Annotated in this window: 107 protein-coding genes and 4 tRNA genes (2 of these 111 only partly in view); 82 read left to right on the top strand and 29 right to left on the bottom strand. The window is 49.7% G+C overall.

Annotation, left to right across the window (positions count from 1 at the left end):
* The 11 genes from J2T14_RS07750 to J2T14_RS07800 form a co-directional block, all read left to right on the top strand.
* A protein-coding gene (locus J2T14_RS07750; RefSeq protein WP_307469515.1) for a dihydroorotase crosses the window boundary here: on the top strand, window positions 1-1,114 show its 3' portion. Its footprint begins 173 nt before the window's first position; 1,114 of the gene's 1,287 nt are visible here — the last part of the coding sequence; its start codon lies off the left edge, out of view; the stop codon is at window positions 1,112-1,114.
* 85 nt (window positions 1,115-1,199) lie between these two features.
* Entirely contained in the window at window positions 1,200-2,345 is a 1,146-nt protein-coding gene (gene carA, locus J2T14_RS07755) for a glutamine-hydrolyzing carbamoyl-phosphate synthase small subunit (protein WP_307469517.1), read from the top strand.
* Window positions 2,332-5,550, top strand: coding sequence for a carbamoyl-phosphate synthase large subunit (carB, locus tag J2T14_RS07760; RefSeq protein ID WP_307469519.1), 3,219 nt, complete (start codon window positions 2,332-2,334; stop codon window positions 5,548-5,550). Before carA ends, carB begins: the two co-directional genes overlap by 14 nt.
* A 171-nt stretch (window positions 5,551-5,721) precedes the next feature.
* Window positions 5,722-6,456 (top strand): orotidine-5'-phosphate decarboxylase, encoded by a 735-nt coding sequence (gene pyrF, locus J2T14_RS07765; RefSeq protein WP_307203831.1) that lies wholly within the window; start codon window positions 5,722-5,724, stop codon window positions 6,454-6,456.
* On the top strand, window positions 6,449-7,096 hold the full coding sequence (gene pyrE, locus J2T14_RS07770) for an orotate phosphoribosyltransferase (RefSeq protein ID WP_307469522.1): 648 nt from the start codon (window positions 6,449-6,451) through the stop codon (window positions 7,094-7,096). Before pyrF ends, pyrE begins: the two co-directional genes overlap by 8 nt.
* A gap of 169 nt (window positions 7,097-7,265) precedes the next feature.
* Window positions 7,266-8,990, top strand: coding sequence for a methyl-accepting chemotaxis protein (locus J2T14_RS07775; protein WP_307469524.1), 1,725 nt, complete (start codon window positions 7,266-7,268; stop codon window positions 8,988-8,990).
* A 224-nt stretch (window positions 8,991-9,214) separates the two neighbouring features.
* Window positions 9,215-9,949, top strand: coding sequence for an ABC transporter ATP-binding protein (locus tag J2T14_RS07780; RefSeq protein WP_307469527.1), 735 nt, complete (start codon window positions 9,215-9,217; stop codon window positions 9,947-9,949).
* On the top strand, window positions 9,915-10,979 hold the full coding sequence (locus J2T14_RS07785) for an efflux RND transporter periplasmic adaptor subunit (RefSeq protein WP_307203835.1): 1,065 nt from the start codon (window positions 9,915-9,917) through the stop codon (window positions 10,977-10,979). Before J2T14_RS07780 ends, J2T14_RS07785 begins: the two co-directional genes overlap by 35 nt.
* Before the next feature lie 3 nt (window positions 10,980-10,982).
* Entirely contained in the window at window positions 10,983-13,934 is a 2,952-nt protein-coding gene (locus J2T14_RS07790) for an ABC transporter permease (RefSeq protein ID WP_307469528.1), read from the top strand.
* A gap of 3 nt (window positions 13,935-13,937) precedes the next feature.
* Window positions 13,938-14,825, top strand: coding sequence for an ABC transporter ATP-binding protein (locus J2T14_RS07795; RefSeq protein WP_307203837.1), 888 nt, complete (start codon window positions 13,938-13,940; stop codon window positions 14,823-14,825).
* Between the two features lie 6 nt (window positions 14,826-14,831).
* The gene (locus J2T14_RS07800; RefSeq protein WP_307469532.1) at window positions 14,832-16,343 is read left to right on the top strand and encodes an ABC transporter substrate-binding protein; all 1,512 of its coding nucleotides are present in this window, start codon (window positions 14,832-14,834) and stop codon (window positions 16,341-16,343) included.
* Between the two features lie 66 nt (window positions 16,344-16,409).
* Here J2T14_RS07800 and J2T14_RS07805 read toward each other — a convergent pair whose 3' ends face one another.
* Complete coding sequence (locus J2T14_RS07805; RefSeq protein ID WP_307469536.1) at window positions 16,410-16,925, bottom strand: 2'-5' RNA ligase family protein; 516 nt, start codon at window positions 16,923-16,925, stop codon at window positions 16,410-16,412.
* A gap of 148 nt (window positions 16,926-17,073) precedes the next feature.
* Between J2T14_RS07805 and J2T14_RS07810 the strand changes: the two genes are divergently transcribed.
* From J2T14_RS07810 to J2T14_RS07830, 5 genes are all read left to right on the top strand, one after another.
* A complete protein-coding gene (locus J2T14_RS07810) occupies window positions 17,074-17,238 on the top strand; it encodes a hypothetical protein (protein WP_307203841.1) in 165 nt (54 codons plus the stop codon).
* Window positions 17,239-17,357: 119 nt separating this feature from the next.
* A tRNA-Met gene (locus J2T14_RS07815) sits at window positions 17,358-17,434 on the top strand.
* Between the two features lie 36 nt (window positions 17,435-17,470).
* A tRNA-Ile gene (locus J2T14_RS07820) sits at window positions 17,471-17,547 on the top strand.
* A gap of 23 nt (window positions 17,548-17,570) precedes the next feature.
* Window positions 17,571-17,656 (top strand) — tRNA-Leu (locus J2T14_RS07825).
* Between the two features lie 175 nt (window positions 17,657-17,831).
* Complete coding sequence (locus J2T14_RS07830) at window positions 17,832-18,773, top strand: site-specific integrase (protein ID WP_307469539.1); 942 nt, start codon at window positions 17,832-17,834, stop codon at window positions 18,771-18,773.
* A gap of 61 nt (window positions 18,774-18,834) precedes the next feature.
* Here J2T14_RS07830 and J2T14_RS07835 read toward each other — a convergent pair whose 3' ends face one another.
* Entirely contained in the window at window positions 18,835-18,960 is a 126-nt protein-coding gene (locus J2T14_RS07835) for a hypothetical protein (protein WP_307469541.1), read from the bottom strand.
* Window positions 18,953-19,927 carry a hypothetical protein gene (locus J2T14_RS07840; RefSeq protein WP_307469543.1) on the bottom strand — a complete coding sequence of 325 codons (975 nt, stop codon included), beginning with the start codon at window positions 19,925-19,927 and terminating at the stop codon, window positions 18,953-18,955. The genes J2T14_RS07835 and J2T14_RS07840 overlap by 8 nt, the downstream gene beginning before the upstream one ends.
* Window positions 19,928-20,083: 156 nt before the next feature.
* On the opposite strand from J2T14_RS07840, the gene J2T14_RS07845 reads away from it, so the two are divergent.
* On the top strand, window positions 20,084-20,923 hold the full coding sequence (locus J2T14_RS07845; protein ID WP_307469545.1) for a hypothetical protein: 840 nt from the start codon (window positions 20,084-20,086) through the stop codon (window positions 20,921-20,923).
* A 173-nt stretch (window positions 20,924-21,096) separates the two neighbouring features.
* Here J2T14_RS07845 and J2T14_RS07850 read toward each other — a convergent pair whose 3' ends face one another.
* Window positions 21,097-21,642, bottom strand: coding sequence for a hypothetical protein (locus J2T14_RS07850; RefSeq protein WP_307469548.1), 546 nt, complete (start codon window positions 21,640-21,642; stop codon window positions 21,097-21,099).
* A gap of 187 nt (window positions 21,643-21,829) precedes the next feature.
* Between J2T14_RS07850 and J2T14_RS07855 the strand changes: the two genes are divergently transcribed.
* Window positions 21,830-22,621, top strand: a complete 792-nt coding sequence (locus J2T14_RS07855) for a sigma-70 family RNA polymerase sigma factor (RefSeq protein ID WP_307469551.1) — start codon at window positions 21,830-21,832, stop codon at window positions 22,619-22,621.
* A gap of 850 nt (window positions 22,622-23,471) precedes the next feature.
* Here J2T14_RS07855 and J2T14_RS07860 read toward each other — a convergent pair.
* Complete coding sequence (locus tag J2T14_RS07860) at window positions 23,472-24,119, bottom strand: hypothetical protein (RefSeq protein WP_307469555.1); 648 nt, start codon at window positions 24,117-24,119, stop codon at window positions 23,472-23,474.
* Window positions 24,120-24,261: 142 nt separating this feature from the next.
* Between J2T14_RS07860 and J2T14_RS07865 the strand changes: the two genes are divergently transcribed.
* From J2T14_RS07865 to J2T14_RS07880, 4 genes are all read left to right on the top strand, one after another.
* On the top strand, window positions 24,262-24,849 hold the full coding sequence (locus tag J2T14_RS07865) for a hypothetical protein (RefSeq protein WP_307469557.1): 588 nt from the start codon (window positions 24,262-24,264) through the stop codon (window positions 24,847-24,849).
* 137 nt (window positions 24,850-24,986) lie between these two features.
* Complete coding sequence (locus J2T14_RS07870) at window positions 24,987-25,415, top strand: hypothetical protein (RefSeq protein ID WP_307469559.1); 429 nt, start codon at window positions 24,987-24,989, stop codon at window positions 25,413-25,415.
* 80 nt (window positions 25,416-25,495) lie between these two features.
* Complete coding sequence (locus J2T14_RS07875) at window positions 25,496-26,590, top strand: PD-(D/E)XK nuclease family protein (RefSeq protein WP_307469562.1); 1,095 nt, start codon at window positions 25,496-25,498, stop codon at window positions 26,588-26,590.
* The gene (locus tag J2T14_RS07880; RefSeq protein ID WP_307469564.1) at window positions 26,587-27,507 is read left to right on the top strand and encodes a DUF4268 domain-containing protein; all 921 of its coding nucleotides are present in this window, start codon (window positions 26,587-26,589) and stop codon (window positions 27,505-27,507) included. Before J2T14_RS07875 ends, J2T14_RS07880 begins: the two co-directional genes overlap by 4 nt.
* Window positions 27,508-27,597: 90 nt before the next feature.
* On the opposite strand, the gene J2T14_RS07885 is transcribed toward J2T14_RS07880, so the two are convergent.
* Entirely contained in the window at window positions 27,598-28,266 is a 669-nt protein-coding gene (locus J2T14_RS07885; RefSeq protein ID WP_307469568.1) for a hypothetical protein, read from the bottom strand.
* 447 nt (window positions 28,267-28,713) lie between these two features.
* Between J2T14_RS07885 and J2T14_RS07890 the strand changes: the two genes are divergently transcribed.
* Complete coding sequence (locus tag J2T14_RS07890) at window positions 28,714-29,151, top strand: helix-turn-helix domain-containing protein (protein WP_307469571.1); 438 nt, start codon at window positions 28,714-28,716, stop codon at window positions 29,149-29,151.
* A gap of 417 nt (window positions 29,152-29,568) precedes the next feature.
* Here J2T14_RS07890 and J2T14_RS07895 read toward each other — a convergent pair whose 3' ends face one another.
* From J2T14_RS07895 to J2T14_RS07920, 6 genes are all read right to left on the bottom strand, one after another.
* Entirely contained in the window at window positions 29,569-29,712 is a 144-nt protein-coding gene (locus J2T14_RS07895; RefSeq protein WP_307469573.1) for a hypothetical protein, read from the bottom strand.
* Between the two features lie 145 nt (window positions 29,713-29,857).
* Window positions 29,858-30,457, bottom strand: coding sequence for a JAB domain-containing protein (locus tag J2T14_RS07900; protein ID WP_307469576.1), 600 nt, complete (start codon window positions 30,455-30,457; stop codon window positions 29,858-29,860).
* A gap of 302 nt (window positions 30,458-30,759) precedes the next feature.
* Window positions 30,760-30,978, bottom strand: coding sequence for a hypothetical protein (locus tag J2T14_RS07905; RefSeq protein WP_307469578.1), 219 nt, complete (start codon window positions 30,976-30,978; stop codon window positions 30,760-30,762).
* On the bottom strand, window positions 30,956-31,165 hold the full coding sequence (locus tag J2T14_RS07910) for a hypothetical protein (protein WP_307469580.1): 210 nt from the start codon (window positions 31,163-31,165) through the stop codon (window positions 30,956-30,958). The genes J2T14_RS07905 and J2T14_RS07910 overlap by 23 nt, the downstream gene beginning before the upstream one ends.
* Before the next feature lie 166 nt (window positions 31,166-31,331).
* Entirely contained in the window at window positions 31,332-31,490 is a 159-nt protein-coding gene (gene sda, locus J2T14_RS07915; protein ID WP_307469582.1) for a sporulation histidine kinase inhibitor Sda, read from the bottom strand.
* Between the two features lie 139 nt (window positions 31,491-31,629).
* Window positions 31,630-31,980, bottom strand: coding sequence for a helix-turn-helix domain-containing protein (locus tag J2T14_RS07920; RefSeq protein WP_307469585.1), 351 nt, complete (start codon window positions 31,978-31,980; stop codon window positions 31,630-31,632).
* Between the two features lie 273 nt (window positions 31,981-32,253).
* On the opposite strand from J2T14_RS07920, the gene J2T14_RS07925 reads away from it, so the two are divergent.
* The 11 genes from J2T14_RS07925 to J2T14_RS07975 all read left to right on the top strand — a co-directional run bounded on the left by J2T14_RS07925 (window position 32,254) and on the right by J2T14_RS07975 (window position 42,669).
* The gene (locus J2T14_RS07925) at window positions 32,254-32,637 is read left to right on the top strand and encodes a hypothetical protein (RefSeq protein ID WP_307469587.1); all 384 of its coding nucleotides are present in this window, start codon (window positions 32,254-32,256) and stop codon (window positions 32,635-32,637) included.
* Between the two features lie 11 nt (window positions 32,638-32,648).
* Window positions 32,649-34,475 carry an outer membrane protein assembly factor BamB family protein gene (locus J2T14_RS07930; protein WP_307469589.1) on the top strand — a complete coding sequence of 609 codons (1,827 nt, stop codon included), beginning with the start codon at window positions 32,649-32,651 and terminating at the stop codon, window positions 34,473-34,475.
* 79 nt (window positions 34,476-34,554) lie between these two features.
* On the top strand, window positions 34,555-34,848 hold the full coding sequence (locus J2T14_RS07935) for a hypothetical protein (RefSeq protein WP_307469592.1): 294 nt from the start codon (window positions 34,555-34,557) through the stop codon (window positions 34,846-34,848).
* A 59-nt stretch (window positions 34,849-34,907) separates the two neighbouring features.
* On the top strand, window positions 34,908-35,453 hold the full coding sequence (locus J2T14_RS07940) for a hypothetical protein (RefSeq protein WP_307469595.1): 546 nt from the start codon (window positions 34,908-34,910) through the stop codon (window positions 35,451-35,453).
* Window positions 35,454-35,750: 297 nt separating this feature from the next.
* On the top strand, window positions 35,751-36,923 hold the full coding sequence (locus J2T14_RS07945) for a DNA cytosine methyltransferase (RefSeq protein ID WP_307469598.1): 1,173 nt from the start codon (window positions 35,751-35,753) through the stop codon (window positions 36,921-36,923).
* On the top strand, window positions 36,923-37,657 hold the full coding sequence (locus tag J2T14_RS07950) for an Eco29kI family restriction endonuclease (protein WP_307469601.1): 735 nt from the start codon (window positions 36,923-36,925) through the stop codon (window positions 37,655-37,657). Before J2T14_RS07945 ends, J2T14_RS07950 begins: the two co-directional genes overlap by 1 nt.
* Window positions 37,658-37,879: 222 nt before the next feature.
* On the top strand, window positions 37,880-38,392 hold the full coding sequence (locus tag J2T14_RS07955; protein ID WP_307469604.1) for a DUF4365 domain-containing protein: 513 nt from the start codon (window positions 37,880-37,882) through the stop codon (window positions 38,390-38,392).
* Entirely contained in the window at window positions 38,389-39,513 is a 1,125-nt protein-coding gene (locus J2T14_RS07960) for a hypothetical protein (RefSeq protein ID WP_307469607.1), read from the top strand. The genes J2T14_RS07955 and J2T14_RS07960 overlap by 4 nt, the downstream gene beginning before the upstream one ends.
* 52 nt (window positions 39,514-39,565) lie before the next feature.
* Window positions 39,566-40,498, top strand: a complete 933-nt coding sequence (locus J2T14_RS07965) for a hypothetical protein (RefSeq protein WP_307469610.1) — start codon at window positions 39,566-39,568, stop codon at window positions 40,496-40,498.
* A gap of 314 nt (window positions 40,499-40,812) precedes the next feature.
* Window positions 40,813-41,829 (top strand): hypothetical protein, encoded by a 1,017-nt coding sequence (locus tag J2T14_RS07970; protein ID WP_307469613.1) that lies wholly within the window; start codon window positions 40,813-40,815, stop codon window positions 41,827-41,829.
* A 39-nt stretch (window positions 41,830-41,868) separates the two neighbouring features.
* Window positions 41,869-42,669: a hypothetical protein gene (locus J2T14_RS07975; protein WP_307469615.1), complete on the top strand. Its 801-nt coding sequence runs from the start codon at window positions 41,869-41,871 to the stop codon at window positions 42,667-42,669.
* A 483-nt stretch (window positions 42,670-43,152) separates the two neighbouring features.
* Here the strand turns inward: J2T14_RS07975 and J2T14_RS07980 are convergent, their stop codons facing one another.
* The gene (locus J2T14_RS07980; protein WP_307469617.1) at window positions 43,153-44,058 is read right to left on the bottom strand and encodes an AraC family transcriptional regulator; all 906 of its coding nucleotides are present in this window, start codon (window positions 44,056-44,058) and stop codon (window positions 43,153-43,155) included.
* A 223-nt stretch (window positions 44,059-44,281) separates the two neighbouring features.
* On the opposite strand from J2T14_RS07980, the gene J2T14_RS07985 reads away from it, so the two are divergent.
* From J2T14_RS07985 to J2T14_RS08105, 25 genes are all read left to right on the top strand, one after another.
* Window positions 44,282-45,364: a glycoside hydrolase family 172 protein gene (locus J2T14_RS07985; protein WP_307469619.1), complete on the top strand. Its 1,083-nt coding sequence runs from the start codon at window positions 44,282-44,284 to the stop codon at window positions 45,362-45,364.
* A 50-nt stretch (window positions 45,365-45,414) separates the two neighbouring features.
* Window positions 45,415-46,422, top strand: a complete 1,008-nt coding sequence (locus J2T14_RS07990; RefSeq protein WP_307469621.1) for a LacI family DNA-binding transcriptional regulator — start codon at window positions 45,415-45,417, stop codon at window positions 46,420-46,422.
* A gap of 55 nt (window positions 46,423-46,477) precedes the next feature.
* A complete protein-coding gene (locus J2T14_RS07995; RefSeq protein WP_307470399.1) occupies window positions 46,478-48,262 on the top strand; it encodes an L-fucose isomerase in 1,785 nt (594 codons plus the stop codon).
* Window positions 48,263-48,280: 18 nt separating this feature from the next.
* Entirely contained in the window at window positions 48,281-49,945 is a 1,665-nt protein-coding gene (locus J2T14_RS08000; RefSeq protein WP_307469624.1) for a ribulokinase, read from the top strand.
* Between the two features lie 74 nt (window positions 49,946-50,019).
* Window positions 50,020-51,129: a glycoside hydrolase family 172 protein gene (locus tag J2T14_RS08005; protein WP_307469627.1), complete on the top strand. Its 1,110-nt coding sequence runs from the start codon at window positions 50,020-50,022 to the stop codon at window positions 51,127-51,129.
* Between the two features lie 50 nt (window positions 51,130-51,179).
* On the top strand, window positions 51,180-52,289 hold the full coding sequence (locus J2T14_RS08010) for a DUF4185 domain-containing protein (protein ID WP_307469630.1): 1,110 nt from the start codon (window positions 51,180-51,182) through the stop codon (window positions 52,287-52,289).
* A gap of 101 nt (window positions 52,290-52,390) precedes the next feature.
* Entirely contained in the window at window positions 52,391-53,794 is a 1,404-nt protein-coding gene (locus J2T14_RS08015) for an ABC transporter substrate-binding protein (RefSeq protein WP_307469633.1), read from the top strand.
* Window positions 53,795-53,877: 83 nt separating this feature from the next.
* Window positions 53,878-54,765, top strand: coding sequence for a carbohydrate ABC transporter permease (locus J2T14_RS08020; RefSeq protein ID WP_307469639.1), 888 nt, complete (start codon window positions 53,878-53,880; stop codon window positions 54,763-54,765).
* Window positions 54,766-54,794: 29 nt separating this feature from the next.
* A complete protein-coding gene (locus J2T14_RS08025) occupies window positions 54,795-55,619 on the top strand; it encodes a carbohydrate ABC transporter permease (RefSeq protein ID WP_307469641.1) in 825 nt (274 codons plus the stop codon).
* A gap of 16 nt (window positions 55,620-55,635) precedes the next feature.
* The gene (locus tag J2T14_RS08030) at window positions 55,636-57,885 is read left to right on the top strand and encodes a DUF6259 domain-containing protein (protein ID WP_307469643.1); all 2,250 of its coding nucleotides are present in this window, start codon (window positions 55,636-55,638) and stop codon (window positions 57,883-57,885) included.
* A 72-nt stretch (window positions 57,886-57,957) separates the two neighbouring features.
* On the top strand, window positions 57,958-59,907 hold the full coding sequence (locus tag J2T14_RS08035) for a DUF4185 domain-containing protein (protein ID WP_307469645.1): 1,950 nt from the start codon (window positions 57,958-57,960) through the stop codon (window positions 59,905-59,907).
* A 24-nt stretch (window positions 59,908-59,931) separates the two neighbouring features.
* On the top strand, window positions 59,932-60,924 hold the full coding sequence (locus J2T14_RS08040; RefSeq protein ID WP_307469648.1) for a zinc-dependent alcohol dehydrogenase family protein: 993 nt from the start codon (window positions 59,932-59,934) through the stop codon (window positions 60,922-60,924).
* Between the two features lie 19 nt (window positions 60,925-60,943).
* Window positions 60,944-63,400: a GH116 family glycosyl-hydrolase gene (locus J2T14_RS08045; RefSeq protein WP_307469649.1), complete on the top strand. Its 2,457-nt coding sequence runs from the start codon at window positions 60,944-60,946 to the stop codon at window positions 63,398-63,400.
* 63 nt (window positions 63,401-63,463) lie between these two features.
* Window positions 63,464-65,623 carry a DUF4185 domain-containing protein gene (locus J2T14_RS08050; protein WP_307469652.1) on the top strand — a complete coding sequence of 720 codons (2,160 nt, stop codon included), beginning with the start codon at window positions 63,464-63,466 and terminating at the stop codon, window positions 65,621-65,623.
* Window positions 65,624-65,767: 144 nt separating this feature from the next.
* On the top strand, window positions 65,768-66,796 hold the full coding sequence (locus J2T14_RS08055) for a LacI family DNA-binding transcriptional regulator (RefSeq protein ID WP_307469655.1): 1,029 nt from the start codon (window positions 65,768-65,770) through the stop codon (window positions 66,794-66,796).
* A 22-nt stretch (window positions 66,797-66,818) separates the two neighbouring features.
* Window positions 66,819-68,618: a cache domain-containing sensor histidine kinase gene (locus J2T14_RS08060; RefSeq protein WP_307469658.1), complete on the top strand. Its 1,800-nt coding sequence runs from the start codon at window positions 66,819-66,821 to the stop codon at window positions 68,616-68,618.
* 21 nt (window positions 68,619-68,639) lie between these two features.
* Entirely contained in the window at window positions 68,640-70,211 is a 1,572-nt protein-coding gene (locus J2T14_RS08065; protein WP_307469660.1) for a response regulator, read from the top strand.
* Window positions 70,212-70,215: 4 nt separating this feature from the next.
* A complete protein-coding gene (locus tag J2T14_RS08070) occupies window positions 70,216-71,538 on the top strand; it encodes an ABC transporter substrate-binding protein (protein ID WP_307469663.1) in 1,323 nt (440 codons plus the stop codon).
* A gap of 87 nt (window positions 71,539-71,625) precedes the next feature.
* Complete coding sequence (locus tag J2T14_RS08075; RefSeq protein ID WP_307469666.1) at window positions 71,626-72,942, top strand: ABC transporter substrate-binding protein; 1,317 nt, start codon at window positions 71,626-71,628, stop codon at window positions 72,940-72,942.
* Window positions 72,943-73,035: 93 nt separating this feature from the next.
* Window positions 73,036-73,923: a carbohydrate ABC transporter permease gene (locus tag J2T14_RS08080; RefSeq protein ID WP_307469668.1), complete on the top strand. Its 888-nt coding sequence runs from the start codon at window positions 73,036-73,038 to the stop codon at window positions 73,921-73,923.
* Window positions 73,924-73,935: 12 nt separating this feature from the next.
* Complete coding sequence (locus J2T14_RS08085; RefSeq protein WP_307469670.1) at window positions 73,936-74,748, top strand: carbohydrate ABC transporter permease; 813 nt, start codon at window positions 73,936-73,938, stop codon at window positions 74,746-74,748.
* Between the two features lie 182 nt (window positions 74,749-74,930).
* Window positions 74,931-75,119 carry a hypothetical protein gene (locus J2T14_RS08090; RefSeq protein ID WP_307203842.1) on the top strand — a complete coding sequence of 63 codons (189 nt, stop codon included), beginning with the start codon at window positions 74,931-74,933 and terminating at the stop codon, window positions 75,117-75,119.
* A 16-nt stretch (window positions 75,120-75,135) separates the two neighbouring features.
* On the top strand, window positions 75,136-76,164 hold the full coding sequence (locus J2T14_RS08095) for an MBL fold metallo-hydrolase (RefSeq protein ID WP_307469673.1): 1,029 nt from the start codon (window positions 75,136-75,138) through the stop codon (window positions 76,162-76,164).
* Window positions 76,165-76,188: 24 nt separating this feature from the next.
* Entirely contained in the window at window positions 76,189-76,401 is a 213-nt protein-coding gene (locus J2T14_RS08100) for a DUF3006 domain-containing protein (protein ID WP_307203844.1), read from the top strand.
* 42 nt (window positions 76,402-76,443) lie between these two features.
* Complete coding sequence (locus tag J2T14_RS08105) at window positions 76,444-77,151, top strand: uracil-DNA glycosylase (protein WP_307203846.1); 708 nt, start codon at window positions 76,444-76,446, stop codon at window positions 77,149-77,151.
* Between the two features lie 66 nt (window positions 77,152-77,217).
* On the opposite strand, the gene J2T14_RS08110 is transcribed toward J2T14_RS08105, so the two are convergent.
* Window positions 77,218-78,195 carry an S-layer homology domain-containing protein gene (locus J2T14_RS08110; RefSeq protein WP_307469676.1) on the bottom strand — a complete coding sequence of 326 codons (978 nt, stop codon included), beginning with the start codon at window positions 78,193-78,195 and terminating at the stop codon, window positions 77,218-77,220.
* A 204-nt stretch (window positions 78,196-78,399) separates the two neighbouring features.
* Here J2T14_RS08110 and J2T14_RS08115 point away from each other — a divergent pair, with 204 nt between their 5' ends.
* Complete coding sequence (locus J2T14_RS08115; RefSeq protein WP_307469680.1) at window positions 78,400-78,615, top strand: alpha/beta-type small acid-soluble spore protein; 216 nt, start codon at window positions 78,400-78,402, stop codon at window positions 78,613-78,615.
* A 147-nt stretch (window positions 78,616-78,762) separates the two neighbouring features.
* On the opposite strand, the gene J2T14_RS08120 is transcribed toward J2T14_RS08115, so the two are convergent.
* A tRNA-Val gene (locus tag J2T14_RS08120) sits at window positions 78,763-78,838 on the bottom strand.
* 436 nt (window positions 78,839-79,274) lie between these two features.
* Between J2T14_RS08120 and J2T14_RS08125 the strand changes: the two genes are divergently transcribed.
* Entirely contained in the window at window positions 79,275-79,442 is a 168-nt protein-coding gene (locus tag J2T14_RS08125; RefSeq protein WP_307203849.1) for a hypothetical protein, read from the top strand.
* Window positions 79,443-79,546: 104 nt separating this feature from the next.
* Here the strand turns inward: J2T14_RS08125 and J2T14_RS08130 are convergent, their stop codons facing one another.
* Both J2T14_RS08130 and J2T14_RS08135 read right to left on the bottom strand, forming a co-directional pair.
* Complete coding sequence (locus tag J2T14_RS08130; protein WP_307203851.1) at window positions 79,547-79,786, bottom strand: DUF3892 domain-containing protein; 240 nt, start codon at window positions 79,784-79,786, stop codon at window positions 79,547-79,549.
* 76 nt (window positions 79,787-79,862) lie between these two features.
* Window positions 79,863-80,594: an MBL fold metallo-hydrolase gene (locus J2T14_RS08135; RefSeq protein ID WP_307470402.1), complete on the bottom strand. Its 732-nt coding sequence runs from the start codon at window positions 80,592-80,594 to the stop codon at window positions 79,863-79,865.
* A 127-nt stretch (window positions 80,595-80,721) separates the two neighbouring features.
* Here J2T14_RS08135 and J2T14_RS08140 point away from each other — a divergent pair, with 127 nt between their 5' ends.
* The 3 genes from J2T14_RS08140 to J2T14_RS08150 all read left to right on the top strand — a co-directional run bounded on the left by J2T14_RS08140 (window position 80,722) and on the right by J2T14_RS08150 (window position 82,091).
* Window positions 80,722-80,928 carry a hypothetical protein gene (locus J2T14_RS08140; protein WP_307203852.1) on the top strand — a complete coding sequence of 69 codons (207 nt, stop codon included), beginning with the start codon at window positions 80,722-80,724 and terminating at the stop codon, window positions 80,926-80,928.
* Between the two features lie 179 nt (window positions 80,929-81,107).
* Complete coding sequence (locus tag J2T14_RS08145) at window positions 81,108-81,677, top strand: stalk domain-containing protein (RefSeq protein WP_307203853.1); 570 nt, start codon at window positions 81,108-81,110, stop codon at window positions 81,675-81,677.
* Between the two features lie 99 nt (window positions 81,678-81,776).
* On the top strand, window positions 81,777-82,091 hold the full coding sequence (locus J2T14_RS08150; protein WP_307204137.1) for a DUF1292 domain-containing protein: 315 nt from the start codon (window positions 81,777-81,779) through the stop codon (window positions 82,089-82,091).
* Between the two features lie 91 nt (window positions 82,092-82,182).
* Here J2T14_RS08150 and J2T14_RS08155 read toward each other — a convergent pair whose 3' ends face one another.
* Both J2T14_RS08155 and J2T14_RS08160 read right to left on the bottom strand, forming a co-directional pair.
* Window positions 82,183-82,599, bottom strand: coding sequence for a DUF1885 family protein (locus tag J2T14_RS08155; RefSeq protein ID WP_307469682.1), 417 nt, complete (start codon window positions 82,597-82,599; stop codon window positions 82,183-82,185).
* A gap of 59 nt (window positions 82,600-82,658) precedes the next feature.
* Window positions 82,659-84,128: an aminotransferase class I/II-fold pyridoxal phosphate-dependent enzyme gene (locus J2T14_RS08160; protein WP_307203855.1), complete on the bottom strand. Its 1,470-nt coding sequence runs from the start codon at window positions 84,126-84,128 to the stop codon at window positions 82,659-82,661.
* Window positions 84,129-84,306: 178 nt separating this feature from the next.
* Between J2T14_RS08160 and J2T14_RS08165 the strand changes: the two genes are divergently transcribed.
* Window positions 84,307-85,485, top strand: coding sequence for an MFS transporter (locus J2T14_RS08165; protein ID WP_307469685.1), 1,179 nt, complete (start codon window positions 84,307-84,309; stop codon window positions 85,483-85,485).
* Between the two features lie 92 nt (window positions 85,486-85,577).
* Here the strand turns inward: J2T14_RS08165 and J2T14_RS08170 are convergent, their stop codons facing one another.
* The 3 genes from J2T14_RS08170 to J2T14_RS08180 all read right to left on the bottom strand — a co-directional run bounded on the left by J2T14_RS08170 (window position 85,578) and on the right by J2T14_RS08180 (window position 88,129).
* Window positions 85,578-86,258 carry a TetR/AcrR family transcriptional regulator gene (locus tag J2T14_RS08170; protein ID WP_307203858.1) on the bottom strand — a complete coding sequence of 227 codons (681 nt, stop codon included), beginning with the start codon at window positions 86,256-86,258 and terminating at the stop codon, window positions 85,578-85,580.
* 75 nt (window positions 86,259-86,333) lie between these two features.
* The gene (locus tag J2T14_RS08175; protein ID WP_307469688.1) at window positions 86,334-87,353 is read right to left on the bottom strand and encodes an ABC transporter permease; all 1,020 of its coding nucleotides are present in this window, start codon (window positions 87,351-87,353) and stop codon (window positions 86,334-86,336) included.
* Entirely contained in the window at window positions 87,350-88,129 is a 780-nt protein-coding gene (locus J2T14_RS08180) for an ABC transporter ATP-binding protein (protein WP_307469689.1), read from the bottom strand. Before J2T14_RS08180 ends, J2T14_RS08175 begins: the two co-directional genes overlap by 4 nt.
* Window positions 88,130-88,380: 251 nt before the next feature.
* On the opposite strand from J2T14_RS08180, the gene J2T14_RS08185 reads away from it, so the two are divergent.
* Window positions 88,381-91,410, top strand: coding sequence for an efflux RND transporter permease subunit (locus J2T14_RS08185; RefSeq protein ID WP_307469692.1), 3,030 nt, complete (start codon window positions 88,381-88,383; stop codon window positions 91,408-91,410).
* 219 nt (window positions 91,411-91,629) lie between these two features.
* On the opposite strand, the gene J2T14_RS08190 is transcribed toward J2T14_RS08185, so the two are convergent.
* The 3 genes from J2T14_RS08190 to J2T14_RS08200 form a co-directional block, all read right to left on the bottom strand.
* Complete coding sequence (locus J2T14_RS08190; RefSeq protein WP_307203862.1) at window positions 91,630-92,277, bottom strand: YktB family protein; 648 nt, start codon at window positions 92,275-92,277, stop codon at window positions 91,630-91,632.
* 38 nt (window positions 92,278-92,315) lie between these two features.
* The gene (locus tag J2T14_RS08195) at window positions 92,316-92,990 is read right to left on the bottom strand and encodes a response regulator transcription factor (RefSeq protein ID WP_307469695.1); all 675 of its coding nucleotides are present in this window, start codon (window positions 92,988-92,990) and stop codon (window positions 92,316-92,318) included.
* A 66-nt stretch (window positions 92,991-93,056) separates the two neighbouring features.
* Window positions 93,057-94,187 (bottom strand): sensor histidine kinase, encoded by a 1,131-nt coding sequence (locus J2T14_RS08200; protein WP_307469698.1) that lies wholly within the window; start codon window positions 94,185-94,187, stop codon window positions 93,057-93,059.
* A 283-nt stretch (window positions 94,188-94,470) separates the two neighbouring features.
* Between J2T14_RS08200 and J2T14_RS08205 the strand changes: the two genes are divergently transcribed.
* The 6 genes from J2T14_RS08205 (at window position 94,471) to gndA (ending at window position 102,351) form a co-directional block, all read left to right on the top strand.
* Window positions 94,471-95,415 (top strand): ABC transporter ATP-binding protein, encoded by a 945-nt coding sequence (locus tag J2T14_RS08205; RefSeq protein ID WP_307469701.1) that lies wholly within the window; start codon window positions 94,471-94,473, stop codon window positions 95,413-95,415.
* 46 nt (window positions 95,416-95,461) lie between these two features.
* The gene (locus J2T14_RS08210) at window positions 95,462-96,628 is read left to right on the top strand and encodes an ABC transporter permease (RefSeq protein WP_307469704.1); all 1,167 of its coding nucleotides are present in this window, start codon (window positions 95,462-95,464) and stop codon (window positions 96,626-96,628) included.
* Window positions 96,621-97,778 carry an ABC transporter permease gene (locus tag J2T14_RS08215; protein WP_307469706.1) on the top strand — a complete coding sequence of 386 codons (1,158 nt, stop codon included), beginning with the start codon at window positions 96,621-96,623 and terminating at the stop codon, window positions 97,776-97,778. The genes J2T14_RS08210 and J2T14_RS08215 overlap by 8 nt, the downstream gene beginning before the upstream one ends.
* A gap of 376 nt (window positions 97,779-98,154) precedes the next feature.
* On the top strand, window positions 98,155-99,867 hold the full coding sequence (locus tag J2T14_RS08220; protein WP_307469709.1) for a proline--tRNA ligase: 1,713 nt from the start codon (window positions 98,155-98,157) through the stop codon (window positions 99,865-99,867).
* A 188-nt stretch (window positions 99,868-100,055) separates the two neighbouring features.
* A complete protein-coding gene (locus J2T14_RS08225) occupies window positions 100,056-100,652 on the top strand; it encodes a hypothetical protein (RefSeq protein ID WP_307203870.1) in 597 nt (198 codons plus the stop codon).
* 286 nt (window positions 100,653-100,938) lie between these two features.
* On the top strand, window positions 100,939-102,351 hold the full coding sequence (gene gndA / locus J2T14_RS08230; protein ID WP_307203872.1) for an NADP-dependent phosphogluconate dehydrogenase: 1,413 nt from the start codon (window positions 100,939-100,941) through the stop codon (window positions 102,349-102,351).
* Between the two features lie 3 nt (window positions 102,352-102,354).
* On the opposite strand, the gene J2T14_RS08235 is transcribed toward gndA, so the two are convergent.
* The gene (locus J2T14_RS08235) at window positions 102,355-102,687 is read right to left on the bottom strand and encodes a hypothetical protein (RefSeq protein ID WP_307203873.1); all 333 of its coding nucleotides are present in this window, start codon (window positions 102,685-102,687) and stop codon (window positions 102,355-102,357) included.
* Window positions 102,688-102,835: 148 nt separating this feature from the next.
* Between J2T14_RS08235 and J2T14_RS08240 the strand changes: the two genes are divergently transcribed.
* The 5 genes from J2T14_RS08240 to ptsP all read left to right on the top strand — a co-directional run bounded on the left by J2T14_RS08240 (window position 102,836) and on the right by ptsP (window position 108,954).
* Window positions 102,836-103,360, top strand: a complete 525-nt coding sequence (locus J2T14_RS08240; protein WP_307203874.1) for a shikimate kinase — start codon at window positions 102,836-102,838, stop codon at window positions 103,358-103,360.
* 36 nt (window positions 103,361-103,396) lie between these two features.
* Window positions 103,397-104,692: a 3-phosphoshikimate 1-carboxyvinyltransferase gene (gene aroA, locus J2T14_RS08245; protein WP_307469712.1), complete on the top strand. Its 1,296-nt coding sequence runs from the start codon at window positions 103,397-103,399 to the stop codon at window positions 104,690-104,692.
* A 34-nt stretch (window positions 104,693-104,726) separates the two neighbouring features.
* Window positions 104,727-105,155: a CoA-binding protein gene (locus J2T14_RS08250; RefSeq protein ID WP_307469714.1), complete on the top strand. Its 429-nt coding sequence runs from the start codon at window positions 104,727-104,729 to the stop codon at window positions 105,153-105,155.
* A 173-nt stretch (window positions 105,156-105,328) separates the two neighbouring features.
* On the top strand, window positions 105,329-107,215 hold the full coding sequence (locus J2T14_RS08255; RefSeq protein ID WP_307469717.1) for a glucose PTS transporter subunit IIA: 1,887 nt from the start codon (window positions 105,329-105,331) through the stop codon (window positions 107,213-107,215).
* Window positions 107,212-108,954, top strand: a complete 1,743-nt coding sequence (gene ptsP / locus J2T14_RS08260) for a phosphoenolpyruvate--protein phosphotransferase (RefSeq protein ID WP_307469720.1) — start codon at window positions 107,212-107,214, stop codon at window positions 108,952-108,954. Before J2T14_RS08255 ends, ptsP begins: the two co-directional genes overlap by 4 nt.
* Here ptsP and J2T14_RS08265 read toward each other — a convergent pair.
* On the bottom strand, window positions 108,951-109,481 hold the full coding sequence (locus J2T14_RS08265; protein WP_307469723.1) for a type 1 glutamine amidotransferase domain-containing protein: 531 nt from the start codon (window positions 109,479-109,481) through the stop codon (window positions 108,951-108,953). The genes ptsP and J2T14_RS08265 overlap by 4 nt on opposite strands.
* A 62-nt stretch (window positions 109,482-109,543) precedes the next feature.
* On the opposite strand from J2T14_RS08265, the gene J2T14_RS08270 reads away from it, so the two are divergent.
* The 4 genes from J2T14_RS08270 (at window position 109,544) to J2T14_RS08285 (ending at window position 112,461) form a co-directional block, all read left to right on the top strand.
* A complete protein-coding gene (locus J2T14_RS08270) occupies window positions 109,544-109,993 on the top strand; it encodes a VanZ family protein (RefSeq protein WP_307469726.1) in 450 nt (149 codons plus the stop codon).
* 152 nt (window positions 109,994-110,145) lie between these two features.
* Window positions 110,146-110,559, top strand: a complete 414-nt coding sequence (locus tag J2T14_RS08275; protein WP_307203881.1) for a hypothetical protein — start codon at window positions 110,146-110,148, stop codon at window positions 110,557-110,559.
* A 193-nt stretch (window positions 110,560-110,752) separates the two neighbouring features.
* Complete coding sequence (ccpA, locus tag J2T14_RS08280) at window positions 110,753-111,757, top strand: catabolite control protein A (RefSeq protein WP_307469729.1); 1,005 nt, start codon at window positions 110,753-110,755, stop codon at window positions 111,755-111,757.
* A gap of 5 nt (window positions 111,758-111,762) precedes the next feature.
* The gene (locus J2T14_RS08285; RefSeq protein WP_307469730.1) at window positions 111,763-112,461 is read left to right on the top strand and encodes a 5'-methylthioadenosine/adenosylhomocysteine nucleosidase; all 699 of its coding nucleotides are present in this window, start codon (window positions 111,763-111,765) and stop codon (window positions 112,459-112,461) included.
* Between the two features lie 75 nt (window positions 112,462-112,536).
* On the opposite strand, the gene J2T14_RS08290 is transcribed toward J2T14_RS08285, so the two are convergent.
* Together J2T14_RS08290 and J2T14_RS08295 are read right to left on the bottom strand one after the other, a co-directional pair.
* The gene (locus tag J2T14_RS08290; protein ID WP_307469732.1) at window positions 112,537-113,718 is read right to left on the bottom strand and encodes an acetoin utilization protein AcuC; all 1,182 of its coding nucleotides are present in this window, start codon (window positions 113,716-113,718) and stop codon (window positions 112,537-112,539) included.
* A 53-nt stretch (window positions 113,719-113,771) separates the two neighbouring features.
* Window positions 113,772-114,407, bottom strand: coding sequence for a GNAT family N-acetyltransferase (locus tag J2T14_RS08295; RefSeq protein WP_307469735.1), 636 nt, complete (start codon window positions 114,405-114,407; stop codon window positions 113,772-113,774).
* A gap of 251 nt (window positions 114,408-114,658) precedes the next feature.
* On the opposite strand from J2T14_RS08295, the gene acsA reads away from it, so the two are divergent.
* Window positions 114,659-115,343 carry the start of an acetate--CoA ligase gene (acsA, locus tag J2T14_RS08300; RefSeq protein WP_307203887.1) on the top strand. It continues 1,040 nt past the right edge of the window, so only the first 685 of its 1,725 coding nucleotides appear in the window; it begins with the start codon at window positions 114,659-114,661; its stop codon lies off the right edge, out of view.

Raw genomic sequence — 115,343 nt, forward strand, 5'->3', positions numbered from 1 at the left:
CCTCATCGATATGCACGTCCATCTGCGCGATCCCGGCTTCGAATACAAAGAAGACATCGCAACGGGCACGCGGTCGGCAGCGAAAGGCGGCTTCACGACGATCGCCTGCATGCCGAACACGCGTCCGGTTACGGATACGCCGGAGACGGTTCAATACATTACGAACAAAGCGAAGCGGGAAGGCGTCGTTAACGTGCTTCCATACGCTTCGATTACGAAAAACGAGCTCGGGCGCGAACTGACGGACTTCGCGGCGCTTAAGGAAGCCGGAGCAATCGGCTTCACGGACGACGGCGTAGGCGTACAAAACGCTCAGATGATGAAGAACGCAATGGCGCTGGCGCAATCGATGAACATGCCGATCATCGCGCATTGCGAGGATGATACGCTTGTCGAAGGCGCTTGGGCGTCGGAAGGTGAGTTCTCCCGCAAGCATGGACTCAAAGGCATTCCGAACGAGTCCGAAGCGATTCATGTCGGCCGCGACGTGCTGCTGGCGGAAGCGACAGGCGTACACTATCATGTCTGCCATGTAAGCACCGAACAATCGGTTCGGCTTATCCGGCTTGCGAAGCAGATCGGCGTTCGGGTCACTGCCGAAGTTTGTCCGCATCACCTGATCCTATCCGATGAAGACATTCCTGGCGTGGACGATGCGAATTGGAAAATGAACCCGCCGCTCCGTACGCCAAGAGACGTTAAAGCGGTTATCGAAGCGCTTGAGGACGGAACGATCGACATGGTCGTAACCGACCATGCGCCGCACAGCGCCGAAGAAAAAGCCCGCCCCGTACAGCTGGCGCCATTCGGAATCGTCGGCTTCGAGACGGCTTTCCCTCTTCTGTACACGAAGTTCGTGCAGACTGGCAAGTGGACGCTCGGCTTCCTTCTGAAACGAATGACTTCAGATCCTGCCCGCGTGTTCGGTTTGGAATCTGGACGGTTAGAGCAAGGCGCTCCTGCGGATATTACCATTATCGATCTGGATAGCGAGCGTGAGGTTGATCCAAGCACCTTCGCTTCGAAGAGCAACAACACGCCATTCGGCGGCTGGAAGCTTAGCGGCTGGCCGGTGGCAACTATTGTGGGCGGCAAGGTTGCTTGGGCCGAGTAATACGCATAGCCTAATGCAATGGCATTATCGAGGAAGAACGTGCAAGAACATATAGAGCGAATCAACACCTGAGGAGTGAATACGGATGCAAGCAAGATTATTGTTGGAAGACGGAACGTTGTTTACGGGTCTCTCGTTCGGCGCGGAAGCGCAAATGATGGGCGAAGTTGTATTTAACACAGGAATTACGGGTTACCAAGAGGTATTGTCCGATCCGTCGTACTGCGGACAGATCGTTACGATGACGTATCCGCTTATCGGCAATTACGGCATTACGCGCGACGACTTCGAATCGATGCGTCCTTATATTCACGGCTTCGTAGTGCGACGCCATGAGCCGGTGCCAAGCAACTGGCGCGCCCAATATTCGCTGGGGCAGCTGCTCAAGGAATACGGCATTCCCGGCATAAGCGATATCGATACGCGGATGCTTACTCGCAAGCTGCGCCACTATGGCACAATGAAAGGCCTTATCACGACTGGCAACGAGCGTATCGAAGAGCTGGCCGATCGCCTGAACATGTCGAAGCTGATGACCGACCAAGTCGCTCGAACTTCCACGCCGCATGTATTCTCAAGCCCAGGCAACCGCGAGCGAATCGTGCTCGTTGACTTCGGCGCGAAAAGCGGCATTCTGCGCGAGCTGACGCAGCGCGGCTGCGACGTTGTCGTCGTACCGCACGACACGACGGCTGACGAGATTCGCCGCCTTGCTCCGGACGGCATTCAATTGTCGAACGGCCCTGGAGATCCGAAAGACGTGCCTTACGCGGTCAAGATGATTTCCGAGCTGCTCGGCGAATATCCGATCTTCGGTATCTGCCTCGGACATCAATTGTTCGCGCTTGCTTGCGGCGCCGACACGACGAAGCTGAAATTCGGCCATCGCGGCGGCAACCACCCGGTGAAAGAGCTTGATACGAACCGTTGCTACATCACATCGCAGAACCACGGCTACACCGTTCTTGAAGAGTCGATTCAAGGAACGCAGTTGGCTGTTACGCATATCAACAACAACGACCGGACAATCGAAGGCTTGAAACATAACACTTTCCCTGCTTTCTCGGTGCAATACCATCCGGAAGCTGCGCCAGGTCCATTCGATTCCAGCTATCTGTTCGACGAGTTCCTGGAAATGATCCGTACGCACAAAAAAACAAACCCACAAAAACGCCGTCAAGCTGTGTTATCGGAGACGTTGAAAGGAGAGCTTCAGTATGCCCAAAAATAATGAACTCAAAAAAATTCTCGTAATAGGCTCCGGCCCGATCGTTATCGGACAAGCGGCGGAATTCGATTACGCAGGTACTCAAGCCTGCCAAGCGCTTAGAGAAGAAGGCTACGAGGTTGTCCTTATTAACAGCAACCCGGCTACGATCATGACGGACACGAACATGGCCGACAAAGTATACATCGAACCGATAACGCTTGACTTTGTATCCCAAATCATTCGTCAAGAGCGTCCCGACGGCTTGCTGCCGACACTGGGCGGCCAGACCGGCCTTAACATGGCGGTTGAGCTGGCACGCGCCGGCGTTCTCGAGCGCGAGAACGTGAAGTTGCTTGGCACGCAGCTTACAGCCATTGAGAAAGCGGAAGATCGCGACTTGTTCCGCGACTTGATGCGCGAGCTGGAACAGCCTGTACCAGATAGCGACATCGTAACTACAGTAGAAGACGCGGTTGAATTTGCCAACAAAATCGGTTATCCGATCATCGTTCGTCCGGCTTATACACTTGGCGGAACGGGCGGCGGCATCTGCGCAAGCGAGGAAGAGCTTCGCGAGATCGTTGCTTCCGGCATTCGTTACAGCCCGATCAACCAATGTCTGATCGAGAAGTCGATTGCCGGCATGAAGGAAGTCGAATACGAAGTCATGCGCGACGCGAACGACAACTGTATCGTCGTATGCAACATGGAGAACTTCGACCCGGTTGGCGTACACACAGGCGACAGCATCGTCGTAGCGCCAAGCCAAACGCTGTCCGACCGCGAGTATCAAATGCTTCGTTCGGCATCGCTTAAGATCATTCGCGCTTTGAACATCGAAGGCGGCTGTAACGTACAGTTTGCGCTTGATCCGCAAAGCTACCAATACTATGTCATCGAAGTTAACCCGCGCGTAAGCCGTTCCTCGGCGCTTGCTTCCAAAGCGACAGGATACCCGATCGCCAAGATGGCAGCTAAGATCGCAGTAGGTTATACGCTTGACGAATTGGTTAACCCGGTCACAGGTCAAACTTACGCTTGCTTCGAGCCAACGCTCGACTACATCGTATCGAAAATTCCGCGTTGGCCGTTCGACAAATTCGTGAACGCGAACCGTAAGCTCGGCACGCAAATGAAAGCGACCGGCGAAGTTATGGCCATCGGCCGTACATTCGAGGAGTCGATTCACAAAGCGGTTCGTTCGCTTGAAATCGGTGCTCATCGCATACACTTGAAGGAAGCTTCGTCCCTTGAGGAATCCGTACTCCGCACGCGCCTGGCGAAGCCGGACGACGAGCGCATGTTCCTCGTAGCGGAAGCGTTCCGCCGCGGCTATGCCTTGCAAGAAATTCAAGACCTTACGAACATTGACTGGTGGTTCTTGGACAAAATCCAATCGATCGTCGCATTCGAGGATCGCATGCGCAGCGAATCGACGCTTTCTTATTCAACCTTGTATGAAGCCAAGCGCAAAGGCTTCACTGACCGTTCCATTGCGGAAATTCGTCGCGAAGGCTTCCCGAACGGCAGCCATACGACGGAAGAGGACGTTCGCGCATTCCGTTTGCAGCACAACCTTAAGCCTGTATACAAAATGGTAGATACTTGTGCGGCAGAATTCGAAGCAACAACGCCGTACTACTACTCCACATACGAAGTAGAGAACGAAGTAACGGAAACATCGAAACAGAAAGTGCTAGTACTCGGTTCCGGTCCGATCCGTATCGGCCAAGGCATTGAGTTCGACTACTCGACGGTACATGCGGTATGGGCGATTCAGAAAGCCGGCTACGAAGCGGTTATTATTAACAATAACCCGGAGACTGTATCCACAGACTTCAGTACTTCCGACCGACTATACTTCGAGCCGCTGTTCTTCGAGGACGTCATGAACGTCATTGAGCAAGAAAAGCCGATCGGCGTAATCGTTCAATTCGGCGGACAGACGGCAATCAACCTTGCGGCTCCGCTGGTTAAAGCGGGAATTCGAATTTTGGGCTCCAGCTTGGAGAGCATCGATGCTGCGGAAGACCGTAAGAAGTTCGAAGCGTTGCTTCGCAAGCTGGACATCGCCCAGCCTGAAGGCAGCACGGTAATTTCGGTAGACGAAGCTGTTGTAACTGCGCAAAAGCTCGGTTATCCGGTACTCGTTCGCCCGTCCTACGTACTTGGCGGACGCGCGATGGAGATCGTATACTCCGATGAAGAGCTTCTCAGCTACATGGAAGTAGCCGTTAAGATTAATCCGGAGCATCCAGTACTGATCGACCGTTACATGCTTGGCAAGGAAGCCGAAGTCGACGCAATCTGCGACGGCGAGACGGTTCTGATCCCAGGCATTATGGAGCATGTAGAGCGGGCAGGCGTTCACTCCGGCGACTCGATCGCGGTCTACCCGCCACAATCGTTGTCGGATGACATCAAACAGCAAATTATCGATATTACGATTAAGATTGCGAAAGAGTTTAAAGTCATTGGACTTGTCAATATCCAGTTCGTTATTCATCAAGATAAAGTGTATGTAATCGAAGTGAATCCGCGTTCGTCGCGTACGGTTCCGTTCCTAAGCAAAGTAACGAACCTGCCAATGGCTAACCTGGCTACTCAAGCAATCATGGGCACGAAGCTGGCGGATCTCGGTTACACAGACGGTTTGTGGCCAGAGGACGAATACGTATCGGTTAAAGTGCCGGTATTCTCCTTTGCGAAGCTTCGCCGCGTTGACCCGACGCTGACGCCTGAGATGAAATCGACCGGCGAGGTTATGGGCCGCGATGTTCAATACGCTAAGGCGCTCTTCAAAGGACTTATCGGCGCAGGCATGAAAATCCCTACTTCCGGCGCGATCATCGCGACCGTAGCGGACAAGGACAAAGAAGAAGCAACGGAATTGCTGCGCGGCTTCTACAATATCGGCTACAAAATTTACGCAACAGGCGGTACGGCGACGGTGCTTGAAGAAGCAGGCCTTGTCGTGACGCATGTGAATAAGCTGAGCGAAGGCTCTCCGAATATTCTCGACCTCATTCGCGAAGGTCAAGCGCACTTCGTCGTCAACACGCTCACGAAAGGCAAAACGCCTGAGCGGGATGGCTTCCGTATTCGCCGCGAAGCGGTTGAGAACGGCGTCGTCTGCATGACCTCGCTCGATACGGTTCGCGCCCTGCTTCGCATGCTTGAGACGATCAACTTCTCGTCGCATGCTATGCCGGTGCTGCAGAAGTAATCGAAGTTTAACCAATTAGCCCTTCAGCAGGGCGCATAAGCACGGCCAGCGTTAACGGACTCATGACAGGCTGGGGAGATGGGCGATTGTCCGCTTCCCTGACGTTTGTCAGACCCGTGCGTATGGCCGTTTATTATGCACTTTGATGCAAGAAAAGGAAGGATGATTACGATGAAGCTGACAAGAGAGCAGGCAGCAGGTCGCATTATGGTCGCGCTGGATTATCCCGAAGCCGCCGCAGCAGAGAAGCTTATTGCGGAGTTGCAAGGCATTCCTTGTTATATGAAAGTAGGCATGCAACTGTTTTATGCTGCTGGACCGTCTTTCGTAGAAAGCTTGAAAAAACGCGGGTATTACGTATTTCTCGATGTGAAAATGCATGATATCCCGAATACTGTCAAAGGCGGAGCGAACAGCGTAACGAAGCTTGGCGTCGATATGTTCAACGTCCATGCAGCAGGCGGCAGCGCCATGCTGGAGGCAGCGCTGGAAGGTGTCGAGAGCGCGCTCGGCACCGGCATGAAGAAGCCGGCCGTTATTGCGGTTACGCAATTAACGAGCACGAATCTAGCAATGCTTAATGAGCAGATCGGCATTCCAGGTACTGTCGAGGAGGCGGTTCTCCGCTATGCGAAGCTGACGAAGGCCGCCGGACTCGATGGAGTTGTTGCTTCTCCGTCCGAGGTTGAAGCGATTAAGTCGGCATGCGGTACATCGTTCCAGACGGTAACGCCTGGCATTCGCCCCGCAGGCGCGGACGTTAACGATCAATCGCGCATTATGACGCCAATCGAGGCACTCCGCCAAGGAACAGACTTTATGGTCATTGGACGTCCGATTACGGCAGCGCCATCGCCGCGCGCCGCGCTAGAATCCATCATTGAGGAGCTGGTAGCTTATGAGTAAAGTGACATTGACGGAATTGCCGCAAACGATTGCGAAAAGTCTGCTTGCCATCGAGGCGGTAGCGCTTCGTCCGAACGATCCATTCACCTGGACATCGGGCATCAAGTCGCCGATCTATTGCGACAATCGTTTGACAATGAGTTACCCGGAGATTCGCGATCTTATCGCCGAAGGCTTCGCGACGATTATTCGCGAGCTCTATCCGGATGCAGAAGTAATTGCAGGCACGTCAACAGCAGGCATTCCGCATGCGGCATGGGTAGCGCAGAAGCTGAACCTGCCCATGGCTTATATCCGCGACAAGGCGAAAGGCCACGGCAAGCAAAATCAAATCGAAGGACGTATCGTACCAGGACAGAAGGTTATCGTTATCGAGGACCTTATTTCCACGGGCGGCAGCTCGCTGAAAGCGGCGCTTGCCGTACGGGAAGCGGGTGCTGAAGTGCAGTCGGTGCTTGCGATCTTCACCTACCAGTTCGAATCGGCGGTACAAGCCTTCCAGGCGGAAAATGTCCCGCTTAAGACGTTGTCCAACTACAGCGCGCTTATTGAAGCCGCAGTCGAAGTCGGCAAAGTGGCGGCGGCCGATGTGGATACGCTGCAAGCATGGCGCAACGATCCGCAATCGTTCGGCAAATAAGCAAATTCGGTAAGATTGCAAAAACACGCTTCTATGGAGCGTGTTTTTTGTTGTACTTATATTTTTGAAAAAGTATAAATTTTATTGTCGAAACTCTCTCTAAACCGACTGTTTTCCCCGATAAATAATGAAGTAGGTTATTTGAAGAGTAGAAGGGGCGGGATTCAAAATGAAATTATCCATACGCGTAAGGCTTGCGTTACTCGCAGCAGTGCCTCTTGCACTTTACGTGTTCACAAGCATTTATTTGCTTGACCAGCAGAAAAACAATTTTGAAGAAATGAAACACTCGATTTATGAAACAGCCAGCAAGGCGAACACATTGGTTTTGAATGCAGACAGAGACATGTATCAATCTTATACGGCTTATTTGCGAGTGGAATCGGGCACGCTTGATGCAGCGGGCAAGAGTGCGGCCGGTGAGGAAGTTGCCTCTAACCTGAAGCAAGCAGGTGATCGGATGGCCGAGGCCATTCAGCTTCTGGAGGAGACGGGGATCGGTCATTATACATATGGCGAAAGCGGGCGTTCGGTAGATGAAATATCCAAGTCGTTCACGGAAAGCTTTGGCAGTTGGTCCAAGCTGATAACGGCAGCGAATGCGGATAACGTCAATCAATCCCACAACGATGAGGTCGATAAAGGCTTTATCGACAACCGTAACGGCATCGACGAGATCGGTCAAAATATCGATAAATATGCGGAAATCCACATGACGGAGATGGATGAGAGTTTGGATCAGAGTCTGCTGACAACCTTTATCGGTATCATCGTCGTAACGATTATAACGATCCTTATGGTTGTCATTACCGTTCGAATGATTATGAAGACCGTCTATAATGTCGTATCGAAGACGAAGAGGGTAACGGAATTCGACTTGACGGTCGAGTCTGACGCAAAGTACAGCAAAGACGAGCTGGGCCAAATCAACCAGTCTGTCGATCAAATGATCGGCATGATGCAGCGGCTTATCAAAGGCATTGTCGCCCATGCGAAGGAAGTTAGCGATTCATCGGCTCATTTAACGTCGGCTTCCAAAGAATCGGAGGAGGCCGCAAACCATGTTGCCCTCCATATACAAGAAGTGGCGACGGGCTCCGAGGTTCAGGCGCGCGGTTCGGCCGAAACATCGAAGGCGATCGAGGAAATGACGATCGGCATTCAGCGCATTGCAGAGAACACAGCTACGCTGGCGGAGCATTCAACGTCGACTTCCCACCAAGTAGACGATGGAAAAGTAGCGCTCGAACGTCTGATCGAACAGATGCAATCGATCAAATCGGCGATCGAGGATTTGTCCGGAACGATCGTATCGCTGGAAAACCGGTCCAAACAGATCGGAGCAATCGCGGAAAATATTACGACGTTCTCCAACCAAACGAATATTTTGTCGCTTAATGCATCCATAGAAGCAGCCAGAGCGGGCGAGCATGGCAAAGGCTTCGCCGTTGTCGCATCGGAGATTCGCAAGCTGGCGGCAAGCTCGCTCGAATCGGCCGACGGCATTCACCAGCTCGTATCCGTTACTCGTGCAGAGATCGACGGGGCTTCATCCTATATGGCCGAAACGAAGGAAAGCTTCGAGAAAGGCGCCGAGCGCGTATCCGATATTCGACAAAACCTGGAAGTAATCGTAGCATCCATCAGCCAAATGACGGAGCAGCTGCATGAGAATTCGGCTATTACCGAGCAAATGTCGGCGAGCTCGCAGCAGGTGAACGCTTCGATGGAGCAAGCGTCCGCTACGGCATCCATGAACATGTCGAAGACCGAGCAAGTAGCGGCGGCGACGGAGGAGCAGCTCGCATTGGTTGAGAATATCGCTTCCACGGCCGAGCAGCTGTCGGGACTAGTTGACATTTTGAATAACGGGGTAAGCAAATTTAAACTTTAATCGTTGATTTTAGAGTTGTTCTCGGCGAACAGAAATACCCGCCGGGACAGCTCTTTTTTTACAATTAAAAAGTTATAAAAACTTACCCGAAAAAAGTCGTAACTTTTTGAGCGTGTCCTACGTCTATCATGTAAGATTAGAATTATGAAAGTCTTGCCAATTGTTTTCAATGCTTTCGGGGATATGGGCTTCAGACTTACGAGGGGGAGGTATGATTAACGCAAATGGCAATTTCTAAGGAAGCAGAACAAGACGTACAGCAGCAATCCGCTTTAAGCGACGACCAACCGAGGAAACTGCTAACCGTGAACCAGGTTGAGCGTGAGTTCCAAGTTGGAGGTACGCCGCTGCGCGTGTTGAAGGGAATCAACATGGAGCTGAAAGAACGGGAGCTTGTCATGCTAAGGGGCAGATCCGGCTCCGGCAAAACCACATTATTGAACAGCCTAGGCGGTCTCGATACGCCGAGCTCTGGTGAAATATGGTTTAATGGCCTGCCCTTCCATAGTATGAGCGACGATGAACGAACACTCGTGAGACGCAAGCATATGGGCTTTATTTTCCAAGCGTTCGCACTAATGCCTCTGTTGTCGGCGTGGGAGAATGTCGAATTGTCGCTTAGAATGGCAGGCACGGGACGCTCGGAGTGGAAAGAACGGGTAACCCACTGTCTGGAACTCGTCGGACTTGAGAAGCGGATGCATCATCGGCCTTTCGAGCTATCGGGCGGAGAGCAGCAGCGTGTCGCGATTGCGAAGGCGATTGCCCATAAGCCGATGCTTCTGCTTGCCGACGAGCCGACGGCTGAGCTCGATTCCGGGATGTCCGCGCAAATTATGGCCGTCTTTCAAAACATTATCCGCACTGAACATGTCACGATATGTATGACTACACATGATCCTACGATTTTGGAGGTTGCCGACCATGTCTACGAAATGGTTGACGGTAAGTTTGTTTAAGCGGTCCGTCATTGCTTTAATGAGTGTATCTTTAGTATTTGCGAGCGGCTGTTCGCTGCTGCCGAAGGAGCCGGAAGAGGAAGTGCTGCCGGAGATCGCGCCCGCGCAGATATCCAAGAAACCGGAGTACGAGGTTACGACGGCTACGCTGGAGACGAAAGTGCAGGTTATCGGCAAGCTGATTTCTTTGAAGGAAGAGACCTTATTTTTCACATTGGATAACAAAAACCTGAAAGAACTATACATCAAGGTTGGCGATACCGTGGAGGCGGGGCAAGTCATCGGCGAGCTGGACGTCGATGAGTTGACGAAGTCGCTCCGCATGGAACGCTTAAGCTTCAAGAAAGAAGAAATCGCCATGAAGGAATTGCTGCGCGATCGCGATGAGATGGATCCGACGGATTTCGAAGAGAGACAAATCGCGTTCGAGGAGAAGAGACAGAAGCTCGTCGATATGGAAGAAGAAATCGCCAAAGCGACGCTGGTTGCCCCTTTCACGGGCACGATCGTCACCTTGAATGTTCAGAAGGGCGACCTGATCAAAGCGTATGCGCCGATCGCGATCGTAGCCGACACGGCCCAGATTACCGCTGCCGCGAAGCTGTCGAAGACCGAGCTGGAGAAGGTCGCGCCGGGTATGGAAGCGGTCGTCAATATGAACAGCATCGGTACGTTCAAAGGCAAAGTCAAGACGCTGCCGATCAAAGCCGAGGATCCGAACAATGGCGGCGGACAGCCGGGCGAACCGAAGCCCGAAAGGCCGGAAGACTTCTTGATCGTCTCGGTAACGGATATGCCCAAAGGGTTGAACAGGGGAGCTCCGATATCGATCAGCATCATTACGAGCCGAACGGAAAACGCGATCGTGATTCCTCCATCCGCGCTTCGTTCGATCGGTTCGCGCACGTATGTGCAAGTCGTTGACGCCGAAGGAAAGCGTGAAGTCGACGTTGAGGTTGGACAGCAGACGGCTACCCAGATCGAAATCCTGCAAGGTCTAACACCGGGGCAGAAAGTCGTAGGTCGATAGCCGATGGGGATTCCGTTGTTTCGTTTTTTGTTCCGCAAAATGTGGAACACGCGCTGGCTTACGTTAAGCACGCTGGCGGGGCTGACTTTGGCGGTCGCTTTCGCGACCAGTATACCGATGTATGCGGACGGCGCGCTTAAGCGAGTCGTTGCCGATTCGCTGCAGGAGAAGAGCTCAGGCCTCCCGGCCGGATCATTGCTCATGCGGTATCAATCACCCTCAGGCGGAAAAACGGATTTAGCGGCGTTATCGGAGCTGGAACGTTATATTAAAGAAGATGTGCCTAAGGACATCGGATTCCGGTTCGGTACATACGTAACCGGCTATTCCATTCGCAGCGGAGACGTCGTTCCGGAAGATCCGACCAAGGTCGATGCGGGACGCAATCGTCAGCTTACGATTATGACGATGTCCGAGCTGGAGTCGAAGGCTGAGTTGACGCAAGGGAGATGGTACACGAATAGCGCGGGCGACGGAGAGATATTGGAAGCCGTCATGCTCGAGGAAGCGATGTACCGCAATGATGTACATATCGGAGATGTATTCGAATATCCGGTATTCGGCGGTCTGGACCTGACGCTGCGGGTGAAGATCGTAGGGGCGGTTAAGCCGCTGCTCGATACGGATCCATATTGGTATCAAGGCATGGAAGGCTTACTGAATACGTTCCAAATTAGCGAGCAGGCATTTACGAAGACGCTGCTGGAGAAGCATGGCATTCCCCTTCACAACGCAAGCTGGTATTACGCCTTCGATTTGTCGGAGATTCAGACGAGTCAGCTCTCGCCGCTTGGCAGGACGCTGGACCGATTGAATATTGAGCTGTATCAGCGGTTGAAGGATACAAGGGTCGATATTTCCTTTGCCTCCACGCTGACGGAATTCAAGAAGCAGAGCTTGCAGCTTCAGACGCTGTTATTCACGCTCGCCGCGCCGATGCTTGCCATGGTCTTTTTCTTCATTGCAATGAACGCTCGCCAATCGCTGGATAAGCAGCGAAGCGACATCGCGGTTCTACGAAGCCGCGGGGCGGGAACGAAGCAGATTATATGGATCTACCTGCTCGAGGGGCTTATTCTCGGAGGGCTCTCGCTCGCAGCCGGACCGTTCATGGGCTGGTTCATGGCGAAGAGCATCGGTTCGGCGAACGGATTCCTGTCCTTCGTCAGCCGCAAGTCGATTCCGGTCGGCTTCTCTACAGAGGCGATTATCGCCGGCGCCGCCGCCGTGTTGATCGCGATATTGGCAACGGTCATACCGGCAGTCATTTATGCTCGATCCTCTATCGTTAATTACAAGCAGCAGCTTGCGCGCTCCGATCGTCAGCCTGTATGGCAGCGGTGGTTCCTTGATGTGCTGCTGCTCGGCCTGGCCGGCTACGGCTGGTATATGTTCAATGAACGCCAGATGCTGACGTTCCAGACCGGCATGACGACGGATCAGCTTAATGTACAGCCGTTCTTGTTCTTCGTGCCAGCGCTAGCCATATTCGCTCTAGGGCTATTCTGCTTGCGGCTGTTCCCTTGGCTGCTTAAGCTGTTCAATTGGCTCGGACGCAAGTTCCTGCCCGTACCGATTTATTTGACGCTGACTCAGCTGTCGCGTTCATCCAAAGGGTATTATCCGCTCATGATTTTACTCGTTCTTACGCTAGGGCTTGGCGTTTACAATGCTTCGGCAGCTAGAACGATCGATCTCAACTCCACCGAGCGCACGCTTTACAAGTACGGTTCCGATGTTATTATCCAGACCGTCTGGGAAGGAACGACCGAGGTTACGACCTCGGGCGGAAATAACGGCGGCGGCGGTAATGGCGGAGGCAATGGCGGCGGTGGCGGCAACGGAGGCGGAGGTAACGGAGGTAACGGAGGTAACGGAGGTAACGGAGGTAACGGAGGTAACGGAGGCGGCGGAGGCGGTGGAGGCGGTGGTGGCGTACAGACGACACCTACGCGAACGTTATACAGCGAGCCGCCGTTCGAGCTGTTCCGCAAGCTGGAAGGCGTAGAAGCCGCCGCGCGCGTCATGCAGACGAAAGGCAATATCGTTGTTTCCGGCAAGTCGATAGGCCAAGGTACGGTCATGGGCATCGACAATGTCGATTTCTCGAAGGTGGCTTGGTTCCGGGACGATCTGTTCCCGGTGCATCCGTACCATTACTTGAACAACTTGGGTAAATTCGAGCATGCAGCGCTTATTCCGTCAGGCGTAGCGGAGCAATATCAGCTGAAGCTGGGCGATATCGTATCCGTCGGCTTCACGGACGGCATGCTGGAATTTACTGTAGCGGGCATTATTCCGTATTGGCCTACGCAATATCCGGACAAATCGCCGTTTGTCATCGCGAATTTGGATTATATTTACGATCAATTGCCGCTCATCCCTTACGAGGTGTGGCTGAAGATGAAGCCGGATGCGAAGGTTGCACCGATCATGGCATCGCTCCAGAAGGAAGGCGTCGGGCTTGCATCCGTCAAGGACGTGCGCACGGAGCTCATTGCGCAATCGAAGCTGCCGACAAGGGGCGGCGTATTCGGGATATTGAGCTTAGGCTTCCTCGTCTCCGTTATCATTACGCTCGCTGGCTATATTCTTTATTGGTTCTTTAACCTATCGGGCCGCGTCGTACAATTCGGCGTGCTTCGCGCAATGGGGTTGTCGCGCAAGCAGTTGACGGGAATGCTTCTGCTGGAGCAAATCTTTACGGCAGGTCTAGCAATAGGTCTTGGCGTACTAATCGGCAAGTCGGTCAGCTTGCTCTTCCTGCCATTCCTGCAAACAACCGAGAACGTCGCCGAAACGGTTCCGCCGTTCCGCGTTATTTTCAACTCGGGCGATACGAACCAGCTCTATTTTGTCGTCGGATTCATGATGTTGATCGGCGCTATGCTGCTGTTCCTCCATATCCGCAGACTAAGAGTGCATCAAGCGGTGAAAATGGGAGAGGAGCGCTAAGCGATGATCGATTGCGAAGGACTGGTCAAAATTTACAAAACGGACGATCTCGAGGTCGTCGCGCTGCAAGGCTTGAACCTGAAGGTGGAAGACGGAGAGCTGATGGCGATTATCGGCAACAGCGGCAGCGGCAAATCAACGCTGCTGAACATATTGGGCGGACTTGACCGCCCCTCCGCCGGCCAGGTAAAGGTAGGGCCTTGGGATCTGCTTAAGATTACGGAAGAAGAGACGGTGCAATACAAGCGGGAGACGGTCGGCTTTATCTGGCAAAATAATGCCCGCAACTTGCTGCCCTACCTATCCGCGCTAGAGAACGTTGAGATGCCGATGATGCTCTCGGGCAAGGTTGACCGCGCCTATGCGAAGCAACTGCTTGATTGGGTAGGTCTCAAGGATCGCATGCATAACAAGCTGCATCAGCTATCCGGGGGAGAGCAGCAGAGGGTTGCGATAGCTATCTCGTTGTCCAACCGTCCGAAGCTGCTGCTGGCCGATGAGCCGACAGGCTCGGTAGACACCACAACCTCGGATATGATTATGGGGATATTCCGGCGGCTCAATCGAGAGATTGGCATTACCGTCGTGATTGTAACGCATGACTTGACGCTGGCTGGCAAGGTTGACCGTGTCGTCGCTATCCGTGATGGTCTCACAAGCACGGAATTTATTAAACGCAATCCGAATATCACTCTAGGTGGAGGTGAGGCAGAGCTTCCGGCAGCAAGCGGGCTGCAGACGGTACATGAAGCGTATGTCGTTGTAGACCGTGTCGGACGTTTGCAAGTGCCAAAAGAATATTTATCGGCCTTAAGCATTAAAGACAAAGCAACGATGGAGTTTGACGGTGAGCGGATTATTATTACTCCGCCTAAATCATTGGGGGGTTAAAATCGGATGAATAACAACTGGTTTGCAAAATTGCGTTTGCGTAAGATGGTTGGGGTAACCTTATCTCTTGTCATGCTTGTCGGCGTCCTGGCCGCTTGCAGCGGCGGTTCGGAAAAGGCAGCGGAGAAAACGGTGCTTCGTATCGGCGTTATGTACGGCGGGTCTGATAATGAGCCTTATATGCGTCAACAATACACGGATATGTTCGAGATGATGAATCCGAACGTAACGTTCGAAATCGTCGGCGCAATCAACTACGACGATCAACGCTTCGAAACGCAGGATTCTACGAAGCCGGTAACAGACCAACCGGATACGTATGAGAAAGTAAAAGAACTGTTGACCGGTCAGAATCCGGTTGACGTCATGATCTTCGACTACAATCTGCTCCGCCGTCTAACGCAGGATAATCTGCTTCAGCAGCTTGATCCGCTCATTCAACAGGACAAATTCGACCTGACGGACTACGTTTCGACTGTTATTGACGGGATCAAAGCAGCCGGCGACAACAATATTTATGCGCTGACGCCAACGTTCAGCTCTTCGGCACTCTTTTATAATAAAAAGCTGTTCACGGATGCAGGCGTAACACCGCCAACCGACAAGATGCAATGGTCCGAGATTTTGTCTCTTGCTCGCCAAGTGGCGAAAGGCGAAGGCGAAGCCCGCAATTTCGGCTTCTCGTTCAACCGTTATTCGAATGACGGATTCAGCGACACGCAAACGTACGCTCAAGCGCTTCAATTGAAAATGTGGGATGACAAAGCGGAGAAAATGCTCGTCAACAGCGATCAATGGGCAGAAGTATGGCAAACGGTTGCCGATCTGTACAATGAAAAGATCGTTCCGACGCAAGAGTTCATCCAACAAATGAACGAAAAGGTAAGCGCAGAAGGCGGCAACGATCCATTCTATGGCGATCTGTTCATCAAAGGCAGAGTAGCCATGACGATTGGCGAGTACTACTATATCAATGAATTGAAGAAAGCAGCGGACAACGCAACGAAAATCAAAGATTTCGTGCCTGTCGATTGGGATGTCGTTACCGTTCCGACGTTCCCCGGCAACCCTGAGGTCGGAGGCAACATCTACCTCAGCTCGCTAATGGGTATTAACGCGAAAGCGCAAAACCCTGATGGCGCATGGGATTTCATTAAGTTCTCCAACGGCAAGGAATGGGCTAAGCTGAAGTCGAGAAGCTTGTACGAGATGGTTGCGCGCAAAGAGTTCCTGACGCCGATTGGCGGATTGCAGTACAACATGGACGCGTTCACGACGCTTAAACCGCTTCCTCCTTTAAGCTCCGACCAGGAGAAGATTTACCGCGAGAAACCGGGCATCTGGGAAGCTCAATCCCCTGGTTATGAATTGTTCCAAAAAGTGCTTACCGGGGATATGACGGTCAAGGAAGCGCTTGCCGAGTGGGAGACGCGAGGCAACGCTACGTTAGAGAAGCTGAAGACGGATCCTACCGGCGGCATGGATGACGGCGGCGGAATTGTAAAACCGTTTGGTTAAGGAATAAAATGACAGAAAAGAAGCCTGCTCGCGACGAAATGTCGTGTGCGGGCTTCTTTATTTCGATCAAGGTTTCTTTAACTCAAACGTTCGATGCTCTTTCCATGTCCCTTTCTCCGATTGCTGGAGTAAGATAATCCGGTCTATCGTCGAGGTCAGGTTCACCTTGTTCAACCGCCAATTACTGTACAAATCATAGATCTCATCGGCCGTTAATTGCTGGGCTAGCGTGACATGAGGCGTGTAAACGTATCTCTGAGCTTCCAGTGCTAGCGGACCCGTGCATATACTCTGATGAAGCCGCACCATCGGAGAAGGGTCTTCTAACGCCATATAAAGCACATGGCTGACCGGGAAGAAGGAAGATACCCGATTGAACGTAATCGTAAAGGGTGATAAAGCGTTGGATACTGCCTCCAAATGGGTGATTGCAGCAGAGAGCTTCTCTTCTGCCCAGGGCTCTGCTTCCCTGACGGTCATATGGGCGGGAATGAGCGCATGATGGGGGTCATGCCTAATTCGAAGTCGATCAGCCGCTTCTTGTACCTTTTTATCGGGAAAAACAGCAATGCCGTATTTCATGTCCATCAGCCTCCTGAAGGTTCTTATGATTCAAGTATACCCGATTGTTCGGAAAGATAAGAATTTCCGATTTTGGGGTATTCTATGGCTACGGGCAGGTTTGCAGAAGCAGAGACTAGAGCATTTCGAACAGCAGGAGGTATTCAATATGAGATGGGTATACTGGGTGCGATTGTACGAGACGAAATTTCAAGCCGGATGCCTTGTGAGGCGCATGGAAAACGATTGGTGGGTATACGGCTATGACTGTCCGCGCGAAGTAGAGGTATTCAAATCGCGCAAGGGCCGGTACGGGGTCCGGTTCATGCCATGAAGCATAAGAACATAATCGGAAGAAAAATAGAATATTTTGCTTGACTTTAAACATGCATCTATAGTATATTAATTGATGTCGCCATTTCAAAAAAAGCTTCAAATCAAATGGAATTACGTCGCGGGGTGGAGCAGCCCGGTAGCTCGTCGGGCTCATAACCCGAAGGCCGCAGGTTCAAATCCTGCCCCCGCAACCAACCTTTCGAATGTCAACGTCAACCGGCGTTTTTCGAGGGCCCTTAGCTCAGTTGGTTAGAGCGGTCGGCTCATAACCGATTGGTCGGGGGTTCGAGTCCCTCAGGGCCCACCATTTGCAGCTTTTTTCACACACATGCCGGGGTGGCGGAACTGGCAGACGCACAGGACTTAAAATCCTGCGGTGGGTGACCACCGTACGGGTTCGATTCCCGTCCTCGGCATACCTACTTACATAAGGGTTTTCCTTTGAGGGTAGCAATCTAAAAACCAAAAAAAATGATGAATCCTGTGTACAGATTGTGGCTCTTCTAGCCGCACAGGACTCATCGCGTGAGATCCTTTTTCGCACTATCTGTATCCCAAATACAGGTGAAGGCGAAGGAGGATTTTTTAGTTATGGCGGTAAGAATGAACAAGGTAAAGAGAGCACCTGCGACTATGGAAGAGGCACTGGATCGGTTCATTACCTGGAAGAAAGCAAATGGGATTAGCGATCAGACCATTCTGGACTACATGACACATGTTAACCTGTTATTTAAGCGATACCCTGATGCAAAGCAGTCTTACGATCAACTGGAACAGGCGGTAGTTGATCATCTAGGACAAGAAGGGATCAAACCCGCGACCTACAACAATCGACTAGTGTACCTCCGTACATTCTTTAACTGGTGTGTGGAGCATGGCATGATATCTGATAACCCCTTGAATGGCTTCAAGAAGCGCAAGGATGAGGGGCGGCATGTCAGTGTTGATGAAGATACACTCGCACGTCTAATAACCCTCCCTAACCGCGAGACGTTCGCTGGCTTGAGGGACTACACATTATTCCTTTTGTTCCTCGACTGCGGAATAAGACCCAAGGAAGCATTCAGCCTGGATGAGGGTGATTTCCACCCACGAGCCAGAGAAATACGAGTCGATGCAGCTAAAGCTAAAACTCGTGTATCTCGTACTTTACCATTATCTCCAATGACAGTTGAGGCAATTCAAGAATTACTGTCTGTTCGGCCTAAAGAGTGGAGCGGGAAAGCTCCTATATTCTGTACTAATGAAGGTAAGCCGCTAAACAGGCATACTTGGGGCGACAGAGTTGAGATGTACTGTAAGAAGCTAGGGACGCACTTATGGCCTTATGCACTGCGTCATGCATTCTCCATTGTGTTTCTGCGCGGTGGCGGTAATGCATTTGGATTGCAACAGATGCTCGGTCATGTGGATATGACCATGACCAAACGATATGTGAAGCTGTCGAATACCGATGTTAAGGAGCAGCATAATACAGCCTCGCCTTTAAACAGGTTGATCCAGCAGAAAGTACGGGTAGGGAAGATTAAGTAACTCCGAATGCAAGCAGCACCTTCTCCTCTGGGGATAGGTGCTTTTGCTTAATTTGGTAGTATTAGTTCTTAGCCTTCTTAATTAGTCGGTTGATGCCGATAATTGCAAAATAGATGATTAGCAAGATAAACCAAGCTGGAGCAGAAAATGCTTTCCCGCCGCCCAGAGCGATTCCGACGTTACCCATGTAGATTCACCTCCTTTTCAGAATTAAGATTTAATGCAGGAAGTATTGCAATTAGTTGTTGCCAAGCTTCTTGCGTAGTTGGATTACTTAGAATGTCCTTTAGCTGGTGTCTGAAGCTGCTACTAATCAAGCCCAATATGTAGAATTTGTAGTTCCACGTTGGATCGGATTCATTATATTGTCCGTAATAGCTAGTGAAGATCCTTAGGGTGTCCCCTATTAGCGGGATATGGTATTCAGACTGATAGTTACTCATTAATTGAGACCAGTATTGTTTTAAGACGGCTATAAGTTCTGCGGTTTCGTCAAAGTCTTTCTCTGATGAGTTCAGAAGCCTTGCATGCCATCCAGATATGTTGATCATGGAATGAATATGAAGTGATTCATCAAACTCCCCGATAAAGTCAATCTGCATCAGTCTGATCATTTGACCTAGCAAATCATTATTAATATTGCCATGCATAAATAAGTGAGAGAGAAGCGAAAGGAGTAAGTCATAAAGTTGTGCCGTATCTTTCGACCTACGCTCTAATGTCTCCAGTGCTGACTTGGACGGTCTACCAATGGGTTTGAACTTACTAACTTCATCAGATGCAATTTCAGCGATAATATCCCCATAATAAGGAGTATTAGTTAACTCATCGATTCTCTCGAAGGTATCCACCATTTCAGCGTAAAATTCCATAATCCTTTCCTTAAGTTTGTCCCATTGGACAGGATATCCTCTCCAAAACAATATGAATATGTAGTCCTTCTGATGCTTGATCGTCTTGCTGGATTTAAGATCATTGATTAACTGTATGGCTTCCATTGTCCGCTCGTGGTACTGGGTAACAACTCCCTTGGAATACCCTTGACTGACCCTTTTGCCAACGATAAGTCCGTGCCCAACATATCGTTCAATCGCCTTATTATTCAGCTCAATACCAAGTGCATCGGCCTTATCCAGTATTTCCTTCTTCAACATTTCCCTCACCTCTTGAACAGATTGTAGCCCGTCCAATAAATGAAAACAATGTATGGCCAATGGGGAAATGAATTCTCAATCTTTCTAAGTAGTCGAGCGATGTCTTCTGCTACAATAGAGTCAACTGACAATATCTCGCTGTGAGAGGAGTCCAATATGAATATATTCCAGTATCAAGGACAGGAAGAAGACCATTACACGAACATTCTTATGAGTATTCTGTCACTTCATAATTGCGATCTCACGCGCCCGTTCCTTAATGAACTGATTCCAGGAGAGAGCCAGGCTTTTTCATTCAGGGATACAGCAGGATACCTTCGCAAGAAGCAGTGTCCAAGAGATCATAAGGAATATGAATACCTTATAGGTGTTGCCCCATATCAGAATGGGCTCAAACCAAATGAATTAGAAATCAATCTTAATTCTATACCCGATGCATGGATATGTGGTGAGAACTTCAATTTGCTGTTTGAATTCAAGATCCGTGGCACATTAGATGAGAATCAGTTACAAGCTCATAAGAAGCTCTTGGGAGCCAATGCGAAAGTCATCAGATTACAATGGGATGATGTGATTGATGCTTTAAGTAAAGTGAGTAATAGGGGGAATGAGTTATATAACTTTCTGATTGGAGATTTCATTGAAGTCTGCAAGAACTTTAAGGACAAACGTAATTCATCAGGCATGCCAAAGGAAGTTATAAGCAATGCAAAGAATGAACAAACGGATTACTTCATCATCACTGGCAGCAGAGAAGTCGGTTATTATACTGTAGATGTAGTTAGAGACGGAGATACCATAAGGCTTAATGATGAATTGAAAGGTATTATGGCAGCAAGAAGATGGATAGCTCAGTATGTGATGGATCATCACCCATCTATAGCAATATCATATAACGGCGTGGAAACAATTGTCTCAGACTATTGTGTAGTCCCAGGACGGCCAGCAAAGAATAATCAATGGAACCAATGGAGAATTGGAACAATGATGAAATAAGATGGAGCCAGTCAAGGCAGAGCTGTAGCGAGTTCATTTCAGCCTTGACGGAGGTTCAATGCCAACACTTATCCATTCCCTTCGAACATACAGGTCGAAGGGCGGCACACGCCGAGTGCGGATTGTTAAGGCAGCGCCTTAACAGCCCCTCATGGGGTAGTGGGGTGGTCTGATTACTTCTTCGTAAGCAAATCGTAGGCTTCATCCAGTTTGCGTTGTTGATCGAGACGTTTTTGAACCAAGCTCAGCTCATTCTGCAAACGGGAAAGAAGCTCTTCCGCATCCATATGACGCATCTTCAAAGATAGAGATTCATGGATGGTTTCCGCGCCTTCAGGTGTACGAAGCGAGAAGTTGATCTCGACGGTGTAATTGGCTCCCCGAATGTCAGATGTCCCTTCACCGTCTTCATACTGCTTGCCTAGGAAAAAGCGATCTGGAGCATTTGCAGTGAAAATGGAAATGGGGACTTGATAGAAATCAGCCAATCCTTGCAGCTTTTGCGGTCGCGGTCGCGAATCCTCGTTGCTTTCCATGTTATACAATCCCATATGACTGATCACTCCGCTTGTGACGGCCACCTTTTTAACCGAATAATCCCCGACATACACCTTATTAAGTTCCTCACGCACCCATTTAAGCCTTTCATGGAAAGGAAGGCTGGCGAATTCAGCTAGTTCCTGTCCTTCAATCCATCTTCCTGCATTGTCGTAAATCATGTATCGTGCCTCCTTGTTCTTCATGAATCAAGTGTAACCTGTCCAAACCCAAAAGTAAAGTTAAAATATATATTGAAAAATAGTTTACTAATGGTTATGATAATGCCATGCAGGTGAGTCATGATGGACCAAATGCAGGAAAGTGCATTTCAACATCGGACAGTCACAATATTGGAGGAAGATAAACATGGAAAAAGATGTATGGAAGTTGGAGTTTGCGCAAGTATGGGGTAGGGCTGAACGGTCTGATGATTTTGACGATCATGGTAGGGATAATCGTTACCCACAAATCAAGTATCAGATGCTCGGAACAACTGATTGGAGAGAGAAGTGCTTCACTAACCCAGAGGAGCTATATGAAGAGGGGCTTGAGCGTCTACATACAGTCTTTTCAGAGATTGGGCCGATTAACGAAACAAGGCTTAATGCAATCTATACCAACCCCTTAGTACAAGTGATAGTCAGCCGAGCGGTTGAAAAGCTCGTCGCATTGTGTTGGCACAAGAGGCCATGCAGAGATGACCTCTATCAAGAAACATATGAGATAGCCAGGAAGATAACAGAGAGCTATTATCGGAAGCATGAGCAGTCCGAAGACATCGTTAACAACTATCTCGGCTATCTGCGGAAGTACTTATACTATAAGCTTCAACGGCGCTATCTGACGGGATACCAAGGATACATGAGGAGAGGGAAAGAGTATATCTTGCCGAGTCCAGTGGTCGATCCATCAGAGATAATAGGTTATGCAGGTTTGGTAGATAGCTTCATCGATAAGGAAGATAAGCTGGACCTGCTAGAATATGTGGGGCGGAAGAAACAGCAATATATAGATATCATTAACTACAGCGTGTTCTATGACCTAACACAGCAACAAATCGCAGATATGATGCAGATGCCATTAAGCACGGTGAAGAGTCATTTCAGTCGTAGTAAGCCAGTTGTGAAACAATGGATGAATAATCGTAAAGTTGTATAATTTTTTTACGTAAGTTGCAACCTTTTTCGGACTTTGTGGGTTAATATATTGTATAAGAGCTGATTCAGCAGAGCCTGACTGTAACGTTGAATATTTAAGAAGAAGAATAAACCATCCGAAACGTTGGCTTATATCCGAACGTTACTCGGTTCGGAGGCGAGCACTGCGACGCGTGGCCGACGAATCGTATTTGAACCTTCGCTCTGTATTCGACAGTCAGGCGCGTTGCGCTCAAGCAGTTTAGCTGGTTTGAATGTGAGCGTTTCTCTACTATTAATTGGGGGAAGTCTGCCCGAGAGGGGCCGAGGCTCTCCCATTTTTATTTGTGCTAGATCAGGTACTTTGTACTGAATGAGTGGTGGTACATTACTGTCGGAGATTCACCATGATCATGAATACACTCTCTCGCTTTCGCTTCGCAGTGCTCAGCTCGCGAGTGAGGAACGCAGCGGATACAATCAACAGTACGGATGATGATTCATCTTCATTAATATAACTGTATCCCAATGTTGTGCTGAATGCCGATAAGTTACGGGTTTACGGCTAGTGCCAATCTTATGTGCTATGGATGGCGAGTACTGCACCACCAGACGGATCATATCTCTATTAAGAAACATAACTGATCTATTCATGTGCTAGATAACGATTCTATACCTCATGAATCCATGGGATATTGGGCTGCGGCGGCCATTCAAACGCTCGTGCCATGAATGCCGAGTATTGTTGCCCGCGTCGGTAATTACATATATGGACGCTGCGCTCTGCTGAATCCTTGGAATCTTGGTTGCGCGGCGGTTCTTAACTTACATATTGGAATGAGTCCCGATAACGAATAAACGCCCGTCAGCTTTTAGCTACGAGTGTATCCCCAATAATCATCCTCTTGCCGAAGCTTTTCTAATGCTTCTCTGCGGCTTGCGATGATTTCAATCTGCGTCTCGATAAGTCCTTCAAGCATCTGAATATCTTCCGATGTCAGCCTTACACGGCGAGCGTATCGACCCCTTTTATGAATCAATGGAGTGTCGGGTATGTAAGCGATCATTTCAAAATCGACTTCCAGCAAATCATCCGCTGATGGAGTATAGTTACGTAATGAATCCTCCATGCTAGCCTGTTGTTCCACCACATCCTTTAGGTACAAGGCGCGGTCTTCTGGCTTGCCAATATAGATCGGGGCGGGATCAATCCTAAATCTGCTTTTGGGGTTATCATTATTATCTTTAAGCAGCGAGTGCGGTATATTGTATATCTCTAGTAGCTTGTTCAACGTTCTCTCCCGTGGTTTCTTCTTACTCTTCTCTTCTAAGTGGTACTGTCCTTGATGAGTAAGTCCGCATTTCTTTGCGACTCGACTCCTGGAAAACTCATCGCCATACTCTTCCTCCAAAATCTCCCTTATGTATCCCAGTTTCTGACCGACCCCCAGTGTATGGAAGTGTGCCAGCTTATCTCCATAAAGTAATTGCCCTCTATAGTTAGCGCTTTTCTTTAACATAATGTTTCCTCCCATGTTCATGCATATCATCAACTGAGCTTCTATAAAGAGTATAAAGTAATATTCTTTAGTTTTGCACGAACTCCTTTAAGCTCGTGGTAGACTGTAACCGTGCCACAAACAAACATAGGAGGCGGTAACATTGAAGACTATCTATGCAATAGAAAGTGATGGACAACCTTATTACACGGAGGAGGAGCTTACCACCGTTCCGCTTGCAAGCATTACGGTGATCCCTGTTATTAATGAAGTGAAGGTTTTGGCGCTGGAAGGTCTATTCGTGGCTAGTACAGACAAATGGGTTTCCTTAAAATCATTTGATCTCCCTACGCCTATCGTGAGTGAAAACAGGAGAGTAATTGGATCGGTTGATAAAGCTACTGTAATTTCGCGTGTTCGAGATCATCTAAGTCAACAATCGGAAGAAGAAACTACGGTCACATTATCCAACACATCGACGCACTGTGAGGAAATCGGCGGGAGAATTGCTAAACAAGTAGTAAGCACGATAGAGGGGCGGAATTATTTCGACGTGCATCTGGTCGATCTTGGCTGGCAAGTCACAAAAGCTGGGAAGGATTTCATTACTCTGGAACGCAAGCCATCTGTCGAGGAAACTGCTGAAGAAGAGGTGAAGGCAGCGGTTGAACAAGCAGTAGATAATAAGGAAACAGTAGAAGAGACTGAAGAGGGAAGCAAAAGGAGTTTTCTTGAAAAGCTATTACGATAGGGGGAGGTTACCGTGACTATACGATTATTCATGCGAACGATTCCAGCTAAAGTATCGGTTTATACACAGTTTTGGTAGTACTTAATTCCGATTTAATGATAAATCTATTCAGACTAGTTATAAGAGGAGACGATCAGATGGGAACAATACAGGGGAACAACGGGTTTCAGAAAATAGCAACTGATATTTCGCAAACGAATAAGCTCACTCGAACGAATAATCTTATTAATATGCCCCTTGGCACAATAGCTTTTCAAATTGATAGGACCGAAGCAGAATCAGTATTATCTAATCACTTACGCAATAATTGGGAATTTGATGATGTTTCCGTAAATACTGCGTCGGTTGAACTCTACACAGGTAGAGAATTTTATGTTTCATTTCATGTTAATGATGAAGAAGATGATCAACGTGAGCGTGATCATACTGACGTAGGAATGATTAATGAACTGGTTAGCTGTTTGGAAGATATATACATGGTGCCTGTGATTGATTTTAGAATTGATGATGCAAAGGGCGTTTTGTATTTGTTTGTTAACCAGAGTCTGAGTAATGATTGTCAGTAAAGGATTTTTCTATATCTATGTTGAATTGATTCAGGACGAGCATATCTGCCGTCCTGTTTCTTTATTAAGGCACGATTGGAGTGACAAACCTGAGTTCATTGTTCAAGCGTCTGTACCAGCTGCTCAGCCGTTCAGATAGGAATCAGTTAGAGGATTACCTTACAGAGATTTTTGGCCAAGTGCTGTGTAAGGAAGATTTACTGCATGATTTCCTGAATACGCTGACCGATATTAAAGTGAGAACAACGAGTATCCGTGAAGTAACAACACAGAAGACATATAACAAGCAAGAGGATCATTCAACCGACAGTAGGCCAGACTTGCTTATCCGATTTTCAGATGGCGGACAACCTCATGTTTTGTGTATCGAAAACAAACTAGGTACAGGAGAAGGGGATCAGCAACTTAAGCGATATGCCGACCATCTAAGCAGTTATGAGTCTGATGGTTGCCGTACCCATCTAATCTACATAACCAAGGTTCATGATCAGAAGCATAAGAAGGACATTATCAGTAGTGGGGCGGCCACCTCATTTCACCAAGTTAGATGGTTTCAAATATACAATTGGCTAAAGCGCCATAGAAGCGAACTCATTGATTTATTACTGGAGTATATGGAGGAGATGCAGTTGAACGACAGCAGACGGTTTGTACCACAAGATATATATGCAATTCAGCACATGGAACGCTTGATTAGAATGATGGATGGCTGTCTAGAAGGTAAGGTAGAAGAGACGGTATCCAGTCTATTTAATAGATCAACTGGTTGGACTAATCGATTTGCCCAGTTAAAAGAGTATTATCGCTATATGAAACAGAATGATCAGGGTAACTATAGTGTCATAAACTTTGGATTCTACATTACGGATGACGAATATCCTTCCGTTTGCATCATGTTTGAAGTAAACCCAAAATGCCCGAAACGTGCGGATATAATAGCGGCAATGAAGGAATTTGTTGAGAACAATGAAGGTTGGTTATCTGAGGATTTGGATGATAATACAGCTTGGGCTAACATCTATTGCGAAAAGAGTCTTTTAGATTTCTTGTCAGCAGAGGATCATATTGAGGCTATTCAGGCGTACTTTATTACTCATTTGACAGAACTTTACTCATTGAAGCAGCAACATCCAGAATTCGATTGGAAATCAAAAGAGAGCAGTGTTACTGTATGAAGCTGGGACAAGTGTCGTACATAGATGATATCCGTTCTGTATGGGTGAATGAAGCTAAGGACTTTACACCTTGGCTCGCGGAAAACCTTGATACATTAGGTGCTGAGCTCGGAATGGATATTGAGTTAATAACCACTGAGCATGGGATCGGTTCTTTCTCTCTTGATATTTACGCTAGGGAAGTTAATACGGGACATTCAGTAGTTATCGAGAACCAATTGGAAGCAACGGATCATTCGCATTTGGGGCAATTAATTACTTATGCATCTGGTGCCGATGCCAAGATCATCATCTGGATATCGCGGGAAGTCAGGGAGGAACACCGTAAGGCAATTGACTGGCTTAACCAGGTATCCAATGAAGATACTCACTTCTTTGCAGTAGAGATACAAGCCATTACCATAGATGGTTCATTACCCGCGCCACTCTTTAAAGTGAAGGCTTCACCTAATGAATGGGGAAAAGCACAGAAGGCGATTGTGTCTGGTGGAAGCGGGGCAAAGACTCCGAAGCAAATGTACTATCATGAGTTCTTTACTAAGTTCCTGGCAGAACTTAAGCAGCGCAAACCTCATTTTACGAATGCCAAGTCGGTTGGTTATGATAGTTGGTTTAGCTTCAGCTCTGGCAAGACAGGATTTAGCTATACGGTCACATTCCGTAGCGGAAATCGATTCTCATGTGAGTTTTACATTGATATGAATGACAAGGAACTGAACAAGGCCAAGTTTGATGAGTTGAGCCAGTTCAATCATGAGATATCGTCTGTACTCGGTGATTTATCTTGGGAACGATTGGACGATAAGAGAGCGTGCCGTATAGCAGCCTACATGGATGCATCCAATGAAGATTCAATGATCGATTGGGGAATAAGGACTCTGATTGCTTTCAAGGATACATTTACGAAATACCTATAGAAGCGTAAAAAGACAGAGAGGGACGGTGTCATGTATAGCATATTTCCGTCCCCATGCCATAAACATCTTAATTTCCGAGCCGATTCCTCCTCAGTCTCTTAATTCATTAATATCCCCGATAATGTTCTCTAACAGCTTGATGGTCTCTTCTGATTGAGCGATGGCTTTTGTATAATGAATCTCAATTTCTTGGTCAGGGAAAACTTGCCTCATAAGGTTATAGTTTACCGTGAGTTTAATAGTGCTTTTAGCACTAGTAATTAATTTAGCAATTTTTTCCTTGATCGGGTTAGTAAATGGAGCATCTATTGTTCGTACAATGCACTTGTATGAAGCGTGAGATGCTAATACCGAATCAACGTTGTTCTTATCCGCGCTATTTTTCGCCCAAATTGCCAAGTTATCCCGAGCTATCTTCAAATGTTCTGGCCCCTTGAAGTTATTCGCTCTAAAGGATTCCTTTACATAATGCTTTGTCTTCGCTTGCGCTACCTCTATTTGCTTGGTTACTTCCTTGGCAGAAAAGAGCATACATTCTATTTGATTAGGCTCATGGCGAGCTAGATCAAAATAGCTGTCAATGCCCGTTGCGAACTGCTCAACCATAAAATCTCTCATGGTTCTAATGGTTTCTAGCTGCGTGTCATAATAACTCCTAAACTCAGGGTATTCATCCTTTTGTATACAGTAGTCAAGCTTATCAGAAATAAATTGACTCATCTTATCTAATTGATCAATAGTAACGGTAACCGTATCCAACCCAAAGCACCTCATTATTTGAATTCTGGAAAAGCTTGAATCCTTGAAGAATAAAACCATACGGGCAACCCTTAGCTCCCACAATATATTATCGGCTGAAGATTGATATTTTGCTAGACCATGATTAGACGTGATTTCTGATTATTGTGCTTAGACCCCCAGAGGGAGCATCGCATTCCACTGTTGGATAATTCGACCGAAATGCCCAAAATCCTAGTGCTGGCAAGGGTTTGTCCATGCAAAAGCACTTAGGTGGTGCGAAGGGTACAAATCGCCCAAATCACTTATTAATTCATTTAATAAATCATTTGACATCCTGCAATGAACAGCTTACGTTACTTGTATCGATACGGTTTCCCTACTGTTTCCGTATCGTAGTACTCCTTTCAATAGCCTCTCTTCACACCAGGAGGGAGGCAATAAAACACAATAAGGATTGATGTATATATGGATATGTCTGATTTAGACAAGTACGGAGAGTTCGGATTTAGAAAAGACTATAAACATGACCCAAACGACTGTACGAGCATCTACAGTGCTAGGAGAAGTGTAATTATTAACATGGATTACTTGCCGCTACATCACCAGATAAAGACCAAGAGAATACATGACGGGCTTAGCCAGGAACAACTAGGAAAGATAGTCCGATTACATCCATCTACAATAAGCTTAATTGAAACAGGGCAACTCTTGATAATGAAAAATCGCTATAAGGAATTTGAGAAATATCTATATGAGGATTGGTACTCTGATGGAAAACTAATTGATAGCTTTACCGAGGATTATCATAATAGACCAATGAAAGAAATGGATATTGAAGAACAGAGAGCTTACTGGAAGTCAATAACTGATGACGATCCCGATCTATGGGGTACGATATTGTAACTTGATTTCGACGGGAAACATACAAAAATCCGAACGGAGAGTGCATGAATGAATAACACCATTGAAATGATTGACTGCGATTACTGGCCAGAGTTCGTTTTCGGTTTTGGAACCGATGAAGATGAGGAAGGTGAAGATAATGAATAATTATGATGATTTAATAGATGCTTTGAACCGTGAGAGTGAATTGAGTACTTGTTCGGATAGTCAGAAGGCCGCTAATGCCCATATGATTAATCTGTATCAGAACCTTAAGAATAAGCGAACCAGTGGTTCACCTACCTATACGAACGAGCTTTCTATGGACCTTATGGCTAGACGGCTTGCCGATCCCGCTTATAGATTCTCAGTGAGGTCATTAAGGGATTCTTAATAAGAGAGAGACAGCCATTATTACAGCCGCCTCTCCAGTGATACTTAGTTAGCTCTATAGAATGCCTCTGTGTATTCATCAAGAACGGAACGCATAATAACCTCTAGTTCCGATAGCTCTTGTTTTGTGAACCCCATCTCTTTAGCCGCCAGTAAGGCGTAACCGATAATTGCTGCATTTGAAATCATTTGAATTACCTCCACGAGATTAGTTTGGATTAGAGTGCGTATGATGCGAATAGACAGGTAATGCGCGAAGCGCGTATCCAACAGCCGAAGGCATAGTGTTAATAAGAAGGAGCCAGTTATTTTGACAGACTCCTCTAGTTGATACTTACATCAAACCTCGCTCTTTGAGTGAGCAGTAACTATCGGTTGAAGTGATGATATGGTCAAGTAATTGAATGTTCAAGAGCTCACCTGCCTGGACAAGTCTGTTCGTAAGCTGGATATCCTCTGGAGATGGATCACAAATTCCAGAGGGATGATTGTGAAGAGCTACCCATGAGCATGCGTTTCTCTGAACCAAGAATCGATATACTTCTCGGACTCCGACTATTGCGCTGTTAATGGTTCCGATACTTACTTTTTCTTTCCATACAATGTGATTCTTTGTGTTGAGAGCCAGAATCCAGAATTCCTCTACAGAACGGTAGCCGACAGTAAATCGCATAATATCGAAAACATCTTTTGGTGAACGGATGACTGTTGGATTCTCGCGTGGCGTGTTCAAAGCTCTTGCCAACTTAAGCGTACTGACGATCTGGCGAGCTTTAGCGGGACCAACACCTTTAATGCAAGTCAGTTCTACCTCACTAGCTTCCAACAGTTCATTTGGCGTTACGAAGCGAGAAAACAACTCCTGAATCATGTTGCTATCTTCTTTCACACAAAGGGCATCAGCTAAAGCTGTTTTAATAGAGTAAATGTTCACTGTGGATTACCTCCAAGAAATAGAAATAGGGGAGCAGCCGAAGCCACTCCCCTTGAAATGGGTACAGATATTAGGTTATTATTGAATCAGAGACGATTTACTGAGGGCGCTGGCAGGCGTCCTTTTTCATGCCTTGAGCTCCTTCAATCTGCATTTCCGTACTTACGAGCATTGCCAGGCATCGGATATACCGCCTTCCCTCATGGGTTCTGAGTGATGCCTTTCCATCCAGACGCTTCCTGACACTTTGTAGAGCCTCTTTACGCTCTCGTAACTGCTTAATCATTGAGTATCACCCTTTCTTAACTGGCTCGATTTTGGCGCTTAAGATGCTGTTCCAACTGCTTTGGATAGTACCTTTTGAAATAGGCCCGCACATACCGATTAGATAATTCTTCATCGATTTTCCATACACGCTGAAAGTACACTCCCAAGACGCGAGCTGCCATAACCAACTGATTTTGCATTACCAACTGACGGAGAAGAGTGGTCATCTCGTCAGCTATTTGTTGTTTCTCCACGCTTCATCGCCCCCGTGATTGTTTCTTGCCACTCCAATAGGCCATGCACAACCTCTAACAGACACTTGTTGAATGGGTAGTCCTCTGCAAGAATGTCACTGTAGTCTGTTTCCAATCGCTCAAATTCTTTGCTTAACAGAATCAGTGCCGCCGAAGCCTCATTCAGCCTCTTTCTAAATTCCTCCATGTTAATCCCTCCTTGTGGCGTACTTCTCATTCCGCCTAGTCTTGTTCCTGTAAAACAAAAAGGACTCCCACCAATGTAAATGGCCGAAGTCCTAGTGAAGCTGTTTTTTCAATTGTCGTCTAAGCATTTGATTAGCGATCTTACCGAAGCTGTTTGTTCATTTGTATCACTCCGTTTCTGGTTTGATGTTGATGCCGCGTTGAGCCAACTCTGTTTTAAGCATTTCAATGAACCCCTGATCCAGTCCAAGCTGCAATGCTGTCCAATAAGTTTCAATCAACAGTTCTGAACTGACTTCCTGCATCGAATCTCTTTTATCATTCATGTATTTCACCTCCTCTCATTGGAGCTTGGGGTTATCTCACTGCCCCTTCTGCTTCCTGTCATGCCAATGAACGCAAAAAAAGCCCTGTTACCTATCCCTTTTGGGATAAGCAACAGAGCTCAGTTATGACGCTATACGATCAGCTGTACAACGCTTTTATTAGTTGCAATGCTTTGCGCTGCTCTTCAATGCTCCTGCCTTGCAATAGCTTCACAATCTGAATAAGCACGGTATTGTCGATCCTGTTCTTTGATTCATCAATATTATGGAATAGATCGCTGTATGAAACCTCTAATGCATTCAGAATGTTATCCAAGCTTTCAATTGTCCAATTAGACCTGCCCGATTCCAGCTTGGTTATGTATGAAGGATGGACATCAGCCTCGTGAGCAACGTCCTCTTGGGTTCTGCCTTGATGGTTCCTGAATCCTTGTAGCCGTTGACCCACGGCTATCTTAATCTTCTGAACATCTCGTGATTTCCTAGCCATGCTCTCACCTCTACCAAAAACAGTAGAGTAATAGTGAACCACCGTCGAAACATTATAATGCAACATATCGACTTAACTAACCAATATAATGCATGATATAATTGTAACGTGATTGGTAGGCATTTTGGTCTAGTAAAGGAGGACTGCATTCTGTAGAGGCCCCCTGGGCGAGTTAGGAATTTAGACAACATTCTACTATACATAACTTGTCACGGAATTTTTATCAATTTTTCATTTCTGCATAAGTAAATTATTTCACAAAGGGGAGCTTCTATGAGAAAGATAGGATTGGTCGCAGCGGTGATACTCACCCTGCTTCTACTCGCTGGATGCGGTGCAGACGCAACAGACAGCAATGAAGGTGGAGCAAAGGCTGAAGTAACTCAACTGGTTAAGGAAAGCATCGGAAATCAGCATGGCCCTGAGGTAGCAAAGACAGTAAAAGTGAACATAACCAAGTCCGAGGAAGGCGCGACAGACGGCAGAATGTTCGTTAATGGTAATCTCGAATACAAGCTCGATGGCTGGAAAGAGAACGGTGTAGATCAGATAAGATATGTGAACGCCAAATTCCATTATGAGCTACAGCACAATGGTACCGACTGGACCGTACGTAACAAGATGTTCTTCGATGAAGAGCGTAGAGAAAAGAAATAGGGGGAAGCAAGTTGATCAAAAAGAGATATGGATGGATCGCGGCTATTTCACTTGGCATAATGATCGCTGGATGCGGTAATAACGCGAGCTCAGTAGAATCATTTGTACCTGGTATCTATCAAGGCAAAGCAATTAAGGGTGTATCGGACGTTGCATGGAAGTACCAAGAATTCCAATCTCCACCGTATGAGTCTACGGTTACGGAGAAAGCTGTATACGTTGGTGATAGCAAGAACATCTACTCCATTGATACTAAGACAGGAAAGAAATTGTGGATGCATCAGATCAATGGGATGATTTCGCGCCCAGCCGTTACCAAACATATTGTAAGCTTCATTGATAACACGGGAGTTCACACCTTGAATGCTGATTCAGGAGAACTGCTGTGGGAGCATCTATATAAGAAGGAAGTTCTCTACGCAGCAAGGTCAGCAGTGACCACCGCTTCCTCGGATCATGTTTTCATTATCGAGCGACTTGAGGATGGCCGACCAACACTCAAGGCATTGGATATCAAGACGGGTGAGGAAAGCTGGAATTATGGGGATAACATCAGTTTCAACCGAAATCCGCTCATTATAGGTGACAAGCTTTACATACCTTCTACAGACCAAGTACACGTCTTGAGTGAAAAGACGGGCAAGGAAACTGACTCTATCAAGTTGGATGCAATGATCGACAACATCTCTGTAAGTGATAATCTCTTGGTAGCTGTCTTTGCAGATGCAGATAGGAGTATTCATGGATTTGACTTAAAGAGTCACGAGCAGATATGGGAGTATATTCTTGCCTCTGAGGACGGTGTTAGACCGAGTAGACTGGATATTATCCGACTCAAAGATAAAGTGCTTATTACTGATGTTAAAAGCGGAACAGTTGTCATGCTGGATAGCAAGGGTAAAGAGCTGTGGAAGAAGAAACTGGGCAATCCTGTATTCGGAGTATCATTCGGAAGGGCGATCACTCCCCCCATTGTGGCAGATGATTCGATATATATAAGCGTATGGGAAGGTCAGAATAAAGAGCTTAAGGGTATGCCTGGTTTCTCAAGTATTGTTGCCCTGGATGTTATTACTGGCAATGAACAATGGCGATACCATGAGAATGACTTTATCAATTATTCGCCTTCCTTAATAGATAACGGTATGATCGTTGTAACAAAGAATGGATTAAAGGCATACAAGGGCGGTAAGAGTGTCGAAGGAAGTGTCACAACATCAACTAAAGCTGAATCGACCAAAGCCGACAGGAATCCTGAATTAAAAGCATTTGAAGGTCAATGGAGTACTCCTGGATCGGATGAATTGGCGTTCAACCTCTCCTTTACCGATGATTCAAGCGGAGTAATAACATTCTATAGTCAGGGAGCGAAAAATCCAACTCCATTTAAGTACGGGACTGGAGCGGCCAGTGGTTCAATTGGCTTGCTGATCGGCAGCGAGGAAAAAGCAGTTGTTCTAGTACTCTATGATTCAGGAGAGCTTGGTTATAGGGATAACAACCATAGATATACCTTAGTGAGATCAGATGTGAGCCAATTAGCGGATGATGCGGCTGCAAAAAGCCTGATTAGCGGATTCAAGGGTAAGTGGTGTGATTCAGCCCAAGAGTTATGCTTTGAGATTGTACTTGACGAAGATGAGTCAGGCGGATATCTCAACTATTATCAAGAAAAGGAACCATATCAAGAATCGTTCAAAATACCCTACATGGACGAATATGAAATTGTCATTGAACTTGAAGCTGGATCAAGCCAAGTTCGTTTAGACTTAAGTGAGGACAAGAAAACCTTAACGTATGAGTCGGATTTCAAAAAAGCTACTATGAAAAAGCAGTAATAGCGCCCACGCGGCGCTTTTCTTTTGTCCGAATGCAGGGTTATCGACCTCACATGTCGAATTATAGGACAAAGTTGGAATGGTCGTGGGAAGAATAGATGATTGTAATGGAGTGATTGTATTGCCATTATTGAATACATGTAATCCTGACGCTTTGTATGATTCGTTAGCTCATATATTCTCAGCTCCAAGACATATGATCGAGTACGCTGTGATTAGAAATACGCTTGAATTACAAAGGCTAAGTTCTGCTGAGGAAGTCGACTTGAAGAGTATAAAAAAGACCATCGAAGATAAGACAGGTACTGAAATCAATATAGGTGATTTCGATTATGTGGCAGTAAGCCATCCACGCGCAGTGAATCCTGGATAGGGAACTCTGAACCAATTTATAACCTTCATGAGTCGCTCTTACGTGAGACAGAACTATCAATGAAGCTACGGGAGTCAGGTATTACGTTCAGCAAGTCAAAGAACGGAATCGATACTTATTTAGATGGGGAACTTGTCGTTTGGGAGAGCATGATTCCCAAAAGTAATGAGGAACCATGTATCAGGATGATTATGCGCAGATTGCAACCAAACCGCTTTTTCCCTGATGCCGATAAGTGTATCAACGGTTTTCTGTTTGGCGGTGATATTTGGGAGAATAGTGATGTGCGTCATATCGTGGTAATGCCTGAGTTTGCGGAGAACATCTTAAGAGTATTAGGTAAACGGAAGGTTATTGATGATTGGAGAGCCAAAGTTAAGCCATATGTTATCACTTTCCAAGTTCCAGTAAACAGGATCATCTTCGATGGCTCAAACAAACTAAATAAGCGGAATACGCAGTTTCGCTTGTTACGTTATGCATTCTACTATCTAAGTAAGATAAGGCGAGATGAGTGGGATCAGTGGTATAATCCTATTATTCGTCTAAATGATGATCTTAGTGTGGATGCTAACCAGGTTCTATCGATAACCCCAGTGATCTAGGAGGATGATATATTGTTTAATTGTTATGAATGCGGGGGGCTATTGTTTGTAATTGGCATCGAAACGCCCCCAGATCACTTAACCAAACAGGAGAAGCTTGTTTATAATCGAGTATGTGATGTACAATGTGTCGACTGTAAGAAGGTCTATTATTCTCAGCCATATGACTTCGGTAAAAGTATTAATGGCGTAAGAGACACTAGGTTGTTCATATAAAGCAAATATTGTATCATATCCAATGAGAACAAATGTTCTACCCCCTCGTTAGGAAACTTATTCTACATTACGGAGGTTCGCATGAGATCACTTGAACTATTTGCTGGAGCTGGCGGTCTTGCTCTTGGCACAGAGAAAGCAGGGTTCGAACATGTTGCAGTTATTGAATGGAATTTAGGTGCGTGCGCCACAATACGTCGAAACAGACCTAACTGGGAAGTTGTCCAAGCTGACGTGAGAACTATACAGTACAGTCAGTGGGGAACAGATTTAGAACTTGTTTCAGGTGGTCCACCTTGTCAGCCGTTCTCAATTGGAGGCAGGCACAAGGCTTGGGATGATAAAAGGGATATGTTCCCAGAAGCAATTCGTGCAGTTCGTGAAATAAGGCCTAAAGCGTTTGTGTTTGAAAACGTTAGAGGTCTAGCCAGAGAGAATTTCACCACATACCGTGAATATATCCAACTTCAGTTAACTTATCCATCGTTAGTTCGCAAAAATGACGAAGAATGGGATGCTCATCTGGCAAGACTTGAAAAGCACCATACTGGTACTGGTGGAAGAAATCCTGAATATAAGGTTATCCCTCCACGTGTACTTAATGCTGCTGACTACGGGATCCCACAGAAAAGGGAGCGAATATTCTTCGTAGGCTTCAGATCTGATATTAATGCAAACTTTTCATTTCCATCGGCGACGCATTCCAACGAGGAACTTATGTATCAAAAGTGGGTCACCAATAGCTATTGGAAATCTAAAGGTATTGAGCCTACACAAGTCAGACCTAGTGATAAGGTGCTTGAACGCATAATTAAAAATCGGAATCAGAATACTCACTTAAAACCATGGGTTACCTTGAGAGACTGTTTATCTGATTTGCCAGATCCTAGGTTACAGTCAGAACCTGAGTTCATGAATCACATTTTCCAAGCTGGAGCTCGTCCTTATCCAGGACATTCTGGTAGTGTACTCGATGAACCAAGCAAAACGTTAAAAGCGGGTGATCATGGGGTGCCTGGGGGAGAAAATATGATTGCTTTCCCTGATACAACGTACCGTTATCTTACAGTTAGAGAATCCGCCAGAGTCCAAACTTTTCCTGATGATATCGTATTCGAAGGTTCTTGGACTGAGTCAATGAGGCAACTTGGGAATGCTGTTCCAGTACTGTTGGCTGAACAAGTCACTAGTCAAGTTGCTAACGCTTTATTAAGTACGAATGTAATCTCGTTGGAGAATAGAAGGTGCATCTAATGAATGTCCAAGGATTTGATGAATTTGAGTTAGATCTTGAGTTGGCTTTTAAGAGAGACTTACCACCGTTTATCGATGGGTTAGAGGCAGCACCATTAACCTTTATTAATGTTTCATCTATACCAGTAAAGAAGAATGGTGTCTACCTCCTATTACAAAATAACACGCTTATGTATGTCGGTAAGACTGATTCGAGGGGCGGTTTTCAGAATCGACTCTTAAGGCACTCAGAACATGTCAAACATAGGCGTAATCTTGATCCAACCACGATGTTCTTCAAAGCAGTCGCAATCCCAGTGTTTAAGAACGCGGATTTAGAAACGATTTTGATTGATCATTATGGTGCGCCGTGGAATAATTCAGGATTTGGTGGCAATGATCCTGGGAAAGAAAGGGACACCCAGAGACCAGCGGTGTTTGATTTGGAGCATCCTATTGATATTGATATGGAGCTCGACTTTCTCCAGATAGGCATAGTAAATGTTCAGGAACTGTTGAAGTTACTTTCTGCTCGGCTTCCCTATACCTTCCGATATGAAAAGAAAAGGCATCAAGAAGAACTTGATTTCAACGTAGAGATAAGTTCTACAAGATCATCATTGAGGGATATGCTAACGTTGATCCTTGAGGGATTGCCAAGTGGTGTTTGGCAAGTAACGATTCTTTACGGCAGGATTATTCTCTATCATGAAAATCGTGAATATCCGTTTTATCAAGAGATAATTCGATCATAAACCCTTCGTTTGAGGTAGAACAAGGGTATTAAGCTTCTGCTTGAAGGATATGTGAATGTAATTGAGGATTTATAGGACTTAGCGCTCAAAAGAGCGCTTTTCTTTTTATCCATATGCAGGAAAAAGGTCATAGTTTGTCGAAGCGTATGAGAAGGAAGTAATGAATGGTTAAGGGAACGTTGGAAGTCTATGGATGACTATTCAACTGAGTGGGGGAGGAAAATGGCAGTAAGTGTTCAAAATATAGAAGAATCATTGTCAGTATCTTATGTCAGTGCTGTTGTCGCAAAGGCGGGAGCATCTTTTGATATTGTTTCACGTGATTTCGGTGTGGATGTTTGTGTGAGGCGTGTTGATAAATTTAATGGCATGTTAATGGATATGGGAGTTTCGTTTGATTTTCAATTAAAATCCACAACAAATTGGGAGATTGATGGCTCGTACATTGTGTATGATATAGAAGCTGATGCATATAACAAACTAATTTACAGACATAATGCGAGTGCAACTCCGTGCCTTCTTCTTGTACTATGTCTCCCAAAAGATTCAAACGAGTGGATATGTTTAACAGAGGATGAGCTTAAACTTAGGAAGTGTGGATATTTCTATTATATACAAGGAGTAATGACTCCGAACAAAAGGAGTACAAGAATTAGAATTCCTAGGGATAATGTTCTGACCCCTGAGGCTGTACAGAAGTTGATTGAAGACTTTAGGCTAGGTGCTCTAGGATGAGAAACCAAATTCCAACTAAATTACCTTTGATTGATTTAGTCCGTTATCTAAAAGATGTAGGATGGACGGTTTCGGAACATCCAAATGATAAATTAATAGTATTTCGGGGACCGCTAAATGATGATGGTAAGCCTTTAGAAATCGCAATTCCTAAAAATGAACAATACCAAGATTATAGCAGTAGAGTACATGACGTTCTCAGAATCATTGGATTAATGAAGAATATGAACATTCAAGATATTGCAAATGAAGTTCTTCTTACGAGCCATGATGTCTTTAAGGTAAGAGTTCTGGATACTGGAAGTTACTCCAATAGTATTTCACTTCCATATGCATCTAATTCTTTGAAATCTATAAAGGACCTCTTTGTATATGGGGCATGTTCCGAGCAAGTTAGTCTCCCTTTTTTTGACAAACCCTTGCAAGTGGGAATTAATCATGCGCATCTATGCCGCTTTGGACATACGTTTGAAGGGAGTTTTGGTATCGCCATTAATTCTCCAATTATTGATGAATATATACAAATTGATATGTTTGAAGAACAGAACGAACTCCCGTTCGAACGCAAGGTGATGGAACGAATTATTCGCGGTCTAGATTTACTTATGAAATCTGTGGAAGCAGATAATGGAGACATCCTGGTAAATAGCTATGATGTTGCTTTCAACTCAAAAATGTGCGAGTCACTTCTTGAACTATCTTCAAATAAATCAATCAGAATAGGTCTTGATGTGGAATGGAGTTCCAAATTCGAAGTTTCTGATGATATTAGGAACAAACATAACTGGATACTTTCAAAAGCATCATATGAGGTATTGGAATACGCAGCCGAGGAATTGAATAAAATCGAACCCTTCAATGAAACAATTGTGGGTAATATTGTTACTCTGCACTCTAATAAAAATCCTATGAGTGATGAGAACTTCTTGCGGCAGGCCACAATTAAACACGAGATTGATGGTAAGAAGATACTTGTTAAGCTTGATTTAGATAAAGAAAGCTACTCTGTCGCTTATGAAGCACACGGTAGAGGAGTGCCTATCAAAGCATCAGGGGTTCTATATAAGAAAGGTAACACATGGAAAATGGTCGAAGTAACAGGGGTTTCATTGATTCCTTAATGACGGATACATCCTTTTTAGCCAAAATATATACTTAATTGAGGTGAGCGTCATGAGTAACGTGATTGAGGAGCTAACTAATCTTGAGATAAGGAATTTATTGCTTGAGGTTCTATCATATGAAGGCGATGATATTGATACAGAGGGAAAGACCTTTAAGATGTATGGATATCAAGGGAGTCAGGCTGACCTGTTTCGATTATTGAATGGTCTAATCATAAAGAGAAACTTAAAGCCTACGAAAGTTCCTATGAAGGGTGAAGCATGGGGATGCCATGGTAATACGTTGTATGAATATCAAACTATTAACTTAAGCAGAAGTGAGATTTTGAAGTTGTTTCAGGAGTTTCACAATTTGTTGAATCAAGGTATCATATCCCCAGGAGCTTATGGCTCATACAGTACAGAACTTCCATACTTCCATGTAACTCCCTTAGGAATGGAATGTATAGTGCGACAGGACTTCTTACCTTATGATCAGGATGGATACCTTTCAAAGTTGAAGACTGTTACTGACCTACATACCTGGATTCTTTTCTATATGACTGAAGCTCTAAAATGTTTCAATGCAAACTGCGTCAACTCTTCGATGATTAATATTGGATTAGCGGGGGAAGTCGTTATTGAGGAATTGGTTGAGCACTTGGGTACATTTCTGAGAAATAAGGATCAAGCACTCCACTCATCCTTCATGGCAGAGATTTCAAGGGACTGGAAAATTTCTCATAAGTATACGAAGTATTTAGAATATAGGGATAAGTATATTGCTAATTCTAGGGACACAGTATTAAAAACCTATACATCCACCATGGATAAAGCTAGTTCAACTATTTATGCGACATTTACGAGGCTTACACGTAATTCATTAACTCATCCTAATGATCTTATTATGGATAGGATTCAAGTTCTAATGTTCTTCATGTCATTCGTTAATTATTGCGAGCTACAATATAAGTATATCAATTATTACAAAAGCAATAGTTGAGAGCGTGAGTGTTCAGTAAATATGATCACATTAATGATCACGTGCTTTAGAATATTGACGGATATTCGAGGATACATCCAAATAGACCGAGTTCCGAAAACCAGCATGAGAGTAAGCTTTCGGACACTTCGGTTTACATCAGGACACAGGGTATACCACACTGACAGCATGGAGTTCAATCGAATATTTGGGTCATAGCTCAGCTCAGTAAGTTCGATCTACGTACATTAGGCTGTAATTGCATATTATTCATTCTTAGTATTTAACACATTAGGTATTATGCTCATATTTAGAATTGTAAAGAGGTCGTGGTCGTGAAGATAGAGATTGCGGAATCATTGATGTTATCCTGGTTAAGACACGCAAAGAGCTGCCAGATGGTTCAATTAAACTGGAAGCCATCGGTTATTTCATGGGAGTTACATAACGAGAACACAGTTGAAGCGCTAATGAAGAGTACCGATACGTACTTTAGCGAGAAGCATGGGCTGAACTTGTTCAAGAAGAACAGCTCATTAAGCCAGTTTCTTCAACAGGGTGAAATCGATGCGCTTGGTATTGAGATAAACAGCGGCGGCGTTCAGAAAATATACGCAGTTGACGTTGCATTTCATGAGAGTGGATTGAACTATGGCTGCAAAGAAGAGACAATCGCCAGAGTTATGAAAAAGATGATTCGCTCAGCCATGATTCTGCATGGGTTCTTTAATATGACCAACGGAGAAATCATTTTTGCCTCACCTAAAGTTTACGGAATCATTAATAATCCGTTGCAGGAGTATTTGCAGGAACTACAGCAGCTATTACAATGCTTAGGACTGAACTTTCATTTCTCGTTTGTCTGCAACGATGATTTCAGGGATGAGATATATAACGTAGTTACAGCGCTGTCTAATACAGTTGCTGATACATCTGAGTTATTCATGAGAGCAATTCAGATGTCTAATCTGTTCGCGGACAACAGTACCGCTAAGACAGTGAAGGAACGCAAGCAACGGATTGATCGTGTTGGCATAGCAGGGGAAGCGGGATTGGGTGCAATGAAGATTGGTATTCTAGTCAAATCGACTTTTATTAGACTAGTTGGGGATGGATTAATTGATTCAAACGAAGTGGAACGGCTTCAACTGATGGATTACTCCAAGAGGACGTTTAATATCAATTACCCTATTTTGAAGGAATATGATGCAACTCTATCTATGTCTGACCAGCGAAATGTTAATGGTTATCCGCGTTATTATACCGACATCTACACAATCCAAGAGAAGCGATACCTGCTTTGCACCATTGGGTGGAGGAACTTAGCAGGAGCTACTTCGAAGCTTGGTTGAACCGAAGGGAACTTAACTTAAAACAGTGAAGGTGATTATATGAGTACTAAAAAAAGGTATATGGCTTTCCTTGATATTCTAGGTTTCAAGTCAATCATGGGTAATCTTAGTACTGATGAACTTGGAGATCAAATGTCCCATATACTCCAGGCTTCAATCTTATCGGCAATAAAGGGAGATACCGTTTTCGTTGATAATAACCCCAGCCTAGAGGTATCATCTTCAATTAAGGTATATCAATTTTCTGATTCCATTATCATGTACACAGAAGATGATGATATAGGTACCTTCATTGAACTTATTAAAGCCCTGAATTTGTTGCTTGCACAATCCATTATTCGTGGCTTTCCGCTTAGAGGTGCATTAACTTGGGGGGATATGTATGTCAATGGAAGTATTATTGTAGGTGACCCCCTAGTAAGGGCATCTGTATTAGAATCCCGCCAAGAGTGGTCTGGTGTAATTGTAGATTGTCCGATTGATACTCAGATAATGATACAAATGCTCGATGAAAAGGTAATAGCACAGCATGAAGTAACGCTCAAAGATGAAAATGACAGTACTGCACATATTAGTGAACATAGGTTGGTTATCAATTGGCCGCAACATTGTGGAATTAAGGTTGGTTCAGCAGATAACTTAGTTCGATCAATGACTAGATTCTCTGGTTATCCTACGAGACAAAAAGAAATCGATAAGATTCAGCGAACAGTGGACTTCTACAAAGAGAATATTGGAAATAAGGCATTGCCGAACTTTAGCTTTGGTGATGGCAAAGTTATGTTCAATGAAGATGGAGAACCGCTATTTATTCCGATGGATAGGGAGTCTCTAGGGTGACATCAAAACCGTGGCTATCCGTAGAAGCTATGTAGCGTTAATTTCTATCGTATATATGAATTTGTGTTCTGGTTCTTGAAATGATATAATTGAATAGAAGCACAGGATTCGCGTATTCTTTGCGGTATAGAATCCTGTTAAGCTCAAGCGGTACAGATAGTGAGAAATCCAGAATCCACGCGGTTTTGCGGATTGGCAAGTACGCACAGGACTTAAAATCCTGCGGTGGGTGACCACCGTACGGGTTCGATTCCCGTCCTCGGCATCCTTTAAATCCTTGATTTACAAAGGATTTTAACAGAGTACATACTTGTTCTAAAATAATAGTCCTCCGTGTTTATTTTAAGCACATGGGAATCAAAAAAAACGAGAATTCCTCCTTTGCATCATCTGACTAAATCAGATGTAGGCGAAGGAGGTTTTTTCGTTGGCATTAATTCGATTCTGTATATAGGTTATTCGGCAGCATTCCACATGTTGAAATCAGATTTCATTTAGACCCGTAAAGGTTTGGATGAATTTTCGCGGAGACATGGTTTCGATTTGCTTAAAGGCTTTGCTGAAAGCAAAGACGCTGCCGTACCCGACCTTCTCCGCAATGGTTGTGATCGACAATGGGGTATAAATCATAAGATGCTTCGCTTTTTCGATTCGATAGCGCATTTGGAATTGATGGGGCGTAAGCCCGTATTTCTGTTTGAACAGCCGCGAGAAATGAAAGACGCTCAGCGTTGCCGTCCTGGACAGCTCCTCAAGCAGAATCGTTTGGTCAAAACGCTCCATGATCAAAGTCGCTGCCGCATCAAGCGATTTATGATGGACTTTCCGCCGGGTCAATTCGCTGGCTTCCAGTCCTTTCAACAGGAGATAGATTAGCTTTAGGACTAAAGATTTTTGCAAGATAAAGAATTCAAGGTCACGCCGTTCATACGCATGAATAAGCTGTTGCAGCGTTTTCAATATTTCCCCGTGATTTTCGATCCGAATAACATCCGGTATTTGCAGGACGCTGCCTAGAACATCTTCCCGAATCCATCTTTTCTCCTCATTGCTGCACTCGGACAAGCTTTTGTAGTTGATAGGCACTTCCTCAAGGTTATCCTCGTACAGCGCGTCGAAATGAACATGCGGCATCCAGCATTCCCCAACGGATTCGATGAATTCATGTTCCTTGCCCGGCTTGAACAGAACGATATCGCCGGGCTGGATGTTATGAACGGTTTCGTCGATCCTCAAAGTCAGCTCTCCCTTCTCAAGGTAAAGCAGCTCATAGTCGAAGATGATGCGGGATTTCAGGCGCATGCCCGATTCGCGGTGATTCCAGGCTTTGCGAACATTAGGCGAAAGCTGGGTCATCAAGGGTACCTTTTGATTGGTAAGCGCTTCCATGAAATCACTCCAAATTAGCAAGATTGGACAAATAATAACAAGTTGCAATAAAGAAGTCCCGAAATAAATGTGATAACATAAGCAATGTAATCGGTAACACGCTTGATAAGTCTCAATGATAGATAGCATCTTCTATTATATTATAGCGTTGCTCACTCATCAACCGATTCACGTATTTCTTCCTTTGTACTGCTAATTTTTATCCGGAAAGGAGCAAATGAGAATGAGTCGATTTAATGGACTTGAGATGGGAATCGGAAGTTTGGCCAGAGTATCTGACGCACGAACCCGATCCATAAGCCCGGAAAATTTTAACGGCGAGAAGGGCAAAGGCGGAATGGCAACAGAAGGTACCGGCGCAGAATGCGCACGGGATCTTGGGATAGGCTGGAAAGTGTCTCCCTCGGTAGAGATTGCGCCAGGGGAAATCTTCACGATGGCGGATATAGAAGGTCCGGGCGCGATCCAGCATATTTGGCTGACTTGCTTCCCGACGCATTGGAGAAATATGATCCTTCGGATGTATTGGGACGAAGAGGAACAGCCCTCCGTCGAAGTGCCGCTGGGCGACTTCTTCTGCAACGGCTGGCAGGAACGCTGCAACGTAAATTCGCAGCCCATCGCCGTGAACCCTGCGGGCGGGATGAACAGCTATTGGCTGATGCCATTTCGGAAGCATGCGAAAGTTACGATCGAGAACAAAGAGCAGGATAAGGTCGTGCTTTATTATCAGGTTGATTATACGCTCACGGAAGTGCCGGATGACATGGCGTACTTCCATGCGCAGTGGAGAAGATCGAATCCCGTACCGTACAAAGACGTGCATACGATTCTGGACGGAGTAAAGGGAAAAGGGCACTATATCGGTACCTATCTGGCCTGGCAGGTGAACAATACCGGCTGGTGGGGCGAAGGCGAAATTAAGTTTTTCATGGACGGAGACAAGGAATTTCCAACGATTTGCGGAACGGGAACGGAGGACTATTTCGGAGGGGCTTGGAACTGGGAGCAGCCGATCGGTCAATATTCTACTTACTCGACAGCTTATCTCGGCATGCATCAGCTGATCAAGCCTGACGGCTTGTACCGGAGCCAGACACGCTTCGGCATGTACCGGTGGCACATCATGGACCCGATCCGGTTCGAGAGCGAACTCAAAGTAACGATCCAAGACCTTGGCTGGCGTTCCGGCAGACGGTATTTGCCGCAGCAAAGCGATATCGCATCCACTTCGTTCTGGTACCAGTTGGAGCCGCACGCTCCTTATCCGGTTTTGCCGGGGAACGATGAGCGCGAAGTCATCTAAACCGATGATGTCCCGTCAACCTTTCAATTCGCGCCCAAGGAGAGTCTGCATTGCTTAAAGCAACAATAAAAGAAGTAGCTGCGGAAGCGAAAGTGTCTACGGCAACCGTGTCACGAGTCCTCAATAACAGCTTGAAGGTGAGCGACGATGCGAGGCAGCGAGTAAGCGCAGCGATTGCGAAGCTTAATTATGAGCCCAGCGCCATCGCAAGAAGTTTGAAGCAGGACCGGACTTATATGATCGGAATTATCGTTCCCGACATTACGAATCCGTATTTTATGGAAATATCGAAGGGGATCGAGGATACGGTCGGACTAAACGGATTCCAGCTTATGTTTTGCAGCTCCGATGAAAATTCCGACAAGGAAAGCAGGCTTCTGCAGTTGCTTAACGAGAAACGGGTCGACGCGGTAGTGGTTGCGACAGCGGGCGGCAACGGAAGCAAGATCGAAAGCATGTCCGTTTCCGGGCTTCCGGTCGTCTTGATCGACCGCAGACTGGAGAAGCATGACGGACATACGCAGTTGGATCTGATCGCCGAGGACAATTCGGAAGGTGCGTACATGCTTGCCAACCGGCTGCTCGAGGACGGACATACCGCGCTTGGCGTCGTTAACGGCCCATCATGGGTAAGCACTGGGCGCGAGCGCTATGACGGCGTCCGGAGGGCGATGCGGGAATGGGGGATCGAACATCCTCCGCATGTGTACAATGGCGATTTCTCCGTCGAGGGAGGAATCCGGGCGGTCCGCTCGTTCTGGCAGGCAGCTTGTCCGCCGACTGCGATCGTATCGCTTAACAACCGGATGACGTTCGGCGTTCTGCTCGAGCTTATAAAAAGAGGCTTGCGCATACCAAGCGATGTCGCAATCGCCTCCTTCGGAGAGGTCGAAGCAGGGCGGCTGCTCAAATGTCCAAAGCTGTATTATATTGATCAGCAGCCTTACGACATGGGGAAGAGGGCCGGAGAGCTTCTGCTGAGCCGATTGAACAAGCTAAACGAAAACGCCTATCCTCATCTGGAAATATTCAGCCATCAAATCAAATGCATTCTATAAAGAAAAGCAATCATAGATAACGAATGACTAGGAGAGGTGACTTGAATTGTCCAATATACAAGCAGTAAATCGTCTGCAAGGGAACTTGCCGAAAATCGGCATCCGTCCTGTTATCGATGGACGGCGGGGAGGCATCCGCGAATCGCTGGAAGAAGTGACGATGGAAATGGCAAGGAGCGCCGCTGCCTTTTTAACCGAAAATTTGAAGCACAGCTGCGGTTTGCCGGTTGAATGCGTCATCGCGGATACTTGCATCGGGGGCGTGGCCGAAGCGGCGCGCGCCGAGCAGAAATTCGCAACCGCCGGCGTAGGACTCACGATCTCCGTTACACCGTCCTGGTGTTACCCGACGGAGACGATGGATACCGATCCGACCAGGCCCAAAGCGATCTGGGGCTTTAATGGAACAGAGAGACCGGGCGCCGTTTATTTGGCGGCTGCGCTTTCCGCGCATAATCAGAAAGGACTTCCCGCATTCAGCATCTACGGACGAGACGTGCAGGATATTGGCGATACCGCCATTACGCCGGACGTTCAGGAAAAGCTGCTGCAGTTCGCCCGCGCTGGTCTGGCCGTTGCGACGATGCGCGGCAAATCCTACCTGTCGATGGGTTCCGTCTCGATGGGCATCGCTGGCTGTATCGTGGACGAGTCTTTCTTCCAAAAATATCTGGGTATCCGCAACGAGTATATCGATATGACGGAGTTTGTAAGACGCATGGAGCTGGGGATCTACGATCGCGAGGAATATGAGCTCGCTTTGGCTTGGACGAAGCAAAATTGCAAAGAAGGCATCGACGTTAATCCGGAACATCTGAAACGGACCGCCCAGCAGAAGGAGAAGGATTGGGAAACGGTTGTCAAAATGACGCTGATCGCCCGCGATCTCATGATCGGCAATCCAAAGCTGGGCGGAATCGGATACGGCGAAGAGGCTCTCGGACATAATGCCATCGCAGCCGGCTTCCAGGGCCAACGGGCATGGACGGACTACTTCCCTAACGGCGATTTCATGGAGGCAATGCTGACATCCTCCTTCGATTGGAACGGCATTCGCGAACCTTTTATGCTGGCGACGGAGAACGATACGCTTAACGGCGTTACGATGCTGTTCGGTCACTTGCTGACGAACGCGGCGCAAATATTCGCCGATGTCCGTACTTACTGGAGCCCTGATGCGGTTAAACGCGTTACCGGACATGAGCTTACAGGCAGAGCGGCGAACGGCATTATCCACCTGATCAATTCCGGACCTGCCGCGCTTGACGGCACAGGCCGGCAAACCCGTGACGGCGAGCCGGTCATGAAGCCTTTCTGGGAAATTACCGAAGACGAAGCGAAGAACTGCTTGGATGCGACGGAGTGGTGCCCTGCGGTAGATTTCTTCCGCGGCGGCGGCTTCTCGACGGACTTCACGACGCGCGCCGGCATGCCGGTGACAATGGCCCGCATCAACTTGATCGCCGGTCTTGGTCCCGTACTTCAATTGGCTGAAGGCTATACGGTAGAACTGCCGGATGACGTACATGCCAAACTCGATGAGCGCAGCAACCAAACCTGGCCGACGACATGGTTCGCTCCGAATTTGACGGGGGAGGGTATGTTCAAGGACGTGTATACGGTAATGAATAAATGGGGCTCGAATCACGGCGTCGTGAGCTATGGACATGTTGGAGCCGATCTGATTACGCTGGCATCGATGCTTCGTATCCCGGTCTCCATGCACAACGTCCAAGGCGATAAAGTGTTCAGGCCGAGCGCATGGGCCGCATTCGGCGAAATGGAGCCGGTAGGCGCCGATTACCGCGCATGCCAAAACTTCGGACCGCTCTATAAATAACGGAAGGGGCAATCACCTATGTGTGCCAAATATGCGATAGGCGTCGATTACGGCACCGAATCGGGAAGGGCTTTGCTGGTCGATATAGCGAATGGAGCGGAGATCGCTACTCATGTTACTCCATATCCTCACGGTGTGATGGACGAGAAACTGCCTGACGGGACCACGCTCGGTCCCGACTGGGCGCTCCAGCATCCGGATGATTACATGGAAGTGCTGAGACGCTCCGTGCCGGCGGTACTTCATGGAGCAGGCGTCAATCCCGCGGACGTCATCGGAATCGGAATTGATTTCACGGCTTGCACGATGATGCCGCTGGACGAACATGGCTTGCCGATATGCCTGAAGCCGGAGTGGAGCGGCAATCCGCACAGCTGGGTGAAGCTTTGGAAGCATCATGCGGCGCAGGAGGAAGCAAACCGCCTGAACGCGATCGCAGAGGAGCGCGGAGAAACATTTCTGGCCAGATACGGCGGCAAATTATCCTCCGAATGGATGATCGCCAAAGTTTGGCAAATATTGGACGAAGCGCCGGACATTTACTCCCGGACGGATTTGTTTATGGAAGCGGCGGATTGGGTCGTTATGCAAATGACGGGAAGCCTCGTCAGAAACAGCTGCACGGCGGGATATAAGGCCGTGTGGCACAAGGAGAAGGGTTATCCGTCGAACGAATTTTTCGCAGCGCTGGATCCAAGGCTTGAACCGCTTACCGCGACCAAGCTTCGCGGCAACGTTGCCGCGCTGGGTTCGAAAGCCGGTGAATTAAATGCCGCTATGGCTGAGGCTATGGGCCTTCGTCCGGGCATCGCGGTCGCGGTCGGCAATGTCGATGCGCATGCGGCTGTACCTGCCGTCGGCGTCGTGACGCAGGGCAAGCTGGTTATGGCGATGGGAACTTCCATTTGCCACCTGCTGCTCAGCGATAAGGAAGTTAATGTGGAAGGCATGTGCGGCGTCGTAGAGGATGGCATCGTTGCCGGCTATTACGGCTATGAAGCCGGTCAATCCGCGGTAGGCGATATTTTTGCCTGGTACGTTGACGAAGCGGTACCTGCTTATGTGCGGCAATCCGCGCAAGAGGATGGCGTAGGCGTTCATCAGTGGCTGGAGCGCAAGGCGGCTGAATACAATCCTGGCGAAATCGGGCTGCTTGCACTCGATTGGTGGAACGGTAACCGTTCGGTGCTCGTTGATGCGGATCTCTCGGGCTTGCTCGTAGGGCTAACGCTTCAAACGAAGCCGGAAGAAATATACAGGGCGCTGCTCGAATCGACAGCTTTCGGAACGAGAAGAATCATCGAAGCGTTCCATCGGAGTGGCGTCGACGTTAATGAATTATATGCTTGCGGAGGACTGCCGCAGCGGAACCGGCTGATGATGCAAATCTATGCAGACGTAACCGGCCGGGAAATTAAAATCGCCGATTCGACGCAAACGGCGGCGCTTGGCGCGGCGATGTTCGCGGCAGTAGCGGCTGGCGCGGAAGCAGGCGGCTACGCGACGATCGTCGAAGCGGCAGGCAAAATGGCGCGAGTGAGGGAGGAAACGTTCAAGCCGATTCCGGAGCACGCAGCCGTATACGAAGCGCTATATCAATCCTACCTGGGACTGCATGATTATTTCGGGCGGGGCGGCAATAACGTGATGAAGACTTTAAAGGCAATGAAACGCAGCTCCTAATCAAAGCGCCAGCCGCTTTGTTTCGCAAATGTGCAATCGATCTCATATACCGACACAGAAAAGGTGGTACAACGATGGAAATTCAACAATCGATCCAATCGCTCAGCCAGTTGAGACCCGGCAAACGCAAAAGAGAGTCCAGCTATGACCGCACGGGCGGCAACAAAGACTATTTCTCCATCAATCCGGGAGACAGAACGGAAATTTGTCATATCAAAGGCGCGGGAGCGATCACTCATATCTGGATGACGATGGCGACGGACGCACCGCAGGAAGAAGCGCTGCTGCCCAGAAAGATCGTGCTCCGGATGTATTGGGACGGCGAGACCGAGCCGAGCGTGGAAGCGCCGATCGGCGACTTTTTCGGACTTGGACACGGGATCACGAAAAATTACGAGTCGGCTTGTCTGATGATGAGTCCCGAAGACGGCAAAGCGCTTAACAGCTTTTTCCGTATGCCGTATGCAATCGATGCCAGAATCGAAATCGAAAGCGAAGCCGAACAACCGATCAAATTTTATTTCTACATCGATTATGAAGCGTACGACAAGCTTCCCGAAAACGAGCTTCGTTTCCATGCTCTGTGGCACCGCGAGAACCCGACGGACGGAATCGACGAGAGTACCGTCGACAACGCCAATTTTGAATTCGGCGGCAAAAATACGACCGGCGACGGCAACTACGTTATTCTCGACGCGAAGGGCAAGGGACATTATGTCGGCTGCAACTTCAACGTTCACAACTTGAGAGAAACAAGAGAATGGAATTGGTACGGCGAAGGCGACGATATGATCTTCATCGACGGCGAGCCTTGGCCGCCGACGCTGCACGGTACGGGAATGGAAGACTATTTCAATACCGCATGGTGCCCGCAGCAGGAAGTATGCACGCCATACCACGGCATTATATTGGGCGGAGGACCGAATTGGAGCGGCAAAATCTCTACCTACCGTTACCATATTCTCGATCCGATAATGTTCGACCAAAGCATTAAAGTGACGATCGAGCACGGCCATAACAATCACCGCAGCGACGATGTATCGTCAACGGCTTACTGGTACCAGACGGAGCCGCATCAAGCGTTCAAGCCGCTTCCGAAGGTAAAGGACCGCATGCCGCTGCCCGATATTAAGCCGTTCAACGAGCGAAGCCTGAAGGAAATTTTCAAGCACTCTAATCCGTAAACGCGCTTTGGGTGCGCCTCTTAAAGGAGTTGATAAAGCTGCGTAAAACGATGACGGGCAGTTTGCTGATCTTATGCTTGCTGTTATCGGCATGCCAGTCCGGCGATCAAAGCGTAAAGAAAATGCTGGACGGCGGCGATGATAGCTTCCGCTTAAAAAGCGTTACCGATCTTCAGAAGGTCGCGCAATTAACGGGGAAAGACTCGATAAACGGGACGGACCAATACGCGGTATTCGGTACGGACCTCGGATCGATGATTCAGGCGGACGACAAAAGCTATTTCGTCTTCGGAGACACCTTCGGCGAACGGTCGGACGGTTCGACCGGCGCCGGAGGCAGCTACTGGCGATCCAATGTGCTGGCATACTCTACCGATGAAGACCCGTCGGACGGAATCGCGTTCGACGGGATGATAACGGATGAGATCGGACTCGCGAAAGAGCTGCTGCCTTCGAAGAAAGTCGATTTTGACGAAATGACCAAAATACCGACTCACGGCGTGTATGCGAATGACAGTCTTTATCTGTATTACATGTCGGTCCACCATTGGGGCGATCCCGGTCAATGGGACGCTAACTATGGAAGCGTTGCGAAGTCTACGGACGACGGCCAGAACTGGTCGCTTTTGGATGAGCTGAAATGGCCAGGCGACAGCCACTTCATTCAAGTAAGCCCTTATAAGGTTCCGAATGGCGAGGGCGGATCGGATATCTACTTCTGGTGCATTCCGTCAGGCCGCTTTGGCGGCGTGAAATTAATGAAAGTGAATGAGGCTTCCATTGAAAAGTTGAGCGAATACGACTATTTCGCTGGCACGGACGAAGAAGGCAAGCCGATTTGGAGCAAGGATATCGCCGATTCCAAGCTTGTTGTAGACGATGCGGTCGGCGAGCTTTCCGTTATCTGGAATCCGTATCTCGAAAACTGGATGATGGCCTATTTGAAGGAAGGCGAGGGTGTCGTTCTACGCGAAGGCCACACGCCTTGGGGGCCATGGAGCGATACGACCCTCCTGATATCGTCAACCGAATATCCGGGCCTATACGGTCCTTATATGAATCCTCAATATATCGAAGATGACGGCAAAACGATTTATTTCACCTTATCGCTGTGGGGGCCCTACAACGTATTTTGGTTTAAAGCAACGCTGAATAAATGAAAGCGCTTAAATGAGTGAACGTGAACAAATTCGATTCCGGTTTGAACGCTTCGGCGTTTAAATAAAACTATCTTTTTTTTAAAAAAAGGGAGGATTCACACATGCAGGCTTATCGTGGAAAGGTATTGACGGGCATTCTTGCTGCAGTTCTCATGTTTACGTTGGTATTGTCCGGCTGCGGCAATTCCGGCACGAATGAAGGCAACACAGGCAACACTGGCAATCAAGGAAGCACGAATGAGCCGGCAAACGACGGCAATGCCGGTGAAAAGCCGGCCGAGAAAGTGACGATCGAATTCTGGGCGAATAAGTTCGAAGACACGACGGACGCTTGGTTCAAGAAATGGACCGATGAATTCAACAAATCGCAAGACCAAGTTCAAGTCAAGCTGACGATCGTTCCCGGCGATGCATGGGCGCAGAAGCTGAAAGCGGCGCAAGCGGCCGGCAAAGCGCCGGACATCATGACGATGAGCTACTCGGGAATAGCTCCCGCAGCCAAAACGGGTCAAATCAAGCCGCTAAACGACTTGATGGATCCGACTGTATTCGATGACCTCTACGATAACGTGAAAGAATTTGTAACGGTCGACGGTCAATTCTATGCTTATCCGAAGCTTGTTGAACCATCCGCAGTATTGTATTACCGCAAGGACTTGTTCGAAGCGGCGGGACTTGACCCGGCTAAGCCGCCGGTTACATGGGCAGAGTTTATCGAATACGGCAAGAAACTGACTCAAAAAGGCATATTCGGAGCTTCCATTGCGCAAACCGCACCTGATCTCGGCTGGTCGAGCTGGGGCTTGCAGCACAACGCTGCAGGACATCTTCCTATTACGGACGACTGGTCCAAAGCGGATGTAATGAACGACGGCTACAAACAATTGCTTACCTTCTACAAAACGCTGTACCAAGATGGCATTATGCCGAAGCAGCAGCTTTCCGCTTATGCGGACGCAGCGCCGTTCGGTCAAGGCAAGCTGGCAATGACGGTCAGCGGATCATGGGCAATGGGATTGTTCCGCAACGACTACAAGAACATGCTAGACAAAATCGGCGTGGCGCCGATGCCTTCCATCGACGGCGACCAAACGAAACCGACTTCGACGCTCGGCGGCTGGACGCTGGTAGTCGACGGCAAATCGAAACAACCGGAAGCGGCCGGGCAGTACATTCAGTACTTGCTGGCAGGCGACCCGGCGATTATGATCGACTTCTTCAAAACAAGCCAATTCTCCAAATTCTCGCCGCGCAAATCGGTTGATGACGCAATGAATCAAGATGAGGCGGCTTCCGCCGACGAATGGCGCAAGCTGATCGCCGAGAAAGTCATTCCTTATGCGAAAGCGGAGCCGGCTTACCCTTGGGATGTCAGTATCGCGTTTGCAACGGCAATCGAGTCCGCTATGAAGGGCGAGGACGTAACGAAGGCGCTCGAGAAAGCGGAAAAAACAATTAACGATTACATTGCAAAATCAAAATTAGCGGGTACGAATCCGCAATAACTAACGGCCGGGGAGAACCGTCCGGGGGCAGAGGCTACCGGACGGATGATCCCCGTACCTTTATACGACGGTGGTGAGTGCAAATGAAGAAGAATAAAACACGGTTCGACAATGTGACTGCTTATACGATGCTTATCCCTATCGTGGTGCCGTTGACCATTTTTGTCGTCATCCCGTTTGTTTATGCGCTTTATGTCAGTTTCTACGACTGGAGCTTTTATCAGGAATCCCAGTTTGTCGGCTGGCGAAATTTCATCAATGTGCTTAACGATCCGCTGTTTATGAAAGCAATCGTTACAGGATTGAAGTTCGCTTTGTTTGTTGTTCCTGCTCAAATGATTCTCGCTTTTCTGTTCGCGCATGTCATAAGGTCGATGGGTACCAGACTTTCCGGATTCGTCAAGACATCGATTTATATTCCGACAATTATTTCGGGTATAGTCGCATCGGTCATTTTCGTGTTTATTTTCGACTACAACGCCGGTCTTGCCAACGTTCTCGTTAATATGTTCGGAGTGGAAAATCAAGCTTGGCTCGCCGATGTGAAGACGGCGCTCCCAAGCATCGCGCTGCCTGCAATATGGCTTGGTTTCGGCATTACGACTCTGATTATGCTTGCCGGATTGCTTGATATTCCTGAAAGCTACTACGAGGCTGCGGATCTCGAAGGCGCCGGTTCTTGGACGAAGATGATTCATATTACGATTCCTTTGCTCAAAAATGTCGTATTGTTCCTGCTGATTACCGGCTTTACGGGCGCCATTCAGCAATTCGAGCTGCCGCTGGTCATGACAGGCGGGGGACCGCTTGACGAAACGACGACGCCGAACTTGTACATCTTCAACCATTTCCGCAATGACGTCCTTGTCGGCCATTCGATTGCTTCGGCACTTCTTTTGTTCCTTGTGTTGGGCAGCATTTCGGCTATTATTTTCAAAGTGCTCAATTCGGAAAAAGCGGTCGACGGTTAAACGAGCATGCGAATGGAGGAGAGAAAACGATGAAATTAAAGGAGCAAACCGTAAAAACGATCATGTACGCCATCGGCATCCTGATAGCGGTTGCGGCGTTGTTTCCGCTCGCATGGATGATGATCGCCGGCTTCAAGGCCAAAACCGAGGTATTGACGACGCCGTTCCGGTTTTTCCCGGAAAAATGGCTGTTTTCGAATTACGCCAGCATTTTGTCGGATCCGATGTTTCTGAAATCGATGGGCGTGACATTCTCGGGCGCGGTTGTTTTTGCCGCGTTAAGCTTAATCATTAATTCGATGGCGGCTTACGTGTTCGCCAGGCTTGAATTCCGGTTTAAACGCATGTTATGGGTGTTCGTCATCTGTACGATGTTTATTCCGGGCATGGCTATCCTGCTCACTTCCTTTATCGTCGTGACCGAGATGGGAATGCTGGACACGATGGCTGTTCTCGTATTGCCTGGCGTCGCCTCGGCAGGGCATATGTTTTTCATCCGCCAGTTTTATTTAAACATTCCGATGGCGCTCGAGGAAGCGGCGCTAATCGATGGCGCCAATCGGTGGAAAATTTTCGCAAGCATATTTTTTCCCATGTCCTATCCGGTATTCGTTATCGTCGGGATCGGTTCCTATCTCGGTTTTTGGAACTCTTTCGTATGGCCGACGATGACGATTACGAACCCGGACCTATTCCAAATCATGCAGTTCTTGAACACATTCCGCTCCGAGCGCGCGACGGAAATGGGTCTGCTCATGGCCGGCTCCACGCTCGCTGCGATTCCGACCGTTATTTTGTTCCTCATCTTCCAAAAGTACATTATCAAAGGCATCAAAATTTCGGGCTTAAAGTAACGGGAGGCGTCTCTTCATGATCGTACTGGCGAATGACCGTATTCGCATCGGCATTAGCGAAACGGACGGATCGATCCAAAGCATACTGGACAAACGCAAAGGCAAGGAATATATCGGCGACGGGGCGGCGGCAGAGCCGTTCCGCCTCGAATCGGCGAACGGAGTTACGAGCGCTTTCGAGCAATTTCTGTTCCAGGAGTACCAGGCAGGCGGGAATCAAGAGATGCGCCTGTCGTGGAGCGTATCGGATGGGTTGACGGTTAAGGCGGTCATCGGCATCTCGGACGGTAACGATCAGATCGAGTTCCGATGCGAGGCATTAAATGATACGAACGAGATCATCGTCAGCCTGGAATACCCGATCATCGGCGATCTTGGCGCAATCACGGAGGGGGGCGAAAACGATTGCGTCGCGCACAGCTTCGCGACGGGATTCAAAGTACGCAATCCTTTGAAGCATTTTGAGAAGGACGGTGCGGGCTTGCGGTTCATGCCATATCCGGAGAGCTTCTCCGGCGCATCGATGCAGTTCTTCACCTATTACGGTTTAAACGAGGGCGGTCTCTATTTTGCGGCGTTGGACGGGAAAGGTTATGCCAAGTGGCTTAATTTCTACAAGAACGACAGCGGCTTGCTTGAAGCGTCCTTTATTCACGGCTGCGAGGATATGGGTGCGGGCAAAGGCATTCGGGCCGATTACCCGATCGTCGTAAAGCCGCTCGAAGGACGTGATTGGTACGAGGCTGCCGAACTTTACAAGTCGTGGGCAGAGCGGCAAAGCTGGTGCTCGAAGGGTAAGCTTATCGACCGGATGGAAGAAGGCAGCTGCAAGTGGCTTCATGAGACGATGGGCGTTGCCACCTTCGGCATTAACGCCGGCTCCGATCGAACCGAGTGGCTTCGCAAATACCACGAGCATATCCGTACGCCGATGTTCCACATTCTCGGGCCGGATTGGTCGAACGCGCCTCAAACGTTCTATAAAGGATTCCCGGGAGGATTCGACGACTGGTTCCCGACACGCTTCAACCGGGATAATATCGAGGCGATGAAAGGCTACGGCGATAAATACGCTCCATTCGAGTTTGACTACCTCTTTCATATGGAGGGGGCTGACGGGGAGCGCGGGAAGGAAGCGGCGCAGAAGTTTCCGGAGAAGGAAAATCTGAAATCGATCGATGCCTACCGATTCCCGTTTATTTGCCCGGCAGCCGATTATACGCAGCACTTTCATGTAGAGCGGGATTTGACGCTACAGCGCAATGATGATGTAGATTCGATCTATTACGACATATCGGCCAATAACATTATGAAAATATGTTTGGACGATTCGCACGGGCATCCGGTAGGCGCGGGAAGGGCGATCAATGAAGCATACCGGCAAAATTATATTCGTACGAAATCGGCGATGATCGAAGCCGCCGGGCGTTATGTGCCGATGGGCACGGAGATGATGAACGAGACGCTTCTGGATGTGCTCGATTATTACCAGGCCCGCGCGGGCGGACAGCCGGCGGCGCCGCTTGAGGGCTACCCGCTGCGCGATTTGCTCAAAACCGGCGATGCCGAGCTTATCCCGATGTTCGCTTACGTGTATCACGAATACGGTGCCGTGCGGCTGGACGGTTGGGGCAAACTGGTCGAGGAAATCGGCTCGCTATACTATTTTACGGTAGCGCGTACGTATTTATGGGGCGGCTTGTATGAGCTGAACTATGAATACAGCCCGATGGAAGCGTTGGACGGGCGTGAAAATGCGCCGGAAGAGCACTACTATCCGTTCGAGCCAAGAGGCTATGCCTTCTCTGCGGAGCGGGCCGATTACCTGGCGCAGTTCGCCGATCTGCGCACGGGAGCTGGCAACAAATATTTGGCCTACGGCATGATGCTGCCTCCGCTTCATTTTGAGCGCGGTCGCATTAGGGTGGATTGGTTCCACTACAATCACGGTAAGGAAACAAAAGAATACAACGATTCCGGCGAGTTGGAGGTCGATGCGATCGTTCACTCCGCTTGGCGCTACAAAGAGGAGAGCGCAGGCTTATTCTTTGCGAACGTAAGCGGCGAAAGCCGCCGGGTTCATGCCGCAGCCGAGCCGATTCGTAACGGACTTGCCGGCTCTTCGTTCCAGTATGTTCTGCATACGGGCGAGTCGGGTGAAGAAGGCATACCGCTTACGCCTCTGGAAGACGGCTCCTTCGAGCTGGATATTCCGGCTAGAAGCGTCGTCCTGCTTGAAATCCATTCCTATTATGCAAACGTTTAACGTCTTGCAAGCAAAGCATCCGGTCAGACCGACATGAACCATAAACATGTGGAGAAGGATGGTGCAAGAAGAATGAGAAAAAAATTGCTTTTGTCATTATTGGTATTCCAATTGGCGTTCTGCTCCCTGCTCATTGCAACGGCCGAGGCGGTCACGCCGACGAGCTTAGAGATGGTCGCGCGCGTAACAGGGGTTAAGCCGGCAGGAGAGACGATGCCCAATCCGAATCAGACTGATGTCAACTATCAAATTACCGGGACGGATCTGGGTATCGTCTGGGATAAAGGGGGCGGACAATATTTCGTACTGTTCGGCGATACGAACGGATTTGGTCCTAACGACTGGCGCAGCAATACGCTTGCTATATCTTCGGATACGAATCTTGCCGACGGCTTGTCCTTCGACACGATGATTCAGGATACGCCGGGACATGCCAAAGAGATTTTGCCTTCCAAAAAAATCAATTTCGATGAACAGACCGTTATTCCAACCGCGGGAGTCAGCGTGGGCAACCGTCATTATATCCACTATATGTCTGTCAACCATTGGGGCGATGCCGGCGTTTGGCATACCAATTATTCAGGCATCGCTTACTCGGATAATAACGGAGCGACATGGACGAAGCATCCAACGGCCCGATGGTACAACAATACAACGGCCTGGGATAACAAATTTCAAATGGCCGCCCTCGTCAAGGACAGCGGCTTTGTCTACATGTACACGACGCCGAACGGACGTTTCGGAGACGTTTATCTGGCTCGCGTATCCGAGAACAGCCTGCTCGATATTAACGCTTACCGTTACTGGGACGGCAACGGCTGGTCAACAAGCCAATCGTCCGCATATGCGGTCGCGAACGGCGTGGCCGGAGAGCTGTCCGTCGCATACAACTCCCATTTCAAACGCTATATGATGACCTACCTGAACGAGCATCGCCAAGCTATCGTCATGAGGGATGCGCCGACTCCTGTCGGGCCTTGGAGCGGAGAAAAAATATTGGTTCCAGGCGATTTCACGGGATTGGGGCAATATAACGCCTTTATGCACCCCTTGTCTAACAACGGCGCCACGCTCTATTTCATCATGTCTACTTGGTACCCGGATTATAATACGCATCTTATGAAAGCGACGCTTTCCGCCGACATGTTCGGCGACAATATCGTAACCGATCCCGGCTTCGAAACGCAGACGCAGACACCGGTCACGGCGCCGTGGCATGTGGCCGGCGAAGGGGGAATCGATCGAAATCTAGGTCAGGCCCGCACTGGTGAGGATAATGGCTACGTCCGAAACGGCAGCGGCTGGAATGCGATCAAGCAGCGTGTCGTCGTTCAACCGTTCACGAACTACAGCTTAAAGGGATGGGTCAGAACATCGGGCAATAACAACGACGGGTATTTCGGAGCGCGTGTGCCTAATGACGGCATTGTTCTCGGCGAGGTTCCGTTTGATTCCTTCGCGAACTATACCGAGCTAACGGTGCAATTCAACTCCGGGGCGAATAATTTTGTCGAGCTGTACACGGGCATGTGGGCAAACGGGGATACCTGGGTTCAGATAGACGATGTGAGCCTGGTCAGAGAAGCGAACCTTGTCGGGCACGCCGGCTTCGAATCGCAGCCAACGCCTACGGTCAGTTCTCCCTGGAATTTGAACGGTAACGGAGGCATTGACCGGAATACGGGATTCGCCCACACGGGCCTAAACAATGCATTCGCGAGATACGGTACCGGCTGGAACGCGGTAAAGCAGGAAGTGTTCGTCGAGAGAAATACGAATTATACGCTGTCCGCGTGGATCCGAACTTCAGCGAACAATAACGGCGGTTATTTCGGCGCGAGATTGTTAAACGGAGGCGCGATCCTGAATGAAACGCCGTTCGGCAGCTTATCGGGTTATACGAAGCATACCGTACAGTTCAATTCGGGCAATGCGCACAGCGTGGAAATCTATGCGGGTATGTGGGCTAACGGCGGGGATACCTGGATACAGGCCGATTCGTTCAGCCTGACCAAAAATTGACAACTAGAGGAGAGCTGACTAATCATGAAAGCGCTTGTCATTGATAAACCGCATCATGCTTCCGTACAGGAGGTTCCTTACCCGTCGCCGGGACGTGACGAGGTTGTCATTCGCGTAGAAAGGGTCGGTATTTGCGGGACCGACTTTCATATCTTCGAAGGGGAGTTTCTGTCCCCTTATCCGATTATTCCCGGTCATGAGTTTTCGGGAACGATCCATGAATGCGGCGTGGGAGTGGAGGGCTTTCGGATCGGCGAGCGGGTAACCGCCGATCCTTCGCTGTTCTGCGGGCGCTGTGCCTATTGCCTTACGAACCGGGGCAACCAATGCGAGAACTGGGGAGCTCTCGGCAATACCGTGAACGGAAGCATGGCGGAGTTCGTGGCGGTACCGGCGCGGAACGTTATCCGAATACCGGACTCGATGTCCTTTGTGACTGCCGCGTTCATCGAGCCGATCGCCTGCGTCGTGCATGCGATGAACAGGCTTCGTCTCAAGGCGGGCGATTCCGTGCTTCTGCTTGGCGCGGGAGCGATGGGCCAGCAGCTTGTGCAGACTTTATCCCGGTCCGGCGCATCGCGGCTTACGGTCGTCGACGTATCGGAGACCAAGCTTGCGCTCGCAAAGAAGCTTGGGGCAACGGAAACGGTCAACGCGCGGGATAAATCCCGTCTTGCCGGCGTGAAGTTCGACGTCGTCGTCGACGCGACCGGAATTCCGGCCGTTATCGAGGATGCCTTCTCCTACTTAGGCAAGACGGCGACCTATTTGCAATTCGGCGTTACGCCGAAGGATGCGCGGATCCGTATCCATCCATTCGATCTGTATCATAAGGATTGGACGATTTTAGGCTCGATGGCTATCAATAATACGTTCCTGCCCGCATTCGAATGGGTGAAAGAAGGAAGAATTTTACTGGAGCCGCTCGTGTCTAAAGTCATTTCACTGGAAGAAACCGTCGAATTTCTTGCGAAGCAAAAGGATCCCGAGCTGCTTAAGGTGCAGATCGAGCTTTAACGTGAAGGGAGTTTTCTTGATGTTTACGAAGGAACAGCTCTATGCCGACAATACGCAGCGCACTTATCCCGGTGAAGCGAAGGAAGCGGCTTTTCTGCTTGGCGGGATCGGAACAGGCAATATATCCCTCGGCAGCAGGGGCGAACTGAGGGATTTTGAAATTTTCAATCATCCTGCAAAAGGAACCGCCTTGCCTAATACCTTCTTCGCGATTCGCGTAAAGCCGGAGGAGGGGACAGCGGTTTCCAGGGTGCTGGAGTCGAAGCTTCAGCCGCCGCATTCCTTGTCGCACGGCTATCATCCGCTGACAGCCGGCGGATTGCCTCGGCTGGAACGTTCGTCTCTGATTGGCGCATATCCCGTGGCCCGGGTCGCATTCGAGGACGCGATGCTTCCGGTCGGCGTGGAGTTGGAGGCGTTCACGCCAATGATCCCGCTTGAGCCGGACGATTCCGGCATACCGGCAGCCGTGTTATCGTATCGGGTTACGAATACGGGCGGTCAGCGTGTCGAGGTCGTTATTGCAGGCTCTCTCATGAATCCGGTAGGCGGCCTTTCCTACGACCGATTCGGAAACTTGCATCCGGACATGACCTGCGGAGGAAACGTAAACGAGTTTAGAAGGGCGGAGGAGGCGTCTGGTTTATATTTGCATTCAGAAAAGTGGGGCACCGGCGATTTACAGTACGGCAGCCTATCCCTTATGACGACAAACCGGAACGTGACCTATAAACGGGCTTGGCTGAGGGGAGCCTGGTATGATTTTTTGCAGGAATTTTGGGACGATTTCACGGAAGACGGACGTTTGAATGATCTCGGATACGATACGCCCTCGGCCGAGCATCGAACGGATACCGGATCGCTTGGCATAATAGAACGGCTTGAGCCCGGAGAGACGAAAGAATTTCGCTTTATACTGTCTTGGAGCTTTCCGAATCGGATGAACGGCTGGTATGAGCATGTAAGAGATAAGCGTCCCGGAAGGGAAACGGTCCGCAATCGTTACGCTGCCCGGTTCGTCGATTCCTGGGAAGCCGGTCAGTATATCATACGCCATTATGAGCGGCTTTACGGCGGCACATTGGCGTTCCGCGATGCGCTTCACGGGAGCACGCTGCCCGGCTACGTGATTGAAGCGTTGGCCGGAAATTTACCGGTGCTGCGCAGTACGACCTGTTTTTGGCTGGAGGACGGACGGTTTTTCGGCTATGAAGGAACGTTTGACGATTTGGGTTCGTGCGAAGGCACCTGCACCCACGTCTGGAACTACGCGCAATCATTAGCCTTTCTTTACCCGACGCTCGAGCAAAGCATGCGCCGGATCGAGTTTCTGGAAGAGCTTGATGAGAATGGGATGATGGCGTTCCGGGCGATGAAGACGTTCGATTGCGAATGGCGCTGGGAAGGGGCGAAAGCACCTGCGGCTGCGGACGGCCAGCTGGGCTCTATTATGCGGGTGTACCGCGAATGGAAGCTTTCGGGCGATTCGGCATTTCTTGCCGAGCTGTGGCCGCATGTGAAGCGTGCGCTTGATTTCGCATTAGCGCATTGGGATCTCGATGGGGACGCGGTATTGGACGGCAAGCAGCACAATACGTACGATATTGAATTTTATGGTCCGAATCCGTTGACTGGCTTTATGCTGCTCGGTGCGTTAAAGGCGGCATCGGCAATGGCTGAATCGATGGATGACGGCGAGGCGGCGGCCCGTTACAGGCTGCATGAGCAACGAAGCGCGTCGCGCCTTTCCGAGCTGACCTGGAACGGCGAGTATTTCGTCCAGCGTCTCGATGACGTCAATGCCCACAAGTACCAGCTCGGTTCGGGATGCTTGGCCGATCAGCTGTTCGGCCAGCAGCTCGCCCATCTGTACGGTCTTGGTTATTTAGCGGATGAAGAGCCAGTAAAAAGCGCCGTTCAAGCGGTCTATCGCCATAATTTCAAAACCGATTTCAGCAGTCACGCCAATTGCCAGCGCGCTTATGTGCTGCACGATGAGCAGGGACTGCTGATGTGCACGTGGCCGGAGGGAGGAAGGCCGAAGCTTCCTTTCGTATACTCCGATGAAGTATGGACCGGTGTCGAATATCATGTTGCCTCCACCTTGATTTACGAGGGCTTCGCGGACGAGGGCCTCTCAGTGGTTAAGGCCGTACGCGACCGGCATGACGGCTTCCGGAGAAATCCTTGGAATGAGGTGGAATGCGGTCATCATTACGCGCGTTCGATGGCGAGTTGGGGGCTGCTGATTGCCTTGAGCGGTTTCGAATTCGATATGGCGAATGGGGTCATGAAGTTCAATCCGGTTCTGCGGCAGGACGATTTCTCCACATTCTGGAGTACGGGGAAAGGCTGGGGCATCTACAAGCAAACGAAGCACCCTAACACGGGGGAACTCATCTTTTCGATTGATGTTCTATCTGGCGACATGAGTGGCGTCAGGGTAGAGGCTTGCAGTACTTGGATTGCATTATAAGGGAAATCATTCTAGAAGGCTGCGGGGTATTGGTCATTCAGACTGACAAGGAGGAATCATGAAATGAAGCGAATTAACTTGAAGGCGATCGGTTCCGGCATACTGGCAACGACGCTAATGCTTATGATAGCAATGCCCTCTTTCGCCGACGGGCTGCCGGCGCCGAAGGATACGGCTGCCTTCGAACTGACGGCAAGCAAAGCGACAAAGATAGCAAGAGTAACGGGGGCCAGTCAAGAAGGAGAGGCCGTACCGAATCCAAATCAGACGCATACGAACTACGCCTTGACGGCGACTGATCTGGGTATCATGTGGGATGCGACTACGGACAATGGCAGTAAAAAAGTAATGGTCGCATTCGGCGATTCCTACGACGATGGTTGGGGCGGCTTCGGAGGCGGCGGCAGCGGCGCGGGTTGGAGAAGCAATTTACTTGCGGTATCGGAGGATGCGGAACTCTCGGACGGCTTGTCCTTCTCTTCGATGATCATGGACAAGAATAAAGCCGGCTACTCCAAAGAAATCATCGGATCTGCCCATGATACATCCGGAAGCGGCGATTTCACCGCGATTCCTACTGCGGGAATTACCGTTGGCACAAGGCATTATATCCATTATATGCAGATCAAAAATTGGGGTGCTAACGGCCGCTGGAACACGAACTTCTCCGAAATCGCTTATTCCGATGACGAGGGTCAAAATTGGACGAAATCGGGCGTGAAGTGGAGCGGAACGAGCAAATTCGCCCAAGCTGCCTACGTTAAGGACGGCGGCTACGTCTATATGTTCGGAACGCCTGCTGGCCGATTCGACAGCGCCTACTTGGCAAGAGCGGCCGAAGGTGACATTCTCCTCAAGGAGCAATACGAATATTGGAACGGCTCGGGCTGGACGAAAAATAACGAAGCGGCGGCAGCCGCGGTCGTGGACGCTCCGGTCAGCGAATTATCCGTTGCGTATAATTCCTATTACGATAAGTGGATTATGACTTATTTGAATGAGAACCGCTATGCAATCGTCATGAGGAGCTCCTCTAGCTTGACGGAAGGCTGGTCCGCCGAGACCGAAATCGTTACAGGAACGGAATATCCGGGGCTGTACGGTGGGTTCATCCATCCTTGGACAAATGACGGCCAAGATTTGTATATGCTGATTTCGGAATGGGGGCCTTATAATGTATTCCTGATGCATGCCAAGCTGGACATCGGCACACCGATGCATAATCTTGTAGCAGACCCTTCCTTCGAGAAGCAGGCCTCGGAAACGATCGCTTCCCCATGGACGCTAGAAGCAGGAAAGGGCGGCATAGACCATGCGACGTTGTCGAGAGCGGGAAGCAACAACGTATGGCTGAGAAATACGGCTGGCTGGAATGCGATCACGCAAGTAGTAGACGTCGAAGCGAATACGGAATATATGCTTACCGGCTTCGTTAAGACCTCGCAAAACAATAATGCCGGCTATTTCGGCGTAAGGGATTCCGCAGGCGGCATTTTGAAGGAAACGAAATTCGAAAGGTTTGACAGTTATTCCAAACTATCGGTTCGTTTCAATTCCGGAAGCAACACGCAGGTGGAAATATTTACGGGCATGCACACGAACGGCGACACATGGATTCAAGCGGACGATTATTCGCTGCTACCTGTAGATACAACGCCTCCTGTCATCACCCTGCGCGGCAAAGCGGCGATTGAAGTGCCGCTAGGAGGCGCGTTTACCGATGAAGGCGCTTCGGCTTTCGATAGCGCGGGCGGCGATTTGTCACATAAAATCATCGTAGAGGGCAGCGTGGATCGAACAATCGTCGGGACTTATTCCCTGATCTATAAAGTGACGGACTCTGAAGGCAATGCAGCCGTTCCGGTCAAAAGGGAAGTAAAGGTTACGGGTGCGGCATACAGCGTAAGCGGAGTTTCCTTCACGGATGCCGAAGGAAAAGTCATCTCGAAACTTCCGAATAAAGGCTTCGTTACCGCCAGCGCAGACGTGAGAAACAACACGGGAGCAGCAAAAGCCGTTACGCTCGTTGCGGTCTTGTATAATAAAAAAGGCGAAGTCGAGAATGTATCCGGCGTAACGAAATCGCTAGCCTCGGGCGCGGAGGAAACTTTTACCGGGGGCTTTAAATTGCCGGGCAACAATGCCGGGTATAAGCTAAAAGTATTTATCGCGAACTCGTTGAAAGACCTGAAGCCTGTATCCAATTTAGCCGTATTGCAATAGGCAAGGATATTTCCCCTCCCGCTGATCATGGATAAGCGGGAGGGGATTATTTTTATTGATGACGGAAAAAAAACATGCTAATGTAAAATGTGAAATCGATTGCAGAACGGAAGCGGCGCTGCTGCTTTGAAGTGGGAGGCAAACATGAGTAAAAGTACGATTTATCAAATCGCAGAGCAGGTTGGCGTATCTCCTTCAACGGTTTCAAGAGCGCTTTCAGGCAATGGCTATTGCGGAAAAAGAACAAAAATGAAAATCATCGAGGCGGCCAAAGCATTAAATTATGCGCCCGACCAAGCTGCAAAAATGCTAAAAACCCGAAAAACGAATAAAATCATTTTTGCCGTACCTGACATTTGCAATCCTTTTTACTTCGATATGATTAACGGCATCAACCAAGTTGCGGAGGAGTACGGTTACTTGCTCATTCTGATTTATACGAAGCATCAGCTGTCGGAAGAGCTGAAGGCGATTCAGAACGTAAAGGAGAGAGTGGCAGACGGCATGATTATGGTTTCCTTTCATTTCTGCGAGGAAAATATTAAAGCGATTAACGAACTGTCATCGCCGGTCGTTTTGACCAATCAATTCGATTCGCCGGGAGGGGGAGACCGCTTTGATTACGTATACGTGGACACGTACGCGGGCACGAAGCAGGGGACGGAGCATCTGATCCAGCAGGGCATAGAGAGAATCGGTTTTATTGGCGGCTCCTTAAGCGAGCAAACAGGCATGCAAAGGTATGCCGGTTATCGTGATGCTTTGCTTGAGGGCGGAGTGCCGTACGCGGATGAGCTGGTCAAGGAATCTGATTATACGGAAGCCGGCGGCTACGAAGTTGCCAAGCGGCTTCTCTCGCAGCCGGATCGGCCTCAAGCCATCGTCGCGGCAAACGATTTGATGGCGATCGGTGTGATGCATGCCTGCGAGGAAGCCGGCTTGTCGGTCCCGCTCGATATGGCCATCGTCGGCATGGATAATCTCGATATCTCGTCGAGGGTGTACCCGAAGCTCACATCGGTTTCCCTTATGCAAGAGGAAATCGGGAGGCAGGCGGCGATGATACTGATGTATAGGCTGCATGGAAAGGCTATGGAAAGGAGCGCAATTAAAATTGTGCCGAGCCTTGTCGTAAGACAGTCGAGCATTTGGCGTACGGGCGATACAAAGTAGAGAAGCGGAGAGATCAAACAAGATGCTGAAGCAGAAGCTGATTGGACACATGAATCTGCAGAAAAAAATAACGTTGCTTCTCGTACTGTCTATTTTCATTCCGCTTACGCTGTTCGGCTATTTATTTTATCAAAGCTCGAATCAATTCGCGCAGGAACGTACGAATAAGGAGACGAATCAACTGCTTCATTTGGTCAATCAAAACGTTGATCGGCTGTTGAATGAATATGAAGCGCAATTAAATTCTATCTACGAGAACGAGAGTGTTATTTTACAGCTCAGTCAGATTAACCGGCAAGCAGTCGGAGCAGAGGCGCAGTTGTCTGCCGATTCGATAAACCGTTATTTGCGGAATTTTCTTCGTGGAAAGGATGACATCGACTCCATCTATTTATTTAGCGGGGAGAAGCTGTTTTTTGCCGATTTCAAAGGATCGCAATATTACGAGGAGCAATTTCGAGAGCATCCCGAGTGGCAGCAAACGGTACAGGAAGCAGGCGGGAAAGCGGTATGGATGCCGACATACGAGCTGCCCGTCAACCGTTACACCTATGAACCTTCCCATTATTTCTCGATCGGGATGCAGGTAAAGAACGTAGCCGATGTCATGCAGACGCTTGGATCCATTTATATCAATGTCAAAATTACAGCACTGGACCGATTGGCCAATCAAGTGAAGGTAAGCCCGGAAGGGACGCTGCTTATCGCCGACGGGGAAGGGCATGTGATCTGGCACCCGAACGCCGAAGCCTATAAGGAAACGCTGAAGGATATTCCCTTCTATGAAGATCTGCTTGCCAGACGTAAGCCGTTTTCGACGATCAGAATGAACGGGCAGCTATACCAAATGAGCTATATACAATCCGCGTACAACGATTGGTATTATGTATCGCTTATTCCAAACGCAGATTTGAAGGAGCAATCCAAGGAGCTTCGGCAATTTCTGATCGTAACGATCTTCGCCTTCGGCGCATCGTTCATCGTGCTGGCCTTATGGGTATCCAGGTTCATAACGAAGCCGATTAGACAGATGGCTGTTGCGATGAAGCAGGTCCACAAGGAAAACGTCGAATTTCAGCTGCCTGTTGCTTCCGAGGACGAAATCGGTCTGCTGAACGCGGCGTTCAATAGCATGGGCAGAAGAATCAATGATTTGATCCATGAGGTAAGGGTTGTATCCGAGAAGGAAAAGGAAGCGGAGGTGCGTGCGCTGCAGGCGCAAATTAATCCTCATTTCGTTTATAACTCGCTAGATACGATCAATTGGATGGCGATCGAACGGGATCAACATGATATCAGCTCGATGATCGCGGCGCTCAGCGACATAATGCGATATGCGATTCGTCCGGGAGAGCCGTTGATCGCACTGGAGGAGGAACTGAAATGGGCGCAAAACTACGCTTATTTGCAAAAGATGAGGTTCGAGGACCGGTTCGATATCCTTTTTAAAGTAGATGAAGCGCTGCTTCGGCATAAGGTACCCCGTCTGTTTTTGCAGCCGTACTTGGAAAATTCGATCTTGCACGGGATGGAGCATATCGAGGAGGGCGGTTTGATAACGGTTACCGTCTTGAAGGACAAGCATACCGGCGGCATCCGTGTTGAGCTGGCGGACAACGGGGGCGGCATCAAAGAAGACGAGCTCCACAGCATTATGCTTCGTCGAACGCACGGCATAGGCATCTATAATTTGGACGATCGTCTGAAGCTGGAATACGGCCCCGATTACGGCGTGAATATTCGGTCGGAGTGGGGAGAAGGAACCGTAGTTACCATCATACTCCCTCCGTATTCGAATGAGGATGCATGCAGCGAACAATAATGACAGTCGCAGGAGGATATCATGTATAAAGTTATTGTCGTTGATGACGAACCAAGGGTGCGAAGAGGGTTGCAATCCCTCATTCCGCAGCTGGATTCCGAGTGGACCGTAGCAGGATTAGCGGGCAATGGGATTGAGGCCATAGAGCTGGTTAGAAAAGAAATGCCCGATTTGGTCATTACCGACATCCGAATGCCGCTTATGAACGGGCTTGATTTACTAAGCGCATTAAAGGAGTACCCCGTACACGTCGTTATTTTATCGGGCTACGGTTATTTTGAATATGCGCAAACCGCCGTGAAATTCGGAGCCTTCGACTACTTGCTCAAGCCGGTCAAACCGGCGGAAATAAAAAACGTATTGCAGCGCGTGAAGGCGCATAAGCAAGAGCAAGGACCGGTGGCGGCCATATTGCCAAGTCCGGTTAATTACTCGAATTGGTGGAAAGAATGGTTATCGTCTGATCTGGGGGAATCGCAGGAGTACATGGATAAGCTGCGGCAGCAATTGCCCAAACAGGTTACGTGCTATCAGCTCATAGCTCTCGAGATCGACCGATACGACGACCTGATTATGGATGACCAATGGGGAGACAGGCAGCTTGTGTTATTTGCCGTTCGCAATGTCGTTCATGAGGTGCTGCCCGAGCTTGTAGCCGAGAGCTCGACCTTCTTATTCGCCAGCGGTCCGCAAATCTATTATTTGATCAACGATGGTTTATGCACGCTCGAGCAGTCCAAGCGCTTGATGGAAGAGGTGCGCAAATGGGTGAAGATTTCCATCTCGATCGGTGTCAGTGCCAGACTTGGTGATTTCATGGAGCTGCCGGAAGGCTTTCGGCAGGCAAAAGAAGCGCTGCAAAATAAATGGATATACGGAGACGGCATCGTCAGCCTGTACGAAGACGTGGCCTTGTTGAATCGCAAGGAACCGGGATATCCTACCGGGCTGGATGAAGTAATCGTGAGGTCGATCCGAACAGGGGAACGCGAGAATGCGCTGGAGGGATTGACCGGTTTCATGGATCGGATCAAGGAAGGGAGCATTCCCTTTCGCGTGTTCCGCCGGTTTTGCTTGCAGCTATTATCATCCGTTTATCGAATCGTCTATGAGCATAAGTTGAACGAAAATATCCTTAGGCAAATCCATCAGCCGCAGGATTTATTCCACCGCGATTTTTCAGCGGAGGAATTCGTCGGCTTTCTGACTGAGCTGATTAATCTGATCATCGAGTCGATGGAGTGGAATAAGCAGCATAAACAAAACCGTACAATCGAGAAGGTGATCGATTTCATTCGCAAAAATTATGCAAAGGATATTTCGCTGGATGACTTGGCCGTCCATGCGCAGATGAGCAGCAATTATTTAAGCACGTTCTTCAAGCAGGAGACGGGCGAGACGTTTATTGAATATGTAACTCGCCTTCGCATCGACAAAGCCAAAACGCTGATGATGAATGCCCAGCTGCGTCTTTATGAAATCGCCCAATTGGTCGGCTATCAGGATGTGAAATATTTCTCCCGGCTGTTCAAGCGAGCGGTGGGAGTTACGCCTGCGGAATACCGGCAGTTTTTTTATCGCAAGGAGGATTGATGAAATGATGGCCGGGTCTCAAACTGTAAAGCTGTTCCTATGCGCCGTGCTCCTGCTTCTGCTTTCCTCCTGCGGCAGCCATGTCGATTCTGAAGGGCCTATAATCGATAAGCTGCTTAAAGATTCATCGCCAGCGGATTCCAGCAAAAATAAAATTGAGCTTCGCTTATGGTCGTTTCATCAATCGCGCGAATATGATTTCTGGCAGTGGCTTGCCAAGGAATACGAAGCCGAGCACGAAAATATTAGCATCAAGGTTGAATTCGTAACAAGCGACGATTATTTCTCGAGAACGCGCTTGCTGTCTTCCTTTGCTTCGGGCCAAGGACCGGACCTGTTTTTTGTGTCCCCTGCGACGTTGGAGCGTTTTGTAAAGGCGGATATTTTGTATCCGTTGACGGACTCCTTTACTCCGGAAATGAAAATCGACTTTTATCCTTCGGCGTTGGAATCGGTGTCGGTAGGCGGCGATATTTATGCGGTACCTATTGAAACGGAATTGCTTGGACTTTTCTATAACAAGGAATTGTTCCGCAAGAGAGGCATAAAGCCTCCTTCAACTTGGCAAGAAATGAAGGAAGCGGCCAAACAGCTTACTACGAGCCGGGTGAGCGGATTGACGCTTGAAACGTTCGAAGGCGTTTATTTAAATTTCTCATGGCTCCCTTTCTTGTGGCAAACGGGCAGCGATTTGTTGACGGAAGACGGCAAAGGTTCGGCACTGTCAGGTGAAGCTTCTAAAGAAATGTACGCCTTTTTCAAAGATATGGTGAATCAAGGGCTGTTAAATATGAGACCGTCGAGGCCGGTAACGGATATCGGCATTATCGCGAACGGCGAAACGGCGATGCAAGTAAGCGGCACATGGAATATCCGCACGCTCGAGACTGAATTTGCCGATCAGCCGATCGGCGTCGTACCGCTCCCCGTTCCCGAAGGCGGAAGCCCGGTTACGATCGCCGGCGGTTGGAAGCTGGCCGCCAATAAGCAGAGCGAGCATGCGGAGGAAGCTGCTAAATTCATTATGTGGGCGCTGACTGGTGATCCCGCTATTCCTCTTAAATGGGTCAATGAGGTCAAATTCGCTTATTCGCCGCGCAAATCAGTCATGCAAGCGGGACTCAATAACTACCGCCAAGGATTGAGAGCGGTATTTACCGATCAAATATTCGGCACAGAGCAGGAAGAACCTCAGCTTCCGGAAGAAATAAACCGAATATTTTCCGATTCCTTGCAGCAGCTGCTATTCAGTGACAAGAGCGCTCCGCAAATTCAGGAGCAAGCGGATGCAAGAATCAAAAAGTATTTGGAGGAAGTCATAAATTAGTCCACCCTCCGTAAATATTTCCCGTTATATGCCCCAGCCCAAGTGGATTACACTTGGGCTATATTCATGGAAAGGGGTTATTATCAAATGGGGAAAAGTTGGAAAACAGTTGGTTTTGCGTTATTGACAATGATGCTGCTTCTGCAGGTCGCATGCGGCAATTCGAACAATGGAGGAGAGCAAACGGGCAATAAGGCTGCCGATTCGGGACAAACGGCAGACGCGGGCAAGAAGGTCAAACTGAAATTTTGGGACTTCCACTCGGAGAAAGAAGAGGAGTTTTTCAGAGGCTTGGTTGAGGAGTACAACAAAACTCAGGATAACGTCGTCATTGAGTATTCCACTTTCAACCAAACGGATTATACAACAACGAAGCTGCCAACAGGGTTTGCTTCCGGCGAAGGTCCGGACATTTATATGATAAGTCCCGGTGATTTTATGAAGTTTTCCAAATCCGGCTTGATGGCTGATTTATCGTCTTATTTCCCTGAAGGGGCCAAGGAGGATTTCCTGCCTGCATCGCTCGATGCGGTAACGGTCGACGGCAAGATTTTGGCCCTGCCTTACGAGCTTGAGCTTCTCGGTCTTTATTATAACGAGCAGATGCTGAAGGACGCGGGCGTGGAGGTTCCGAAAACATGGGACGAACTGTACGCCGCTTCGAAGAAGCTGACGACGGATAAGGTGTCCGGCTTGATTTTGCCACCGGATAAAGGGCCTTATTTCAACTTCATCTGGTATCCGTTCCTATGGCAGCAAGGCGGCGACGTCTTGAACGATGAGGGTACGGCATCGACCTTCAATACGCCGGAAACGGCGAAAGCGCTTGACTTCTGGGGACGATTCTTCAAAGAAGGCATTTCGCCGACAAAGCTTCAACAAGGTCCGTGGGAGATCGATCACATCGGCAAGAAAACGGCAGCGATGCAAATCGTCGGTACTTGGGCAATCAATCGTGCGGAGGAAGTGTTCGGCGATGTACCGATTAACGTAGCGCCGCTGCCGATTCCGGAAGGCGGAAAGGCGGCAACGGATGCGGGCGGCTGGAAATTTGCGGTCAACGGAAAAAGCAAGCACGTAGACGAAGCGGCTAAATTCATTATGTGGGCATTCGCCGGGGATCCGGAACGCGCTCTGGAGTGGTGCACGGAAATCAAATTTGCTTATTCCCCGCGCAAGTCCGTTGTGGAGAAGGGGAATGAGGTTTACAACAAAGGAATGCGCAAAGTGTTCACGGAGCAAATTTACGACTCCGCCATACCGGAGCCGCGATACCCCTCTGAGGTTCTTGACGTTGTAGGCGACGCGATGCAGTACGTGATGTTCGGAAAAACGGACGGCGCCGGCGCAGCGCAGCAGGTTGACGGGAAAATTAACGAGGCGATTCAAGCGGCTAACAAATAATACGAAGCCGTATCTAAACGGATGGTCTGGCAGCGAACCGCAATAGCGGATCGCTGCCTGCGCCTATCCAACCCGAAGGAGGATGGATGTTCAGTGACTCCAAAGCGAATAAGTGACAGGACGAGGAATGAGTGGGTCACGGCTTATGCTTTTTTGCTCCCTAACACATTAGGTTTGCTGACGTTTGTATTTATACCGATCGTATATGCCTTTTATGTCAGCTTGCATGACTGGAATGCGCTAAGCCCGAAGGTGTTCTCAGGCTTCGCTAATTATAAGGAACTGCTGCGCGATCAATTATGGTGGAATTCCGTTCTTAAGACGCTGTTGTTCACCGTGATTTACGTCCCGTCTCTTTATGTGCTATCTCTAGGATCGGCTCTGCTGCTGAACGCCTTGAAGGGAAGGCTCGTAGGGCCGGTAAGAACGATGTTTCTCATGCCGTTCGCCATTACTTCCATCATATCCGCGATCATCGGCATGTACATGCTGGATCCTCGAAACGGCGTCATTAACCATTTGCTCGGGTTTGCAGGCATTGGCCCGCAGCAGTTTCTTGGCTCGACTTCGCAGGCTATGCTCAGCATTATAGGAGTAATTCTATGGATAAATATCGGCTATAACATGATTATTTTTCTATCCGCCATTAAGGAAATTCCGAGGGATTATTACGAAGCGGCTCAAATCGACGGCGCTACGGGCTGGAAAGCGTTCCGCTGGATTACGTTTCCGCTGCTGGCCGAGACGAGCACCTTCATCCTAATCGTAACCATGATCGGCTCCTTTCAGGCGTTCGACCAGATTGTTGTCATGACCAAGGGAGGCCCCGCTAACGCAACAGAAGTGAGCGTTCTTTATATATTCAAGCAGGGCTTCGAACTGTTGAATATGGGGTATGCTTCCGCGCTGGCCTTCGTTTTGTTCCTTATTATATTTTGTTTGTCCATTATCCAGTTAAAGCTCCTCTCCTTGAGGAAATAGGCGGTGAAGACTTTGAAATTAAACAATCGAATCCTATTGCCGTCTATCGCGGTTCTATTAGGCCTTGTAATGATTTTTCCGATTTATTTGCTCGTGATCAGCTCTTTGCGTTCCGAAACAAACGTATTCGACTTTAATTTATTGCCTACCGGGTTTGAATTCAGCAACTTTACAGAAGCATGGATAGGCTCGGGGCTGCCCCGTTCGATTGCCAACTCCTTCATCGTTTCCGCCACGGTAACCGCCGTTGCGATGATCTTTCATGCCATGTCGGGTTATGCGCTGGCACGGTTTCGTTTCCCTGGGAAAGCGATCATGTTCGCTTGGATGTTAAGCACGCTCATGGTGCCTTTCGCAGTCATCATGATCCCGCTCTATCTGATTACGAAAAATTTAGGGTTAGCGAACTCGTATGCCGGCCTTATTATCCCTTCGATTTTTAATGCCTACGGTATTTTCTTATTCCGTCAGTTTTATATGGATTTTCCGAAGGAGCTGGAGGAGGCTGGTTATATGGAGGGCCTCAGCTTGTCGGGCGCGTTCTTCCGCTTGGCGTTGCCGTTGTCCGTTCCGATTATGGTGCCGCTGACGATCGGTTTCTTCCTGACGAATTGGAATGCATATATGTGGCCGCTAATCATTACGCAGGACGAGAAGCTGTGGGTCGTGCAGCAGCGGCTCGCTCACCTGGTGGGCGGTGGTTATTTTACGCCATGGAACGTCGTCCTTGCTGCTGCCGTCATTGTCGCCGTTCCGACCTTTATCCTGTTTTTTGTCGCGCAGAAGTATTTGGTTGAAGGCATTAAAATGAGCGGTATCAAATAACCGGGAAATATAGCGGCTCGCCTCAGAATAAGCGCCTTACTTGCAGTTTGAGTAGGTGCTTTTTTTTGTCCGAAATACGTATATCGAACATTTGTTTGGTGACAACCTATGACGCAATGAGATAGTATAATAGGTAGAGCTAGCGAACATTTATCACCTTACAAAAAGGATCGTGAGAAGGCATGTCGGGCGGCAAGTTCGAAGGGTATAAAGTATCGTTCAAAATTGGTTCCTACCATACTTACGTTTATATGAAGCCGGAATACTATGAGAAATGGAAATTCGAGCGCGACTCGCGAATTCAGGATGTACGGGTAGAAGAGGTTGAGATTAAGCTGTCGTATTTCTTGAAAGGCTTGGACAAGCAGTAGTGGCGAGGGGAACGGGATGACGAAACGGCAACGAAGAGCAAGCTGCTTGGTAATCGTTATTATTTTGCTGCTACTGCCTGCCTGCCGAGTTTCGACTGCCGAAGGGTTGGTGACAACAGCCGGCAAGCTAAGCGTGCATTTCATCGATGTCGGGCAAGGGGCTTCACAGCTCATTATTGGTCCGACGGGAAAGACGATGCTGATCGACGGTGGAAATAATAGCGAAGAAGCGAAAATGGTCGCGTACCTTCAGCGTCAGCAAGTGAGCAAGGTCGATATTTTGATCGCAACGCATCCCGATGCGGATCATGTAGGCGGATTGGATGCCGTTATTAATCATTTCGATATAGGCAAGATCTACATGCCTAAGGTTCAATCCAATACGAAGACGTTCGAGGATGTACTGAAAGCGATTAAAGCGAAGTCGCTAAAGGTATCTACAGCGAAAGCCGGGCTAACATTGGAGTGGGAACAGGATGTAGAAGTCCTTATGCTCGCTCCCGTTGGGGTTTATGGGGAAACGAATGAAATGAGCGCAGTCGTGAAGCTGAGCTATGGGGAAAATTCATTTCTGCTAACCGGCGATGCCGAAGGGGAGAGCGAAAGCGATATGATGAAGTCGGGCTTCAGCTTGAAGGCGGATGTGCTGCTTGTTGGTCATCACGGATCCCATTCATCGACCTCTACAAGCTGGCTGAAGAACGTGCAGCCGCAGTATGCGGTCATCCAATCCGGGCCGAACAATTACGGTCACCCTGCAAGCGAAGTGCTCGGCAGGCTTAAGAAGCAAGGCTCGGACGTCTTACGTACGGATGAGGTAGGGAACATTATATTTATTTCGGACGGCGAGACTTTAAAAGTTAATCATACCGACTCGTTGAAGGACGCTGAGAAAACGGCAATTACGAACAATAAGGAAATAAAGCAGAACGTGTATGAGAGCTGCGCAGCGGTCAGGGATGCGGGCAAATCACAAATACGCCGAGGAGACCCCGGCTTTAATGCGAAGCTGGATCGAGACGGCGATGGGGTAGCTTGCGAATAAGGTTACGTAGGGAGGTTGCACCTTATGACTGGAATTGTGGATCGTTTCGAAGGCGATTATGCCATAATCGAAATGGACGGACAACTGCATGAAGTAAAGAGCGAGCAGCTTGAAAGCCGCGTTCGAGTTGGCGATGTCGTTAAATGGTGCGGAGACCTATGGTCGACCGATAAACAAGCTACTGAAGCTCGGAAGGAGAACGTAAAGCAGTTGATGGATGAAGTATGGGACGACTAATCGCTGCAACTCGGAAGCTAGTCATGATGGAGGTGGATACGAGTGAGCTTTGAACTAAATAATGATTGGTCGCAGCAGCTGGAACAGGAGTTGCTTAAGCCGTATTTTCAGCAGATGCTGGCTATTCTAGACCAGAAGTACAACGATGGAATCGTATATCCGGCGAAGGAATATATATTTAACGCTCTTCACTATACACCCTATAAAGCAGTGAAGGTCGTAATTCTTGGTCAAGACCCTTATCACGGGGAAGGGCAAGCGCATGGATTAAGCTTCTCGGTAAGGCAGGGAGTGAAGACGCCGCCATCGCTGCAAAATATTTATAAGGAGCTTCAGTCGGACATCGGTTGTACCATACCCGATCATGGCTGCCTGGAGCATTGGGCGAAGCAAGGGGTTCTGCTGCTGAATACGGTGCTGACCGTAGAAGGGGGCAATCCTAATTCACATCAGCGAATCGGATGGGAGACCTTCACGGATGCCGTCATTGATGCGCTGAATAAACGTGAGACGCCGGTCGTATTCATCCTTTGGGGTAATCACGCTCAAGCGAAAGCAGCGAATATTCGAGCGGACAAGCATTACATCATCGCCTCGTCGCATCCAAGTCCCTTAGCGGCGCGCAGAGGATTCTTCGGCAGCAAACCGTTCTCGCGAACGAATACCTTCCTAGCGAGCATTGGCAGCGCGGAAATCGATTGGCAAATTCCAAGCCAAGCAGAGGCGACACAGGAAAGCTTTGTTTTTTAGAAAAAAAGGCTTCTCGCCGTAATCCGATGTTGCAATCGGATCGCGGGAGAAGCCTTTATCATGTTACTAGGAGACAGGGGAGACTTCGCTCGAGCTTGTGCCAGCGCTATCCGAAGTTCCTCCGCCTTCTGAGCTGGCGATAACGGGCTCGTAAGCCGCATCAACATAAGTCGAAACTTGGACATCCGTAATGACTTGAGGGTACATTTTGTCCGGATCCGGCAGTGTGGCTTCTAGTCTAAGTATCGCTTGCTTGCCTTCAAACGCGATGGAAGCAATTCGAATGCCATAGCCAGGATGAGGTACTTGCGCCGTTACGGTTACTTTGTTCACGTCGCCATTAACCGGAGCTACTGTCAGCTTGGCATCGATGATCGGATCCGGCGTAGGTTCTGGCGGAATAATCTCCTCCGCGTTCTTTACGAACTGGATGCTGTCATATAGCCAGCCCGCTGCATCGCCGCGCGTAATGTTCTTCTTCGGGTAGAACTTGTTCGCGCTATCCAACTGCGCAATTTTGCTAATCAGGAGCTTCTGGATGCTGTCCATGTATGCGGTATTAACGTCTGCTTCATCGGCGATCATCATGAATATTTCAATAAAGGCATAATCGCCTTTCGTCGAAATCGCCTTGAACAGGTGATGAGCGAATTGCTCTCTCGTCATGACGTCGTTGGCTTTGACGTCCTTAGGAACTTCAAGACCATAGAACGCAGCAATGACGAACGCTTGGGAATACCAAGCATCATCCTTCAAATTCGGGAACGAATCGGTCGCTTTCGGCTCTTTGATAAAACGGACATGGTCCAGGTTAAGATCTAGGCCCCTGACGATTAAAGAAATGCCGGAAGCGTAATTGAGATTGCCTTGCGGGTTAAAATTGTCGCTTTGCCCTACGCCGCTAAGTAAGCCGAGTTTCTTGAGCTCTGTTATTTTCGCCTCGTTAGGGTCGTTCTTGACATCCTTAAACGCCCACACCGTTTGTCCGAGCGCAAGTAGCAGCACGGCTATTATTGTGAACGTCAGTAAAGATTTTTTCTTCATCACTATCACCTCGTTTATGATTTGCTGCAGCACTTATTTGACGAACCATTTGCTGTTATTGTTGCAGATAAAGGCAAATTTGATATCAAGGTAATAAAAATAGACGAGCGCAAAACTTTTTTTGAAAAATGTTTATAATGAGATGTATAAATACCTATGACAGATCACAAAATAACCTCACATCCAAGAAAGGAGTGAGCATAAATGAGCAGACAAAGTTCAAACTCTTTGATTGTACCACAAGCGAAGCAAGCCATTAATCAGTTGAAGATGGAAGCAGCACAACAACTAGGCGTGCAGTTCTCCCAAGACGGATACAATGGCAACTTATCGACTCGCGAAGCTGGATCTGTTGGTGGTTACATCACTAAAAAATTGGTTCAAATCGCTGAGCAACAAATTAGCGGCGGCAACCGTTAGTAACACCTGATGTGACCTTGTACGACTAGAAAAATAACCCCCGAATCATCCTATAATAAGATGGTGAAGGGGTTATTTTAGTTATCCGGTTCTGAGTAAAGAAATAAGAAAAAGCCCTTATCGAATAAGGGCTTAATAGTTGAGTTATGGTGATCTGTAGTGGGTTCGAACCACTGACCCCTACCCTGTCAAGATAGTGCTCTCCCAGCTGAGCTAACAGATCACAGTGCATTAGCGACAATTAATAATATATCAGGATCACAAACCGAAGTCAACCATAATATTCATTTTTCTTGAAAAACAAATATGTACAAACAGAACTGCCCTTAACGAGGTTAAGGGCAGCCCATTCGTTCATACATTAGCAGCCTTTTCCAAAGCCGCCGACTACTCCGCAGCTACAAGCAATGATAACCAAAAGGATGAACAGAACTAGGATAAAACCGATATTGTTGTTGAAGGCGCCGCCTACACATCCAGACATTATACGATGCACCTCCTTGTCATAAAGTACTCTGTAATGTATGACAACCATTGCTATTGTGATTGGGTGTTTGTTAGGGAGGTTAATCATAACCGGCATTTGCCTAATGAAAACGTATTCTAAAACCGCAGCCTGCCGCATAAACATACAGAAAGCGTGCAGGAGGCGGTATCGGTTGGCGGAGCAGTATGCGTATTTGGCTATTTGGCTGATTGGCATGTTCGGGATTATCGGCATTGTCATTGGAAGTGTCGCCAAGTTTGTAAGGGACGACTCGCTTGCTTACGACGAGCAGTTCATTTGGAGAAGAAAGCTAGGGAAGGATGGATCTAAGAAGCGCTAAGTTAATCGGAAGTCCGGGAGATCCGTCTGGACAAAATATAAGCATGCAAACAAGAAGAACCGGCCGCAGCCGGTTCTTCTTGTTTGTTGCGTTCCTATTACGGCTTAGAACGTCGGTAAGCTATCTAGATTATTATCTGTTCGTCCGTCCGGTACAGACCGTATATGCTCTTCTTTGTCGCGGCCGCGGAACAGCTGAAGGTTTTGGATCTCGTTATTGCGGACCATCGATTGCGCGGTCAAATAGTCCACCACATTGCCGGACGATAGCTTGAATTCGACGATGCTGCCGTCGCCGTTTTTTCTTACGGCTACTACTTGTTCTTGCCCGTTATTTTGTTCCATTGTTATCATCCTCCCGCTCGGTAGTATGCGTAGTTTAAGCGGGAGTTATACATTCGTTTCTTAATAGAGTCAATCCTTATACCTCGTAACGCTTCAATTGCTCCACAAATCGCATTTCGCCGGTCTTGCCGACAAATTGCTCCATCGTGTCGCCATAGTGCATGAGCCATGTCTTCTGTTGGATTCCGCTAGGCAGAGTCATCAGCTCGTCTATGCCGGCATGGACGACGGCCGGAATCTCCAACTGGCAATCATGATAGATCGTTTCAACCCCTTCATCAACTAGCCTCTGAAGCAGCTCTCCGTCGAAGCGCATATCGGCGCTATAGAAGAAATTGCGGTTGAACAGGAAGGAATAGCTCTTCTTGTTCACAATATGTTTCGTTTCAATCGGAAGTACGGATATCCCAGGCGCAATCTGTGTCTCTTGGCCGGCCTGAAGCTTACGCACTTCAAAAAAGTCGTCCAGCGTTTGCAGCGGTCCTTGCGTAAGCCCGCCACGAAGCGTCTGCTCCCAGAGAGGTTCAATAATCCGATCGACAATATAGAGAGTAGGCTTGCGTCCATATTTGAACAGCATCTGGAAGGCAAGCTCCTCCAAGCCTCCTACATGGTCGCCATGGATATGGCTAATTAGTATGGCGTCGAGGTCGTTGAAGGTTAAGCCTGTCTGGTGCAGCGCTTTAGGCAGCGTAATGCCGCAATCGAGCAGCAGACGATAGCCTCCGGCTTCGATTAAGGCGTTATTATTATCGTATTTTTTGGCAAAAGCATTTCCGGTCCCGACCATCTGAATAATCATTCCGATTCCTCCATCGCATTGATGTAATCACTGTACCAAATATTGCTTGTTGATGACAAATGCAGATGCACATTGGCCTTCCCCCACATACAATGCAGGAGCGGATCGATTTCATTGAAGGGGTGCATCTGAATTGAGCAAAGGCAAAGGAAAAGGGAAGGTAGCCAAGAAGAAACCGGCAAGCGAGAGGAAGCAGTATCATTATAAGCTTGTGCTATCCGATACATGCGCAGTATGCAAGACGCCTTGCGCAAGAGGGATGCGCTATTTGGATCGGATGAGGCAGCCGGGAGCAGTAGGCAAAGGGGTGCCGTGCGTACTGACGAGAACCTATGGGTAATTAAATTAATTTTCTGACTATTTCCCAGGCAAGCGCATAATTCAACAGCATTTGACAGCGGTTGGCGACAGGCAGCGCGCCTCGTCATAGCGCCGAAAAAATGTGAAGCTGCTCCGCAACTTTGAACGTCTCTGCGAGTATAAACTTACATCCAGGCAATCGGATGGAGGTCTACAGCGATGAAGTTCAGAAAAGTAGGTATTCTGTTGGTGCTGCTCTCCTTATGGGGCGGTACAATGCTGTTCGCGGATGCTGCGACGCAGAAAGTTCGAGTCATTATTAATGGCATAAATCAAGATGACGGCGGCATTATCGTAGACGGCAAGACGTACTTGCCGCTGCGGCAGATCGCATCTTCTATGCAAGCTATCGTGGAATGGGACAATCAAAGCAAGCAGGCTACGGTCAACAAGCCGAACGTTCATATGTTTCTGTTCCGGAACAATAACGTATTCGGCAATGTATCGAAGGGCTTCGAAGGAAGCTTTAAGGTGTTCGCCCAGATCGACAATCTGAAGGCCGATATAACGGCAGTCAAAATATCCATATTCGACCCAGGCGGCAACGAGACAGTCATCCAGAGCGGAGCGGTGAATCCGAAGGGCGATAACTTCTGGTACGCGACGGAGGACACCGAGTACAAGTTCGAATCCGTTGGCAAATATCCGATTTTGTTCTACGTCAAGTTGAAGGGCTTGGACGAGTGGCAAGCCGTCTCCGAGAAGCAAATTTCATCTTTAGCGCCTTAATGAACGCCTCCCTGCCCGGGGAGGCGTTTTGTTTGACCGGCATAACTTAAAGTGGTAGGATAGCTAGGAATGCATATACAACTGAAATGGGGTAATATCATGAGCGAGCATCAGCATCAGCACGGAGACGATTGCGAATGCGGGCAAGACCATGAGCACGAAGAGCATGTATTTATCGTGTCTGACGATGAAGGCATAGAGCGTGAGATGGTTATGGTTTATACGTTTGAATCCGAAAACAATGTATACGCCGTACTGCTGGACCGCAACGATCCAGAAGCGGACGGCGTTATTTTTCGTATCGAAGAAGAGAACGAAGAAGCATTCCTGGTTGGCATCGAGGACGACGCCGAATGGGATCGCGTTACGGCAATCTACGAGGAAATCGCACGTACAGAGAACGAGGCGAAGTAATTCGCCGCATACGTCCATAAGAAGAGAAGGAGCAGCCTTGGCCGCCCCTTCTCTTCTTTGTTATATGGTCATATTGTTTCGCGTATACGGATTACTTGCGCGGGTAATAATAGACGGTTCGGCCGTTGAACATCGTTAGCTCTGCTTGAAGCAACTTCGCTATATATTTGCATAGCTCGTTCGCTTTTGCCTTGTCGCCATGCGTCGCACCGTCAGGCAGGACGACCTGCACGCAAGGTACGGTATCTCCGGCTGCGCTGGCTGCTTCGCCTGTTCCGAATATAATGTGATTGTAGTGAGAAGTGATTCCTTTCAAATAGAACCAGCGATCGTCGCCTTTCGATTCGAACGTGTAAGGGAAGGCGGCTTCGGCATATTCCCAATTAAGCTGGGAGCCGGTTAGCGCCGTCTGTTCCCTGTAATGCTGCAGCTTGCTGCGAACATCGTCTAACGATAAGCTCGGGGCTAATGAACCTTGCACGAATTTGATATAAGCGCTTTGACTCATCGACTCTCACCTCTGTCAACATCATAGCATGACCGTATAGCATTGACAATAAAAGGATATTAGCTAATCGCGGTCTCCTCGACGATTACTTTCACGTATTCGATGCTGCGATCTTCCGGTCCTTTGACGGGAAGGCCTACTTCGACATGATCGATGATGTAGTCGATATTTTTTTGCGAGATGACCTCGCCAGGCAGCAAAATCGGAATTCCCGGCGGATAGACGTAAATAAATTCAGCGATAATCCGGCCTGCCGATTCCTTGAACGGAATCACTTCCGTCTCAGCATAGAAGGCATCGCGCGGCGTCAGCGAGAGCTGCGGAATTTCCGGTATCTTGACGACAAGCTCGCGTGCTTCTGCGCCTTCATGGAACTTATCGGACAGCCCTCGCAGCGCCTCGATTAACTTTGCAACCGAATCGAACGTATCGCCGGGCGTAACTAGGCAAAGAATGTTATACATATCGCTTAGCTCGATCTCGACATTGTAGTTGTCGCGCAGCCAGTTCTCCGTCTCGTAGCCGGTAATGCCGAGATGGCGGACGTGAATGCATACTTTCGTAGGGTCGTAATCATATGTCGCCTCGTCGCCGAGAATTTCTTCTCCGAAGCTATGGAGTCCGGGAATTTTATTAACCTCCGCGCGGGCATGCTGTGCAAGCGTGATCGCTTGCTCGGCAAGGGCATGTCCATTGAGCGCCAGATGGCGGCGGGACGTGTCGAGCGACGCAAGCAATATATAGGAAGTCGAAGTAGTCGTTAGCATACTGATGATCGTCTGCACGCGTTGCGGATTGACTCTTCCTTTGCGCACGTTAAGCACCGAGCTTTGCGTCATCGATCCGCCGAGCTTATGTACGCTCGTCGCGGCCATATCCGCGCCTGCTTGCATAGCGGACATAGGCAGCTTCTCATGGAAATGAATCAGCACGCCATGCGCCTCGTCGACAAGAACTGGGATATCGTAGCTATGGACGAGCTCGACGATTTCCTTCAGATTGGTGCATATGCCGAAGTAGGTCGGATTTATGACGAGCACGGCTTTTGCGTCCGGATGCCGTTCCAACGCCTTGCGAACGGATCGCGTCGTAATGCCGTGATCAATGCCAAGGTTGCTGTCGCGGGCGGGGGAGATGAACACGGGTCTCGCGCCTGCGAAAATAATGGCAGACATAATAGACTTATGAACGTTCCGCGGAACGATAATTTTGTCGCCCGGCGCGCATACCGTTAAAATCATCGTCATAATAGCGCCGCTCGTTCCTTGTACGGAGAAGTACGTGTAATCGGAACCGAACGCATCGGAGGCAAGCTTCTGCGCTTCCTCGATAACGCCGGTTGGCTGATGCAGGTCATCAAGCGGTGCTATATTGATGAGATCGATCGACAACGCGTTGTCGCCGATAAATTCGCGGAATTCGGAATCGCTTCCTAGCCCTTTTTTGTGACCGGGTATGTGGAACTGAACGGGATCCGCCGCCGCATGTCGGCGGAGGGCATCGAAGAGCGGGGTTTTGTTGTGATCCATCGCTTTCATCCCTGCCTTTCATCTGATGTGCAAACAAGCCCAAGTATAGCAAAAACAAGGGGGAATGCAAGCTTCAATTTCTTTTTGCAAAAGGATAGGTTTGGCTATTTGTTCTTGAATTGTTCATACCAATCCAATATTCGGTTATGGTAACATAGGTGGGTGGAGGGATTACAGCATGTTAAAAAATCGTATGGCAATCGTAATGGCAACTTTAATGACGACTTTCATAGGCTTTGGCATTATCATCCCGGTTATGCCAGAAATTATACAAGCCGCCGACCCGGAAGGGGCGGAGATTCATACGGGCTGGATGCTTGCTCTATATTCGGCCGTATCCTTTGTCTTGTCCCCGTTGTGGGGCGGTTTGTCTGACCGGATCGGCAGAAGGCCGATCATCTTAATCGGCATATTAGGCTTCGCGGTCAGCTTCTTGCTGTTCGGCTTATCGTCGGGCGACTTGACGCTCATGTATTTATCCCGCATCTTAGGCGGATTATTCTCCGGCGCGGTTGCATCGGTTATCGTTGCTTATGTCGCTGACATAACGCCGCCTGAGCAACGGACCAAGGGGATGGGGCTTGTCGGCATGTCGATCGGTCTCGGCTTTACGGTCGGACCTGGCTTCGGCGGCATCCTTAGCCTTATATCGTTGGAGACCCCATTTTACGCCGCTTCGGGTTTGGCGCTCGTTACGTTCATTCTGGCTTTCATGATGCTGAAGGAATCGTTAACGCCCGAGCAGCGCCACAAGAGCATGAAGAAGCGGGAGTCGCGATGGGCGGCATTTACAGGACCGCTCAAATACTTGTACGTGCTGGCTTTTTTCGTGACGTTCACGCTGGCCGGCATGGAGGCGACGCTGCAGTTTTTCGGCATGAAGCGATTCGGCGTAACGCCGCTGCAGGTCGGAATTCTGTTCTTCGTATGCGGCTTCGTAGGGGCTCTCGTTCAAGGCGGCTTCGTTAGACGCCGGATCAAGACGGGCGAAGAACCGAAATATATCGGTATCGGGCTTGTTATCTCGGCGATCGGATTTTTCATGCTGCTTGGCGCGCATTCCTTATGGTGGGCAACGCTGTCACTTGCCGTATTCGGCATCGGCAATTCGCTCATCAGACCTTGCGTAACTTCGTTAATTACGCAGAAGACGACGGTAGGGAAGGGCGTGGCTTCCGGGCTTAGCTCTTCGATGGACAGCCTGGGGCGCATAGCCGGCCCGCTGCTCGGATCGTTCGTATTCACGATTTCGATGGGGCTGCCTTATTTGCTGGGAGGCATCTTATGTCTTGCGGCACTTCTTCTGCTGCTCCGCTTCCGCTCGCTGGACAAGCAGGAAACGCCGGCGGAAGCATAAACGCAGAATATCGCCAGGCTTTAAACGAGTGAGGGCTATGCGGTTAGCGATGGATTCGCTAGCCGCACAGCCCTCTCTTTGTAGATTGTTGATTATGGAGCCAACCCTTTCAAGATGAACGTAATCGTAGCTTCTCTCTCCGCTTCATCATCCCAGTTTACCGAATCCTTCGCACCGAACAGCGTACGCGCCAGCACATAACCGATTAAGCTTGACACCGATAGCCGTATGATCGTCAGCGGCGACCAACCGATAAGCGAGCCGTCCCGCTGGAACTTTTCGACGCTGACGGTCAGCTTCTCCAGCACTTTGGACAGTATAAGCTTCTGGAACTGCTCTTGCAGATCGGGGTGAAACGGTATTTCCTGAATGAAGATTTTGAAAATTTGCATATGCTTCTCGAGAAATTCGATCCGGTTCACGATAATGGCGCGCAGTAATTGGTCGTAGCTGTCGTACTTGCTGTCCAGCACTTTATTGAAATCCCGAAGGACAAACGGCGCGATCAGCTTCGCCATAACCGGCGTAACGATCGATAGCAGCAGATCCTTCTTCGTCTTGTAATGACGGAATATCGTACCTTCGGCAACGCCCGCGCGCTGCGCGATTTCACTCGTCGAGGAGGCGGCGAACCCCTTCTGCGCGAAAATATCGGCGGCAGCCTGCACGATCTTCAACTGCTTCTCTGTCATCGAATGTTCGGCCTCGTCGAGCTTCAGTAACTCCTGTAGCCACTTCTCGACCGGTTCTTGCTCTTCCATGCGGTTAGACACTCCCTCACTCCTTGCCATTGCCCATATTGCAAATGCTATTGCCGTTCCAGCTATTATAGCAAAGTAATCGTAAGCCTACATCCTTCTGTGCTTCTTCAGCGCAAGCACGTTCAGCAAAGCGAACAGCAAGGAGAATCCGATCAACACATATACGTCGATTTGAAAATCAGACCAGCCCTCGCCGCGAATCATGATGCCTTGCATCGCATCCGCACCATAGAAGAGCGGCATCGCATTGCTGATTTTTTGCAGCCATGGATTCATTGCGTCCAGATTGAATAAGCCGGAGAAAAACGCTTGCGGCACGATGACGATCGGAATGAACTGAATAATTTGAAATTCATTGCTGGCAAACGAGGACAGAAGCGTCCCTAGCGTCAGCGCGGTCAACGACAGCAGCAAATTAATAAGGAGCACGTAACCGATTTGGCCGGCCATGTACATGCCAAGCACATGAATGGAATACCAGGCGATAAGCATCGACTGTACGAGCGTGAAGAGACCGAATCCTGCCAGGTAGCCGAGCACAACCTCGCTGCGGCGGATCGGCGAGGCAAGCAGACGCTCCAGCGTGCCGCTCGTGCGCTCTCTTAAGAAAGAAACGCCGGCAAGCAGGAAGACGAAAAAGAAAGAGAAGAAGCCGATGAGTACCGGTCCGAAAGAGTCGAAGGGAGCCATATCCGGGCCGCCATGCAAATAAGTAACGGCTGGCGCGATCGAGCTGGCTTTTGCTTGGAGGGTGTTTTGAATTAATAGCAGAATGGCCTTGTTCATCGAAGGATCGCTGCCTTCGAGCGTGATCGCGGGTCCGTTGGCGCCGATTTGAATGACAGCGTCGAGGTTGTTTTCTCGCAGCGCTTGCTGAGCCTCGTCAGCAGAGTCGTACTCGATGATTGCGGCATTCGCGTTAGACAGGCCGCCGATATACGCTTCGGGCAAGTCTACCGTACCAATGTCAGGCGAAATGGCTTGACCGTCGAAGACGAGCTTCATCAAGCTTAAGACGAGCAGCGGAGCGAGGAACAAGAGCGCGAGCGTCCGTTTGTCTTTAATAAACTGCAAAATGATGCGAATGGCAAGTGCGCGTATTCTCATCGTGTCGCCCCCGTCCCCGAACGTACTGCTTGCTGCTGTCCAAGCGCGATGAATGCTTCTTCAATCGTCGCAACGCCGGCTTCCGCGATAATAGCCTCAGGCGTATCGACGGCAATAAGCTTGCCGTCACGGATCATGCCGAGGCGATTGCATTTCTCGGCTTCATCCATGACATGGGTCGTAACGATGATCGTAACGCCTTGCTTGCTAAGCGTGGACAGCTCCGCCCAGACCGAGCGCCGCAGCACCGGATCGATGCCCACGGTCGGCTCGTCGAGAACGAGCAGCCTTGGCTCGTGAAGCAGCGCGGCGGCCAGCGATAATCTGCGCTTCATCCCGCCTGAATAGGCGCCGACCGGCTTGCCTAGATGGTCGGTCAGCTCAACTAACGCCGCAACCGCTTGTATGCGCGCTTGCAACTGCTCGCCCTTCAAGCCGAATAAAGCCCCGAAGAAGGCCAGGTTCTGCTTGCCGGTCAGTTCATTGTAGAGCGCGTCGGCTTGCGCCATATAGCCGAAAGCCTGCAGCATCTTTAGCTGCGGGATCGGCTCGCCGAGCATGCGTACACTGCCGCCATCGGCCTGGTCGATGCCGGTCATTAGCTTGATAAGCGTCGTTTTGCCCGAGCCGGACGGCCCGAGCAAGCCGAATAACTCGCCTTGCGGAATCGTTAGCGAGATGCCGTCCAAGACGGTTTTGCCATTGAATCTGCGCTGGATCTGATGTAATTGCAGGGCAGGCTCAAGTTCCGCGTTCATCGAAGGGATTGCTGACATGAAATACACGCTCCTCGAATGGAATGCTTATAAGAGTGATTGCTCACTACTTTGAGTATAAGCGAAACGACAGAGAAATAGAAGTGAGTACTTACTCATTATATCGACAAACCTAGACTTAAGACGTAGACCGATTACGACTAAAGACGAGAGCGAATAACCTTCTCGAGACGTTTTTACAAAGTCTGCCTGACATTTATGATTAGAAAGACAAAAACAAAGAAACCGTGTAGGAGAAGGAGTCGGGAAAGATGAACAGATTGACGGAGTGGTCCTTCCGTAATAAAGCAGCCATTATTCTGATTGTAATCATGGCGCTAGCGATGGGGGTGGTGAGCTACCTGAGGCTGCCGATGGAGTTTCTGCCGGCAGCGGACAATCCGCAAGTCATGATTACGGCTATCGGGCCGGGCAACGACGCGAAGTCGATGGAGCAGCAGGTGACGGGGCCGATTGAAGAAGCCGTTGCCTTCGTCAAAGGGAAGACGGAGATGTTCTCGACCTCTGGCGATGGTTACGCCCAAGTTAATTTAAATTTCGATTCGAAGACGAACATGAAGGATGCGAAAGCGGAGATCGAGCGCATCGTAGACCAGGTACAGCTTCCGGCTGGCGTAATGAAGCCGTTCGTTGTGCAATTCAATACGTCGATGATACCGATCTCATGGGTCGTGCTGACCTTCGAGGAAGGGTTGACGGATCAACAAAAGGACGACAAGTTCAAGGAAGTGAAAGCAGAGCTGCAGCGCTCCGAAGGAGCGGGTCAGATCGCGATAGGCGGCAAATCGACGCCGACGATTCAAGTAACTCCGCTAACGGATAAACTGGCGTCGGCCGGTATCCCCGTTCAGTCGCTTATGGGCGTGCTGCAAGGGCGCGGCGTAACGGCGTCGCTTGGCGAGAAGAATGTGGACGGATCGGCGGCGAACGTCGTGCTTAACGATCAAATATCGGATATCGGGACGCTTCGCAAGCTTCCGATCGCCCCAGGCGTAATACTTGGCGATGTAGCAAACGTCGATTTTGCCAACGACCGGGAGAGTATTAACCGTCTGAACGGCAAGGATGCGATTATGTTCACGATCTCCAAGTCTGCCGACGCCAATGCGGTCAAAGCCGGCAACGCAATCGAAGCGACTGTGGACCGCCTGAACGAGGATGTTCAAGGCATCGAAGCTTCCGTCGTGCTAAGTACGGCCGAATCGGTCGTATCCTCTGTGAACAGCATGCTGCGCGAAGTGCTATTGGGTGCGTTATTCGCTACCATTGTTATTTTATTGTTCATGCGCAATCTAAAGGCGACGATCGTTACGGTCGTATCGATACCGCTGTCGCTTGGCATTACGCTTTATTTGCTGCAATTGTCCGGCGTATCGCTGAATATCATTACGCTTGGCGGCGTCGCGGTTGCGGTTGGCCGACTAGTCGACGATAGTATCGTCGTTATTGAAAACATATATAGAAGACTCCAAAAAGAGCCGTTCTCGATGAAGCTCATTACGGATGCGACGAAGGAAGTAGCATCGGCGATCACGTCATCGACGCTTGTAACGGTTGCAGTGTTCCTGCCTATGGGTCTGCTTCGCGGCTCGCTGCAGGCATTCCTCCTGCCGTTTGCGTTAACTGTCGCGTATTCGCTTCTGGCTTCGCTTGTTGTAGCGCTGACGGTTGTTCCTTTGCTAAGCGCATGGCTATTGCGCGGCACGAAGGAGAAGGAGCATGCAGGCTCGCCGAAATTCGCCGCTTTCATTCGTTGGAACCTGCAACGGAAGTGGGTGCCGATTCTGGTCGCGCTTGTCCTATTCGTTGGTTCGATAGGCGCTTATGTCGCGATGCCGAAGGGGGCGCTTGACTCTTCAAGCGCAGGAACAGTCAATGTGTCGCTGCAATATCCAAGCGATACGCCGGCCGAGACCCTAGAGGACGGGGGCAAGAAGCTCGAATCTTATTTGACGGCTGACAAAGAGAATGTCGAATGGGTCATGATGACGCTTGGCAACAGCTCGGAAGCCGCGCAATATGGCGGCGTATCTTCACCGACCCTCGTATCCTACATCGTTGATCTGCAGGAAGGCGTCGATGCCGAGCAATTCATGGCCGATGTGAAGAAACAGAAGGATGGTTACGGTGAAGCGGAATTGCTCGCGAACGCTACCGATCTGATGATGGGGGGAGGTTCTTCGCAGATTTTCGTTGACGTAACCGGCGACGATACGGCGAAGGTCGAACAAGCGGCCGAAGAGCTTCTTACGGCGCTCAAGCCGGTCGACGGCGTGCTTAAGGTGGAAAGCAACCTGGAGCAGAAGAAGCCGGTGTATGCATTCAATATCGATTCAGCTGCAGCGAAAGGCGAGGAGCTGGCGATGCAATTGCAAAGCATGCTGAACCCGCTGCCGATCGGCAGCATCCGTATCGAGGATCATGAGACGCCTGTTATTTTGCAGCCGGTGCTTGATCCAACCTCGGAAACGGATTTGAAATCGCTGACGGTGATGACGGAAGCCGGACCGAAAGCAATGTCCGACATCGCGGAGCTCGTCAGGAAGGAAGAACCAAGCAGTTTCTATCACAAAGAAGGCAAAATGTATGTACGCGTAACGGCTACCGTCGAGCCGAAAGAGCTGTCGGTCGTCGGCAAAGCGATTACGGCCAAATCGAATGAGCTTAAGCTGCCGGAAGGCGTTGCTCTATCCGTAGGCGGCGCATCGGCGGAGCAAGCGAGCGATTTCGCCGATCTGGGCTTAACGGCCCTCATCTCCATCGGTCTCGTATATTTGATTATGGTGCTGTCGTTCAAGACGCTGCGTACCCCGCTGGCCATTATGTTCTCGTTGCCGCTCGCGGCGATCGGTGCAGTTACGGGGCTGCTCATCTCCGGCGTAACGCCAGACTTCACGGCGATGTTCGGAGCGCTTATGCTAATCGGCATCGTCGTCACGAATGCGATCGTATTGCTCGACCGGGTAAGACAGAACGAGGAGCATATGCCGATTCGCGAGGCGCTCATCGAAGCGGCCACCACTCGCATGCGTCCAATCGTCATGACAGCCGTAGCGACGGTATCCGCCATGCTGCCGCTGATCTTCGGTTCGCATGAATCGGGAAGCATCGTATCGCAAAGCCTTGCTATCGTTGTAATCGGCGGGTTGACGGCAGCAACGCTGCTTACGCTCATTATCGTTCCATGCATTTACGAGCTGTTGTACTTCCGCAAGTCGCATAAGCAGCGTAGTGCGAATGTGAACGGGGCTTCGATGGAAGCGGCGGCAGCTGCCGAATAATTGGATATGTACCCGAGTTGTTGTTACTAACGGCTCGGGCTCTTTTTTTTTCTACGACTGACCAATGTCATACGTTAAAAATACAAAACAAATAAGGTGCTACATACGAATACGGACTAAAAATCCTATGAGGTCTATACGATCCGTGAATAGAAGCACGTAAACAAAGAAAAGAGGCCGTCCAATGCATACAGCATGGGCGGCCTTTCGCGGTATAGTCTAAACGAGCGACATCCGGTAGAGCGGCATAAGCGTCTCGAACGTGGAGGAGGCGAACTTCAGCAAAATATCGCCGCTGCGCAGCAAAGCGTCATCCGCGGGAATGTGGCGGCCGATCAGCAGCTCCGCCTTCTGAACGTCGCGGAATCGGACGAGCGCCTTGTTCCAATCTTCCGTGCTCATATCGCCGATTCTCGTCGCTTCCTTCTTCGTATGGTCAAGCGAAATCATGTAGTTCTCGGGAACGGCCGCGATTACATCATCCAGCTTGTCCAAATAAGCGGTAGCGATCTGCGCTTTGTTCGGCACTTCATAGATGAGCGCCAGCCACAGGAACAGATGATCATCGAACAATCCAAGCTGAAAATGCGGATGCGACTTGTACCCGCGTTTGTTGTTGCAAATGCTAAGCCAAGTATCCTTCGGCGGGTTAACCTTGCGTCTTGCATGCTTTGCGATATGGAGATGCATTTCGTCGCCCGCCTGGACGGCAAGCTCGCCGGCAAGTCGCTCGCCGATAGCTTGGAACTTCGGCTGAATCCGTTCTTGAATGCCAGCCATCCGCTCCTCCAGTCCCTCTAGTTGAAATACGTTAAAATCCTCTTGCGTAAAGCCGATAAGCCCGGCTGCAGCATTCTTCGTTGCCATGGTATGATTTCTCTCCTTTGTATCTGTATGATTTGCGCTTAGTTGCGCTGCATCAGCTTTAAATAATAGATGGCAAGCTGCGTGCGGTCTCGCAATTCAAGCTTGCCTAGTATTTCGGAAATATAGTTCTTGATCGTTCCTTCGCTTAGAAAGAGCGACGACGCAATTTCCTTGTTCGATTGCCCGTCGGCTACATGGCGGACAATCTGGCATTCCGCTTGCGTCAAGCCTTTCTCTGCCAAACTTTTGCTGACTTGATCGAATAGATAGGATGGCTCCGTCGAAGCGCCGCGGGGCGATTCAAGCATGCCCGCCAGCTTGCGTGCAATATCGGGATGGATGAGCATCGTGCCTTGGCGAACGGTCTTGATGCCGCTAATAATGAGGCTCGGCGACACGTTCTTCAGCAAGTAGCCGTTCGCTCCGTTGCGGATAGCCTGAGCAATATAATCATCGTCGTCGAAAGTCGTCAGGATGAGCACGGCAGGCGGATTCGGCAGCGCGCGGAGCAGCTTCGTGCCCTCCACGCCGTCGCAGACCGGCATTCGAATATCCATCAATACGACGTCGACCGGATGCGCGCTTGCATATTCGGCCGCTTCCTTGCCGTTTTGGCTAATGCCAACGACACGAAGCTCATGGTCCAGATCCAAAATGACTTGCATGCTCTCTCGAATGAATGGGTCGTCATCGACGATTAGCACCTTGATCATCGTTTGCACCTCCTCTATGTATGGCGCTATGCAGCCCGCATTTTACTACGCTTTCGCCGACGGCTGCTACTTGTTTAATAAAGTCAAAGTGGTCGTGATGGCGAATCGTTCCTCGGTCGTAACCTCCAGCTTTCCTCCGATAAGCGCAATTCGCTCCCGCATGCCGCGTATGCCAAGGCCGGCTTCCACGGGCTCGATCGGCAGCGATCCGTCGTTCGCGACAGTCAACGATACGCTGTCGCTGTCGAACCGCAGTTCGACAGTGACGACTGTGGCTTCGCCATGCCGGACTGCGTTCGTAATCGCTTCTTGCGCATTTTTGAACAGAATAAGTTCCATGCTCGGATAGATCGGTCTCGGAATGCCTTGCACCTCGAAGCGAACCTCGAAGCCAAGCCCGTCTACGGATTCCGCCATCAATCGGTCTAGCGCATAACGCCGCGGTTCCCCATCGCTTTCCGCTGCCAGCTTGCGAACGGTACGGCGCATACGCTCCATACTGTCTTGCAATTGATCGCGGATCTGCTCGACGATATCGCGTGCTCGGTCCGTATCGACGTCAAACAGGCGGAGCGCGGCTTCAGACATCATTTTCACGCGAATGAGTCGATGTCCAAGATCGTCATGAATGTCCTTGGCGATACGGTTTCTTTCCTCCGTCTGGGCATACTGCTCGATTTGGGCGGCATAGTCCTTCATGCGGCCTCTGGCGGCGTCCAACTGCTCGTTGCTTACCGTAAGCGCTTCGTACAGCTCTTCGAATTTGTATCTCTTATTCTCAAAATCATTCGTTACATAAAGCAAGCCCGCAGCCGTTCCCCATAAGACGAGGAGAGCAACGATCAATTCAGGATCTCTGCCGTATAGCCCGACCGTAAGGGCAGCGCAGCCGGCTATGGTCCATGCTGCGCACTCGCGCATGGCGGGTCTTCTGCGAAAGGCCGCAATCAACGTAGAGAAGGGCAGCAGGTACAGAATTCCGCCATACGAAAAGGAGAACCATGCGAAAAACAGGAGCTCCGCAATCAATATCGGTCCCGCCAGTTTTGGCATTATGGTATCGGCTTTGCCGAATAAGAGGGCGAGCAGTGCGAATGCCGTGTAGGGGGCGTATGTTCTTGCATCGATATCTATTATGGTTACGATTGCCGGTATAGCAACGAGCAGACTTCGCATTCGGAGAAGCATGACATTCATAGAGAACGGACTCCCGAAACTGAATTTGTTCCAATTATAAGGCTTTATAAGTTTCATATTTAAACTTTCCGCTTATATGCGGACGCACATCCTCGAAGTACTGCGGTAGGAGTTTTATCATTATAGCACACGTCGTCAATGAAGGTCGCCGGCGGCGCTTATGTTCTTTATTTTGGCAAAAATGACTTTCGTCATCTTGCTGTTATGACTTTAGAGACCTGCTCTTATCCAATTGCATCCGTATAATCAGAGGTAATAAGGGCGCATGAGAGGATGATTACGAATGAGTTTGGTTTCATTTCGAGATGTGGTCAAAAAATACGATACGAAGATGACGGTAAACCATTTGTCTCTAGATATTGGCGAGGGCGAAGTATTCGGGTTGCTAGGGCCTAACGGCGCGGGAAAAAGCACGACAATTCATATGCTGTCCGGCCTATTGAACGCCAGCAGCGGCGATATTACGGTAGGCGGTTACTCGATCAAGAATCAGCCGCTGGAAGTGAAGCGAAGAATCGGTCTCGTGCCGCAGGAGCTTGCAATCTACGAGACGCTGACGGCCCGGGAGAACGTGACTTTTTTCGGAAAACTCTACGGACTAAGGGGCAAGCTGCTGCAGGAGCGGGTCGCGGAGGCGCTTCAATTCGTTGGTCTGCTGGAGCGGGCGGGCGACAAGCCGCAGACATTCTCCGGCGGTATGAAGCGGAGGCTTAACATCGCGTGCGCGATCATGCATCGGCCGAAGCTCATCATTATGGACGAACCGACGGTTGGCATCGATCCGCAGTCCCGAAATCATATTTTGGATTCGGTGCGCGAGCTAAATAAGCTGGGCTCGACCGTTATCTATACGAGCCATTACATGGAAGAGGTAGAAGCGATCTGCTCGCGGGTCGGTATACTGGATAACGGCAAGCTTATTGCGTGCGGATCGAAGGAAGAGCTGAAGCAGCAGGCAGGGCAAGAGGAGAAGCTGATCTTCGAGATCGATCGCAAGCTGGGGCAAGCCGCGGAGGAGATGACCCGGCATCCGGGCGTTCGCCGCATCGATGAGCAGGAGAACGGAACAACGGTAGAGGTAACGGTGAAGGAGTCGCCTTCGATGCTTCAGGACCTGCTTTTCATAATCCAGAAGCACGGCATTACTCTGCGTAAACTGACGCGGGTAGAGCCGAATTTGGAATCGATGTTTCTGCAAATGACCGGCCGCACTCTGCGGGACGAATAGCTGCAATCGCGGCGGCTCGGTTTAACAAGCTTGGGAGGCGAATGTTATGCGTATTTGGTGGACGACGGCTTATTATGAGCTGCTCAAATATAGTCGCAAAAAGACATTGATTTTAATTTTAATCGTATTGCCGCTCGTTCTTATTTATATGCTGGGTAGTGCTTTCGATACAGAAATCAAGCCGGCGAAAGTCATCGTATACAACGCGGATCGGGGAGAGCTGCGCGCCAGCGTGGACGCATTCTGGTCGAATGATGAGATCAAACCTTACGTTCGCTTCCTTGCCGCGAAGGAGGAAGGGGATGTGCAGCCTTCCGTGACTGAATCCGAGTCCGATTACGGCGTTGTCATTCCGGCGGACTACTCCAGCCGCGTTCTCAAGGGCGAGACCGTCTCGTGGCGCACGTACTCCGGACGGTTTGTCGAGAAAAACTTGGCCGTTGAATCGGTCATCGACAGCTATCTAACCGAGCTCAATATGCAAATGTCCGCGCGGGAGATCCTCGGGCCTGAAGCGGGAAGCGAGCAGGAGGGTGTCGGCGAGCCGGATGCGGCTGAACCTTTTGTTCTCGTTGGCATGCTCGGCGGAGACAAAAATCAAATTTTTCGCTCGGTTTCCGCGATGCAATATTATGCGGCTACTTATTTAATCATGTTCCTCCTGTATGGCGGGATGCTGGCAGCTATTGAGCTGCTGAATCAGCATAAGAACGGCACGCTGCAGCGGATGTTCACGATGCCGTTTTCCTTCATTCAGCTTGTGCTGGGCATCGTAACGGGATCTTTCCTGGTCGCGGCGTTGCAGGCCATTATCATCGTTTTGTTTACGAAATTCGTATACGACGTCAACTGGGGGACGAATTATGGATGGCTCTTCCTCATCAGCTTGCTTACAACGGCTGTCGGCGCGGGAATTGCTATCATTATCGCCTCCTTCGCCAAGACGGTGAAGACGACGCAAACCGTATTCGGCATCGTCGCCTTCTCCATGACTTTCGTAAGCGGTGGAATGATTGCGGATATCGACGTCATCATCGGGGACGCGTCCAAGTGGACGGTCAATCATTGGGCAAACGAGGGGCTTCGTGCGATTATGAACGGCTCATCCTGGTCCGACTACAGCCAAGAGGTAGCTATTCTGGCCATGATCGCTGCCGTGCTTTCCGTTTTCGCTATGATCAGATTGCCAAAGGTGGTGAAGCGGCATGCCTAGCATAGCGATTGCCATTCAGCTTATAAAACGTACAGTAGGCTCAAGGCGGGGGTTATTCCTCAACATGCTTCTTCCGGCTATTCTTTTGTCGGTACTAACCGGTCTGCTCAGCGCGCAAGGACAACAAGCTGTCATCGTCGTTGCGAATGCGGACGCGGGGGAGCTAGGCTCCTATTTGACGGCAGCCTTGGCGCGGGAAGAGCTGTATGATGTGCGCGAGGCATCGGGCGCTTCCGATGAGGATGTGAAACAGCAGGTGCTGGACGGCAAAGCAGATGCGGCCGTGTATATCCCGTCCGATTATACAGTCAGCCTATTGGAAGGCAAACATGTTCCTGCTGCGCTCTACCGCATGAATGTTCAGCTTTGGAATGCTTCTCTGGCTACGACGCTTGAGGCGGAGACGATGAAGCTTTCTGCATCGGCAGGCATGGTTGCCCGTGCGGAAGGCGTCGATAAGGAGCAGATGTTGCCGCTTCTTCAGAAGCTGCTGGCTGCGCAAGAGAAGCCGGTCGTTACGACAAAACATGTTGGAATGAAGCTCGGCACTATTTTGTCCAATCCGATCATGATCGGTATTCTGCTCATGTTCGTCATGATGCTCGTCAGTCAATCGATCGGCTTCGTCATGGAGGATAGAGAGCTTCGTACGATGGCGAGGATGTATACGGCACCGGTCAGGGCAATAGATATTTCGTTAGGCAACTTTCTCGGAAGCATGGCTGTCGGCACGCTGCAGCTTGTCATCGTGTTAAGTTTGACCTACTTCGTGTTCCAATACGATCCCGGCGTTTCCTACGGTTATATGCTGATTGTCCTCGAATTTTTCTTGCTTGCCGCAGTCGGCCTTACGACCGCGATTGCCGGATTAGTCCGAGACAGCAGGCAATTAACCCAGATGAACAACTTAGTCATTATGCCCAGCTGCATGGTCAGCGGCTGTTTCTTCCCCTTGTCGATGCTGCCGACGTTCATGCAGAAGCTGGCGAACTTCTTGCCGCAGAAATGGGCGCTGCAGGCGATCGACCGATTAGGGGGAGGCGGAAGCGTGGCGGATATCGGCTTGCAGCTCGCGATTCTGCTCCTGTTCGCGGCCGTTCTGATTGCTTTCGGTTCGGCGGTGCTTAGGCCGAGCAAGCTGAGCCGGTAGACGAATGACAGAAGTATCTTGACTTTCGGTTAACGGATGGTGTAAAAATATAGGATAGTATAAGTCTCGTTTTTGAATTGCTATATAACAATAGCGTAGACCAAGGTTACGCAACTCGGATACACCGTTCGTAACAGAGAGGAAGCCCGCCGGTTGAAAGGCTTCCATGAACGTCCGTTTGCTCCCTGCCTTGCGAGCTGCGGCGGCTGCCGATATTCAAGGCAGCTTCCCGCCGGAATGTTCATATTCCGTTATCGAATGAAGAACTGCCGCATCCACGGGCAGTCAAAATTAGGGTGGTACCGCGAACGCATTCGTCCCTGACGAGCGCGTTCTTTTTTTATGCCAAAAATCAGGATAAACGGGGGAATCCAACATGCGTCAAAGTCAATTGCTTATGCCTACCCTGCGGGAAGCGCCGTCTGAAGCGGAAGCCGTCAGCCATCAATTGCTGCTGCGGGCAGGTCTTGTCAGGCAGCTTGCCGCAGGAGTTTATACGTACTTGCCGCTCGGACGCCGCGTGCTGCGGAAGCTGGAGGCGATCGTTCGCGAGGAAATGGATAAGGCGGGCGGCCAAGAGGTTCTGATGCCGGCGCTGCAGCCCGCGGAGCTATGGCGCCAATCCGGCCGCTACGAGGTGTACGGGCCGGAGCTTGTAAGGCTACGCGATCGCCATGATCGGGAGTTCGCGCTTGGTCCGACGCATGAAGAGGTGATTTCGGCGCTGATGCGGGGAGAGATCAGCTCTTATCGCCAATTGCCGGCTACGCTCTATCAGATTCAGACTAAGTTTCGCGACGAGCAGCGTCCTCGCTACGGCCTGCTGCGCGGCCGAGAATTTCTGATGAAGGACGCTTACTCGTTCGATGCGGACTGGGAAGGCCTCCATCGCAGCTATGTTGCGATGTACGATGCCTATCATCGCATATTCGCGCGCTGCGGCTTGAACTTCCGAGCGGTGGAGGCGGATGCGGGCTCGATTGGCGGCGAAGGAGGCACGCATGAGTTTATGGCGCTCGCCGATATCGGCGAGGATACGATCGCCTCGTGCACCTGCTGCGATTATGCGGCCAATCTGGAGAAGGCGGAGTACGGAATAGCGACGAATGATAAAGCTGACGTAGTTGAACCGACAAAGACTAAACGGCTGCATACGCCAGGCAGCAAGACAATCGTACAGCTTAAGGAATCGCTTGGTCTTGAAGCTACCGCATTCATCAAGACGCTCATCTTCATCGCGGACGGTAAACCGGTAGCGATCCTCGTGAGAGGCGATCACGAGGTAAATGATATCAAAGTGAAGCAAGCGCTAGGCGTCGTCTCTCTCGCGCTTGCCGATCAGGAGACGACCGAGCGGGTGACGGGCGCGCCAACGGGCTTCGCAGGTCCAGTCGGTTTGACCATTCCGGTTTACGCGGATATAGCGGCAGCACAAATATCGTCTGCCATCGTCGGAGCGAACGAAGAGGATTACCATCTTGTTGACGTTCAGCCAGGCGTTCATTTCACCTATGAAGCGAGCGGCGATTATCGCAATGCGGCGATGGGCGACCGTTGCCCTCGCTGCGAGGAAGGCCGGCTGCAATTCAATCGGGGTATCGAGATCGGACATGTATTCAAGCTGGGGACGAAATACAGCGAAGCGATGGAAGCGACGTTCCTCGATGCGGCGGGCAAGGCGCAGCCGCTCATTATGGGCTGTTACGGCATTGGCGTCTCGCGACTGCTATCTGCCGTCATTGAGCAGCATGCCGATGAACAAGGTATCGTGTGGCCGGCATCGATTGCGCCATATCGCGTCCATATCGTGCCGGTGTCGGCAAAGGACCAGACCCAGATGGCGCTCGCCCTTCAATTGGCCGAACGCTTGGAGGCAGCCGGCATCGAATGGCTTCTTGACGATCGGGACGAGAGGCCGGGCGTTAAGTTCAAGGATGCCGATCTGATCGGCATACCTCTGCGCATAACGGTGGGCAGACAAGCCGCGAGCGGCATCGTCGAGGTGAAACGACGGAGCGAGGCGGCCGCGAAGGAGCTATCGATCGAAGAAGCGCTTACAATGGCGTCAATGCTGGCAGTTGAACACTAGTTGTACAGGTGGGGGACAATCCGCGATTTCCAGGCGGGCTTGTTCCCTTTTTTCGTAAACAGGCGCCCGATTCCATAAAATTAGTCAATAATCCAAGTTGCCATTACATAAGATGGAGTATAAGATAATGGTAAGAACAAATTATCAGATTATTTCGTCAACTATCATGAAGCAAGGGAGGGATTGCCGTGAACAAGAGCTATGAAGTCGAATATTGCAATTTAGAACTGCGATTTGACCGCCGGCAAATCCAAAATCTCATCCGCGATCTGATTCAGGAAGGGTACTCCTTATATTGGAGCGAGACGGAGGGTCAGTTTCTCGTATCGATTCGCACCGGCCGCAAGCTCGTCAAGCTTCGGTTCCAACGAATGAAGAGCCGGTACAAGATTGTCGGAGACTATATCATTAAAGACGAGAAGCTGTCAGAGTTGATCGAGAAGCTGATTAATGACACACGTGGACATGCGGTAGTGAAGCGAATCAAAGATCGTCAAATCGTCATTGAGAGCATCATGTTCGGTGAGATTATACGACTCGTGGAGGTGTCAGGTATGGAACATCGGATTATTTATCAGAAGAAGCCTTTCGTAACGATAGAGGAAATGATTAAAGCGTTCCAATCGAAGAGAGCGGAAGAGAGGGCAATCGTCCTGCGCTACGAGCTTGATTACGAGCTGTCGATGCTGTTCGACGCACTGCAGGATGGCAATGAGGAAGCGGCAAACGCATCGAAGGAGAAGCTGGCTGTTCTTCGAACGGAAATGCTGCAGCTTGAATTATAGGGATGAAAATTTTTTTCATCACAAAAAGCTAAACGATCGAATGCTGACTAAGCTTTTCCAGCGTTTGATCGTTTTTCTGTTGTGCCTATTTCACTGCATTCGCGGCTTGAAATCGGCGCGGGGCTTGATATTACGGCTATTTATAAGATAAACTTTTAGAAGCGGTCAATAATTCTAATGTGCGCAAAACGATATTTTTTCATGCAAATAGTTTTCATTCGGCTGCAAAAGGAGTAGAATAAAGACATTGCAACGCAAATAAAAAACAAAGGATGGAAGAAACCAAATGTCGAAACAGCAAATTGGCGTAATCGGACTGGCAGTAATGGGCAAAAACTTGGCACTCAATATCGAGAGCAGAGGTTTCACGGTATCGGTATTCAACCGTTCCCGCGAGAAGACAGACGATCTTGTACAAGAAGCAGCAGGCAAAAACCTCGTTCCTACTTATACGATCGAAGAGTTCGTGCAATCGCTTGAAGTACCGCGCAAAATCCTTATCATGGTACAAGCCGGCGCAGGCACCGACGCTACAATCGATTCGCTTGTTCCGCACTTGGAGCAAGGCGACATCATTATCGACGGCGGCAACGCTTATTTCCCTGACACGGTTCGCCGCAGCAAAGACCTTGAAGCTAAGGGCTTCCGCTTCATCGGTACTGGCGTATCCGGCGGCGAAGAAGGCGCTTTGAAAGGCCCTTCGATCATGCCGGGCGGACAAAAATCGGCTTACGAGCTCGTTGAACCGATCTTGACTGCAATTTCGGCGAAAGTCGGCGAAGACGCATGCTGCACATACATCGGACCAGACGGTGCAGGTCACTATGTGAAGATGGTTCATAACGGCATCGAGTATGGCGATATGCAGCTCATTTGCGAAGCTTACGACCTGCTTAAGAACGTCCTTGACGTTAGCGCGGAAGAACTTCACGAGATTTTCACGGAATGGAACAAAGGCGAGCTTGACAGCTACCTGATCGAAATTACGCGCGACATCTTCTCCAGATACGACGAAGAGACGGGCAAACCGATGGTTGACGTCATTCTTGACTCCGCCGGCCAGAAGGGTACCGGCAAATGGACAAGCCAAAGCGCGCTTGATCTGGGCGTGCCTTTGTCGATCATTACGGAATCGGTATTCACTCGCTTCCTGTCCGCTATGAAGGAAGAGCGCGTTGCAGCAAGCAAAGTGCTTAGCGGTCCTGCCAAGAAGCCTTTCCAAGGCGACAGAGCGGCATTCATCGAAGCGGTTCGCAAAGCATTGTTCGCATCCAAAATCTGCTCGTACGCACAAGGCTTCGCGCAAATGCGCGCTGCTTCCGAAGAGTACGGCTGGGATCTTCGCTACGGCGACATCGCGATGATCTTCCGCGGCGGCTGCATCATCCGCGCGCGCTTCCTGCAAAACATCAAAGACGCGTACGATCGCGATCCAGGCCTTCGCAACCTGCTCCTCGATCCTTACTTCAAGGAAATCGTCGAGTCGTACCAAGGCGCATGGCGCGAAGTGGTATCGATCGCTATCGCTAACGGCGTACCTGTCCCTGCTTTCGCAAGCGCGATCGCTTACTTCGACAGCTACCGCACGGAGCGTCTGCCAGCTAACCTGCTGCAAGCGCAACGCGACTATTTCGGAGCGCATACGTTCAAGCGCATCGACAAAGAAGGCACGTTCCACTACAACTGGATTCAATCCTAATCGTCAGCGCCCGCGGGGCGAACGATTATCGGTTTTGTTCGGATTGATGCCGTATGCGGCTTCCCGCAGCCAATCGCGCAATCGATCGGCTTCTTGATCGCAGCAATTTCTGCGGTTAATCAGGGACATGGCTGCTTCGGCAAAGTAATGAAAGTTTTGCAATAAGCGTGGCTGCGTGAGATCCATTAAGGCGGGATCCTCATCAGCCACCTTTTTTTTGATATACTCAAGCATCCATATGACGTCCGCGCGGCATAGCGGGTGATCGGGATTCAGTATGCGGTCGATCTGCGATTCGGTACGCTGAGGCGGAGGCAAATCCAGCTCGTTATTCATCTCTAGCTTCACTCCTGTCCGGAAGTTATGCATCTTTAACATCCATACGGCATATGCAACTTTTTTATACCCTAGAATTGAAAAAAAATGATATGATGTTGGGGAATATATGCGATGGATCAATAGGAAAAAGGGTGGATCAGCTACAATGGAACGGCAGCATGGTAACAAACTGATTTTGGTTGGCTTCATGGGAACAGGCAAATCAACCGTCAGCAAACTGCTCGCCAGCCGCCTCGAATGCAAGCGCGTTGACGTTGACGAGCGGATCGTGAGCAGCACGGGACATGCGATATCGGACATATTCGCCGAGAGCGGGGAAGAGGGCTTCCGGGATATCGAGGCGCGCGTGCTGGCGGACATCCTGGCAAACGATGCGCCGTCCGTCATTGCAACGGGTGGCGGAGCGGTGCTTCGCGAGGCGAACCGGGACCTGATGCTGGCATCGGGACTTGTCGTTGCGCTAACGGCTGACGCTGCTCGGATTATTGACAGAGTACAGTCGGACGACGCTCGCCCGCTGCTTCAAGGCGATGCCGCAAGCCGGGTGAATACTCTGCTGGAGCAGCGAAAGCATGCCTACGACTTTGCGCATATCGCCGTAGATACGACAAGCTTGACGGCAGACGAAGTTGTTGCGGTTATTATGGAACATTGGGGCAAGAAGCAGTAGAGGATACTATTATAGTAAAAGGAGATCATACGAACTATGGACGTTTTAGTGACACCTACTCCAAAGCTACAAGGGGAAATTCAAGCGCTTTCCTCCAAAAACTATACGACGCGCTACTTGCTGGTAGCCGCGCTTGCCGATGGAACGAGCACGATCTATTATCCTGCGCACAGCGAGGACAGCGATGCGATGCGCCGCTGTATTCGCGCTCTCGGCGCAATCGTGGAAGAGGATGACGAGAAGATCGTCATTACCGGCTTCGGCCGCAATCCGAAGCCTGCCGAACAACTGGATGTAGGCAATGCGGGAGCGGTGCTTCGTTTCTTGATGGCAATCGCAGCGCTATGCCCCGACATTACGTTTATTAACCGTTACCCGGATTCGCTCGGCAAGCGCCCGCATGACGATCTGATCGAATCGCTCAGCTCGATGGGCGTGAAGATCGAGCATCGCGAAGGCAAGCTGCCGATTCGCATCCAAGGCGGCAAGCCGAAGGGCGGCCGCATTCAAGTATCCGGCAATATCAGCTCGCAGTTCCTGAGCGCGCTGCTGTTCTTGACGCCGCTGCTGGAGGAAGACAGCGAGATTGAAGTGCTGCATGATCTGAAGTCGAAGGTCGTAGTCGGCCAGACGCTGGAAGTATTGGAACAGGCGGGTATCGTTATCCACGCGGATGATGATTACATGCGCTTCCGCGTTCCAGGAAACCAAAGTTATGCGGCGAAGACGTATTCGGTGCAGGGCGACTACCCGGGCTCGGCAGCCATTCTTGCGGCTGCTGCGGTTACGCAATCCGATGTTATCGTTCATCGCCTCGAAGAGCGCAGCAAGCAAGGCGAGCGCGCCGTAGTGGATGTGCTCAAGATGATGGAAACGCCGCTCACGCACGAGAACGGCATCGTCCATGTGAAGGGCAATGGCAAGCTGAAAGCCGTCGAATTCGATGGCGACCATGCAACCGATGCCGTGCTTGCGATGGTAGCGGCTGCCGTATTCGCAGAAGGCACATCGCGCTTCTATAACGTAGAGAACCTAAGATACAAGGAATGCGACCGGATTACCGACTACCTGAACGAGCTACGCAAAGCAGGAGCGAATGTTGAGGAGCGTCAAGCGGAAATTATCGTTCATGGACGTCCGGAGGGCGTTGAGGGCGGCGTTGAGATTAATGCGCACTACGACCATCGCGTTATTATGGCGCTTACGATTGTAGGTTTGCGCTCGAAAGAGCCGATCCGAATTCGTGACGCGCATCATGTCGCCAAGTCTTATCCGATTTACTTCGACCATCTAAAGGCGCTTGGCGCGAATGTGGAATGGATCGAAGCGTAATAGCGGTTCAAAACTAATGAATTGAGGTGCGGCAATGGCGTATCAACACCCGTCTCGAGAGGAAATAAAGTCGATTCTGCAAGGCAGTACGACGATCGCGGTCGTCGGACTGTCGGATAAGCCCGACCGCGTATCGTACATGGTGTCCGAAGCGATGCAAGCCAAGGGGTATACGATCATTCCGGTAAACCCGAACGCTGACAGCATACTTGGACAGAAGAGTTATCCTAGCCTTAAAGATATTCCTTTCCCCGTCGATATCGTCAACGTGTTCAGACGCAGCGAGCATACGCCTCCCGTGGCCGAAGAGGCTGCAGCGATCGGCGCGAAAACGTTATGGCTGCAGCTCGGCATCTCGAGCGAGGAAGCAGCTTCGATAGCGGTGGCCGGCGGCCTCACTGTCATTATGGATCGTTGCATTAAGGTGGAGGATTCGATCCTTCTACCGAAAGGCAAGCAGTAATTATAGGGCAAAGGGCGGGCCTTGAGGCTCGCCTTTTGCTTTGACAAATGAGGTTTATACGCTTAACATCGAAGTAGACATTTACGGACAAGGCGAAACGGCTCGCACCGTCCTTTGGCGGCGAGGAGCGTTTCGTTTCGGTGATAAATTCGTGAACGGATAGGGGGTGCGTAATGATCTCCATAGGAAGCTTTCAGCAGCTCGGCAGAGCGATCATGCTGCCGATGGTTGTGCTGCCTGCAGCGGCTATATTTCTTAGTCTAAGCCAGCTGCCATGGGACATGGTCGGCTTGCCCGGCATGTCCGGTTATTTGCAAGCGGCAAGCGGAGCCGTATTCATGTTTTTGCCTTACATATTTGCCGTCGGAATCGCGCTTGGCATGACCGGCAATGCATTGTCGGCAGGCATGGCTGCCCTTGTAGGGATGTTTATTTATGAAGGAATAACGGGCTCTGTAGAGGCTCAGATCGAGCCGACGGTGCTCATCGGCACGATTATCGGCGTGGCATCAGGCATAAGCCATGCGCAGTTCAAAAATCTCAAGCTGCCCGAATATATACAGTTTTTTGGCGGTCCGCGATTTGTGCCGCTGTTCGTCAGCTTTATTTCTCTGATCTTCTCCATCGGGATGGTCGGGGTAGCTCCGTATTTGCAGCGGTTATTGATTGATCTAGGCGACATTGTCGCCTCGGGTGGCGGCTTCGGCGTATTCCTTTACGGCTTCGTGCACCGGATACTCGTCGTATTCGGCCTGCATCATCTCGTCAGCCACGTCTTCTGGTTCCAGATTGGCGGCTTTGAGACGGCAGCCGGCGAGATGGTTTATGGCGATCTGCCGCGTTTCTTCGCAGGCGACCCAACGGCGGGCTCGTTCATGGCAGGCATGTACCCGACCATGATGTTTGCTTTGCCTGCGATTGCGTTCGCGATCATTCACGAGGCGCGCGAGGATTTGAAGCCGAAAATCCGCAAGACGTTTATGTATGCCGCACTGTCTTCTTTCTTGACAGGTGTTACCGAACCGGTCGAATTCGCTTTCTTATTCGTCGCTCCCTACTTATACGTCGTTCATGCGCTGCTGTCCGGCATCATCATGTGGGTGACGTACGAGCTTGGCATTAAGCATGGCTTCTCGTTCTCGGGCGGCGCGATCGACTACCTTATCAACGAACATTTGGCTACTCGCGGATGGCTGCTTATTCCGATAGGCGTCGTCGTCGGCTTGGTCTATTACTTTTTGTTCCGCTGGGCGATACGAAAGTTCCGTATCCCGACGCCGGGACGCGAGGAAGGCTCGCAGCTCGATGAATGGGCAGGCGACATTCCGTACCGCGCTCCGCTTATCCTCCAAGCAATCGGCGGCAAGCAAAATATCGTCCAAATGGAGTCCTGCATTACACGGCTGCGTCTTAAAGTGTCCAACGAGAAGCTGATCGACACGAACTCGCTCCGCAATCTCGGGGCAGCCGGCGTTATCAAGCTTGGCGGAGGACATGTCCAAGTCGTCTTCGGCACGTATTCCGAGCTTATACGCGAGGAAATGAGCAAGACGATCAAGCGCGATCAAGCGCAGGTACTGTTCAATTCGCCGATGCAAGGCAGAATGATTCCCCTTGAGGAAGTGCCCGATCCGATCTTCGCCGGCAAGCTGGTCGGACAAGGCGTCGCGTTCATTCCCGATCGCGGAGAGCTCGTATCGCCGGTTAAAGGCGTCGTCATTCATATATATCCGACGATGCACGCCATAGGCATACGGACGGAAGAAGGTCTTGAGGTTCTGCTCCATATCGGGATCGACACGTCGAAGCTGGCGGGCAAGTCGTACTTCAATGCCGTCGTGAAAGAGGGCGACGAGGTTGTGCCAGGCATGCTGCTCATCAGGTTCGACCTGCAGCGCGTCAAGAAGGAAAGCAAGTCGCTTGCGACCCCTATGGTCATAACGAACTCCGATCTCGTGCACTCTTGGCGCTTTGCGCCGTTCAAAGCGGTGAAGAAAGGTCAGTCTTCGGTCTTATCGGTTGTACTTAAAGAGAGAAATGGTGGAGGGGAAGCACAATGATTCAAGGAATAGGAGCGTCAGCGGGCATTGCGATCGGGAGAGCCTTCGTGCTGCCTAATTGGGAGTGGGAGCTTCCGGAGCAAAAAATCGACGTTGCCGATTTTGCGCGGGAGTTCGAACGCGTCTATGAAGGCATTCGGACGTCCAAAAGCGAAATCGAGCAAATCAAGGATGAGCTTCGCGAGGTTGTCGGTTCGGAGGAGACGCATATTTTCGACGCGCATCTCGCCATTCTGGACGATCCTGTATTCATGAATGAAATTCAAGGCATCATTCAGCGGCAGTATAAAGCGGCCGAGGTTGCGGTGAAGGAAGCGATCGATCATTTTGTGACGATGTTCGATCTGCTGGACGATGAATACATGAAGGAACGCGCGCTGGACATTAAGGATGTCGGCAACCGGCTTCTGAAGCATCTGCTTGGCGCTCCAGAAATTACGCTTCCTTCGGATACGCAGCCTTTCATTCTGATTGCCAAGGAGCTGTCCCCTTCGCAGCTCGCGCATATTAACCCGCAGCATGTTCTTGGCATAGTAACGCTGGCTGGCAGCACGACGTCCCATTCCGCCATTATGGCTCGAGCGCTTGGCGTTCCGCTCGTCGTAGGCGTTGAGCTGTCGCTGGAGGAGCCGCTTCAGACGGGGCAAACGATCATTATTGACGGCAGCGACGGCAAAGTGTTCATGGAACCGACGCAACAAATCATCGAAATGTATTCGCAGCTTCACGACCGGCAGAAGGAAGCGAAGAAGAAGCTTCATAATATTGCGGGACATCGCCCTATGACGCCGGACGGCAAGACGCTTGAACTCGCGGCTAATATTAGTTCGATCAAGGAACTGGATATTGCGCTGGCAAGCGGGGCGCATGGCGTCGGCCTGTTCCGTACCGAGTTTCTGTACATGGACCGTAACCGGTTCCCAAGAGAAGAGGAGCAGTTCGACGTCTACAAAGGCGTCGCCGAGAAGCTCGCCGGAGACACGCTCGTCATTCGGACGCTCGATATCGGCGGCGACAAGCAGCTCGATTATTTCGAGCTTCCGGAAGAGGATAATCCTTTCCTTGGCTACCGGGCGATTCGTATCTCGCTTGACCGGCAGGATCTGTTCAAGACACAGCTTCGCGCGATTCTTCGCGCAAGTCATTACGGCCAAGTGAAGCTTATGTATCCGCTCATCTCTTCGGTCGATGAAGTTAGAGCGGCCAATGCGATTCTGGAGCAAGCGAAGTTGGAGCTTGAGCAGGAAGACATCCCTTACGACAGAGAAATCAAGGTCGGAATTATGATCGAGGTTCCTGCAGCGGTCATGATAGCCGATATGCTGGCGAAGGAAGTTGACTTCTTCAGCATCGGAACGAACGATCTCGTTCAATTTACGCTCGCGGTCGATCGGATGAACGAGGAAATCTCGCATCTGTATGAGCCTTTCCATCCTGCGCTGCTAAGAATGCTGATGATGACGGTAGACGCGGCAAAGCGAAATGGAATCAAGATTGCAGTATGCGGTGAGCTGGCGGGGGATTTGCGCGCGCTGCCGATTTGGCTGAGCCTGGACGTCGAAGAGCTAAGCATGTCGTCGCATTCGATCTTGCCAGTGAAGGAGAGACTGCTTAGCACGACCCAGGATGATAGCCGAGAGGTGCTGCGGCAGCTGCAGGAATGCAGCACGAGCAGCGAGATTATTGAAGTACTGACCCGCTTCATGGAGCGCGTAGACGTGAAGACAGCGAATGGTTAGCCCATTCGCTGTTCTAGTGCGTCTACGAAAGCTTTGGCATATTCAGGCAGATCCGGCGGACGTCTCGCCGAGATTAGATTGCCGTCGACAACGACAGCTTCGTCGTACCAGGTTGCGCCCGCGTTCTCCATATCGTCGCGAATGCCGGGCGTTGAAGTGACTTTGCGTCCTTCGAGAATTTTGGCGGAGACGAGCACCCAGCCCGCATGGCAGATTTGGCCGATCGGCTTATTCTGGGCATTAAGCTCCTGCACGAGCTGGAGCACCTTCGGATAACGGCGCAGCTTGTCCGGCGCCCAGCCGCCCGGTACGAGCAAGCCAACGATGTCCTCGCTGTTCACCTCATCGAACGAGAGGTCCGCAACAGCGGGAACGCCATATTTTCCGATATACTTTTTGCCTTTCTCAGGTCCGGCATAGAGTACGGTAGCCCCGGCCTCGCGAGTGCGGTAGACCGGATACCATAGTTCCAAATCTTCAAACTCGTCATCCAGTAAGCAAATGACCGTTTTTTTTTGCAAGGACATTCCTTTTCCCCTCCAACGTGTACGTCTGTAACCAACTCTATTATTGTAACGAAGGAGAATCAATGAAGCAAACAGAAACGATTCGACGCATGAAGCCCCGTATTAAAATTTATCGTTTTATTCCAGCCGTTCTTTGGATGGCTTTTATTTTCGCCTTGTCCTCGCGAACTGGCGAGCAGCTCGATACGGTGCTGCCGCTATTGCAGAAGCTTCTCCCGTTCATGGACGACTTCAACTGGGGACATTTTGTATCGTATTTCCTGCTCGCGATGCTGCTCGATTATGGATTCGGGCGCCGCTCTGAGCGGGTATCCGTTAAGCTGCTCACAATCGTGCTATGCGGCGCATATGGCGTCACGGATGAGTATCACCAGTCGTTCGTAGGCGGGCGGATGCTTGATCCGCTCGATCTTCGGAACGATATTATCGGTGCAAGTGCCTGGGTATTGATCGGTCTGCTGCGGCCAATCAGTCGGTTAAGAAGGAAACTATCCCATCCGAATAGTCAATAGGCAATCGTTTAACGCTTGTTGCCTGCGGTAGTAAAAATTACATAGACGACATAAGCAGGATTTTTTGCGAAAAAGGTCGAATTACCTTTCTAACTCTTTGTGCCTAGAGATTGATAATAGGCTCAAGCTGCCATGAGAAGGAGTGGACCACTTTGCAAAAGCGGTGTCATTGCGGTGACATTATGACGATGAAGCTGCGTACAGTTATATTTTCAGGAAAAGTAGAAATCGATAACGTTCCGATATTCTCCTGCTCGGCCTGCCACCGGAGCGAGGTTATTCCCGAGGTTAAGCCCGATTTGACCGGGTTGATCGCCCAGCTTGGCGCAGAGCCGGATAAACAAACTTTTTTGTTTAACGAATGCAATGAATGGGCAAGTTTGTTAGTAGAGGCGAAAGCTTACAAGCAGCATACGGATCGCGGCGCGGTCGAGCGTCTCTTCGAGGAGCGCGTTAACCAATTGCTCGATCTTTACTTGCTGGCACAGACGCTGAACGACGAGGCATGGATTCAAGATTTGGATAAGCGGCTGAAGCAGCTTAGCCGTCGCACGTTGCTTACATAACGGTACTACGACCGATAGCTAGATCCTCCCGGGTGAGCGATGCGCAAGAATGAATCGTTCATATGGTTATTTTACTTACTCCGTAAGCGTAAACGATAAGCGTTAACATTGCGAAAAGTAATATTTTGTCGTATCATTACTTTAATATGCGGCGTACGTAACAATAAAAATCTGAGCTAATGGGGAGAAGACCGTGACGGTAACCATTTATGATGTAGCAAGAGAAGCAGGAGTATCCATGGCTACGGTTTCCCGGGTTGTGAACAACAATCCGAACGTAAAGCCTGCAACGCGCAAGAAGGTATATGAAGCGATTGAACGGCTTGGATATCGTCCAAACGCCGTCGCTCGCGGCTTGGCAAGCAAGAAGACTACAACGGTAGGCGTTGTTATTCCCGATATATCGAATGCGATGTATGCAGAGGTAGCCAGGGGCATAGAAGATATAGCGAATATGTATCATTATAATATTATTTTGGCTAACGCGGACAAGAAGAAGGACAAGGAGATTCGCGTTATCAATACGCTGCTTGAGAAGCAGGTCGACGGCTTGCTGTTCCTCGGAGCTCCAGTAACCGACGAGCATCTACAGGCGTTTAAGACGGCGAATGTGCCGATCGTTCTGTGCGCGACGACTGACGAGAGCGGACAAGTTCCTTCGGTAGACATTAATCACGAGAGCGCAGCCTATGACGCGGTCATGAGCTTGATCGGACAAGGCCATAAGCACATCGCGATGATTAGCGGAACGCTGCAAGACCCGGCTAACGGCTATGCCCGTTTCCAAGGGTACAAGCGCGCGCTGGAAGCTTCCGGCATCCCCTACGACGATTCGCTCGTTCGGATCGGCAACTATCGCTACGAATCCGGTGCCGATGCGATGAGATATTTCATCGAGCTGTCGGAGCGTCCTACGGCCGTATTCTCGGCTACGGATGAGATGGCGATCGGCGCCATTCATGCGATTCAAGATTCGGGACTGAAAGTACCAAGCGACTTCTCGGTTATAAGCGTAGACAATAGCCGTATGGCTTCGATGGTAAGGCCGCAGCTTACTACCGTAGCTCAGCCTATGTATGATATTGGCGCCGTATCGATGCGTCTGCTTACGAAGCTGATGAAGAAAGAGAACGTAGATCAATCTCAAGTGGTATTGCCTCATGAAATTGTGGTGCGTCAATCAGTTGGAGGAATTTAATCGAAATGCCGTTTAACAAAATCGGAATTATTGGCGCGATGGTTGAAGAAATCGAATTGCTGCATAAGCATACGGAAGTAGCTTCCGAGGTAACGAAGGCCGGAATTACGTATTACGAAGGCAAGCTTCACGGCAAGGAAGTCGTCTACTGCAAGTCGGGCGTAGGCAAAGTAAACGCCGCCGTATGTACGCAAATTATGCTCGATCTCGGCGCGGACTGCGTATTGTTCACTGGTGTAGCCGGAGCGGTAGACCCGCGATTGAACATCGGCGATATCGTTGTATCGACGAGCAGCATTCAGCATGATATGGATTGCTCGCCGCTGGGCTTTGCGAGAGGCACGATTCCTTTCCATAACCGATCGGAGTTTCCGGCCGACGAGAGGCTGATCGAGCTTGCCGTTTCGGCTAGCGACCGCCACTTTCCAGGCCGCAGCTTGAAAGGCATCGTATTATCCGGCGATCAGTTCATTGCGAGCCGTGAGACGGTCAAGCTGCTGCATGATACGTTTGAAGGGGCATGTGCCGAGATGGAAGGAGCTTCCGTTGCGCAAGTATGCGATATGAACGGGATCCCGTACGTCGTCATTCGCTCCATGTCTGACAAGGCCGACGGTTCCGCGCATGTGAATTTTGCGGAATTTACGATTCAAGCAGCGAATAACTCGTACCGGATCATTGACGATATGGTCAAGCATATATAACAGGCAAGAACAAATAAGCACCTGCCGTGTTGATCGCTTCCGCGATCGGCCGGGCGGGTGCTTTTTTGTCTCTTCTCATAGATCCTGAATCGCGATTTGCTGCGTCATGCGATTTTTGAGCGTAATTTCATCGCGTCTGGGAATGGGAGGAATAAATGTAAGATCGTCCATCCAATGCGAAGGAAGCTCATGAGGAGAGGAAGCCGACCATTGCCCGAGCCAGTCAGCGGGCAGCGGAGTGCCACCGCCTGCTTCTTGAAGGTCGGTTGTAATGGGGTGCTCGATCATCGTAAGCCATACGAGCGCCCATGCTCTTGGAACGACGCGCCATATATCGTATCCGCCGCCGCCAAGCGCAATCCATTTGCCATCCGCATAATCATGCGCAAGTTCATGTATGATAGCCGGAATTTCCCGATAGATTCGCATGCTGCAATGCATATGGGAGAGAGGATCATAGGCGTGGGCATCGCAGCCATGCTGGCTGATGATAACGTCGGGCTTATGGGCGGCAATCACTTTGCGTAGCGTCACGTTGAAGCTCTCCAGCCACGATTCGTCCTCGGTATAGGGTTCAAGCGGCACATTGAAGCAAGCGCCGAACCCGCCGTCGACACCTTTCTCATGAACGAAGCCCGTTCCCGGGAACAGAAAACGTCCCGTCTCATGGATGGAGTAGGTGCATACGTTTTGGTCGGCATAGAAAACCCACTGCACGCCGTCGCCATGATGGACGTCGGTATCGATGTAGAGCACTCTTGCGCCGTACGTTCGGCGAATATGCTCAATCGCTATGGCGGCGTCATTATAAACGCAGAAGCCCGCTGCACGCTCGGGAAAGGCGTGATGCAGCCCGCCTGCAAGATGAAACGCATGAAGCGTCCGTCCGCTCATAACGGCATCAGCGGCCGCTACGGAGCCGCTGACAATTGCGGAAGCCGCTTGATGAATACCGGCGAAGAACGGGGTGTCCTCGGTTTGCAGACCGTACTTCCCGGCGAGCGAGTCGTTATGTTCGCCAGAAACCGGAGCGCTGAGCTGCTTGACCGCGTCCAAGTAATCCTGCCTGTGCACGAGCGCCAGAAGCTCGTCGTCCGCGCTTAGATGGGGCGCCTGGATTTGATCGTCTTTCAGCGCTCCCATGCGCTTTAACAGATCGACCGTTAACGTAAGCCGCATCGGATCGAAGGGATGCTCCTCTCCGAACTTATATTTTTCCGAACCCGGATGATGAAAGAAAATCGCGTTTGAAGACATTCCCCTTATAGCCTCCCAGAAAGGTTAAGCCTATGCCATAGGTCATAACCGTGTTAATACATAAATCGCTGCCGGAATCTTACGCGGTCGAATTGCTCCACGGAGCTAAGCGGCACTTCTTTGCCGATCTTTACCATGAGACAATTGGCAGGGTGCGAGCAGATCTCGGGATCGTCCGTCGCGAACCAGATCATGCCTACCGACTTCATCAGCTTCTCCATCATGCTGCGATATTCCCACACATTGAGCTTCGTGCCCTCCAAGTCCCAATGCCAATAATATTCCGTCGTAAAAACAATCATATTTTCAAGCTGGTCTTCGGCAAAAGCGAGCTGTATCATCTTCTTGCCAAGTCCGAACGATCGGTATTCATCGGCGACTTCAATCGCGCCAAGTTCGATCAGATCGATCATGCCGCCCTCGGACCAGCGTTCCAACTCGTCCGCATAATGAAACGTCACGTAGCCGACAATCGTATCCGCCTCGCGCACGAGAATAATTCTCCCTTCATCAAGACCGGCGATATCGACCAATGCTTCATGCTGGTCGCGCGGCCTTCTGAACGCATCAAGCGCAGGATGCATCGCAAGCTGAGCGAGCTGCTCGGGCGGTACGGGCCCTTCAATAACGAGCTCCCGATTGCCCGGCAGCTCGATCCGTTCGCGCTGCAACCGTTTTCGATGTTCCAACAGCAAATCCCCTTTCGTATGATCATGCAGCCCGTGCTCAAGGCGATGCTCTATTAATATGGTTATAACAAACATCATGCGAAATGAAAAGCATAGTCGAAGCGAAAAAGGTTATGTTATAATGATCGTGGCGGTTAAATGCCATACGAATCGTTTTGGTTTGTCGGCTTGTTTGCCTGCAAGAATAGACAAAACTTCATGAAAGCGCATTCTATGGTAGCAGTAGACAGATTTGATGGGAGAGTGATAGAATGATCAACTTGCATCAAGAGCGTATTCCGGCAACGGCAACTAAAGCGAATTTGACAAACTATGAGGAAACGGCAGCTAACTTTAATTGGGAACAAATCGAAAGTCGGTTCAGCTGGTACGACACAGGTAAAGTAAACATGGCTTATGAAGCGATAGACAGCCATGTCGAGCAGGGCAAAGGAAGCAAAATCGCACTGCATTACAGTGATAACGACCGTGACGAGTCCTATACGTATGAGGAGCTAAGCAAACAATCGAATCGCTTCGCCAATGTGCTGCGCAAGTATGGCATAACGAAGGGCGAGCGTGTATTTATTTTCATGCCAAGAACGCCCGAGCTGTATTTCAGCGTGCTAGGCGCGCTGAAGGTAGGCGCGGTCGTTGGACCGCTGTTCGAAGCATTCATGGAGACGGCTGTAAAGGACCGGCTGCAAGATAGCGAAGCGATCGCAATTGTTACGACTCCCTCCTTGCTAGGACGGATCAAACGCGAAGAGTTGCCCGCGCTTAAACATATTTTCGTATTCGGCCAGGATGTACAGACGGAAGACGGCATATTGGATTTTGCCGCCGAGCTGAGTCAAGCGTCGGACGAAGCCGAGATCGAATGGCTTGGTCGCGAGGATGGGCTCATCCTGCACTACACATCGGGATCTACCGGCAAGCCGAAGGGCGTATATCACG

It is taken from the genome of Paenibacillus harenae, from assembly GCF_030812415.1.
Lineage (GTDB): Bacteria > Bacillota > Bacilli > Paenibacillales > Paenibacillaceae > Pristimantibacillus > Pristimantibacillus harenae_A.

Excerpts from the sequence above, each read along its gene's own strand:
- J2T14_RS08290 (WP_307469732.1), bottom strand. The coding sequence starts at position 113,718 with ATGTCTTCAAACGCGATTTTCTTTCATCATCCGGGTTCGGAAAAATAT.
- J2T14_RS08210 (WP_307469704.1), top strand. The coding sequence starts at position 95,462 with ATGCGTATTTGGTGGACGACGGCTTATTATGAGCTGCTCAAATATAGT.
- J2T14_RS07890 (WP_307469571.1), top strand. The coding sequence starts at position 28,714 with ATGGATATGTCTGATTTAGACAAGTACGGAGAGTTCGGATTTAGAAAA.
- J2T14_RS07800 (WP_307469532.1), top strand. The coding sequence starts at position 14,832 with ATGAATAACAACTGGTTTGCAAAATTGCGTTTGCGTAAGATGGTTGGG.
- J2T14_RS08000 (WP_307469624.1), top strand. The coding sequence starts at position 48,281 with ATGTGTGCCAAATATGCGATAGGCGTCGATTACGGCACCGAATCGGGA.
- J2T14_RS07965 (WP_307469610.1), top strand. The coding sequence starts at position 39,566 with ATGAGTAACGTGATTGAGGAGCTAACTAATCTTGAGATAAGGAATTTA.
- J2T14_RS07855 (WP_307469551.1), top strand. The coding sequence starts at position 21,830 with ATGGAAAAAGATGTATGGAAGTTGGAGTTTGCGCAAGTATGGGGTAGG.
- J2T14_RS08100 (WP_307203844.1), top strand. The coding sequence starts at position 76,189 with ATGACTGGAATTGTGGATCGTTTCGAAGGCGATTATGCCATAATCGAA.
- gndA (WP_307203872.1), top strand. The coding sequence starts at position 100,939 with ATGTCGAAACAGCAAATTGGCGTAATCGGACTGGCAGTAATGGGCAAA.
- J2T14_RS07950 (WP_307469601.1), top strand. The coding sequence starts at position 36,923 with ATGAATGTCCAAGGATTTGATGAATTTGAGTTAGATCTTGAGTTGGCT.
- J2T14_RS08215 (WP_307469706.1), top strand. The coding sequence starts at position 96,621 with ATGCCTAGCATAGCGATTGCCATTCAGCTTATAAAACGTACAGTAGGC.
- J2T14_RS08270 (WP_307469726.1), top strand. The coding sequence starts at position 109,544 with ATGAAGCAAACAGAAACGATTCGACGCATGAAGCCCCGTATTAAAATT.
- J2T14_RS08160 (WP_307203855.1), bottom strand. The coding sequence starts at position 84,128 with ATGGATCACAACAAAACCCCGCTCTTCGATGCCCTCCGCCGACATGCG.
- J2T14_RS07945 (WP_307469598.1), top strand. The coding sequence starts at position 35,751 with ATGAGATCACTTGAACTATTTGCTGGAGCTGGCGGTCTTGCTCTTGGC.
- aroA (WP_307469712.1), top strand. The coding sequence starts at position 103,397 with ATGGACGTTTTAGTGACACCTACTCCAAAGCTACAAGGGGAAATTCAA.
- J2T14_RS08025 (WP_307469641.1), top strand. The coding sequence starts at position 54,795 with ATGAAATTAAAGGAGCAAACCGTAAAAACGATCATGTACGCCATCGGC.
- pyrF (WP_307203831.1), top strand. The coding sequence starts at position 5,722 with ATGAAGCTGACAAGAGAGCAGGCAGCAGGTCGCATTATGGTCGCGCTG.
- J2T14_RS08265 (WP_307469723.1), bottom strand. The coding sequence starts at position 109,481 with ATGTCCTTGCAAAAAAAAACGGTCATTTGCTTACTGGATGACGAGTTT.
- J2T14_RS07810 (WP_307203841.1), top strand. The coding sequence starts at position 17,074 with ATGAGATGGGTATACTGGGTGCGATTGTACGAGACGAAATTTCAAGCC.
- J2T14_RS08155 (WP_307469682.1), bottom strand. The coding sequence starts at position 82,599 with ATGAGTCAAAGCGCTTATATCAAATTCGTGCAAGGTTCATTAGCCCCG.
- J2T14_RS08145 (WP_307203853.1), top strand. The coding sequence starts at position 81,108 with ATGAAGTTCAGAAAAGTAGGTATTCTGTTGGTGCTGCTCTCCTTATGG.
- J2T14_RS08010 (WP_307469630.1), top strand. The coding sequence starts at position 51,180 with ATGACGGGCAGTTTGCTGATCTTATGCTTGCTGTTATCGGCATGCCAG.
- J2T14_RS07895 (WP_307469573.1), bottom strand. The coding sequence starts at position 29,712 with ATGATTTCAAATGCAGCAATTATCGGTTACGCCTTACTGGCGGCTAAA.
- J2T14_RS07850 (WP_307469548.1), bottom strand. The coding sequence starts at position 21,642 with ATGATTTACGACAATGCAGGAAGATGGATTGAAGGACAGGAACTAGCT.
- J2T14_RS07805 (WP_307469536.1), bottom strand. The coding sequence starts at position 16,925 with ATGAAATACGGCATTGCTGTTTTTCCCGATAAAAAGGTACAAGAAGCG.
- J2T14_RS08030 (WP_307469643.1), top strand. The coding sequence starts at position 55,636 with ATGATCGTACTGGCGAATGACCGTATTCGCATCGGCATTAGCGAAACG.
- J2T14_RS07860 (WP_307469555.1), bottom strand. The coding sequence starts at position 24,119 with ATGTTAAAGAAAAGCGCTAACTATAGAGGGCAATTACTTTATGGAGAT.
- J2T14_RS08255 (WP_307469717.1), top strand. The coding sequence starts at position 105,329 with ATGATCTCCATAGGAAGCTTTCAGCAGCTCGGCAGAGCGATCATGCTG.
- J2T14_RS08095 (WP_307469673.1), top strand. The coding sequence starts at position 75,136 with ATGACGAAACGGCAACGAAGAGCAAGCTGCTTGGTAATCGTTATTATT.
- J2T14_RS08110 (WP_307469676.1), bottom strand. The coding sequence starts at position 78,195 with ATGAAGAAAAAATCTTTACTGACGTTCACAATAATAGCCGTGCTGCTA.
- J2T14_RS08075 (WP_307469666.1), top strand. The coding sequence starts at position 71,626 with ATGGGGAAAAGTTGGAAAACAGTTGGTTTTGCGTTATTGACAATGATG.
- J2T14_RS07845 (WP_307469545.1), top strand. The coding sequence starts at position 20,084 with ATGAATATATTCCAGTATCAAGGACAGGAAGAAGACCATTACACGAAC.
- J2T14_RS08165 (WP_307469685.1), top strand. The coding sequence starts at position 84,307 with ATGTTAAAAAATCGTATGGCAATCGTAATGGCAACTTTAATGACGACT.
- J2T14_RS08050 (WP_307469652.1), top strand. The coding sequence starts at position 63,464 with ATGAAGCGAATTAACTTGAAGGCGATCGGTTCCGGCATACTGGCAACG.
- J2T14_RS08175 (WP_307469688.1), bottom strand. The coding sequence starts at position 87,353 with ATGAGAATACGCGCACTTGCCATTCGCATCATTTTGCAGTTTATTAAA.
- J2T14_RS07790 (WP_307469528.1), top strand. The coding sequence starts at position 10,983 with ATGGGGATTCCGTTGTTTCGTTTTTTGTTCCGCAAAATGTGGAACACG.
- sda (WP_307469582.1), bottom strand. The coding sequence starts at position 31,490 with ATGAATGATAAAAGAGATTCGATGCAGGAAGTCAGTTCAGAACTGTTG.
- J2T14_RS07955 (WP_307469604.1), top strand. The coding sequence starts at position 37,880 with ATGGCAGTAAGTGTTCAAAATATAGAAGAATCATTGTCAGTATCTTAT.
- J2T14_RS08150 (WP_307204137.1), top strand. The coding sequence starts at position 81,777 with ATGAGCGAGCATCAGCATCAGCACGGAGACGATTGCGAATGCGGGCAA.
- J2T14_RS08065 (WP_307469660.1), top strand. The coding sequence starts at position 68,640 with ATGTATAAAGTTATTGTCGTTGATGACGAACCAAGGGTGCGAAGAGGG.
- J2T14_RS07780 (WP_307469527.1), top strand. The coding sequence starts at position 9,215 with ATGGCAATTTCTAAGGAAGCAGAACAAGACGTACAGCAGCAATCCGCT.
- J2T14_RS08090 (WP_307203842.1), top strand. The coding sequence starts at position 74,931 with ATGTCGGGCGGCAAGTTCGAAGGGTATAAAGTATCGTTCAAAATTGGT.
- J2T14_RS08180 (WP_307469689.1), bottom strand. The coding sequence starts at position 88,129 with ATGTCAGCAATCCCTTCGATGAACGCGGAACTTGAGCCTGCCCTGCAA.
- J2T14_RS07925 (WP_307469587.1), top strand. The coding sequence starts at position 32,254 with ATGAGAAAGATAGGATTGGTCGCAGCGGTGATACTCACCCTGCTTCTA.
- J2T14_RS08240 (WP_307203874.1), top strand. The coding sequence starts at position 102,836 with ATGGAACGGCAGCATGGTAACAAACTGATTTTGGTTGGCTTCATGGGA.
- J2T14_RS08045 (WP_307469649.1), top strand. The coding sequence starts at position 60,944 with ATGTTTACGAAGGAACAGCTCTATGCCGACAATACGCAGCGCACTTAT.
- J2T14_RS08115 (WP_307469680.1), top strand. The coding sequence starts at position 78,400 with ATGAGCAGACAAAGTTCAAACTCTTTGATTGTACCACAAGCGAAGCAA.
- J2T14_RS07880 (WP_307469564.1), top strand. The coding sequence starts at position 26,587 with ATGAAGCTGGGACAAGTGTCGTACATAGATGATATCCGTTCTGTATGG.
- J2T14_RS07975 (WP_307469615.1), top strand. The coding sequence starts at position 41,869 with ATGAGTACTAAAAAAAGGTATATGGCTTTCCTTGATATTCTAGGTTTC.
- J2T14_RS07910 (WP_307469580.1), bottom strand. The coding sequence starts at position 31,165 with ATGGAGGAATTTAGAAAGAGGCTGAATGAGGCTTCGGCGGCACTGATT.
- J2T14_RS07835 (WP_307469541.1), bottom strand. The coding sequence starts at position 18,960 with ATGGGTAACGTCGGAATCGCTCTGGGCGGCGGGAAAGCATTTTCTGCT.
- J2T14_RS08035 (WP_307469645.1), top strand. The coding sequence starts at position 57,958 with ATGAGAAAAAAATTGCTTTTGTCATTATTGGTATTCCAATTGGCGTTC.
- J2T14_RS08040 (WP_307469648.1), top strand. The coding sequence starts at position 59,932 with ATGAAAGCGCTTGTCATTGATAAACCGCATCATGCTTCCGTACAGGAG.
- J2T14_RS08005 (WP_307469627.1), top strand. The coding sequence starts at position 50,020 with ATGGAAATTCAACAATCGATCCAATCGCTCAGCCAGTTGAGACCCGGC.
- J2T14_RS08020 (WP_307469639.1), top strand. The coding sequence starts at position 53,878 with ATGAAGAAGAATAAAACACGGTTCGACAATGTGACTGCTTATACGATG.
- J2T14_RS07980 (WP_307469617.1), bottom strand. The coding sequence starts at position 44,058 with ATGGAAGCGCTTACCAATCAAAAGGTACCCTTGATGACCCAGCTTTCG.
- J2T14_RS08015 (WP_307469633.1), top strand. The coding sequence starts at position 52,391 with ATGCAGGCTTATCGTGGAAAGGTATTGACGGGCATTCTTGCTGCAGTT.
- J2T14_RS07840 (WP_307469543.1), bottom strand. The coding sequence starts at position 19,927 with ATGTTGAAGAAGGAAATACTGGATAAGGCCGATGCACTTGGTATTGAG.
- J2T14_RS08250 (WP_307469714.1), top strand. The coding sequence starts at position 104,727 with ATGGCGTATCAACACCCGTCTCGAGAGGAAATAAAGTCGATTCTGCAA.
- carA (WP_307469517.1), top strand. The coding sequence starts at position 1,200 with ATGCAAGCAAGATTATTGTTGGAAGACGGAACGTTGTTTACGGGTCTC.
- J2T14_RS08200 (WP_307469698.1), bottom strand. The coding sequence starts at position 94,187 with ATGAATGTCATGCTTCTCCGAATGCGAAGTCTGCTCGTTGCTATACCG.
- J2T14_RS08220 (WP_307469709.1), top strand. The coding sequence starts at position 98,155 with ATGCGTCAAAGTCAATTGCTTATGCCTACCCTGCGGGAAGCGCCGTCT.
- J2T14_RS08195 (WP_307469695.1), bottom strand. The coding sequence starts at position 92,990 with ATGATCAAGGTGCTAATCGTCGATGACGACCCATTCATTCGAGAGAGC.
- J2T14_RS07935 (WP_307469592.1), top strand. The coding sequence starts at position 34,555 with ATGGTCGTGGGAAGAATAGATGATTGTAATGGAGTGATTGTATTGCCA.
- ptsP (WP_307469720.1), top strand. The coding sequence starts at position 107,212 with ATGATTCAAGGAATAGGAGCGTCAGCGGGCATTGCGATCGGGAGAGCC.
- J2T14_RS07940 (WP_307469595.1), top strand. The coding sequence starts at position 34,908 with ATGAAGCTACGGGAGTCAGGTATTACGTTCAGCAAGTCAAAGAACGGA.
- J2T14_RS07795 (WP_307203837.1), top strand. The coding sequence starts at position 13,938 with ATGATCGATTGCGAAGGACTGGTCAAAATTTACAAAACGGACGATCTC.
- J2T14_RS07960 (WP_307469607.1), top strand. The coding sequence starts at position 38,389 with ATGAGAAACCAAATTCCAACTAAATTACCTTTGATTGATTTAGTCCGT.
- J2T14_RS08070 (WP_307469663.1), top strand. The coding sequence starts at position 70,216 with ATGATGGCCGGGTCTCAAACTGTAAAGCTGTTCCTATGCGCCGTGCTC.
- J2T14_RS07985 (WP_307469619.1), top strand. The coding sequence starts at position 44,282 with ATGAGTCGATTTAATGGACTTGAGATGGGAATCGGAAGTTTGGCCAGA.
- J2T14_RS08235 (WP_307203873.1), bottom strand. The coding sequence starts at position 102,687 with ATGAATAACGAGCTGGATTTGCCTCCGCCTCAGCGTACCGAATCGCAG.
- carB (WP_307469519.1), top strand. The coding sequence starts at position 2,332 with ATGCCCAAAAATAATGAACTCAAAAAAATTCTCGTAATAGGCTCCGGC.
- J2T14_RS07775 (WP_307469524.1), top strand. The coding sequence starts at position 7,266 with ATGAAATTATCCATACGCGTAAGGCTTGCGTTACTCGCAGCAGTGCCT.
- J2T14_RS08060 (WP_307469658.1), top strand. The coding sequence starts at position 66,819 with ATGCTGAAGCAGAAGCTGATTGGACACATGAATCTGCAGAAAAAAATA.
- J2T14_RS08285 (WP_307469730.1), top strand. The coding sequence starts at position 111,763 with ATGCCGTTTAACAAAATCGGAATTATTGGCGCGATGGTTGAAGAAATC.
- J2T14_RS07920 (WP_307469585.1), bottom strand. The coding sequence starts at position 31,980 with ATGGCTAGGAAATCACGAGATGTTCAGAAGATTAAGATAGCCGTGGGT.
- J2T14_RS08130 (WP_307203851.1), bottom strand. The coding sequence starts at position 79,786 with ATGGAACAAAATAACGGGCAAGAACAAGTAGTAGCCGTAAGAAAAAAC.
- J2T14_RS08205 (WP_307469701.1), top strand. The coding sequence starts at position 94,471 with ATGAGTTTGGTTTCATTTCGAGATGTGGTCAAAAAATACGATACGAAG.
- J2T14_RS08055 (WP_307469655.1), top strand. The coding sequence starts at position 65,768 with ATGAGTAAAAGTACGATTTATCAAATCGCAGAGCAGGTTGGCGTATCT.
- J2T14_RS07830 (WP_307469539.1), top strand. The coding sequence starts at position 17,832 with ATGGCGGTAAGAATGAACAAGGTAAAGAGAGCACCTGCGACTATGGAA.
- J2T14_RS07870 (WP_307469559.1), top strand. The coding sequence starts at position 24,987 with ATGGGAACAATACAGGGGAACAACGGGTTTCAGAAAATAGCAACTGAT.
- pyrE (WP_307469522.1), top strand. The coding sequence starts at position 6,449 with ATGAGTAAAGTGACATTGACGGAATTGCCGCAAACGATTGCGAAAAGT.
- J2T14_RS08185 (WP_307469692.1), top strand. The coding sequence starts at position 88,381 with ATGAACAGATTGACGGAGTGGTCCTTCCGTAATAAAGCAGCCATTATT.
- J2T14_RS07785 (WP_307203835.1), top strand. The coding sequence starts at position 9,915 with ATGTCTACGAAATGGTTGACGGTAAGTTTGTTTAAGCGGTCCGTCATT.
- J2T14_RS08190 (WP_307203862.1), bottom strand. The coding sequence starts at position 92,277 with ATGGCAACGAAGAATGCTGCAGCCGGGCTTATCGGCTTTACGCAAGAG.